The following is a 113,481-nucleotide window of genomic DNA, read 5'->3' as shown; positions in this document are numbered from 1 at the left end:
GAGTTCATCATCTACATCGTCAAGGGCGCCGATGTGCGGCACACTTCGATGGAGGAAATCGAGTCGGCATTGCAGTGACGACCGTCGCCGCAAAGACTCCCCATAACGCATGAAGAAACCAAGAGTCCTGATCGTCGAAGACGAATCCTCGATCGCCGAGCTGATCGCCGTCAACCTGCGCCACAACGGCTTCGAGCCGATCTGGTCCGAAGACGGTGCCGCCGCCCAGCGTGAAATCGACGCCTTCCTGCCGGACCTGATCCTGCTCGACTGGATGCTGCCGGGCCAGAGCGGCCTGCAGCTTGCGCGCCAGTGGCGCAAAGACCCGCGCACCAAGGCCATCCCGATCCTGATGCTCACGGCGCGCGGCGACGAGCCCGACAAGGTGGCCGGCCTCGATGCCGGTGCCGACGACTACATCACCAAGCCGTTCTCCACCCAGGAAATGCTGGCGCGCATCCGCGCCGTGCTGCGCCGCCGCGCGCCCGAGGTGGTGACCGAGCGCGTCGAGATCGGCGAACTGGCCCTCGACACCTCCACCCACCGCGTGACGTGGCAGGGCGGGGCGCTGAAGGTCGGCCCGACCGAGTTCAAGCTGCTGGCTTACCTGATGCAGCATGCCGAGCGCGTGCACAGCCGCGCGCAGCTGCTGGACAAGGTGTGGGGCGACCACGTCTACATCGAGGAACGCACGGTCGACGTGCACGTCAAGCGCCTGCGCGAGTCGCTGGGCGTGGCCGCGCCGATGGTGGAAACCGTTCGCGGAGCGGGTTACCGGCTGACGGCCCAAGTCACGGTGTGAGCAGCGCCGTGAGCCTCGGCGGCGGGCGCGGATAATCGCCCGCCATGCCTTTCCGTATTGCTACTTTTTTAATAGCGTCCCTCGTAATTGCGGCGGGCGCTGTCGGCCTTTTTGGCTGGAAGTACGGCTGGCTGGGTGCCTGGCTGGGCGCGGTGCTCTGGCTGGGCTTCGATGCCTGGCGCGCCGAACGCCTGCTGCGCGTGCTGCGCAACGACGCGGCCGGGCTGCCGTCGCGCGGGCCGGGCGTGTGGGGTGAGCTCTCGGAGCGCATCCGCAAGCTGCTGCGCGAGCGCGAACAACAGACCCGGCAGGCCGAAGACCGGCTGCAGGAGTTCCTGGCCGCCATCCAGGCGTCGCCCAACGGCGTGGTGCTGCTCGACGAGCAGGGCCGCATCGAGTGGTGCAACCAGACGGCGGCGGGCCAGTTCGGCATCGATGCCGAGCGCGACCTGCTGCAGCACCTGGCGAACCTCGTGCGCGACCCGGCGTTCGTGGCCTACCTGGCCTCGTGGAACTACAGCCGCGACGTCGTCATCGATGCACCCGGCCTCGTGCATGCACAGCATCGCGGCCATCCGGTGCGGCTGTCGGTGCAGGTGCATCCCTACGCCGGCAATCGGCGCATGCTGCTCACGCGCGACATCACGGCGCTCGAGCAGGCCGAGGCGATGCGGCGCGACTTCGTGGCCAACGTGTCGCACGAGATCCGCACGCCGCTCACGGTGCTGGCGGGCTTTGTCGAGACGCTGCAGAACCTGCCGCTGGATGCCGACGAGCGCACGCGCTACCTGTCGCTGATGGGGCAGCAGTCGCATCGCATGGAAACGCTGGTGAACGACCTGCTGACGCTGTCGCGGCTGGAAGGCAGCGCGGCGCCGTCGGGCAACCAGTGGGTGCGCATGCGCGCGCTGCTGGCGCAGTGCGAAGACGAGGGGCGCGGCCTGTCGGGCCGGCTCACGCCGCAGGGACACCGGCTCACGTTCACGTCCGAGGCCGAGTCCGAGCTGTCGGGCGCGCCGACCGAGCTGCAGAGCGCGATGTCGAACCTCGTGAGCAACGCCATCCGTTACACACCCGGCGGCGGCGAGGTGGTCGTGACCTGGCGGGTACTGCCCGACGGGCGCGGCGAATACGCCGTGCGCGACACGGGCCCGGGCATTGCCGCCGAGCACATTCCGCGGCTCACCGAGCGCTTCTATCGCATCGACCGCAGCCGCTCGCGCGAGACCGGCGGCACGGGACTGGGGTTGGCGATCGTGAAGCACATCGCGCAGCGCCACGGCACCGAGTTGCGCATCGAGAGCACGGTGGGCAAGGGCAGCCGCTTCGCGCTGCTGTTCCCGGCGACACGCGTGCGCGAAGCGCGCGTGATGAGCAAGTAAGCGGGCCGCGTGGCCTTCAGCGGGCCCGCGCCTTCATCGTCCAGCGCAGCAGCGCCACGAACAACAACGCGGTGAGCGCCAGCGCTGCGGCGCTCATGAGCCAGAACGCCAGCGGCGACTGCATGGCCGGCCATGGCCCCAGGCCGCGGTAGGCCAGCAGGTAGCTGCCGCCCAGGCCCATGCCCCAGAGCATCGCGCAGTAGATGACCAGCGGCGCCAGCGTCACGCGGTAGCAGCGCAGCACGAAGACGCACAGCGTCTGGAACGCATCGGCGATGTGATACAGCGCCACCGTGGTCAGCAGCGCCGCTGCCATCGCGATCACGGCCGGGTTGTCGGAGTACACGTTGGCGAGCTGCGTGCGGAACACGGCCATCGCGCTGGCATAGAGCAGGGCGAACAGCGCGGTGAGCTCGAAGCCCAGCCGGCAGGCATGGCGTGCCCGGGCGGTGTCGCCGGCGCCAAGCCAGAAGCTCACGCGTGCGCTCGTCGCGATGGCGAGCGACAGCGGCGTCATGTAGGCCACGGCCAGCAGGTTCGAGGCGATCTGGTGCGCGGCCGCTGCAGCGGTGCCCAGGCGCGCGATGAAGAGCGCCATCAGCGTGAACGACGTCACTTCCACCAGCACCGCGAGGCCACCGGGCACGCCCAGCCGCGCGAACAGGCGGATCTGGCGCCAGTCGGGCGCCTCGATGCGCTCCCACAGCTGGTAGCCGCGGTAGAACGCGCCGTGGCGCAGCAGCCAGACCGCGCAGCCCAGCATGGCCCAGTTCACGCACAGCGTGGCCCAGGCGCAGCCCACCAGCCCCATCGCCGGCAGGCCGGCGCCGCCGAAGGTGAACCAGACCGACAGCGGCAGCTTCACGAGCAGCGAGGCCAGTTGCAGCCAGGTCACGAGCTTGGGCTTGCCCAAGCTCTGGTTCAGTGTGCTGAAGAGACGAAAGAGCAGGGCGGGCGCCAGCGCAAAGGCCAGCACCGCGAGGTAGGCCTCGACCTCGCCGCGCATGTCGGCGGGCACCTGCGTCCAGCGCAGCGCGGCGCCGGGCAGCAGCAGCACGGTCATGCCGACCACGACGGCGATGGCTGCGAGGTAGAGCGACTGGCGCACCGAGCGGCCGATCTCGCTGCCCCGGTTGGCGCCGTGCAGTTCGGCCCACACCGGCAGCAGCGCCTGCAGCACGCCCATCAGCGAGACATACACGCTGACGAAGATGGCGGCGCCCACCGACAGCGCGGCCAGCGCGCCTTCGGAATAACGGCCCGCGATGATGGTGTCGGCCACGCCGAAGGCCATCACGGCCAGCTGGCCGATCAGCACCGTGCCGGCGTGCCGTGCGATGAGTCCGCGTTCGTTCCCGTGCGTGCTGCTGCTCACGGGTCAGCGCACGATCTTTTCGTAGAGCAGCAGGTCGTCCGCAGGGCTGCTGGGGCGGCGCAGCGTGCCGCTGAAGCGCCACTGTTCCAGCGGGATGATGGTGTGCAGCCGCTCGATGGTGTCGGGGCTCACGAGCAGCCACGGGCAGTCGTTGCCCAGCAGCAGCGGCTGCAGGTTGAGGTTGCCGTGGTGGCGCAGCGCCGCGACGTGCGGCCGGCTCAGCGCCAGCTCGGCGACGCAGCGCGGATGGCCGATGCGCTCGGTCACGGCGCGCACCTGCGGGACGTAGCTGCGCGCGTAGTCGATGGATGGCAGCCACAGCGTCATCAGCAGCATCCAGCACAGCGCGGTGCCGCCGGCCGGCAGCACCAGCGTCTTCCAGAGTGCGGCGCGATGGCGCCCGGTGCGCCAGCGCACCAGCCAGCACCAGGCCAGCGTGGCGGCCAGGGCGAGCACGAAGGCCACCGGCGAGAACTCGGCCACGAAGCCCGGCACCAGCCGCGCCACGCTGGCGGCCGGCTTGCGCGGCGCGCCGGTCAGCATGGCGATCCAATACATCCAGCCGAGCACGGCCAGGCCGCTGAAGAACAGCACGTTGAACCAGTCGATCAGCGCTGCCGCGCTGCGCCGGAAGGTCGGCAGCGCAAAGGCCGCCAGCGTGGCGAAGGCGGGCAGGGCCAGCAGCAGGGAGCGGTCGGAGAAGTCGGTGGTCCAGGTGGCGGCCAGCGGTACCAGCGCGAACCACAGCGGCAGCGCGACGTGGCGCTCGAGCCACTGGCGGCGCCAGCGCCAGAGCGTCCAGATGGCGAGCGGCCAGACCGGCCAGGTGAACCACAGCAGCAGCTTGGCCTGGCTGCGCACGTCGGACAGCAGCGAGTGGCCCAGCGTGATCTTCCATTGCGCCAGGCCCAGGCCGAAGACCAGCGCGGCGGCCAGCACGGTGATGCCGACCATCGTCAGCAGCGCGCCCAGCGTGAAGCCGGGGCTCTCGTCGTCGCTGTAGCCTTCTGCTGCACGGGTGGCGCGCTGGCGGCGTTCGTAGACCATGTACACGGCGCTGCCGATCGCCAGCGCGAGGCCGACCGTCGGCCCGCCGCTCAGTGTCATGCCGAGGGTGCCGACCGCGAGCGCGATCACCGGGCCGACGCGGCGGTAGGGCAGTGCGGCCACGCCGTAGAACAGGTGCGAGGCGAAGTACAGCTGCGCCAGCGCGGGTGTGGTTTCATGCCCCAGCTGGGCCAGGCCCAGCGAAGCGATCAGTGCCAGCAGGCCGCCATCGGCGATGGCGCGGGCGTAGTCGGTGGGACGCGCTTCGCCACCGAAGGCAAAGGCCACGGGCTGGGCGCGTGGCGTGCGGGCGAGGTAATAGACGGCGTACCAGGTCGCGGTGAAGGTGCCCCACAGCATCAGCGCGAACACGAAGCGCACGGCCAGGTCGGGGTTGACCCACGAGGGGGCAAGCTGGATCGCCCAGGCGCCGATCCAGTAGGGGATCAGCGCGGGGGTCTCGGGTCGCATGCCCAGCAGCAGCGGATCGAACCAGCGGGCGATGCCTTCGGTGCTGCGGGCCAGCTCGGCCATGTAGCCGAAGGCCGTGATGTCGGCGCTCTTCCAGGGGCCCCGGCCGAGCAGGCCCGGCAGCAGGTAGGCCGCGCACAGCAGCAGCAACGCGACGCGCGGCAGCCGGCGTACGGCATTCTGGGCAACGATCGCGGGGGTCGGCTGGTTCAAGGGCGAGGCGGAAGAGGCGAAGGGGTGATTGGAAAGAAAAAGGGCAGCGCGGTAAACCGGGCTGCCCTCGACGCCAGAGCGCGTGCCTGATTACTTGGCAGCGGTCTTGCCGAAGCGGTTGCGGAACTTCTCGACGCGACCACCCATGTTGTCCACCGACTTTTGCGTGCCGGTGTAGAAGGGGTGCGATTCGCTCGTGGTGTCGAGCTTGAACAGGGGCAGCTCGCGGCCGTCGTCGGTCTTGCCCATTTCCTTGGTGTTCGCGCACGAACGGGTCACGAACTTGAAGCCGTTCGACATGTCGACGAACAGAACTTCGCGGTAATTCGGGTGGATGCCTTCTTTTGCCATGGTGTTTCCTTTTGCGCTGTTGGAATCAATGCGCGGTCGATGCGAGAGCCACCAGCGTGCCAGCAATCTGGCGCGCCGCCCTGAGGTCTTGACGTGAAGTGAAGGCCAAGGAAGCCGGGCGACGTGCCCAGCCGCACTTTTCGCGGAGCCGATGATTATCGCATACTGCCCCTATTGCGAGCAAACCGGGCCCTCCCATGACTTCTACACCCCTTCGCGCCGGCCTCGTCGGCTACGGTTTTGCCGGCCAGACCTTCCATGCGCCGGTGCTCTCGGCCGTTCCGGGACTCGAACTGGCGGCCGTGGCGAGCTCGCAGCCGCACAAGGTGCATGCCGACTGGCCCGGCGTGGCCGTGGTGCCAGACGTGGCGGCGCTGGTCGCCCGGACTGACATCGACCTCGTGGTGGTGGCGACGCCCAATGCCCAGCACCATCCGGTCGCCAAGGCGGCGCTGGAGGCGGGCAAGCACGTGGTGGTCGACAAGCCCTTCACGCTCGACGTGGCCGAAGCGCGAGAGCTCGAGTTGTTGTCAAATCGCAACAATCGCGTGCTCTCGGTCTACCAGAACCGGCGTTTCGACGCCGATTTCCTAACGCTCCAGCAGGTCCTGACGTCTGGCGACCTGGGGCGCCCGGTGTATCTGGAATCGCATTTCGACCGGTTCCGTCCCGAGGTTCGCGAGCGCTGGCGGGAGCAGCCCGTGCCGGGTTCGGGTCTGTGGGTGGACCTGGGTGCGCATCTGGTCGATCAGGCCGTGCAGCTTTTCGGTCGGCCCGACACGTTGCAGCTCGACACAGCCGCTTTGCGAGACGGCGCACGGGTCGAGGACTATTTCCACGCCGTGCTGCGCTACGAGAGCGGCCCCCATGCGCCGCTGCGCGTGGTGCTGCACGCCACGACGCTCGCGGCCCATGCGGCGCCGCGCTACATCGTGCACGGCACGCGCGGGAGCTACGTCAAGCACGGCGTCGACACGCAGGAAGACGCGCTGCGCGCCGGCCAGCGACCGCCAGCCGAAGGGTGGGGCGCCGATCCGCTCGATGGTGAACTCACGCTGACGGGCAGCGACGGCGCACCGCACTTTCGCGCGGTGCCGACGCAGGCCGGCAACTACGCCGACTACTACGCCGCGGTCCGCGATGCGATCCTCGGCAAGGGGCCCAATCCCGTGCCGCCCGCGCAGGCCGTCGCGCTGATGGAACTGCTCGACATCGGCCGCCAGAGCGCCGCCGAAGGCCGCGCCATCCGCATCGAGCGCCCATGAAAAAAGCGCGTTGACCCGTGAGGGCCAACGCGCTTTTGCGGAGAGCCTGAAGCTCAGCCGCCGCGACGCATCATGTCGAAGAACTCGACATTGGTCTTGGTCGCCTTCATGTTCTTGAGCATCAGCTCCATCGACTCGATCTCGTCCATGTTGTACATGAGCTGACGCAGGATGCGAGTCTTCTGCAGGATCTCGGGGGCCAGCAGCAGTTCTTCGCGGCGCGTGCCGCTGCGGTTGAGCTGGATCGAGGGGAACACGCGCTTTTCGTACAGGCGGCGGTCCAGGTGGATTTCGGAGTTGCCGGTGCCCTTGAACTCTTCGAAGATCACTTCGTCCATGCGGCTGCCGGTATCGATCAGCGCGGTGCCGATGATGGTCAGCGAGCCGCCTTCTTCCACGTTGCGCGCGGCGCCCAGGAAGCGCTTGGGGCGCTGCAGCGCGTTCGAATCGACACCGCCGGTCAGCACCTTGCCCGACGAGGGCACGACGTTGTTGTAGGCGCGGGCCAGACGCGTGATCGAGTCCAGCAGGATCACCACGTCCTTCTTGAGTTCGACCAGGCGCTTGGCGCGCTCGATCACCATTTCGGCGACGTGCACGTGGCGCGCTGCGGGCTCGTCGAAGGTCGAAGCAATGACTTCGCCCTTCACCGTGCGCTGCATTTCGGTCACTTCTTCAGGGCGCTCGTCCACGAGCAGCACCATCATGTGCACGTCGGGGTAGTTGGCGCTGATCGCGTGGGCGATGTGCTGCATCATCACCGTCTTGCCGCTCTTGGGCGGCGCCACGAGCAGGGCGCGCTGGCCTTTGCCGATGGGGGCGATGATGTCGATGATGCGGCCGGTGAGGTTCTCTTCGCCCTTGACGCCTTCGCGTTCCAGCTTCATCTGTTCCTTGGGGAACAGCGGCGTCAGGTTCTCGAACATCACCTTGTGCTTGTTGGCTTCGGGTGCGCCGTCGTTGACCTTGTCCAGCTTGGTCAGTGCGAAGTAGCGCTCGCCGTCCTTGGGCGTGCGCACTTCGCCTTCGATCATGTCGCCGGTGTGCAGGTTGAAGCGCCGCACCTGGCTGGGCGAGATGTAGATGTCGTCGGTGCTGGCCGTGAAGCTGGTGTCCGGGCTGCGCAGGAAGCCGAAGCCGTCGGGCAGGATTTCGAGCACACCGTCGGCGAAGACCTGTTCGCCGGCCTTGGCGCGCTTCTTGATGATCGCGAACATCAGCTCTTGCTTGCGCATGCGGCCGATGTTTTCGATCTCAAGCGCCTCAGCCTGCTTGAAGACTTCAGACACGTGGAGTGCCTTGAGTTCGTTTAAGTGCATGGAACGACCCCTGGAGGGGTAATCGAATCGGGAACGGGGGGAGGTTTGATGTGGGGCAAGAACTGCCTCACGAACCGGGGAACTCGAACCGGTTGCCTGATGAAAGGCCCGGTGAACTGAGGGCGATTATGACAGGAAAATCGCCCCGGCCAACGCATTGCGCGCTGGCCGGAAGAAATGCATCAGGCGAGTTGCTGGTCGATGAAGGCCGTGAGTTGCGCCTTGCTCATGGCGCCGACCTTGGTGGCGGCCAGCTGGCCGTCCTTGAACAGCATCAGCGTGGGGATGCCGCGAATGCCGAACTTGGCAGGGATGTCGCGGTTCTCGTCGACGTTGAGCTTGGCGATCTGCAGCTTGCCTTCGTAGGTGGCCGAGACTTCGTCCAGGATCGGGGCGATCATCTTGCAGGGACCGCACCATTCGGCCCAGTAGTCGACCAGAACCGGCTGGCTGGACTTGAGCACGTCGGCCTCGAAGGAAGAATCGGAGATGTGTTTGATCAGTTCGCTGGCCATGTGATGTGTCCTTGTGCGCAGAGAGAGTTTCGGTGCAGCTAAAGTGCTGGTCATTGTGACAGAAACCAAGGGGTGACGTGCCATGCGGCCCGGCTATGGCGGCGATAGCCAAAGCCCTTTGCGGCCCTGCCGCCGACCCCCTCAACCCCCTCGATAGAACATGAACGAAGGCCACCCCGTCCAGGCCCTGTGGTGCGATCCCGCCGACGGCGTCGTCGCGCGGATCGTGCGCGCGCTCGACGAGCGGCAGCTGCATGCGGCGCGCACCGTGGTGCTGGTGCCGTACGCGCAGCTGATGGCGGTCGCGCGCGGCATGTGGGCGCGCTGCGGCAGCCCGGGCTTCGTGCCGCGCTTCGAGACTACGCACAACTGGGCGCGCAGCGCGGGTGGCTTCCTGCCGTCCGGCTACGACATTGCCTTCGACATGGCGCGCGACCTGGTCACGGCGCAGGGCCTGCTCGCACAGTCGGGCTTCCAGGCCGAACGCTTCGCGCTCGCGGGGCGCGTGGTCGAGCTGGCCTATCAGCTGGCGCCGCTGGCATCCGCCGTGGCGCCTGACGTGCGCGGCGGCGACTGGGCACAGAGCGCAGCCAAGGTGGCAGAGGCGGGTAGCGAGTCGGAGTGGTTCCGCATCGAGAGCGCGCTGATCCGTGTCGCCGTGGCCTGGGCCGCGAACTCGGGCTACGCGACCGACGTGCTGCTGCGCGATGCGGCGCGCAGTCAGGTCGATGCGCTGATCGTGCTCGAGGGCTTCCAGACCGATCCGCTCACGCAGGCCCTGTGCGCGCTGTGGGGCGACCGCGTGATCCGCATTCCGCTCGTGCCCGCCGATGCCCCGCCGTCTGCGGCCCACGCGCACGTGGCGCTCGACCCCGAGGACGAGGCCCAGCTGGCCGCCGCCTGCGTGCTGCAGCACCTGGCCGAGGGCCGCGCGCCGGTCGCGCTCGTTGCCACCGACCGCGCGCTCACCCGCCGCATCAGTGCCCAACTGAGCACGCAGGGCATCGTCACGCACGACGAAACCGGCTGGAAGCTGTCCACGACGCGCGCCGCCGCCACGCTGATGAGTGCCTTGCGCGCCTGCGCGCACGACGCTGCCACCGACCAGGTCCTCGAATGGCTCAAGAGCGGCGCCGAGGTCGATGGGTTCGCCGTGCAGTCGCTCGAAATGCGCCTGCGACGCGAAGGCGTGCGCGACTGGCAGGCCTGGTGCGCGTTGATCGCGCGCAGCGACAAGCCGCAGGACGAAAGCCTGCGCACGTTCACCGCCACCATCGAAGCCCGCCGCGCCCCGATGGCGCGCGCGCGCTCGCTGGCCGAGTGGCACCGCGCACTGCGCGAGCTGCTGACGGCCGGCGAGCAGTGGGACGCGCTCGCCGCCGACTTCGCGGGCGCCAAGGTGATCGCCGCGCTCTGGCTCGATGCCGACGCGCACGGCGAGGAAGACGAGTTCCCCGGCGGGCGCCACAGCCTCGCCGAGTTCACGGCCTGGGCGCGCGACGTGCTCGAAGACGCCAGCTTCGTGCCGCCCGCCGGCGACGAGACCCCCAAGGTGTCCGTGCTGCCGATGAACCAGTTGCTGGGCCGCGTCTTCGGCGCCGTCGTCATTCCCGGCTGTGACGACCGCCGCATGCCCGCGTCGCCCGAGCCGCCGGGCAACTGGAGCGCGGCGCAGCGCCTCGACCTGGGGTTGGCCTCGCGCGAGGTGCTGGAGGCCGCGCAGCGCGCGGCCTGGGCCATGGCCACGCGCAACCCGAACTGCGACCTGGTCTGGCGTCATTCCGACGCCAGCGGCGAACCCGTGCGGCCGAGCCCGCTGGTGCAGGCCCTGCAGCTCGCGCACGCATTGCAGCCGGGCGTCGATCCGCGCACGCCGCGCGACGTCGCCGTCACGCCGACCCTGCGGCCCACGCCCTCGGGCGCGCTGCTGCCGCTCACCAACGTGTCGACCAGTGTCTACGAAGACCTGCGGCGCTGTCCCTATCGCTTCTTCGCGCTGCGCCAGCTGGGCCTGCGCACCGCCGACGAGCTCGATGCCGAGGTCGACAAGCGCGACTTCGGCAACTGGCTGCATGCGGTGCTCGGCCAGTTCCACGAGACCCTGCGCGACGCGCCGATCAACGATGCGCAAGCGCGCGCCGCGCTGCTGGCCGACACCGCGCGCGATGTCACGCAGACGCTCGGCTACTCCGACGCCGAATTCCTGCCCTTCGCCGCCGCGTGGCCGGCGGTGCGCGACGGGTATCTCGACTGGCTCGCGAAACATGAAGCAGACGGGGCGGTCTTCGTCGAGGCCGAACCCTGGAAAGAGCAGCCCTTGGGCGCCCTGCGGCTGGTCGGCCGGCTCGACCGCGTCGACCGCACGGCCGACGGCCAGCCCTTCGTGATCGACTACAAGACCGAGACCGCCTCCGTCACCAAGGAGCGCGTGAAGGACCCGACCGAGGACACGCAGCTCGCCTTCTACGCCGCGCTGGTGGCCGACGACACCTTGCGTGCGGCCTACGTCAACGTGGGCGAGAAGTCGTCCGGCACGCAGACCGTCGAGCAGCCCGCCGTGGTCGAGGCGCGCGATGCGCTGGTCGCCGGCATCATCGACGACTTCGCGCGCATCGCGCAGGGCGCGCCGCTGCCGCCGCTGGGCGAGGGCAGCGTCTGCGATTTCTGTGCCGCACGCGGCCTGTGCCGCAAGGATTTCTGGGAGGTCACGCCATGAACGGCGCTGCCTACGAACACAACGGCCGGCACGTCGCGCGCGAGGCCTTCTACACCGTCGCCTGCGATCCGCGGCGCTCGGTTGCGGTCGAGGCCTGCGCGGGCGCCGGCAAGACCTGGATGCTGGTGTCGCGCATCGTGCGCGCGCTGCTCGAGGAGGGCGATTCCGCCTGCGAGCCGCACGAGATCCTGGCCATCACCTTCACCAAGAAGGCCGCCGGCGAGATGCGCGAGCGGCTCGACCAGTGGCTCGCGCTGTTCGCCGAGCTCGATCCGGCCGCGTCGCAGCGCGAGCTCGTGATGCGCGGCATGACGCCGGAGGCCGCGCAGGCGGCCGTGCCGCGCCTGCAGGGGCTCTACCGGCGCCTGCTCGAAGGTGGGCGTCCGGTGCAGCTCCGCACCTTCCACGCGTGGTTCGCGGGCCTGCTGCGCAATGCGCCGCTCGCCGTGCTGCGCGAGCTGGGGCTGCCCGCGAACTACGAGCTGCTCGAAGACGATGCGGAGGCGCGCAACCACACCTGGCGGCCGTTCTTCGAGGCCGTGACCGGCGACGCGCGCGCGCTGGCCGACTACTACGCCGTCGTCGCCACCCACGGCCGCTCGCAGACGGCGAAGGCGCTGGGCGAGGCGCTGTCGAAGCGCGTCGAGTTCTCGCTGTCCGATCCCCAGGATGCCGTGACGCCGTTCGACGTGCTGTACCCAGCCCTGCAGGGGCTGGAGGTGCCGACCGACGCGCTGCGCGGCGATGCCGTGCGCCGTCGCTGGCTCGACCGCGCCGCCGCCCTCGGCCGCGAGGCCAACAAGACACCGCAGAAGGCGGCCGAAGCCATCATCGACGTGTTCGGCACGGGCGAGCCCGCGCCTGAGGCGCTGGCCGACGCGCTCGCCGTGCTGCGCAAGACCTTCTTCGTCGCCAGCGAAGACCGGCTCACCAAGAACCTGCAGAAATTCCCCGCCGCGCAAGAGGCCGAGACCGAACTGCAGCTGCTGTGCGCCGCGCAGGCGCAGCACGCGGCCTGCCTCTACCAGCAGCGCATGACGCGACTCACGCGCCTGCTGATCACCGCCTTCGGCGAGGTCAAGCGCGCGCACGGCTGGGTCGACATGAACGACGTCGAGCAGGCCGCGCAGCTGCTCCTGGGCCAGTCGGCGCTGTCGGGCTGGGTGCAGGAGCGGCTCGACGCGCGCGTCGCGCACCTGCTGATCGACGAGTTCCAGGACACCAACCCGCTGCAGTGGCAGGCGCTCTACGGCTGGCTCAGCGCCTACACCGGCGCGGGCGGCAGCGCGCCGCGCGTGTTCATCGTGGGCGACCCCAAGCAGAGCATCTACCGTTTCCGCCGCGCCGAGCCGCAGGTGTTCATCGCCGCCAAGAAGTTCGTGCGCGAAGGGCTCGGCGGCGAACTGCTCAACTGCGACCACACGCACCGCAACGCGCGCGCCGTGGTCGGCCTCGTCAACAGCGCGATGCTGGCCGCGCAGGCGGTCGGCGAGTTCGACGGCTACCGCGCCCACACCACCGAGCGCGGCGACGAGGGCGAGCTGCTGAAGTTGCCCGCCATCGACCGCGATGCGCTCGACACCACGGTGGCCGCCGCGCCGGCCGACGACGGCATGCTGCACTGGCGCGACAGCCTCGTCACGCCGCGCGTGCTGCCCGAAGAACAGCTGTTGCAGAAGGAATGCGAGCAGGCTGCGCGCTGGGTCGCGCAGCGCATCGCCGACGGCACGCCGCCGCGCCAGATCATGGTGCTGGCGCGCCGCCGCAGCCGGCTGTCGGCCATGCAGGACGCGCTGCGCCGTCGCCACATCCCCGTGCAGCAGCCCGAGAAGAACGACCTGAACGACGCACCCGAGGTGCAGGACGTGGTCGCGCTGCTCGACGCGCTGGTGTCGCCCGCGCACGACCTGTCGCTGGCGCGCGCGCTCAAGTCTCCGCTGTTCGGCATCGACGACGACACGCTGGTGCAGCTGGCCCGTTGCCAGCGCGAGACGCCGGTGGCCAGCTGGTTCTCGCTGATCCAGAAGGGCGAAGGCCTGCCGCCTGTGCTGACCGAGGCGGGCGTGCAACTGCGCCGTTGGCAGCGTTGGCTGATGGCAATGCCGCCGCACGACGCGCTGGACGCGATCTTTCACGATGGCGATGTGCTTGCGAAGTTCGGCGCCGCCGTGCCGGCGGCGTTGCGCCAGAGCGCGCTGGCCAATTTGCGCGGGCTGGTCGCTGCCTCGCTCGACATCGACGGTGCGCGCTTCGCGACGCCTTATGCCCTGGTGCGCGCCTTGCGCGCGGGCGGCGTGCGCGCGCCCACCGTGGCCGCGCCCGAAGCCGTGCAGCTGCTGACCGTGCACGGCGCCAAGGGCCTCGAGGCCGACACCGTGCTGATGCTCGACTGCGACGCGCCGCCGCCGCGCGCCCAGACCATGGGCGTGCTGGTCGAATGGAAGGGCAGCGACAGCGCGCCGACGCGCTTCGTGTTCCTGGCCAGCGAGAAGACCCCGCCGGCCTGCGCCGCCGCGCTGCTCGAGGAGGAGCAGCGCGCGCGCCACCGCGAAGAACTCAACGGGCTCTACGTGGCGACCACGCGGGCGCGCGAGCGGCTGGTGCTGTCGTCGGTGAAGCCGTCGCGCGCCAACGAGGGCAGCTGGTGGGCGCGGCTGGAGCCGTTGTGCGAGCCGACCGAGGCCGACGAGCCGCTGGTCGAAGCGTCCGCCGCCGGCGAGACCGGGGTGGGCACCTTCGCGATGAAGCGCCTGCCCGCAGCGCTCGTGGCTGCAACCGGTGCGCCGCCAGAAAAGAAAAAGACGCAAGACGCCACGGTCGACGCGCGCGCCGCCGCGTTCGGCCAGGCCATGCACCGGCTGCTCGAATGGGCGGTGCCCGGCGAAGCCTTGCCGCCGGCCCATGTGCGGGCGGCCGCGCGCGAATTCATGCTCGATCCGCAGCAGGCACGTGGCGCCGCGGCGCTGGCCCAGCGCATCCGCGCGGGCGCCGGGGCCTGGGTGTGGGACGATCGCAGCATCGACTGGCATGGCAACGAAGTCACGCTGGTCCACGAGGGCGATACCTTGCGCATCGACCGGCTGGTGCGCGAGCGCGCCACCGGCGCATGGTGGATCCTCGACTACAAATCGGCCGCGCGCCCCGAACGGGACGCGGCCCTGATCGCACAGATGCAGCGCTACCGCGCTGCCGTGCAACATGCCTACCCCGGTGCCACGGTGCGCGCCGCGTTCCTGACCGGGCAGGGCGAACTGGTGAATCTCGAATGACTGTTTCTTCTACCGTCGCCGTCATCGGCGGCGGACCTGCCGGCCTGATGGCGGCCGAAGTGCTGAGCGCGTCCGGCGCCCAGGTGCATGTGTACGACGCGATGCCCTCGGTGGGCCGCAAGTTCCTGCTGGCCGGCCGCGGCGGCCTCAACCTCACGCACTCCGAGCCCTTCGACGTGTTCGTGACCCGCTTCGGCGAGCGCCGCGCGCAACTCGAGCCGCTGCTCGCCAAATTCGGTCCGCAACAGGCGCGCGAGTGGGCGGCCGGACTGGGCATCGAGACCTTCGTCGGCACCTCGGGTCGCGTGTTCCCGACCGACATGAAGGCCGCGCCCTTGCTGCGCGCCTGGCTGCATCGTTTGCGCGCCGCGGGCGTGCAATTCCACATGCGGCATCGCTGGGTGGGTGATGGGGCCTTCGATGCGAACGCGCTGCGCTTCGCGACGCCGGCGGGCGAGGTCAGCGCCAAGGCCGATGCCGTGGTGCTGGCCCTGGGCGGCGCGAGCTGGGCGCGCCTGGGCTCCGACGGGGCGTGGGCTCCGTGGCTGCTAGCGCAGGGCGTGGCGGTGGCGCCGCTGCTGCCCGCCAATTGCGGCTTCGACGGCGCAGGCTGGAGCGAGCATTTTTCGAGCCGTTTCGCGGGGCAGCCTTTCAAATCGGTCGCGATCGCCTTCACCGACAGCCAGGGTCGGCACTTTGCGCGCAAGGGCGAGTTCGTCGTCACGGCCACCGGCATCGAAGGCAGCCTGGTCTACGCGGCGTCGGCGCTGCTGCGTGACGAGATTGCAGCGAACGGCAGTGCGACGCTGCTGCTCGACCTGCTGCCCGACCGCAGCGCCGAACAGGTGCTCGCCGCGGTGAAGCATCCGCGCGGCGCGCGTTCGCTGAGCAGCCATCTCAAGAGCCGTCTCGGCATCGAGGGCATCAAGGCGGGCGTGCTGCACGAAGCGCTGAGCAAGGAAGCGATGCAGGACCCGGCGCAACTGGCGGCCACCATCAAGGCGGTGCCGCTGAAGCTGGTCGCGACGCGGCCGGTCGACGAGGCGATCAGCACGGCGGGCGGCGTGCGCTTCGACGCGCTCGATCCGGCCCTGATGGCGACGGCGCTGCCCGGCGTGTTCGCGGCCGGGGAGATGCTCGACTGGGAAGCGCCGACCGGCGGCTACCTGCTCACGGCGGCGATGGCCAGCGGCGCGGCTGCGGCGCGCGGCGCGATCCAGCGGCTGGGGCTGTAGCGGCAGGCGCTGCTCAGCGCTTGCACGGCCAGAAAAAGACCTGCTCGGGGTCGTCCGCATCGAGGTTGTCGATGTGGCCGCTCTCCCTGAACCCGGCTTCTTTCAGCAGCGCGTGCATCGCCGTGTTGGAGCGATTCGTCGAGGTGAAGAGCTTGGGGCGTTCGCAGATCGACTGGAAGTGATCGACGAGCCTCAGGCCGAGTCGCCTGCGGCGAAATGGCTCGCCGACCATGAGCATCTCGATGAAGCCGCAGTCGAAGAAGTGGTGGTGCAGCACGCCGTAGGCGGCGATCTCGCCATTCGTCTCGATCACATGGCAAAAGCGATCTTCGATCCAGCCTTTGATCTGAACGGCGCGGTGCGCATCGCGCGCGGCCACGGAGTCGAGGCGCACCAACGCTTCGAGATCACTGATGCGGGCGGGCCGGATGTCCAAGTTCATGGAGGGCTGCGCTAAGTTCTGGGAATTTGAGGTGTCCGGGTCGGTAACCCCTGGACACGGCGCGTAAGTTCTCTGCAAAGGAACTCACGGCTTCTAGATGTTAGGTTGACGAGCCTTACCCCTGGCACTGACTACGCAGTTAGGGCTGCTTGGTTCCCCACCTGACCCGGTTGGCCACTTCACCATGCAGGGAGGCCCGTCAGCCTGCATTCTAACCGCGCGGATTTGCCCCCTTGGCCGGGGCGTGAATCATTTCGACGGCGGATGGGAAACAAGCGTGAAGTGACCCCCGCCGCGCCTTTTAGAATGCCCGCAATGTCTTATCTCGTGCTCGCTCGCAAGTTCCGTCCGAAAACCTTCGGTGAGATGGTCGGTCAGGGGCATGTGGTCCAGGCGCTGGAAAACGCGCTGACGACGCAGCGCCTGCACCACGCCTATCTGTTCACCGGGACGCGGGGCGTGGGCAAGACCACGGTGTCGCGCATCCTGGCCAAGTCGCTCAACTGCCAGGGCCCGGACGGGCAGGGCGGCATCACGGCCACGCCCTGCGGCGTGTGCCAGGCCTGCCAGGACATCGACTCGGGCCGCTTCGTCGACTACACCGAGCTCGACGCGGCCTCCAACCGCGGCGTGGACGAAGTGCAGTCGCTGCTCGAACAGGCGGTCTACAAGCCGGTGCAGGGGCGCTTCAAGGTCTTCATGATCGACGAAGTGCACATGCTCACGAACACCGCGTTCAACGCGATGCTCAAGACGCTCGAGGAGCCGCCCGAGTACCTCAAGTTCGTGCTGGCCACGACCGATCCGCAGAAGGTGCCGGTCACGGTGCTGTCGCGCTGCCTGCAGTTCAACCTGCGGCCGATGGCGCCCGAGACGGTGCTCGAACACCTCACGAGCGTGCTGCAGACCGAACAGGTGCCGGCCGAGCCGCAAGCCCTGCGCCTGCTCGCGCGCGCGGCGCGCGGCTCGATGCGCGATGCGCTCTCGCTCACCGACCAGGCCATCGCCTTCGGCAACGGCGAGCTGCTCGAGACCGGCGTGCGCCAGATGCTCGGCAGCGTCGATCGCGGCCATGTGTTCCGCCTGATCGAAGCGCTGGCACAAGGCGACGGCAAGACCGTCGTCGACACCTCCGAGGCGCTGCGTCGCGACGGCATGTCCGCCGCGTCCACGCTCGAAGAAATGACGGCGGTGCTGCAGGCCATGGCCGTGCTGCAGGCCGTGCCCTCGCGCGCCGAATCGGCCGATGCGGCCACCGACCCCGACGCGGCCGACACGGCGCGCCTGGCGTCGCTGATGCCTGCCGACGAAACGCAGCTGCTGTACAGCCTGTGCCTGCATGGGCGCGGCGAGCTGGGCCTAGCGCCCGACGAGTACGCGGCGCTGACCATGGTGCTGTTGCGGCTGCTGGCCTTCAAGCCTTCCCATGCGGCCGCCTCGACGGCCTCCACGGAAAAAAAAACTCTGAATGACGCCGGTGGCGCCGCGCCGCGGGCTCCCGCGCGCGAAGCCACCCCGGTTTCCCGGCCTTCGGTGCCCGATTCGGCACCTGCTGCCGCGCCTTCGCAACCGCCCGCGCAACCCGCGCCGGCCGGCCAGCGGCTCGCGGTGGTCGATGCCCCGCAGCGCCAGCCCATGCCCCGGCCTGCCCCGCAAGAGGCGTCCGACGCCCCCGCAGCCCATGTGGTCGGCGTGCCGATCCGCGTGCAGCCGCCGCCCGGCCAGCGCGACGTGCCGCGCGAAGAAGAACAGCGCAGCACCTACACCCCGATCCCGCCGAGCGAAGAGGGCGACTTCTGGCATGCCACGGTCATGCAGCTCGTCGCCGCCGAAAGCGTCGCAGCACTGGCGCGCGAACTGGCGCTGCAGTCGCAGCTGGTGGCGCGCGACACCGACCAGTGGATGCTGCGCATCGAGCGCGAAACCCTCAACCAGCCGTCCAGCCGCGAGAAGCTCACGGCGGCGCTGCAGGGCCTCGGCCACAATGTGAGGCTGGCCATCGAGATCGGCGGCGTGGTCGACAGCCCGGCGCGCCGCAACAAGCAGGCGGCCGACGAGCGCCAGCGGGTGGCCGAGGAAGCCATCCGCAGCGACCCCGAGGTGCAGATGCTGATGCGCGACTTCGATGCGAAGATCGTGCCCGGATCGCTGAAGCCCCTCTGAAGCCGGCGTCGCAGTCGCCGCATTTTTCGACCGTATTCTTTCCATCACCAACCCATCACAGACAGGACCAACGATGTTCAACAAAGGACAACTGGCCGGCCTCATGAAGCAGGCGCAGGCAATGCAGGACAACCTCAAGAAGGCCCAGGAAGAACTGGCGCACATCGAGGTCGAAGGCGAGTCGGGCGCCGGTCTCGTCAAGGTCGTCATGACCTGCAAGCACGACGTCAAGCGCATCACCATCGACCCCAGCCTGCTGGCCGACGACAAGGACATGCTCGAAGACCTCGTGGCTGCTGCCTTCAACGCCGCCGTGCGCAAGGCCGAGGAAACCAGCGAGCAGAAGATGGGCAAGCTGACGGCCGGCATGCCCGGCCTGCCGCCCGGCATGAAGCTCCCGTTCTAAGCGAGGCATGGCAGACGCCAGTTCGCTCGATGCGCTGGTCGATGCGCTGCGCCGGTTGCCCGGTGTCGGCGTCAAGTCGGCCTCGCGCATGGCCTTCCACCTGCTGCAGCACGACCGCGAGGGCGCGCAGCTGCTCGCGCGCGCGTTGCAGCAGGCGGCAGGCCAGGTGCGGCACTGCGAGCTGTGCAACACCTTCACCGAAGCGCCGATCTGTCATGTCTGCATGGACTCGCGGCGCGACGGCACCAAGCTGTGCGTGGTCGAGACGCCGGCCGACCAGGCCGCGCTCGAACGCACGGGCGCCTTTCGCGGCTACTACTTCGTGCTCATGGGCAAGCTCAGTCCGCTCGACGGCATCGGGCCGAAGGACATCGGCCTGCAGAAGCTGTTCGACCGCGCACGCGACGGCACGGTGAGCGAGGTCATCCTCGCAACCAACTTCACCGCCGAAGGCGAGGCCACGGCGCACGTGATCGGCGAGGCGCTCAAGCAGCACGGGCTCACCGTGACGCGCCTGGCGCGCGGCGTGCCGGCCGGCAGCGAGCTCGAGTACGTCGACCTCGGCACGATCGCGCACGCGCTGGTCGATCGCCGCTGACGCGCGGCCTGTTCAAGGCCGCGTTCGTTCTTCCCTCCTGTTGTCGCCACCATGACCTTCTCCTTGCTCACCATCGCCTACTGGTGCGTGTTCATCGCCTGCGGCCTGCCGTACCTCGCGGCATGGATCGCGAAGGCGGGCAGCTTTGGCGTGCGCGACAACATGCATCCGCGCGACTGGGCTGCCAAGCAAAGCGGCTGGCGCGCACGCGCCAACAGCGCGCAGGCCAACAGCTTCGAAGGCCTGCCGTTCTTCATCGGCGCGGTGCTCATCGCGCACCAGCTCGGCGTGGCGCAGGCGCGGCTCGACATGCTCGCGGTAGCCTACGTGGTGCTGCGGGTGATCTATCTCGCGCTCTACATCCGCGGCGCGCCGAGCGCGCGCAGCGCGGTCTGGGCACTCGCGTTCCTGGTCAATATCGCGATACTTTTTCTGGCGCGATAGCGCCTTGGCGAAGGCTTCTCCAGGAGGCCTTCGTGCTTACGTGAAAACCCGCACGGGATGACCCCGATGCAGGCCCACAGGGCGCACGCCTAAGCTCGATTCAGTTCACCAGAATCACAGAGCCCGCAGGACCGCGCCATGCTTCATCGCAGAACCCTCATCTCCGCCTCCGCAGTCGCTGCCGCAGCGATTGCATTGCCGCGGGTCTTTGCGCAGCAGGCCAAGCTGGAGAAAACCAAGGTCTCCATCGCGGTGGGCGGCAAGGCGGCGTTCTACTACCTGCCGCTCACCATCTCCGAGCAGCTGGGCTACTTCAAGGCCGAAGGGCTCGAAGTGGAAATCTCCGACTTCGCCGGCGGTGCGCGCGCACTGCAAGCGGTGGTGGGTGGCTCGGCCGACGTCTGCTCGGGTGCCTACGAGCACACGATCAACCTGCAGGCCAAGAACCAGTTCTTCCAGGCCTTCGTGCTGCAGGGCCGCGCACCGCAGATCGCGGTGGGCGTGTCGACGAAGAACATGGCGGGCTACACCGGCATCCAGGACCTCAAGGGCAAGAAGATCGGCGTCTCGGCGCCGGGCTCCTCGACCAACATGGTGGCCAACCTCGTGCTCTCGCGCGGCGGCCTCAAGGCCAGTGACGTGAGCTTCATCGGCGTGGGCGTGGCGGCCGGTGCGCTCACCGCGCTGCGCTCGGGCCAGATCGACGCCATCAGCAACACCGACCCGGTGATGACCATGCTGGAGCAGAAGGGCGACGTGAAGATCATCAGCGACACGCGCACGCTCAAGGGCACCGAGCAGGTGTTCGGCGGGCCGATGCCCGCGGCCTGCCTCTACGCGCCGATCGACTTCATCCAGAAGCACCCCAACACCTGCCAGGCGCTGGCCAACGCGATCGTGCGTGGCCTCAAGTGGCTGCAGACGGCGGGGCCGGGCGACATCATCAAGACCGTGCCCGAGACCTACCTGCTCGGCGACCGCGCGCTGTACCTCGCGTCGTTCGACAAGGTGCGCGAGTCCATCGCCACCGACGGCCTCGTGCCGGCCGAAGGACCGAAGACGGCGCTCAACGCCATCGCGAGCTTCGACACCTCGGTCAAGGCCGACAAGATCGACCTCGCCAGGACCTACACCAACGATTTTGCAAAGCGTGCGAAAGACAGGTTCAAAGCCTGATTGCGAACGTTCAGCAACCCGGCTTCGGCCGGGTTTTTTCTTCCGGAGCGCCATGTCCGACTACGCACTCGAACTCCTTTCCATCCGCTGCACCTTTCTTTCGAAGGACGACCCGGGCCAGCGCTACACGGCGGTGGACGACACCACGCTGCGCATCGGCGCGGGCGAGTTCGTCTCGGTGGTCGGGCCCACGGGCTGCGGCAAGTCGACGCTGCTGAACGTGGGCGCGGGCTTGCTCGAGCCGTCGTCGGGCGGGGTGAAGGTGTTCGGCCAGCCGCTCACGGGCGTCAATAAGCGCGCCGGCTACATGTTCCAGACCGAGGCGCTGATGCCGTGGCGCAGCGCCATCGACAACGTGAAGGTGGGGCTGCAGTACCGCGGCGTGCCCGATGCCGAGGCGCACGCGCAGGCCGAGGCCTGGCTGTCGCGCGTGGGCCTCACGGGCTTCGGCGACCGCTACCCGCACCAGCTCTCGGGCGGCATGCGCAAGCGCGTGGCGCTGGCGCAGACGCTGGTGCTCGACCCCGACATCATCCTCATGGACGAGCCCTTCAGCGCACTCGACGTGCAGACGCGGCAGCTGATGGAAAACGAAGTGCTCGAACTCTGGAGCGCGAAGAAGAAGGCGGTGCTCTTCATCACGCACGACCTCGACGAAGCGATTGCGATGAGCGACCGCGTGGTGGTGCTGTCGGCCGGCCCGGCGACGCGGCCGATCGGCGAGTTCGTGATCGACCTGCCGCGTCCGCGCGACGTGGCCGAGGTGCGCACGCAGCCGCGCTTCGTGGAGCTGCATCGCCAGATCTGGGAGGTGCTGCGCGACGAGGTGCTCAAGGGCTACGCGCAGCAACTGAGGAAGGCCGCATGATGCCGCGCCTCGATGCACGCCATGCACGCTTCTGGCAGCTCGCGCTGCTCGCTGTGATCCTTGTGCTGTGGCACGTGGCTTCGCGCAACGACCAGATCGCGTTCTTCCTCGGCCAGCCGATCGTGGTGGCGGGGCGCATCTGGAGCTGGTTCCTGCCCTTCGAGGTGCCGCCGAACCTGCTGTTTCCCGAAGGCCTGAAGGGCAACGCCGACATCTACCGCCACCTGGGCACGACGCTGCTCGAAACGGTGCTGGCCTTCGGCATCGGCACGGCGCTCGGACTGGGTTGCGGCCTGTGGCTGGCGCTGGCGCCCACGGCGAGCCTGATCCTCGATCCGTACATCAAGGCTGCCAACTCGATGCCGCGCGTGATCCTCGCGCCGATCTTCGCGCTGTGGTTCGGCCTGGGCATCTGGAGCAAGGTGGCGCTGGCCGTCACGCTGGTGTTCTTCATCGTGTTCTTCAACGTCTACCAGGGCGTGCGCGAAGTGAGCCCGGTGGTGCTGGCCAACGCAAAGATGCTGGGCGCCAACCAGCGGCAGCTGCTGCGCACGGTGTACCTGCCCAGCGCCACGAGCTGGGTGTTCTCCAGCCTGCACACCTCCGTGGGCCTGGCCTTCGTCGGCGCGGTGGTGGGGGAGTACCTGGGCTCGGCGCGCGGCGTGGGCTACCTGATCCTGCAGGCCGAGGGCACCTTCGACGTGAACACGGTCTTCGCCGGCATCGTGGTGCTCACGGCTTTCGCGCTGGCGCTCGACGGGCTCGTGGGCCTGATCGAGAAGCGGCTCATGAAGTGGCAGCCGCGCAGCGGAGAGACTGAAAAGCTCTGAGCCGCGCGTTCAGCGCGTTCAGTGGGTCTGGCGCGTTTCGGTGTTGACCTGCACCAGCGCGCGTCCCGCGAAGAGGCCGCCGGACATCTCGAGCACCAGCCGTTCCTTGTCGCGGCGGCGCAGGTCGTCGATCACTTCGTCGGCTTCCTCGGGCGTGGCGCCCAGTGCGACCACGCCCTGGCGGCCGAAGGCCATGGCCGATTCGAAGGTCTCGCGGATCTGGTAGTCGACGTCGAGCTTCACGAGCTCCACCGCATGCTCGCGATCGAAGGCGCGCACCATCAGGTGCGCATGCGGGAACTCGGCCTTCACGTGTTCGGCGATGCGCGTGGCCACGGCGCGGTTGTCGATGCACACCATGATCGCGCGGGCGTTGTGCGCGCCCGCCGCGTGCAGCACGTCGGCGCGTGCGCCGTCGCCGTAGTACACCTTGAAGCCGAAGTCGGCGGCGTCGCGGATCACCTGCGTGTCGTTGTCGATGATGGAGATGGACGCACCGCGCGCCAGCGCGCCCTGGATCGCGATCTGCCCGAAGCGGCCGAAGCCGATGACGAGCACGTTGCCGGCCAGTTCTTCGGCTTTCTCCACGCCCTCCATCGAGGCCTGCGCGGTGGGCGCGAAGCGGCGATGCGCCAGCACCACCAGCGGCGTGAGCGCCATCGACAGCACCACCACCGCCGTCATGTTGGCGTTGACCGTCGGGCTGATGACCTTGGCGGCGAGCGCCGACGAGAACAGCACGAAGGCGAACTCGCCGCCCTGTGCCATCAGCACGGCGCGGTCGAGCGCATCGGCGGGCGAACTCTTGGCGAGCCGCGCCACGCCGTAGATGCACAGCGCCTTGACCACCATCATCGAGATCACGCCCGCGACGATGAGCTGCCAGTTCTGCGCCACCACCGCGAGGTCGAGCGACATGCCCACGCCGATGAAGAACAGCCCGAGCAGCAGCCCGCGGAAGGGTTCGATATCGGCTTCGAGCTGGTGGCGGAAGGTCGATTCGGAGAGCAGCACGCCGGCCAGGAAGGCGCCCATGGCCATCGACAGGCCGCCGACCTGCATCAGCAGCGCCGCGCCCAGCACCACGAGCAGCGCCGCGGCCGTCATCACCTCGCGCGCCTTGGAGTTGGCGAGCACGCGGAACAGCGGATTGAGCAGCCAGATGCCGGCCGCCACCAGCGCCGCGAGCGCACCCACGGCAATGCCGATGCCGATCCAGCGCGAAGGCGCAATGGCCTGTTGCGCCGCATCCACCGGTGCGATGAAGGCGACGATGGCCAGCAGCGGCACGATCAGCAGATCTTCGAAGAGCAGCACGGCGACGATCTTCTGGCCGCGCGGCGCGGCGATGTCGCCGCGTTCACCGAGCAGCTGCATCACGATGGCCGTGGAGGTGAGCACGAAGCCCATCGCACACACGAACGAGACGGCGAGCGGGAAGCCGAAGGCCATGCCCACGCCGGTCAGCAGGATGCCGCACACCACCACCTGCAGGCTGCCCAGGCCGAAGATGTCGCGCCGCATGCTCCACAGGTGCGACGGGCGCATCTCGAGCCCGATCACGAAGAGGAACATCACGACACCGAGTTCGGCCGTGTGAAGGATGGTCTGCGGGTCGGTGAAGAGGCCGAAGCCGAAGGGCCCGATGGCCAGGCCCGCCGCCAGGTAGCCGAGCACGGAGCCCAGCCCGAGCCGCTTGAACAGCGGCACGGCCACGACGGCGGCCCCCAACAACGTGACGACCTTGATGAGATCGCCCGCGCTTCCTTCGACTGCCATGGCCTGTCCTCCTGATGTCGCTTTTCTTGTCCGGGCCCGGCACCGCCCGCCGGCAGGGCAGGGGTCAGCGCTTGCGCTTGGACGGCGTGCCGCCGCGCGGCTGGCGCACCACAGCCTGCTTGGCGCTGCTGCTGCCGCGTGCGGCGGCCTTCACCGGCGCGCCGCCGCGCTTGGATGTGACCACCGCCGCGCCCCGGCCACGCGCGGGCGCGGCACCCGAGCCGACGCGCGCCGCGGGCGTGGCGCGCACCGGCAGGTACACGACCACGCTGTAGCCGCGCTTGAAGGCGTGGTTGGGGTTGACGTCGTTCCAGTCGGCCACGGCCGCGGGCTTGAGGTTGTAGCGGCGCGCGATGCTCGCCACGTTGTCCGAGCGGCCGGCCTTGACGGTGGTGCGGCGCGTGATGATCTCGGGCTGGAAGCTCAGGTGGCCGCCGTCGGCCACGACCGCCGCCACGTCTTCCTTCACGCGTGCGCCGCGGGGCACGATCAGCGTGGAGCCGGCCTTGATGAGCATGCGCGGCGGCACGTTGTTGAGCGCGCGCAGGTCCGATTCGCTCATGCCCGAGCGCTGGGCGGCGTCGGCCACCGTCATGGTGGTGGGCACGACCCAGGCGGTCCAGCTGGCGTACTGGCCCTGCGTGTAGGCGTCGAAGTTGCGCTTGAAGACCGCCGCGTTGTCCCAGGGCAGCAGGATCTCGGAGGTGCCGGCCGCGATCAGCACGGGCTTGTGGGCGGCGGGGTTGAGCGCGCGGAAGTCCTCGATGCGCACGTCGGCCAGCTTGGCCGCCAGTTCCACGTCGAGGTCGCGCGTGAGCGGCACGGTCTGGAAGTAGGGGTGGTTGGCGATCAGCGGCAGCTCGGCGTTGAAGGCCTGCGGGTTGGCCACGATGTTCTTCACGGCCTGCAGCTTGGGCACGTACAGTCGGGTCTCGGCCGGCATCGACAGGTCGCTGTAGGTGGTGGGCAGGCCCAGGCGCTGGTTCTTGGCGATGGCGCGTCCCACGCTGCCTTCGCCCCAGTTGTAGGCGGCCAGTGCAAGCTGCCAGTCGCCGAACATGCCGTAGAGCTTTTGCAGGTAGTCGAGCGCGGCGCGGGTGGAGGCCACCACGTCGCGGCGGTCGTCGCGGAAGATGTTCTGCTTCAGGTCGAAGTCGGTGCCGGTGGCGGGCATGAACTGCCACATGCCGGCGGCGCGCGCGCTGGACACGGCCTGCGGGTTGAAGGCGCTCTCGATGTACGGCAGCAGCGCCAGCTCGGTCGGCATGTTGCGGCGCTCGAGCTCCTCGACGATGTGGAAGATGTACTTGTTCGAGCGCTCGGTCATGCGCTGGATGTAGTCGGGCCGGCTGGCGTACCACTGCTCGCGGTCGCGCACCAGGTCGCTTTCCAGGTTGGGCATCTTGAAACCGCGACGGATGCGATCCCACATGTCGGCGGGCGGTGCCAGCGTGACCACGCTCTGCGAACGCGCCTGGCCGCTGGTGAGCGGGCTGAGGTTGCTGTCGCGCGGATAGACCGGGGTGGCGCTGCCCGACGGGCGGGCGCCCGTGCCGCCGGCGGAGGCGCCGGCCTTGGCGTAGGTGGAGGAAGAAGCGCTGTTGTCCGTGCCCGCGCAGCCCGCGAGTACCAGGGAGCCTGCAAGGCAGGTGGCAACGATAAATTTCATCGGAAGTCGTTTTTCCATTGGCGCAGGGCGGCGAACACCTCGGCTTCGGCGGCATCCGCGGAAAGCTCGGCATGGGCCCGCACTGCTCGAAAGACGGTGGCTTCGCGGCTGCGAAGAAAGGGGTTGATCCGGCGTTCGATCGCCAGTTGCGACGGCAGCGTGGGCTGCCCCTGTGCGCGCAGGCTTTCGCAATGCGCGTTGTAGTGAGTGAGTTCGTCGTTGCCGGGTTCCACGGCGCGGGCGAACTTCAGGTTAGCAAGTGTGTATTCGTGCGCACAGCACACGCGCGTGTCGCCGGGCAGCGCCGCCAGGGCGTCGAGCGAGGCGAGCATCTGCGCGGGCGTGCCTTCGAACAGGCGACCGCAGCCGCCGGAGAAAAGGGTGTCGCCGCAGAACAGCACGGGGGCCTGCGCGGCCGAGGCCGGCAGGAAGTAGGCGATGTGCCCGGCCGTGTGGCCTGGCACGTCGATGACCTCGAAGCGCAGGCCCAGGGCCTGGGCGATGTCGCCTTGCACCAGCGGCGTGAAGGGCTCGGGGATGCGCTCGCGCGCGGGGCCCCACACCTTCGCACCCGTAGCCGCATGCAGCGCGGCCACGCCGCCCGTGTGATCGGGGTGGTGGTGCGTGACTAGAATCGCGGCCAGCTGCAGCTTGTGGTGCGCCAACGCATCGAACACCGGTTGGGCATCGCCCGGGTCCACCACGATGGCGTGGTGCCCGTCGTGCAGCATCCAGATGTAGTTGTCAGCAAAAGCGGGCAGCGGAACAAGGGTCATGAGCGGTCAAATTATAGGTTTGCAGGATTGGTTCGCGACCCCCCCCGGCCGCTACCTCCTGGCCTGGGAGCAGGCCCAGTTCGACGAGGCGGTGGCCGATGTTTTCGGTTACCACGCCTTGCAGCTCGGGGCCGCCGAGGTCGATGGGCTGCGCGCCAACCGCATGCCGCACCGCTGGCTGGCCCTGACCGACCCGGTGCGGGCCGGCAAGGCGACGCTGGTGACCGATTTCGCCGCCTTGCCGTTCGCGGCCAACAGCCTCGATCTCGTGGTGCTGCCGCACGCCTTGGAACTCAGTCCCGATCCGCACGCCACGCTGCGCGAGGTCGAGCGGGTGCTGGTGCCCGAGGGCCGGGTGGTGATCTGCGGCCTGAACCCGACCAGCCTGTGGGGCCTGCGGCAGCGCCGCGGGCACCTGTACCGCCGGCTGGGCCTGGGCGAGACCTTCCTGCCCGAGGCCGGCGAGTTCATCGGCTACTGGCGCATGCGCGACTGGCTGCGCCTGCTGAGCTTCGAGGTGGAGTCGGGCCGTTTCGGCATCTACCGGCCGGCGGTGCGCAGCGACGCCTGGCTGGAGCGCTCGCGCTGGATGGACACTGCCGGCGAGCGCTGGTGGCCGATCTTCGGCGCCGCCTACTTCCTGGTGGCGGTGAAGCGCGTGCGCGGCATGCGCCTGCTGAGCGCCGACTGGCGCCGCAGCGGCGCGCGGGCGACGGCGCCGGTGCCCATCGCGGGCAAGGTGCACCGCAGCAAGCAGTGAACGAACGAATCCATGGACGCGGGCGGCATCGCCCGCATGACGCTAGAGAAAAAAGGAACAGTCAGTTTGAACGAAGTCGTGATCTACACCGATGGCGCGTGCAAGGGCAACCCGGGACCGGGCGGCTGGGGCGCGTGGCTCAAGTCGGGCCCCACCGAGAAGGAACTGTTCGGCGGTGAACTCAACACCACCAACAACCGCATGGAACTCACGGCCGTGATCGAAGGGCTCGCCGCGCTCAAGCGGCCCTGCAAGGTGCTGCTGTACCTGGACAGCCAGTACGTGCGCATGGGCATCACCGAGTGGATTCGCGGCTGGAAGGCCAAGGGCTGGCTCACCTCGACCAAGCAGCCCGTGAAGAACGTCGAGCTCTGGCAGAAGCTCGACAAGCTGGTGTCCGAGGGCGGCCACCAGATCGAGTGGCGCTGGGTCAAGGGGCACTCGGGCGACCCGGGCAACGAGCGGGCCGACATGCTGGCCAACAAGGGCGTGGACAAGGCCCTGGGCCGGATCTGACCGGCAGGGTCTAGATCAGCCCTTCGAAGACCATCACGTCGACTTCCTGGCCGGCGTCGACATGGCCCTGCTCGTGGGGCAGCACCACGAGCCCGTTGGCCTCGAGCATCGAGCTCAGCACGCCCGACCCCTGGTGCGCCGCCACCCGCACCTCGGGCAACGACCCCGGCACTTGGCGGACGACGCCGCGCTGGTACTCGGTGCGCCCCGGTTTCTTGCGGATGGGCCCGGCGCTGCGCGCGCGCAGCAGCGGCGGCGGGGCGCAGGCCGCGTCGTGGCAGCCCATCAGCCGCAGCAGCGCCGGCCGCACGAAGGCCAGGAAGGCGACCATCGCCGCCACTGGGTTGCCCGGCAGGCCGAACAGCACGGCCGACGTGGCCGCGGCCTCGCGCGGACGCGGAATCAGCCCCACCGCCAGCGGCCGGCCGGGCCGCATCGCGACCCGCCAGAAGGCCATGTCGCCCAGTTGCTGCATCACGTCGCGCGTGTGGTCGGCCGCGCCCGCGCTCACGCCGCCGCTGGTGACGATGGCGTCGGCTTCGCGCGCCGCGCGCTGCAGCGTGGCGGCGAGCGTGGCGGGGTCGTCGTGCACCAGACCGAGGTCGACCACCTCGCAGCCCAGCCGCGTGAGCAGGCCGAACAGGGTGTAGCGGTTGCTGTCGTACACGGCGCCTTCGCGCGGCGTGTCGCCCAGGCAGAGGATTTCGTCGCCGGTCGAGAAGTACGCCACGCGCAGCCGGCGCCGCACGGTCACGCGCGCCAGGCCGAGGCTGGCGACCATGCCGAGCGCGGCCGGCGACAGGCGCTCGCCGCGCCGCAGCGCCGGCTGGCCCTGCATCAGGTCTTCGCCGGCCAGGCGCCGGTTGTCGCCGCGGCCCAGCACGCGGGCCGGAAAGCAGACCTGGTCGCCGTCGACCTTGCAGAACTCCTGCGGGATCACGGTGTCCAGGCCGGCCGGCATCATCGCGCCGGTCATGATGCGCACCGCGTCGTTCGGCCCGAGCGCGCCGCGCCAGGCCGAGCCGGCCAGCGCCGTGCCCGCCACGCGCAGCGTGAGCGAATGGTCGATGGGCGCATCGGCCGGCAGCAGTGCGCCGTCGAAGGCGTAGCCGTCCATGGCGGAGTTGTCGTGCGGCGGCACGCTCACCGGTGAGACGAGGTCGTCGGCCAGCACACGGCCGAGCGCGTCGCGCAGCGCGACCTCTTCGGTGTCGGCCACGGCCAGCGGTGCGACGAGGCGCGCGAGAAAGGCGGCGACGGTGTCGACGTCGAGGTCGCCCGCGTCGTAGTCCGCGAGGTCGGCGGCGATGGCGGCGATGCGGCTCATGGCTGTTCGAGCGTCTGCAGATCGGCCGGCGTGTTCGCGTTGAAGAAGGCGTCGGGCGCGTCGCCGGGGCGGTCGAAGGGAACGGTCAGGGCGTTGTGCTGCGCGGTCCAGGCGCCGACCTTGCGGCCGCCTTCCTCGACAAAGCGGCGCAGGCTGTCGCGCAGTTCGATGTGCAGCAGGCAGAACACCGGCTGGCGACGCAGCACCGTGCGGCCGTCGGCCTCGGTTTCAGGCGCGGCGGCCATGGCGATGCGCGCGTGGGGGCCTTCGGCGGCCAGGGCTTCGGCCAGCCGCGTCGCCAGGTTGGGCGGAAAGCGCGGCGTGTCGCAGGGCACGGTGAGCAGCCAGGGCGTGGGGCAGTGTTCGAGCCCGCTCAGCATGCCGGCCAGCGGGCCGGGGTGGTCGGGCACGCTGTCGGCGAACACCGGCACGCCCAGCGCTTCGTAGGCCGCGAAATTCCGGTTGGCGTTGATCAGCACGCGGCCGACCTGCGGGCGCAGCCGCCGCACGGCATGTGCGGCGAGCACTTCGCCCTGGAGCAGTTGCAGGCCCTTGTCGACCCCGCCCATGCGGGTGCCGCGCCCGCCGGCGAGCACGAGGCCCGTGATGTCGGCCGCTGCGATGGCCGGTGTGGTACCCATGGCTGGCGGCCTCATCCGCCGATGTAGCTCATCTCGACGCGGCGGGGCGCTGCCGTGTCGGGGGCGCTGTCGTCGGGGCCGCGCAGCGCGCGCAGCTCGGAATAGCGGTCGGCGCGGCCCTGCCAGATGTGGCCGATGGCGGAGGCGATGTCGCCGTCGCTCGTGCCGTCGCGCAGCATCGGTCGCAGGTCGTGGCCCTGGCTGGCGAACAGGCACAGGTACAGCTTGCCCTCGGTCGACAGGCGCGCGCGGCTGCAGTCGTGGCAGAAGGCCTGGGTCACGCTGCTGATCACGCCGATCTCGCCGCCGCCGTCGGCATAGGCCCAGCGCTGGGCGGTCTCGCCGGGCGTGGTGGCTTCGAGCGGCACGAGCGGAAATTCGGCCGCGATGCGGGCGATGACGTCGGCCGAGGGCAGCACCTCGTCCATGCGCCATCCGTTGGTGGCGCCCACGTCCATGTACTCGATGAAGCGCAGCACGACCTTGCCGCCGTGGTGCTCGCGGAAGTAGCGCGCCATCGGCAAGATCTCCTGCTCGTTGGTGCCGCGCTTGACCACCATGTTGACCTTGATCGGGCCCAGGCCCGCGGCCAAGGCGGCGTCGATGCCGGCCAGCACGTCGGCCACCGGAAAGTCGACGTCGTTCATGTGGCGGAACACGGCGTCGTCCAGGCTGTCCAGGCTCACGGTCACGCGCTGCAGGCCGGCGGCCTTCAGCGCGGCGGCCTTGCGTTTCAGCAGCGAGCCGTTGGTGGTGAGCGTGAGCTCGAGCGGGTCGCCGTCGGGCGTGCGCAGCTCGGCCAGTTGGGCGATGAGCCCCTCGATGTGCTTGCGCAGCAGCGGCTCGCCGCCAGTCAGGCGGATCTTGCGCACGCCGTGCGAGGCGAACAGGCGCGCCAGGCGCGTGATTTCCTCGAAGCTCAGCAGGGCGCTGTGCGGCAGGTACTGGTAGTCCTTGTCGAACACGTCCTTGGGCATGCAGTAGCTGCAGCGGAAGTTGCAGCGGTCGGTCACGCTGATGCGCAGGTCGGTCAGCGGGCGGCCCAGCCGGTCGGCCAGCAGGCCGGTGGCGGGCACGGCGATGTCCGGCGCGGCCACGACGGCGTGGCCCGCGGGGGCGATCGGAATGACGGTGCTGCTGCTTTTCTTCATGGGGCGATGCCGATTTTGCGCCATGGCCCGCGACCGCGCGCCATGCGGGCTACTTCAGCACCGCCGCATAGACCATGTTGCGCGCGAGGCTTCGGTAGTGGGTGCGGTACTTGGGCGATTGCAGCATCAGCACGACGAACAGCTCGTTCTTCGGATCGACCCACATGTAGGTGCCGCCCGCGCCGCCCCAGTTGTACTCGCCGCCGCCGGACGGGTAGGGCGCCTCGCCGTCGTTGCGGCGCACCGCGAAGCCCAGGCCGAAGCCGTAGCCCGGGCCCGGCAGGTACAGCGGGCCGGGCACGATGCCGGCGCCGGCGTTCGAATGGTCGGTCGTCATCAGCGCCAGCGTGCGCGGGCCGAGGTAGCGCGTGCCGTCGAGCGTGCCGCCGTTGAGCAGCATCTGCAGGAAGCGCGCGTAGTCGGACGCGGTCGACACCAGCCCGCCGCCGCCCGATTCGAACTTGCGCACGATGCGCGGGTCATTCAGGTCGGCACCCACGCCGAAGCTGCGGTCGCTCGGCAGCGGCTCGGCGATGCGCGGCTGGCGCGCCGGTTCGGGCACGTAGTAGGTGGTGTCCTTCATGCCCAGAGGGTCGAACAGGCGCGTCTTTTCGAACTGATACAGCGACTGGCCCGACACCACCTCGACCACGCGGCCCAGGATGTCGGTCGAGTAGCTGTAGTCCCAGGTCGTGCCGGGCTGGTAGGCCAGCGGCAGCTTGGCCAGGCGCTGCGAGAACTCGGCGCTGGTCGGATCGCCGTCCGCCAGGTTGGCGGCGTTGTAGGCCTGCTTCACCAGCCCCGGCCCGAAGAAGCCGTAGGTCAGGCCCGAGGTGTGGCGCATGAGGTCCTGCACGGTGATCGGGCGGCGCGCGGGCACGGTCTCGAGCACCGGCTTGCCGTCGGTGCCGGGCTTCTCGATGCCGACCGTCATGCGGGCGTACTCGGGCAGGTACATCGCGACCGGGTCGTCCAGCTTCATGCGGCCGTCTTCCACCAGCATCATCGCGGCGACCGTGGTGATGGGCTTGCTCATCGAGTAGATGCGGAAGATGCCGTCGCGCGGCATCGGCGTGCCGGCGGTGGCATCGAGCTTGCCGACGGGTTCGAGCCATGCGACCTTGCCCTGGCGCGCGACCAGCAGCACCGCGCCGGGGATCTTGCCGGCCGCCACGTCGGCCTTGAGCACGTCGGTGAGCTTCTGCAGACGCTCGGTGGACAGGCCCACCGACTCGGGCCGGGCGGTGGGCAGCGACTGGGCGGTGGCGAGCAGCGGCAGGGCGAGGCTCAGGCCGAGCAGGGCCGTGCGCACCAGGGCGCGGCGCTTCAGGAAGGTCATGCGTGTTGTCTCCGTCGGTGGTGGATGGATGGAACCGGCAGGACGGTCTTGACGCCGTCCGTTCGAACCGGTCGCGGGGCAGTGTATCGGCGCTTCAGCTGTGGCGGGCTGGCCGATTGGCGGCATCTATGGCGCCGATATCTTGACGCAGACAATGAGAATTACTATCATTTGATTGCCTGAGTACGCAGCACAAGCACCACGCAAAGGGCTCTCTTCCAACAAGGAGCTTCCCAACCGTGCCGTACACCCTGCCAGTCTTGCCCTATGCCTTCGACGCGCTCGAACCCCACATCGACGCGCAGACGATGGAGATTCACCACGGCAAGCACCACCAGACCTACGTGAACAACCTGAATGCGGCGTTGAAAGACACGCCGCGTGTGGACACGCCGGTCGAAGCCCTCATCGCCGGTGTCGAGGAACTGCCCGAGGCGCTGCGCGCCCCCGTACGCAACAACGGCGGCGGCCACGCCAACCACAGCCTGTTCTGGACCGTGATGGCGCCCCTGGGCCAGGGCGGCGGCGGGGCGCCGTCGGGCGCACTCGCGAAGGCCATCGAGGCTGACCTGGGCGGCTTCGACGCCTTCAAGGACGCCTTCACCAAGGCCGCGCTCACGCGCTTCGGCAGCGGCTGGGCCTGGCTGGTCGTCGGTGCCGACGGCAAGCTGGCCGTGGAAAGCAGCGGCAACCAGGACAGCCCGCTGATGCGCGGCATCGGCTCGGGCAAGACCCCGATCCTGGGCCTGGACGTGTGGGAGCACGCCTACTACCTGAAGTACCAGAACCGCCGCCCCGAGTACATCGCGGCCTTCTACAACGTGGTGAACTGGGCCGAGGTGGCCCGACGCCATGCCGCCGCGACCGGCGGCCGATGAGCCGAAGAGGAGCCCGCCCATGAACGACACGCCGCAGGGCACGGTGGCGACAGCGCCGCCGCCCAGGTCGCCGCGCCCGTTGCGCGAATGGATCGGCTTTGCCATCGTCGCGGCCGGCGCGCTGGCGCTGGCGTCGCAGTTCTGGTCCTTCGTGCGCGCCGACCCGCTGGTGTGGAACGCGCTGCGCGGCGGCTCGGTGGCGGCGCTGGCGACCGCGCTGGGCACGCTGCCGGTGCTGTTCTCGCAGAAGCTGCCCGACAAGCTGCAGGACACGCTGTTCGGCTTCGGCGCCGGCGTGATGCTCGCGGCCTGCGCCTTCTCGCTGATCATTCCGGGGCTGGATGCCGCCAAGTCGATCGGCGTCTTCGGCGGCGGCGACTGGGCGGCCGGCGGCGTGATCGGCACGGCCATCCTGCTGGGTGGCCTGGTGCTCATGACCATGGACCGCGTGCTGCCGCACGAGCATTTCATCAAGGGTCGCGAAGGACAGAGCGGGCGGCAGTTGCGCCGCACCTGGCTCTTCGTGTTCGCGATCGCGCTGCACAACGTGCCCGAGGGCCTGGCCATCGGCGTCGGCTACGCGGCCAACAACGGCGTGCGCGCCGATGCGCTCGCCACCGGCATCGCGATCCAGGACGTGCCCGAGGGGCTGGTGGTGGCCGTGGCGCTGCTGGCGGCTGGCTACAGCCGCCTGTTCGCAGTGCTGATCGGCATGGCGTCAGGGCTGGTCGAGCCGCTGGGCGCCGTGCTCGGTGCGGCGGTGGTGGGGCATTCGGCGATGCTGCTGCCCTGGGGGCTGGGCTTCGCGGCGGGCGCGATGCTGTTCGTCATCAGCCACGAGATCATTCCCGAGTCGCACCGCAAGGGGCACGAGGCCTATGCGACCAGCGGGCTGATGATCGGCTTCGTGCTGATGATGCTGCTGGACACCGCGCTGGGCTGACGCCCGGGCGCGGCGTCGTCAGCCTCAGCCGTGCTTGACGGCGACGGTCTTGAGCGTCGTGAAGCCGTACAGCGCTTCGAAACCCTTCTCGCGCCCGTAGCCCGACGACTTCACGCCGCCGAACGGCAGCTCGACGCCGCCGCCCGCGCCGTAGTTGTTGATGAACACCTGGCCGCTTTTCACGCGCCGGGCCATGCGGAACTGGCGTGCGCCGTCGGCCGTCCAGACGCCGGCCACGAGGCCGAACTGGGTGGCGTTGGCCAGGGCCACGGCTTCGTCCTCGTCGGCGAACTGCATCGCGGCAAGCACGGGGCCGAACACTTCTTCCTGCGCCAAGCGATGGCCCACGGGCACGTCGCGCAGCAGGGTCGGGGCCTGGTAGAAGCCGGTCTCGGGCGCTTCCTCGACCACCACGCCCTGCGCCACCATCGGGATGCCGGCGTGCTGCGCGTCGCTCAAAAAGTCCCACACGCGCTGCTGCTGCGTCTGGCGGATCAGCGGGCCGACGTCGAGGTCCATCGCCGCGGGGCCCACGCGCAGGGCTTCGAAGGCGTGGCCCAGGCGCTCGAGCAGGGGCTCGTAGATGTCGCGCTGGATCAGCACGCGCGAGCCCGCCGAGCAGGTCTGGCCGGCGTTCTGCACGATGGCGTTGATCACCACGGGAATCACCGCGTCCAGGTCGGCGTCGGCGAACACGATCTGCGGGCTCTTGCCGCCGAGTTCGAGCGTGACCGGGCAGTGCCGCTCGGCCGCCACCTGCTGGATCAGTGTGCCGATCTTCGGGCTGCCCGTGAAACTGATGTGGTCGATGCCTTCGTGGCGCGCGAGCGCGTCGCCCACCTCATGGCCGTAGCCCGTCACGATGTTGAGCGCGCCGGCCGGAAAGCCGACCTCGGCCGCCAGCTGCGCCACGCGGATCAGCGACAGGCAGGCGTCTTCGGCCGGCTTCACCACGCACACGTTGCCGGCCGCCAGGGCGCCGCCCACGCTGCGCCCGAAGATCTGCATCGGGTAGTTCCACGGAATGATGTGGCCCGTGACGCCGTGCGGCTCGCGCCAGGTGAAGACGCTGTAGCCGTCCTGGTAGGGAATGGTCTCGCCGTGCAGCTTGTCGCAGGCGCCGGCGTAGAACTCGAAGTAGCGCACCAGCGCCACCGCGTCGGCGCGGGCCTGCTTCACGGGCTTGCCGCAGTCGCGCTGCTCGATGAGCGCGAGCTCGTCGACGTGCTCGGCGATTTTCTGCGAGAGCTTGAAGAGCAGGCGGCCGCGGTCGGCGGCGCTGACCTTGTGCCACACGCCCTCGAAGCAGTCGCGCGCGGCGCGCACGGCGGCATCGATGTCGGCGGCGTTGCTGCGCTGGATCTCGTCGAAGGGCTGGCCGTCCGAGGGGTCGATGACGGGGAGGGTGCGGCCGGAGGCGGAGGGAACGTCCGCGTTGGCGATGTAGTTGAGCTGCATGGGGCGAGATTTTGCGCGAAGCCCGCGCCGCGCGTGGCGCCCCGGCCGGCCCGCCTTACTTCGCCGCGGTGGCTTTGGGCAGCGCGCGCACGGCGTTCAGCATGCGCTCGACGTGCTTGTCGGGGTTGAGGTTCTGGTAGTAGTAGGCGACCTTGCCGTCGGTCGCGATCACGTACGACAGGCGGTTGGCGAAGTCGGGCCGGGTCTGCATCAGCGCGTCGAAGCCCTGGATCACGGTCTTGCCCTGGTCGGAGGCCACCGGAAAGCGGCTCTGGCAGGACTTGACCGAGAACTTGGAGAGCGTGTCGATGTCGTCGGCCGACACGCCGATCACCGAGGCGCCCAGAGCGGCGAACTGGTCGACCGCCTCGGCGAAGGCGTGGGCCTCGATGGAGCAGTCGTTGGAGTCGGCCGCCGGAAAGAAGTACAGCACCACCGGCCCCTTGGCCAGCGCCTCGGCCAGCGAGTAGCGGAAGGTCTTGCCGCCGAGCGCGGCCGTGGCCGTGAACTTGGGCACCGGGTCGCCGATGTCGAGTGCGGCGTGGGCATGGGGTACCCCGGCGGCGAGGGCCGCGGCCCACAAAGCGGTGCGCAAAAGGAGCGATCGGGCCATGATGTAACTCCGAAGCGAAGTGAATCGAATTCTAGGACGACGCTTCGCCAAATGGGCCCCGTTGAAACCGCCGCGGGAGGACCGGCGTACATCAGGGCAGTGGCATCCACAACGACAAGAGGAACCCGACCATGAACGCCTGGGCCCGATCTCTTCTGCGCACGGCGCTGGCCGGCGTGCTGCTGGCATTGCTCGGCGCGTGCGGCTCGCTGCCGCCGGCGCGCGAACGCCCGGCCGAACACGCGGCCGCTGCCGACCCGGGTACCGCGCTCGCGAAGATCGTCGCGGCCTCCACGCCGCCCGGCGAACATTCGGGCTTCCGGCTGATGCCGTTGGGCGTGTACTCGCTCGACGCGCGCCTGCAGCTCGCGCAGCGCGCCGAGCGCTCGCTGGTGGTGCAGTACTACCAGCTCGAGAACGACGCCACCGGCCGGCTGCTGCTGCGCACGCTGCGCGAGGCGGCGGCGCGCGGCGTGAAGGTGCGGGTGCTGGTGGACGACCTGTACACGGTGAAGAGCCAGCAGCTGTTGCTGGCGCTGTCCGAGACGCCCAATGTGTCGGTGCGCCTGTTCAACCCGTTCTGCTGTGCGCGCGATGGGTTCCTGTCGCGCTTCGTGGTGTCGATCTTCGACATCCACCGCCTCAACCACCGCATGCACAACAAGCTCTTCATTGCCGACGGCGCGATGGCGGTGGTGGGCGGGCGCAACATCGCCGACGAGTACTTCGTGCTGAGCGAGGCGCAGAACTTCATCGACATGGACGCGCTGGTGGTCGGCAAGGTGGTGCCGCAGCTCGAGTCCATCTTCGACGCCTACTGGAACAGCGACCAGATCTGGCCCATTGCCGAGATCGTGCGCAAAGAGGCCGGCGCCGCCACCTTCGATGCCGAGATCGGCATGTCGGGCCCGCCGCCGAAGGTCGTGCTGCCGCCCTCGGACATCCTCGGCTACGGCCCCATCGCCGAGGAGCTCGACGGCGGCCGCATGGGCCTGCTGTGGGGCGAGGCCCGTGCCATCGCCGACCCGCCCTCCAAGCCCACGACGCTGACGGCCGAAGACGCCATCGCCACCAGCGTGACCATGAAGGTCTGGGCGCTGCTGCTCGACGCGAAGACCGAAGTCGACCTGACCTCGCCCTACCTCGTGCCCGGCGAGCGCGGCATGGCCGCCTTCGAGGACCTGGCCAAGCGCAAGGTCAAGCTCACGCTGCTGACCAATTCGCTGGCCGCCAACGACGAACCGCTGGTGCACACCGGCTATGCGCGCTACCGCGAGCGCCTGCTGAAAGGCGGCGCCGACCTGTACGAGCTGAGCCCGCAGCGCACCACCGCGAGCATGCGTTTCGGCAGCTTCGGCAACTCGCTGGGCCGGCTGCACGCCAAGACCGCCGCCATCGACAAGACGCGCATCTTCATCGGCTCGATGAACCTCGACCCGCGCTCGGCCAGCCAGAACACCGAGATGGGCGTGGTGGTCGACAACCCGCAGCTGGCGCGCGAGATGCTGCGCATCATCCACGTGAGCAAGCTGCAGAACTCGTACCGGCTGCGGCTGTCGAAGGAGGGCGGCACGCTCGAGTGGCTCACGAACGACGGCGAGAAAGAGGTGATCCTCACCTCGGAACCCGAGTCGGGTTTCTTCCAGCGCCTGTACAACACCCTGATCTCCCCGCTGGTGCCCGAGATGCTGTTGTAGCCTCGGGGGATGGCGCAGACCTTCACTTCTCTTTCGGCCCCGCAGGTCATGCTGTGGGGCCTGCTGTTCTTCGGGGGCATCTACCTGGGTTTCGGCGCGCTCACCTGGCTGCTCACGAAGCGGGTGCTGCCGGCGCTGGGCATCGGGCGCGCGCTCGATCCGCGGCCCTTGCAGCCCGGCCAGCTGCGGCGCGAACTCACGCAGTCGGGCATCTCGGTGCTGATCTTCGGGCTGGGCATGGTGTTCCCGTGGGGGCTGCTGCAGTTGGGCTGGGCGCGGCTCGAACCCGGCGCGGGCTGGCGCCGCATCGGCATCGAGATCCTCGTGCTCGCGGTGTGGAACGACGTGCATTTCTGGCTCAACCACCGGCTGCTGCACACGCGCTGGCTGCGCCGCTTCCACGGGCCGCACCACCGCTCGTTCGTGACCACGCCGTGGGCCACCTACAGCTTTCACCCGATCGAGGCGCTGATGCTCGGCAACGTGATCCTGCTGCCGATGGTGCTGCACGACTTCAGCTTCTGGTCGCTGGCGTCGGTGCCGGTGTTCAGCCTGTTCTTCAACTGCGTGGGGCATTCGAACTACGACTTCGTGCCCGGCGTGTCGTACAGCCACTGGTTCGCCGCGAGCCGCCGGCACCACCTGCACCATGCCGTGCACAACGGCAACTACGGCTTCCAGTTCACCTTCATGGATCGGTTGTTCCGCACGCGCATCGCGGCCGACGCGGCCGAGCCGCTGTTCCAGGCGTTTCGAAAGAAGCATGGCGCCACGACGGCCTGACGCGCGCCATCGGCTGCCGCGGCTGCGCCACTGGCGCGACTGGCAAAGCCTCGCGTACCTCGTCGCCTTGCCCGCGCTGGCGGCGTGGCAGTGGGTGCACGGCTTCCAGGTGGTGCTGTATGCGCTGATGCTGTTCCTCACGCTCGGCATCGGCGTGATCCACCACAACCACGTGCACCTGCGCATGTGGCGCGGTCGGCGCATGAACCGGCTCACCGACTTCTGGATCACGCTGCTGCAGGGCCACCCGACCTTCGTCTTCTGGCCCGCGCACGTGGCCAACCACCATCGCCACCGCCACGGGCCGAAGGACGTGGCGCGCACCTACCGCTTCGGCGGCGACACCAACCATCTGTGGGGCTACCTGCTGCACCCGTTCCAGGCCGTGTGGGTGCTGATGCCGCTGTTCTTCGGCTGGCTCGCGCGGCTGCACCGTCATCACCGCGGCGCGTGGCGCTATTGCATGGCGCAGTACGCGCTGTGGCTGACCAGCTGGACCGTGCTGCTGGCGATCGACTGGCGCAAGGCATTGATCTTCGTGATCGTGCCGCAGCTGCACGGCCTGCACTGGCTGCTGGCCACCAACTACCTGCAGCACGCGCACGCCGACGGCCGCAAGACGCCGCGCAAGGAGGCACCCGGCGATACCCGCGGTAGCCAGCTGAACTACGCGCGCAATTTCGAGGGGCTGGTGAACCCCTTGCTGTTCAACATCGGCCTGCACACCGCACACCACGAGAACCCGCATGCCCATTGGTCCGAGCTCACGCGCCTGCATCACACGCGCTACCGCGCGCAGGTCGCGCCCGCGCTCAACGAGGGCGGGCTGGTGCCGTACATGGTGCGCGTCTTCGTGCTGGGGACCGTGTGGCCGCGTTTTCGCAGCCGCTCGCTGATGCCTCCCGATTCACCTATTGCCTGAACCCATGCCCGTTTCATTCCAACGCGTGTACCTCGAAAGCGCCGGCTATTTCATGCCCGGCGAGCCTGTTCCCAACGACCGCATGGACGCGTACATCGCGCCGCTCAACCGCATGTCGGAGCGCATCAAGCGCCGCATCCTGGCCGAGAACGGCATCCTCACGCGACACTACGCGATCGACGAAGAAGGCGTGACGCGCCACACCAACGCGCAGCTGGCGGCCGGCGCGATCCGCGACTGCCTGCAGCGTGGCGGGGCCGAGCTGTCGCGCGTGTCGCTGCTGGCCAGCGGCTCCTCGGGCGGCGACACGCTGATGCCCGGCTTCGCCAACATGATCCAGGGCGAGCTGGCGGCGCAGCCGATGGAAACGCATTCGGTGCACGGCATCTGCGCGGCCGGCGTGTCGGCGATCCAGACGGCGGCTCAAGGCATCGAGCTGGGTGCGCACCGTTCGGCGCTGGCGGTGGCGAGTGAAATGCCGTCGCGCCTGTTCAAGCGCTCGCGCTTCGCTGCGCGCGGCTACGAGACCGACTTCGACTCGCACTTCCTGCGCTGGATGCTGTCCGATGGCGCGGGGGCGTTGCTGCTGTCCGACGGCACGCCCGCGCTGGCCGGCAAGCCGGGGCTGCGGCTGAAGCTGAAGTGGGTGCACCAGCGCGCCTTCTCGGGCGACTACCCGGTCTGCATGCAGCTGGGCCTCACCGAAGACCGTGCGCGTGGCCACCTCGATTTCGGCTCGTGGGCCGAGGCCGAGGCGGCCGGCGCGCTGTCGCTGCGCCAGGACATCCGCCTCTTGCCGCACCTGTTCGACATCGGCATCCACGAGTACGCGGGGCTGGTGCGTGACGGCTGGGTCGATCCGAAGCGGGTCGACCATTTCCTGTGCCACTACTCGTCGGAAAAATTCATCCCGGTGGTCGAAGACCTGATGGCCAAGGCTGACCTTGCGATTCCGCGCGAACGCTGGTGGAGCAACCTCGCGTGGCGCGGCAACACGGGCGCGGCGTCGATCCTCGTGATGCTGGCGGAGTTTCTGCACACCAAGGCACTGAAGCCGGGCGAGCAGATCTTCTGCTACGTGCCGGAGTCGGGGCGCTTCATGGCGGCGTACATGCTGCTCGAGGTCGAGGCCGTCGATGCGGCGCCTGTCGTGATCGCGCCCCGCGCGGCAGCGGTGGTGCCCGACGACGACCTCGTGATCGCGCCCCCGCACGACCCGGCCGCCGCGCCCGAGGGCCTGGGCGCCTTGCTGACCGAGCTGGCCGCCATCTGGCACGACTACCGCTCGCGCGTGTGGCGCACGCCGCTGATCCGCCAGATCCGCGAGCGCCGTTTCGCCGTGCCCGACTACCTGAACTGGATGGAGCAGTGGGTGCCGCAGGTGCGCGAAGGCAGCCTGTGGATGCGCGAAGGCGCCGCCTCGCTGAGCGAGCCGTACCGCATGCTGTCGTCGCTGATCGACGTGCACGCGGGCGAGGAGCAGAACGACTTCAACATCCTCTTCAGCGACTACCGCAAGGCCGGTGGCACGGTCGAATCGATCGACGAACTGCGCCGCAACCCCGGCGGCGAGGCACTCAACGCCTATCTGCACGGCCTGGCCGCCACGCGCGACCCGATCGGCCTGCTGGGCGCGATCTACATCATCGAAGGCACGGGCCAGCGCATCGTGCCGGCGCTGTTGCCGCTGCTCAAGGCCAGCCTGAAGCTGCCGCCCGACGCCTTCCGATTCCTCGAGTACCACGGCCACAACGACGAGCACCACCTGAACCGCTGGCTGGCCGCGGTCGAGATGGTGATGGCCGTGGAAGGGCAGGCCCGCGCCGCCCGCCAGATTGCGGACACCGCGCGTCACACGGCGGCGCTGTACCTGATGCAGTTCCAGCACATCACCGAACGAATGCCCCATGGATCGAACACCTGATTTCTTGACGCAGGCGCACGACGAGCGCGACCCCAGCCCCTGGCTGGCGCTGTACCTCGACCAGAGCACGCCGCTGCCCGACGACGTGAAGGCGGCGTGGCTGGCCGATTCGAGCTCGGCCTCGCGCCAGTACCTGCTGCCGTTCCTGCGGCCGATCGCGCGGCTGACGATCATCCTGATCCAGATCGTGAAGGTGTTCGTGCCGCGCAACTGGTCGCACTCGCTGCTGCTGCACCGCTTCCTGGCGTGGGGGCTCAAGCGCTTCGTGTCGCCCGAGGCCAACTGGCTGATCCTGCGGCACTTTCACCTGGGTTCGCAGGTGCTGGCCTTCATCGGTCGCAACTCGCCCGCGCCCGTGGGTACCTCGCCGCTGGAGCCGGCCGACATCGACGCGCTGAAGGACGAGATGTTCCTGAAGCACGACCTGAATTTGTTCAACTTCGTGATCCGGCTGAACACGGCGCTGCGCGACAAGGGGCTGGCGCTGTGCAAGGCCGAGCAGGTCGATTTCTCGATGATCCAGCCGCCGGCGTTGCGGCTGGAAGACATGCCCCAGGGCAAGCTCAATTTTCTCGACCTGCAAAGCGCCATCGAGCTGTTCACGCCGCTGTACCAGCTGATGCTGACCGACAACGATTTCTGGCGCGCCGCCAACTCCTTGCAACTGGACGAAACCATCGGCATCTACGCGGCGACGATCCTGAACGCGCCGGAGCACTTGATCCTGGTCAACAACAAGCATCCGCTGGTGCCGCTGTCGACCCTGCGGGCCGGGCACCGGCTGGTGATCCACGGCCTGTCGACCGAAATGCTTCACAGCCTGCTCCAACGCATGCGCGCGGCGCAGGAAGCCATGTCGGCAGAGACACTTCCGCGGGACCCGCCCCTTGCATAGGGGTATGCTGTCCCCACATGCAAACCATGAACACGACCCGAAATCCGTCCCCCAAGACCGATCTGGCGGTGACCCACGTGCTGGCTCAACTGCTGGAGAGGCTTGAGCACAGCGCCGTGCCGGTCGGTGCCGAGCAGTACCGCTCGGTGGTCGAGCACCTGGTGCATGAATTCGAAGACGTCGAGCCCGGTGCCGAATTGGGGCAGTTGCTCGATGCCTATCCGGCCGCCTCCGAGGTCTACGAAAATATGAATTACCAGCACGCCGGCCTTTGCCGCTCGGCGCTGGACGTTTCCCTGGCCGCCGAAGGCGCAGCCAGGGAAGCCATTGCCCGCGCCATGCGCGGTGACGAATCGAACAAGGACAAGATGCATGGCCAAGGGTGAAGTGAAAACGGCAGTGGTGGCGGACGGGCTGCGCTACAAATCGAAGGCGCCGGGCTCTCCGTTCCGCGCCTCGGCGTCGTTCAGCGGGGCCACGATGTCCTGCTTCATGTGCGGCAAGCACCGCGTGCGTTCGCAGCTGCGCACGCGCCAGGTGCTGGGCAAGTCGCAGACCGTCTGCGCGCCTTCGTGCAAGGCGCTCGACGAGGCCCTCGAGGCCGAAGCATCGTCGAACTGAGCGCCTAGCACGGCGCCGCGTCGCGTTGGCGACATGGCCTCATCGGCATGTCGTCGATTGCCTTCCATCCCGGTCGCAATCGATATACAGTTGGACACAAATGATGCAAGTAATTGCATTTAATCTAAAGTTCTAATTTGTAGCCGATGACCACTCAAATCCAGCAAGAAGGCGATCGGTGCCCCGCAGCGGGCGTGGATTTTTCTCTGCGTGGAGGGCCTGAGCTGTGAACAAGCCACGTCACGTCGTCATGCAGGTCGTCAAGCGCTCGTCCGGCAGCGCCACGCACCATGTCGAATTCCTCATGGACGACAACTTCGCCGAGCGCCTGCGCCAATTGCGCTCGCTGGTGCCGCCACTGGGTGCCCTCAACAAGCAACGCGACCTTGTTATCGACAAGGTCCGCGTGCGCCTGCCCAACGCCATCTGGCGCTCGGGCAACGAGATCGCCATCGACGGCGGGGTGGACGGCTCCTGCATCGTGATCGCGGCCGAGGGCTCGTTCAACTGCGGCGGCAAAGACCGCCGCACGCGCGAAAAGCTCGTGACCTACAACTTCTCGATCGCACGCCTGATCGAGCTGCACGGCGAACGCCCCGAAGGCGAAACGCTCTACATCCGCGACGGCGTGTTCGCCAACGACGAACCGGCCGAATCGCCGGCCGGCCGCTGGGTCGCTTCCATGCACGAACTCGAAGTGGTGATGCGCGTGCCCGACGCGCCATCGGACTTCGACACGCTGCACGACCTCACGATGCGCGCCGACGGGCAGCCGACGCAGGCGGGGGCGCTGAGCCCGCACCGCGCCAGCATCTACTGATCGACTGACGAATTCAGGCCGACGTTGCCGCAGGCGCGCCCACGGGCGTGAACTGCGCGCCGTTGTCGGCCAGCCAGCGCGCCGAGAGGCTGCTGTCCTGCTGGTCGGGGTGGAAGTCGCTGCGCAGGTACTGGCGCCAGCCCGCGAGATTGCCCCGCAGCAGGCCGCCGCGGCCCAGCAGGATGCGCGCGGCGCTCTTCCAGGTGGCCCACTTCCACAATTGCTTTTCATGCCGCAGGTTGTCGACCGTCTGGCGCATCAGGTCGCCGAGGAACATCACCGTCACGCGGCGGAACCAGCGCGTGCGCCATTCGTCGGAGCCGCCCGCGGCCTTGTAGATGTCGAAGGCGACGCTCTTGTGCTCCAGCTCTTCCGCGCTGTGCCACAGCCACATCGTGCGCAGCCGGGGCTCGGCGCCGTCGAGGATCTCGGGGCGGGCCAGCAACCACTCGGCGAACATCGCCGTGAAGTGCTCGGTGGCGGCCGTCACAGCCAGCGCATGGCGCGGATCGGCGCCGTCCATCAGTTCCATGCGCTGGCTGGCGCGCGCGGTCCAGCGGTCGACCAGGCCCTGCTGCTCGAGGTGCGCGTTGAACAGCGAATGGATGCGCCGGTGCGTCGCCTCCTGGCCGATGAAGCCGCGCACGTCGGCGCGGTAGCGCTCCTGCACCTCGGGCGGCAGCGTGGCCATGGCGTCGCGCACGGCGTCGATGAAGAACTGCTCGCCGAAGGGGAAGCTCATCGACAGGGCGTTGAAGAACGCCGTCGAGAAGGCGTCGCCGCCGCACCAGTCGCGCGAGAAGGGCGGTTGCAGATCGATCAGCAGGCGGCGGACAACGAGTTCGGTCATGGGAAGGCAATTCCTGAGGTCGTGGGCACAAAGGTTGGTACAGATCCGTACCGCGTGCCGCCATGGTGCAATTGTGAGCTGGTACTGTCAAGTACCAAGGCGTAGGAAAATGAATCGCACATGACTGCCACCATCGACAAAACCGCCACGCCCGATGCCGCCGAAGGCGCGCCCAGCGAGCACTACGCGCGGCTGCTGCAGGGCATGGCGCATGCCGTGGCGGCCAAGGGCTACGCCGACACCACCATCGCCGACATCGTGCGCGAGGCCGCCGTGTCGCGGCGCACGTTCTACGAGCACTTCAGCACCAAGACCGAGTGCCTGATCGCGCTGTACGAAACGGCCAGCCGGCTCGGCCTGCAGGCCGTGAGCGAGGCCTTCGATCCGGCCCAGCCCTGGCACACGCAGGTGGAGCAGGCGATGACCGCGTACATGGACTACCTCGCCCAAGACCCGGTGCTGCTGCGCACGCTGTTCGTCGAAATCCTCGGGCTGGGCCTGCCAGGCCTGGCGGCGCGGCGGCGCGTGAACGGCGAGATCGCCAACTTCATCCAGGTGGCGATCAACAGCAGCGATTCAGGTGAGGTGCCCGCGGCGCACATGAGCAGCCAGATGGCGATGACGGTGGTGGGGGGCATCAATGAACTGGTGCTGCAGGCCATCGAGCAGGACCGCGTGGGCGACCTGCGCGAGCTGGTGGCGCCCGCCACGCGACTGGTGCGCGCAGTCGCGGCCGACAGTCGACGTTAGGCCCGCTCGGCCTTGCGCGGCGTGGCCGCGACCCACAGCACGAGCAGCCCCGCGACCACCATCGCCGCGAGTGCCCCGAGGTACGGCAGCACGTCATGCAGCGGCGCCCCCATCTGGTTGAGCCGCAGCGAGGCCTGGATGCCCGCCGTGCTCGGGAACAGCCAGCGCAGCGCCTGCAGCGGGGCGGGCAGCGCCTCGACGGGCCACGAGAAGCCCGAGAGAAAGGCCATCGGCAGCGCAGTGAAGAGCAGCACCTGCAACGCACGCTCGCGGTCGCGGAACCAGCAGCCCAGCAGCAGGCCGAGCACGCAGATCGCCGGCACGTAGAGCAGCAGCAGCACCAGCGCGGCGAACGGATTGCCGCCGCGCGGGTAGTCCTGCAGGAAGAACACCCAGCCGAAATAGAACAGGCCGCTCAGCACGCCGAAGCCCGACAGCGCGCCCAGCCGCCCCAGCCACGCACCCATGCCCGCGCGCAGCCGGCCGGCCTCGGCCCAGGTGCCGGCCAGCATCGCGGCGCCCATCAGCAGCGTCTGCTGCAGGATCAGCAGCGCCACCGCCGGCACCACGTAGCTGCCGTAGCCCTCGGTCGGGTTGAACAGCGCCACCAGCTGCGTGTTGAGCGGGCTGCGGCTGCGCGCGGCCTGGACCGCGCTTTGGCCGCCGGCCTGCAGCTTGCGGATCTCGACACCGGCCGACACCGTGCCCACCGCCTCGGAGAAGCCGTACAGCACCGCCTTGTTCAGCAGCGCATAGGCGCCGTTGCCCTCGATGCTCACCACCGCCGGCGTGCCGCGCAGCACGTTGCGCTTGAGGTCCTTTGGCAGCAGCGCGTAGCCCTCGATCTCGCCGCGCCACAACGCCTGCTGCGCCTCGTGCACGTCGGAGGTGACCATGCGCACGTCCAGCCGCGGGCTGGCCATCGCGAAGCGCGCGATCTGCCGCGACAGCCCGCTGTGGTCCTGGTCGACCACCGCCACCGGCACCCGCGTGACGGCCTGCGTGCCGTAGGGCCACGGGTAGAAGAAGCCGTAGATGATGGGCGCGAGCAGCATGATCAGCAGCACGCCCTTGTCGCGCAGCACGCCGAGGGCGGTGTCGCGCCAGGCGTCGGCGAAGCCCTGGATGCGCGCGCTCATCAGCGGCCTCCCCACGTCTCGGGCGCCGCGGCGGCGCGCACCAGCAGTGTGGCCGACACGGCCAGCAGCACCGCGGTGCCCACCACCATCCACAGCGGCGTGGCGGCCGAGTAGGCCAGGGGCGCGCCCATCTGCAGCTGCTCCATCTGCACGCGGATGTAGTGCGTGTAGGGCAGCAGGCCGGCCCACAGCTGTGCGAGCACCGGCATGGCGACCAGCGGAAAGCCCACGCCGCCGAACGCGAAGGCCGGCGCGGTGATGAAGCCGGTGGCCGACAGCGCGGTGCGCAGCGAGCGCGTGAGACTGGCCACGAAGGCGCCGAGCGCGATCGACAGCGCCAGGAACACCATCAGCGCGAACAGCGTCCATCCCACCGAGCCGACCGGGTGCCAGCCGCGGCCCGCCGTGATCCACAGCATGGCGGCCAGGCCCACCGCCGACAGGCTCGCGAACGGCAGCGCCAGCTTGCCCGCCAGCGCGGCCAGCGCCTCGGGCCAGCGCGGCGCGGCGCCGAGCCAGCCGCCCAGGCTGCGGTCGCGCAGCTCGCGGCCCACGGCCCAGGCGCCGGCCGTCATCGCAAGGATGTGCAGCAGCGCCGGAATGAGCGCAGCACCGAGAAACTGCTCGTAGTCGGTCGAGGTGTTGAACAGTGCCACCATGCTGGACTTGACCGGGTCCATGCTCACGCGCGCGGCCTTCATCGACTCGCCGCGCTTGTTGCGCACCGCGAGCTCGACGCCGGCCGACACCGTGGCGACGGCGGTGCGCACGTCGCGCTGGATCAGGCTCGAATGCGTGCCCAGCTGCGCGTTGTGCAGCAGCATGACCTGCCCGACGCGGCCCTGCTTGACGTCGCGGCTCAGCTCGCGCGGCAGCTGCACCGCCGCGTCGACGGCGCCGCTCGTGAGCGCGCGCTGCATCTCGCCTTCGTCGGCGTACTGCTGCGCCACGCGCAGGCCCGGCGTGGCGTCCAGGAAGCGCACCAGCTGGCGCGAGAGGGCGGAGTGGTCCTGGTCGAGCACGCCGATCGGCAGGCGCTCGGGCAGGCCGGCCGAGAAGATCCACCAGATCAGGAACACCGCGAGCAGCGGCACCCACGAGATCATGGCCAGATCCCACGGACGCGTGCGCAGCAGCGCGAATTCGCGCCGGGCGCTGGCGGTGGAAAAGCCGCGCAGGCTCATGGCGGGTGCGGCCTCAGTCGACCAGAACGCTCATGCCGGGGCGCGCGCCTTCGATCGGCTTGAGCGGCCGGGCACGGACCTCGAAGGTGCGCACGTCGAAGCCCGCGCCGCCGCGCGTGGCGCGCCAGGTGGCGAAGTCGGGCAGCACACCGCTGTAATAAACCTTGAAGCGGGCGGTGCGCCGGTCCTCGGGCAGGGCGGGCAGGCGGGCGTCGAATTCCTTGTCGAGCGCAAAGCGGGCTAGCTGGTCTTCGCGCACGTTGAGCACCACCCACTGGTCGTTCAGGTCGACCACCGTGACCACGGCCACGCCCTGCGGCGAGAGTTCGCCGACCTTGGCGAGCACCTTGGCCACTTCGCCGCCGACCGGGCTGCGCAGCTCGGTCTCGGCCTTGGCGGCTTCCACCTCGGCGACCACGCCGGCCACCTGCCGCGCCTGTGCGTTGGCAGCGGCCTTGTCCTCGGGGCGGGCGCCGGTGCGCGCCATGTCGTACTGCGCCTTGGCCGCCACGGCGGCGTCGCGCGAGGCCTTCCAGTTGGCTTCGGCTTCGTCGCGCTTCTGGTCGGCCACGAGGCCGTCGCGCGCCAGGCCGTCGACACGGCGAAACGACGTCTGCGCGAGCTGGGCGGCGGTCTCGGCGCGCTGCCATTGCATGCGCGCCATTTCGATCTCCTGCGGACGGGCGCCGTTCTGCGCCTTGTCGGCCACGGCCTGCGCGGCCTGCTCGGCGGCGGTGGCCTGCGCCAGCTTGGCGCGCACCTCGGGGCTGTCCATGCGCACCAGCAGGGCGCCGGCCTGGATGCGGTCGCCTTCCTTCACGGCCACTTCGGCGATGCGGGCCGTGACCTTGCCGGCCACGTCGGTCTCGCGCGCTTCCATCTGGCCCTGGAACACCTCGGGCGCCGGCTGCGCGGCGCGCCAGAAGCCCCAGACGAGCAGCACCAGCACGAGCAGTGCGGCGGCGATGGCGATCAGTCGGCGGGTCTTGGCACTCATCATGGTCAGTTCACCTTCACGTCGGCGCGCGCGATGTAGTCGGAAAAAGTCTCGGACATGCCCGCGCTCTCGAGCAGCTGCGCGAGCGCCTGCACGTAGTCGTTGGCGGCCTGCGCGCGTTCGGTCAGCACCTTGGCCTGGTTGGTCTCGGCGTCGATCAGGTCGAGCGTGGTGCTGGTGCCTTCGCGCAGCCCGGCGGTGCGCAGCTTGACCACCTCTTGCGCGAGTTCGACCGAGACTTTCATCTCGAGGTACTGGCGGCGCGCGTTGTCCAGCGCGCGCCAGTTGCGTTCGACCAGCAGCGAGATGTCGCTGCGCGCCTGCAGGTCGGTGCGCTCGGCCTGTTCGACCTGCTTGTGCGAGGCGGCCGACAGCGCGTTGCGGTCGACCGAGTCGTACAGCGTCCAGCGCACGCCGAGGCCGGCCACCCAGTCGGCGTTGCCGCTCTTGATCTCGCGCGTGCCGAAGGCGATCACCTGCGGCCGGCGCAAGGCTTCTTCGCCTTCGTGCAGCTGCTCGGCCTGTGCCTTCTTGGCTGCGACCTTGCCCAGGCCCGGATGCCGCGTGAGCGCCGCATCGATGAAGTGGCCGAGCGGTTCGATCGGCGCGCTGATGAGGAACAGCGGCGTCTGCGGTGTGACGCTGCCCTCGGCGCGCACCGTGCGCGCCAGGGCCACGCCCGCCAGCGCGGCGTCGTTCTCGGCTTTGCGGGCGTTGCGGCGCGCTTCTTCGTACGCGGCACTGGCCTGCAGCCGCTCGACGCGCGAAATGACGCCGGCCGCGAGCATCTTCTGCGCCGCCGCGTCGTGCTGGGCGATGGTGCGCTCGGCCTGCAGGCGCAGCGTGGCCGCGCGCTGTGCGAGCTGGGCGCCGAAGTAGCGCTGCACCAGCAGCGTGTCGACCTCGTGGCCGGCCTGTTCGGCATCGGCCTGGGCCTCGCGCGCCTGCGCCGAGACAAAGCCGCGCACCGCGTCGGTCGCGCCACCCAGGTAGAGCGGCCACACGGCCGACACCGAGGCGTTGGCGCCGGTGTCGTGGCGGTTCAGCGTGTAGCTGTTGGGCAGCTGCGGAATCGGCACGCGCGAGACGAAGCTCTGGATCGACGGCGGCAGCGACGAGCCGATCTGGCCGAGCTTCTGGTTGAGCGGGTCGAGGTCGAGGTTCAGGTTCGCGTTGTACGCATAGGCCAGCCCCGAGATGCTGACCACCGGCCCGCCCAGGCGCTTGACGCCTTCGCTCTGCAGCTCCTTGGCTTCGACGGCGATGCGCGCGGCGGCCAGCTTGTCGGAGCGCTCGACCATGCGCTGGCGCGCGGCGTCGAAGCTCAGCGCCAGCGTGGAGGTGGTGTCGCCGCGGGCCTGCTGCTGAGCGAAAGCCGCGCCGCCGAGGAAGGCCGGCAACAGCAGCAGGGACGGAAGAAGGGCGAGGCGAGGTCGTGTCATCGGCATCAGGCGGTCTTGTGCAGCAGGGCGTCGAGCTCCTGCTGCAGGATCACGGGAAAGGCGGCCTGCACCGCCCCGGTGGCCAACGGCCGTGCTTTCTCGAGCAGCTGTGCGGCGCGGCCGGCATCGAGGGTGTTGCCGGAGAGCAGGCTGTCGGCCAGCGTGCGCAGCCAGCGCCGCGCCACGGTGCGCAGCGTGCGGACCATGGTTTCCTGCATGCCGATGACCGCTTCGAGCGGCAGGCCCAGCGCGGCCAGTTGTTCGGCGACCTGGCCGAGCGCCGGGCTCAGCACCTGCACCTGGCCGTCGGGCAATTCGCGCATGAGGCCGGCGCGGGTGGCGCGGCCGAGCAGGGCGGGCGTCATCTGGCCCTGCCACTTGGTGGCCAGCGCCTGGGCCGACACCACCACGGGCGTTTCTTCGGCGAACAGGCTGCCCGACACCGAGCGGGCCACGGCCAGCAGGTCGGGCCAGGTGGAGGCCGGCGCACGCGTGAAGATGCGGCGGATCGCCTCGATGCCGAAGCCCTGTTCGCGCAGTTCGCGGATCAGCGCCAGGCGCTGGACGTGGTCGGGGCCGTACAGGCCGAGCCGGCCCTGCAGCCGCGGTGGCGGCAGCAGGCCGCCCGTGGTGTAGGCGCGGATGTTGCGCACCGTGACGCCCGTGCGCGCCGCCAGGGCCTCGATGGAGAGGTCCTGCGGGGCGGTGGAATCGGGGGCGGCGGTGGATGCGTTCATGTGACAGTTTCAATGTTACATCGAAAATGTTGCATAAAACCAGCCCGGATCGCGCGGTCCGGGCTGGGCATCCTCAGCCCGGCTTGCGCTGCGCCGGGTCGTAGAAGAACTGTTCTTCGGCGATGCGCTCGCCGTCCCAGCGCTGCCAGGCGATCTCTTCCATGCGCATGCGCCCGCCGCCTTTGAACGTGAACTCGAAGATCCAGTGAATGCCGACGTGGTCGCCGTTCACCAGCACCGGCCGCACGCAGGTCGATGCCACCGACTCGGTGCGCGCGAGCACGGCGCTTTCCTGCGCGACCAGCGTGCTGCGCCCGCGCCGCGGCTCGGCCTGGTTCTCGCGCATCGTGGCGTCTTCGGTGTAGAAATCTTCGATGACCTGGGCATGCGCGCCGCCTTCGACGGCGGCAATGAAGGCTTCGAGCCGGGCGGGCGTGGGCATGTCAGGACTTCACTTTCACTTCGACGCGGCGCGCTTCCGAGGCCGGCCCGTCGGCCTGCGACTGCTCGGGCTTGGCGAGTTCGATCTTGTCCTCGGGCGCGCCCGCCGCCTTGATGGCTTCGCGCACGGCCATGGCGCGCTGCTTGGCCAGCTCGGCGTTCTTGGCCGCGTCGCCGCTGGCGTCGTGGTAGCCGCTCACCAGCACGGTGCTGCCGCTCTGCACGGCCTTGATGACATCGGACAGCGCTTCCTTCGCGTTGGGCGCGACCTCGGCGCTGGCGCTTGTGAAGTAGAACTTCACGATGCCGTTCTCGACCTTCACGGCGGCGGCTTCGGTGGCCCCGACGGCCGCCGAGGCGAGGGTGGCGGCCGGCGTGGCCGCCGGCGCCATCGCGGCGGGTGCCGTGGCTGCAGGCGGCGTCTCGACCTTGGTCGGCACGGCGGCTGCCGCGTCGCCGGCGTGGAACTTGACCACCAGCGGCACGATCAGCAGCGCCACGATGTTGATGATCTTGATCAGCGGGTTCACTGCCGGGCCGGCCGTGTCCTTGTAGGGGTCGCCCACGGTGTCGCCGGTGACCGCCGCCTTGTGCGCCTCGGAGCCCTTGCCGCCGTGGTGGCCGTCCTCGATGTACTTCTTGGCGTTGTCCCACGCACCGCCGCCCGTGCACATGCTGATGGCGACGAACAGGCCGGTGACGATGGTGCCCATCAGCAGGCCGCCCAGCGCCTTCGGTCCCAGTACCAGGCCGACCAGGATCGGCACCACCACCGGCAGCAGCGAGGGGATCATCATTTCCTTGATGGCCGCGCCGGTCAGCATGCCCACGGCCTTGCCGTACTCGGGCTTGCCGGTGCCTTCCATGATGCCGGGGATCTCGCGGAACTGGCGGCGCACTTCTTCCACCACCGCACCGGCCGCGCGGCCCACGGCTTCCATGGCCATCGCGCCGAAGAGGTAGGGGATCAGGCCGCCGATGAACAGGCCCACGATCACCATCGGGTCGCTCAGGTTGAAGCTGATGTTCAGCCCGAAGCTCTCCAGCTTGTGGGTGTAGTCCGCGAACAGCACCAGCGAGGCGAGGCCGGCCGAGCCGATGGCGTAGCCCTTGGTCACGGCCTTGGTGGTGTTGCCCACCGCGTCCAGCGGATCGGTGATGTCGCGCACGCTGGCGGGCAGCTCACTCATCTCGGCAATGCCGCCGGCGTTGTCGGTGATGGGACCGTAGGCGTCCAGCGCCACCACGATGCCGGCCATGCTCAGCATCGACGTCGCGGCCACCGCGATGCCGTACAGGCCCGCGAGGGCGTAGGAGGCCAGGATCGCGATGCACACGAAGATCACCGGCCATGCCGTCGAACGCATCGACACGCCCAGGCCCGCGATGATGTTGGTGCCGTGGCCGGTGGTCGAGGCCTGTGCGATGTGCTGCACGGGCTTGTACTGCGTGCCGGTGTAGTACTCGGTGACCCACACCAGCGCGGCCGTGAGCGCCAGGCCCACGAAGCAGGCGCCGAACAGCTTCAGCTGGCTGCCGCTGGCGGCAATGGCGTTGTCCGGAATGATCCAGCTCGTGACGAACCAGAACGCGATCAGCGACAGGATGCCCGCCACCGCCAGGCCCTTGTAGAGCGCCGGCATCACGTTGACCATGCCCGGCGAAGCCTTCACGAAGAAGCAGCCGATGATCGACGCGATGATCGACACGCCGCCCAGCGCGAGCGGGTACAGCACCGCGTCCAGCGGCGCTGCCGTGACCATCAGCGCACCCAGCACCATGGTGGCGATCAGCGTCACCGCGTAGGTCTCGAACAGGTCGGCCGCCATGCCGGCGCAGTCGCCGACGTTGTCGCCCACGTTGTCGGCGATCACCGCCGGGTTGCGCGGGTCGTCTTCCGGAATCCCGGCTTCGACCTTGCCCACCAGGTCGGCGCCGACGTCGGCGCCCTTGGTGAAGATGCCGCCGCCCAGGCGCGCGAAGATCGAGATCAGCGAGGAGCCGAAGGCAAAGCCGATCAGCGGATTGAGGATGGCCGCCAGGCTGTGGTCCGCCTTCGGCGCACTGCCGGCCAGGAACCAGTAGAAGCCCGTCACGCCCAAGAGGCCCAGGCCCACCACCAGCATGCCGGTGATGGCACCGCCGCGAAACGCCACGTCGAGCGCCGGGCCGATGCCCTTGGTCGCGGCTTGCGCGGTGCGCACATTGGCGCGCACCGACACGTTCATGCCGATGAAACCGCAGGCGCCCGAGAGCACTGCGCCGACCACGAAGCCGACGGCCGTGGTCAGGTCGAGGAAGAGGGCGATGAGCACCGCGAGCACCGCGCCGACCACCGCGATGGTGGTGTATTGCTTGGCGAGGTAGGCCGAGGCGCCGGCCTGGATGGCCGCGGCGATTTCCTGCATCCGGGCGTTGCCCGGGTCCTTGGCGAGAATCCAACTTCGGGCCCAGAAACCGTAGCCCACGGCCACCAGGCCGCAGACGATGGCAAGAATCAGGGGGGTGTTGCCGCTCATGCTTTGCTTCTCCATTCGTTCGTTGTGACTTGTGGAGACGGACAGCCTGGGCCCTGCGCGCAACGCGTACGGGACCATGCTCTCCGCCGCGTTGCTTCCTCGAAGCTCGCTGCACCGAAGGTGCGGAGCCGATTGGCCAACGCTTGCAATTTACAGGCAAAAACACACACGCGTGCGACCGGCCCGTGACACGGAAAGTAAACTCCGGGTTTGTCCCCATCCGTCTCATACTTTTCAACTACTCGAAAAACGTCATGTCCTTCGACAAAGTCTCCCCCGGCAAGAACGTCCCCGACGCCTTCAATGTCGTGATCGAAATCCCGATGAACGCCGACCCGATCAAGTACGAAGTCGACAAGGAATCGGGCGCGATCTTCGTGGACCGCTTCATGACGACGGCCATGTACTACCCCGCCAACTACGGCTACGTGCCGCAGACCCTGTCGGGCGACGGCGACCCGGTCGACGTGCTGGTGATCGCCCCGTACCCGCTGCTGCCGGGCGTGGTCGTGCCTTGCCGCCCCCTGGGCATCCTGATGATGGAAGACGAAGCCGGCGTCGACGGCAAGGTGCTGGCCGTGCCCACCGACAAGGTGCTGCCCATTTACAGCCACTGGAAGTCGGTCGACGACGTGAACCCGATGCGCCTGAAGGCCATCAGCCACTTCTTCGAGCACTACAAGGACCTGGAAGCCGGCAAGTGGGTCAAGGTGCTGGGCTGGGAAGGCATCGACGCCGCCAAGAAGGAAGTTCTCGACGGCATCGCCGCGTACAAGAAGTAATTTCTTTCGCTTGAAAGAAACGGCCTGGAGGCTCCGGGCCGTCAGCCCCGGACCGCATCCCCGGCCAGCCGCATCCATTCGCGGTTGACGCCTCGCGCATGCGCGTTCCAGTGGCGCGCCGCCTGCTGCAGTTCGTTCCAATGGCGCTGCGCACCGGCGGTGTCGCCTTGCTGCGCCAGCCACGCGATGTAGCGGGCGCGCGTTTCCACCGTGTTGTACGTGCTCAGCGCCGCCTCGAAGGCTTCGCGCGCTTCCGGCGTGCGGCCCTCGGCGGCGAGCGCGCGGGCGTTCAGCACGGCGACCTCGTCCTTGCGGTAGTCGTCGCGCGTGGCGCGCAGGCTCTGCAGCGCCTGCGAGGCTTCGCGGGCCGAGGCCGAGCTGCCTTCGGCGACCAGCGCGCTGGCCAGGCCGAACTGCAGCTCGGGGTCGGAGGCGAAGGGGCCTTTCAGCGCGTCGCGGTAGTGCCCGACGGCGTCGGCCGCCTGGCCACGGTCGAGCGCGGCCTTGGCCAGGCGCAGCTTGTTCTGCGCCGTGGGCGCCAGGTCGTAGGCCTCGGCGGCGGCGCGGTATTCGCGCTCGGGGTCGATGAAGCCGATGGCCGCGTTCGCCACCTTGCCGGCGGTGCGCTGCATGCGCGAGGCCGGCAGGTACTCGACCACGAAGTACACGATGCTGCCGAACAGCGGAAAGCTGAAGAGGATGATGAGCCAGTACATCTGCTTGCCGTGGCGCATGGCATGCACGGCGAAGTACAGCGCGATGAGGATGTGCAGTCCCAGTCCGACGAATGGCATCGGTGCTCCCTGTGTGTTGTGTGTGGTTGTTTGAGTGCCGGGCGGCTTTATAGCAGCCCCCGGCGCTCCCGCGTCGCTCAGGTTGCCTTGAACGGGCTGCGCTCGCCGAGGTGGTCCATGTAGTTCTCGATGCCGGCGCCTTCGCGCTCGAGGAAGCGCTCGACCGCGTCCGCGAACGACGGGTGGGCGAGCCAGTGGGCGCTGGTGGTGCGCACCGGCATCAGCGCGCGGGCCATCTTGTGCTCGCCCTGCGCGCCGCCTTCGAAGCGCACCGCGTTGTGTGCGATGCACCAGGCGATGGGCTGGTAGTAGCAGGCCTCGAAGTGCAGGCAGTCGACGCGCTCCAGCGCGCCCCAGTAGCGGCCGTAGGCCACCAGCGGCTGGGCTTCGTCGGTGGAGAGCGCGATCAGGCTGGTCGCGATGGGGCGCCCGTCGCGCTCCGCCACGAACAGCAGCCACGCCTCGGGCAGCGTGTCGGCCATGCGCTGGAAGAAATCGCGCGTGAGGTAGGGCGGGTTGCCGTGCTCGCGGTAGGTGCGCTCGTAGCAGCGGTAGAAGAAATCCCAGTCGGCCTTGGAGATGTCGGTGCCGCGCGACCAGCGGAAGCTGACGCCGGCCTCGGCGACCTTGCGACGTTCCTGGCGGATCTTCTTGCGCTTGTCGTGCGCGAGGCTGGCGAGGAAGGCGTCGAAGTTGGTGTAGCCGGGTTCGGTTTCGCCGCCGGGCCGCCCCAAGGCGAAACGCGCCCCCTCGGGGGGCAGCGAGGACACGTCAGTGCCGAGCGTGGGGGCCACGTTCGTCCAGTGAAACTGCACCGTATGGCGCTGCATGAGCCCGGCTTCGGTGCACGCGGCGATGTCGGCGTCGGCGCCGAACAGCAGATGCAAAGACGAAAGTTCCTGTTCCTTGCAGACCGCCACCAGCGCCTGCACCAGCAGCGTGCGGCTTTGCGCGTCGCGTGCCAGCAGCCGGGCGCCGGGCACGGGCGTGAAGGGCGCTGCCACCACGGCCTTCGGGTAGTAGGCCAGCCCGTGCTGTTCGTAGGCGTTGGCCCAGGCCCAGTCGAACACGTACTCGCCATAGGAATGGTCCTTGAGGTAGAGCGCGCAGGCGGCTTCGAGCACCTCGCCGCGCCACAGCGTGACGAACTGCGGTGTCCATCCGCGCTCGGGCGAGGCGCTGCCGCTGTCGTGCATCGCGGCGAGGTACTCGTGGCGCATGAAGGGCGAGGGCTCGGGCTGCGCGGCGAGCAGGGCGTTCCAGGCTTGCGGGTCGATGTCCGACGGCGACGCCAGAACCCGAATGACATAATCGTTCAAGCCTTTTTCTTCCTTCTGTATGACGCTCAAGCTCGCCATCGCGCAACTCAATTTTGTGGTGGGCGACCTCGTCGGCAATGCGCAGAAGATCGTCGGCGCCGCACGCGAGGCCTACGCGCAAGGCGCGCGCCTTCTGCTGACACCCGAACTCTCGATTGCCGGCTATGCGGCGGAGGACCTGTTCCTCCGTCCCGCCTTCACCGAAGCCTGTGATGATGCCGTGAAAGGCATCGCCGCCGCGCTGGCCGACCTCAAAGACATGGTCGTGGTGGTGGGGCATCCCAGCGGCGGCAGCCTGCGCGGCCGCTCGGTGACGGTGCCGCTGCGCCACAACGCGGCCAGCGTGCTCAAGGAAGGCCGCATCCTCGAGACCTACGCCAAGCGCGAACTGCCGAACTACCAGGTGTTCGACGAGCGCCGCTACTTCACGCCGGGGCAGGGCACCTGCGTGTTCGAGGCAGGCGGCGTGTCGGTGGGCCTGCTGATCTGCGAGGACGCCTGGTTCGACGCGCCGGCCGAGCTGGCGCGCGCCGGCGGTGCCGAGGTGCTGGCGGTGATCAACGCCTCGCCGTACCACGTGGGCAAGGAAGGCGAGCGCGTCGCGCGCATGGCCGACCGCGCACGCGCCGTGGCCCTGCCGCTGGTCTACGCGCACCTGGTGGGTGGGCAGGACGAGGTGGTGTTCGACGGCGCCTCCTTCGCACTGCAGGCCGATGGCGCGCTGGCCGCGCAGGCCGAGAGCTTTCGCGAGCGGCTGGTCTTCATGCAGCTCGCGCGCGGGGCGCAGGGCGGCATCGCCGTCGTGGCCGACCCGTCGGCCATTGCCGCGCCGCGCGACGCCGAGGCGCAGTTGTGGGACGCGCTGGTGCTCGGCGTGCGCGACTACGTCGGCAAGAACGGCTTTCCGGGCGCGATCCTGGGGCTGTCGGGCGGCATCGACTCGGCGCTGGTGCTCGCGATCGCAGTCGACGCGCTGGGCAAGGACAAGGTCCGCGCGGTGATGATGCCGTCGCCCTACACGGCCGACATCAGCTGGATCGACGCGCGCGACATGGCTGGGCGGCTGGGCGTGCGCTACGACGAGATTTCGATCAAGCACACCTTCGAGTCCTTCAAGGCCGCGCTGGCCGGGGAGTTCACGGGCCGGCCGGAAGACACGGCCGAGGAGAACATCCAGGCCCGCATCCGCGGCACGCTGCTCATGGGGCTGTCGAACAAGTTCGGCGCCATCGTCCTGACCACCGGCAACAAGAGCGAGATGGCCACCGGCTACTGCACGCTCTACGGCGACATGGCGGGCGGCTTTGCGGTCATCAAGGACTTGCTCAAGACCACTGTGTTCGCGCTGGCGCGCTGGCGCAATGCCCACGACCCGTACGGCACCGGCGCGGCGCCGATTCCCGAGCGCATCATCACGCGCCCCCCGAGCGCCGAGCTGCGCCCCGACCAGACCGACCAGGACAGCCTGCCGCCCTACGACGTGCTGGACGGCATCCTGGCACGCTACATGCAGGACGATGAAGGCATCGACGAGATCATTGCCGCGGGCTACGACCGCGCGGTGGTCGAGCGGGTTGCGCGGCTCATCAGGATCAACGAATACAAGCGGCGCCAGGCGCCCGTAGGCATCCGGGTCACCCACCGAAGCTTCGGCAAGGATTGGCGTTACCCTATCACCAGCAAGTTCAACGAAACCGCCGGAGCACAAAAACCATGAAGCAGATCACCGCCATCGTCAAACCCTTCAAGCTCGAGGACGTGCGCGAAGCCCTCGCCGAGGTGGGTGTCACCGGCCTCACGGTGACCGAGGTCAAGGGCTTCGGCCGCCAGAAGGGCCACACCGAGCTGTACCGCGGCGCCGAGTACGTGGTCGACTTCCTGCCCAAGATGAAGGTCGAAGTGGTCGTCAACGAGAGCGACGTGGAGCGCTGCATCGAGGCCATCGTGAGCTCGGCGCGCACCGGCAAGATCGGCGACGGCAAGATCTTCGTGACCGAGGTGGAGCGCATCGTGCGCATCCGCACCGGCGAAGAAAACGAAAACGCAGTCTAGCCAGGCTCGCCCCCAGGCTGCGCGCACTTCGTGTCGCTTCGCCAACCCCCTACCGGGGGCAACACCAGCGGCCCGGCAAAGCCGGTTCCGCGGTGTTCGCTGGAATGAGGCGGGGGCCCGTTCCGGTCAGAGGTTCTCTGACAGCTTGTCGTCGCGGGGGTGCAGGGGGACTTCGGCGCGCAGCGCGGTCAGCAGTTCGGGCACGTCGGTGCCGGTGCGGACCAGGTCCATCTGCCATTCGCCCATGAAGCCCTCGCGCACGCTGTGCGCCAGGAAGCTCAGCAGGCCGTCGTAGTAGCCGGCGGTGTTGAGAATGCCGGTCGGCTTGTCGTGGTAGCCGAGCTGGCGCCAGGTCCAGATCTCGAACAGTTCTTCGAAGGTGCCGATGCCGCCCGCCATCGCGAGGAAGGCGTCGGCGCGCTCGCCCATCATGGCCTTGCGCTCGTGCATGGTGTCCACCACGTGCAGTTCGTCGCACAGGGGGTTGGCCAGTTCCTTGTCGACCAGGGCCTTGGGGATGATGCCGACGACGCGGCCGCCGGCCTGGCGGGTGGCCTCGGCCACCGTGCCCATCAGGCCGGTGCGGCCGCCGCCGTAGACGAGCTGGCCGCGGTGGCTGCCGATCCACTGGCCCACGGCCTGGGCGGCCTGGGAAAACTCGGGGCGCTCGCCGGGGCGCGAGCCGCAATACACGCAAATCGAAAATTCAGGGGTCATCCTGCAATCATGCCGCAGGCGGCGGACCCGCTCATGACACGAAGCGCTGCCACAGGGCCGCGGCCCAGATGCCGCCGCACAGCGTGAGCGACAGCAGGACAGCGGCGCTGCCCATGTCCTTCGCGCGCTTGGAGAGGTCGTGCCATTCGGGGCCGATGCGGTCGATGGCGGCTTCCACCGCCGTGTTGAGCAGCTCCACGATCATCACTAGGACCGCGCTGCCGGCGAGCAGCGCCACCTCGACCCAGCTGCGCCCGAGCCAGAAGGCGGCCGGGATCATCAGCATCGACAGGATGGCTTCCTGGCGGAACGCCGGCTCGCTCCAGCCGGCGCGCAGGCCGTGCAGCGAGATCAGGGTGGCGTGCCAGACGCGCTCGAAGCCCTTGCGGGCCTTCTGCGGGTTCACAGCGGGGTCGGGCAGGGCACTCATTGGCGGCTCATCGGCTTGGAGGTGATGAGCCGCGTACCGGCCCAGGCGTCGTGCCAGAACTGGCGCTCGGGGTGAAAACGGGCCAGCAGCGCCCAGATGGCGACCCAGCCGAAGATCAGCACGGTCGATTCGCCGCCCGACAGCTTGAACGGGGCGATGGCGGCGAGCGGCGGCAGGAACCAGATCCAGCTCAGCAGGTAGCGCGCCAGTGCGCGGCCCTGGGTGACGGGGCGGCCGTCGCGGTCGACGATGCGGATGTTCCAGGTCTTCATGGCCAGCGTCTGGCCCTTTGCCCAGAACCAGACGAAGTAGACGCCGAACACCACGAAGAGGAAGGCCTGCAGCAGGTGCCGCCGCTCGTCCATGGCGTCGCGCATCTGGCCCAGCGTGCTGAACAGCCAGCCGGACACGAACACGACCGCGAACAGCAGCATGCCCTCATAGAGCCAGCAGGCCATGCGCCGCCACAGGCCGGGCACCGCGGGGGCGTTGGGGGTGGATGAAGAGGGCGAGGCCGATTGGCCGGGTCCCGAGGCCTCGGGCGAACTGGAAACCATCGAAACCTTCGGTCAGGGGGCGGAGGACGAGGCCGCGGGTGCCGTGGCCGCGGACGGCGCCGGCACCTGGGCCTCGGCGGGCACTGGCGGCGGCGTGAGGCTGCTCGGCGCCGACGCCGCCGGGGCGACGACGGTGCTGGCCGGCATGGCAGGGCGTTCCACGGCGGCAGGTGGCGTCGCCGGCGAACTCACCACGATGGCCGACGGCGGCAGCACGGGCGTGGGGGGCGTGGCCGGCACGATGCGGGGCGTGTGCTGTCCGGGCGGCGTGACGGCCGGCACAGGCACGAGTTTTTGCGACGAGACCGGGCGCACTGGCAGGGCGGCGCCGCGGGGCTTGGGCGGGGCACTCTCGGCGAGCTTGCGTTTTTCTTCTTCGCTCAGCGCCTGGTATTGCTCCCACTTGAGCTTGCGCTCGTCGGCAGGCACGCGCTTGACCTCAGCGAAATTCAGGCGGGCCTGGGCGCGCTGCTGGTTGCTCAGCGCCGCCCATTCGATCATGCGGCTGTGCAGCGTGACCTGGTCGTCGGCGGGCATGTTCGCGTAGTTGCGCGACAAGGCCAGCCACTTGCGCTTCTGGCCGGCGTTCAGTGTGTTCCAGTGCGAAGCCAGCGGCTTCAGGGCGTGCTGCTGCTCGTTGCCCAGTTCGTTCCACAGGGGCTTGGTCGTGGCAACGGCCTTGGGGCTTGCCGCGCCATTGGTGGCCGCAGCGTGCGTGGCGGGCTTGGCGGCCTCGGGCAGCGTCTGTGCATCGGCCAGCGTCAGGCCGAAGGCAGCGGCTGCCAGCGCACCCGCCCAAACGACGGCGCCCGCCGGGAGCGGGCGCAACGGAAGCAGGGCTTTCGCACGGGAAACGGAGCGGCGTCGCATTCGGTCGGGCAAGGTGTTCAGTCGGAGGCGCTATCGGACTTCAGGAATTGGGCGAAGCCGGGATCGGTGTAGGCGGCGGGCGGCAGGTCGCCCGTCAACAGGGCCGAGTCGACCTCGGCAAGTTCGCTGGCGCGGTCGTCGTCCTGCAGCACGCTGATGGTGATCAGGCCGGCCACCAGGGCGATCAGGGGCACCACGGAACCGATGCGCGTCCACCAGCTGCCGCCCAGCGTGACCGTGTGGCCCGACTGGACCGCGACGGGCGCCGTGCGCAGCTGCGGCGCCTGCTTGCGCGCGGCCACGGCCTGCGAACGGGCAACGCGCAGACGCTCGCTGATGTCGTGCGGCAAGGCTTGATTGCCGTCCGAAAGCCGCGCCGCCAGCCGTTGGCCGAAGCGGTCTTCTGCTGCGCTGGATTGAGAGGTTGGAACCTTAGTGTTCATAGCGATATTCCCTTGGCCTTGAGCGCCTTGCTCAGAGCGTGGACAGCTCGCGAACAATGGGTTTTGACGCTGCCCTCGGAGCAGCCCATTGCGGCGGCCGTCTCTGCGACGTCCATTTCCTCCCAGTAACGCATCAGGAAAGCCTCGCGTTGACGGCCGGGCAAAGCCGCGATCTGTTCTTCGATTTCGTGAAAGACCTGGCTGCGGCGGGTGGTGTCTTCGGCGCTCTCCGATTCTCTGGAGTCGGTTGGCGAGACGAAGTTCTCCAGCAGGTCGAAATCTTCGCCGTTGTCGGCCGGTTCGAAGTCGCTCAAGTTGGAAAAAAGGGCGCGGCGGGTCTTCTGGCGGCGGAACCAGTCGAGCGTGCAGTTCGACAGGATGCGCTGGAACAGCATCGGCAGTTCCTCGGCAGGCTTGTCGCCGTAGTGCTGGGCCAGCTTCATCATGCTGTCCTGCACGATGTCCAAGGCCGCTTCTTCGTCCCGCACGTGATAGACCGAGCGCTTGAAGGCCCGTCGTTCGACGTTTTTCAGGAAGTCGGAGAGTTCGTGTTCAGTAGCCAAATGAGAGGGGGCGGCGGGACGCGCCGCGTGGGGAGGATGTTTGGCGAACGCTCATGTTTTTATGCCGCGGATTATGCCTTTGTGCCAAGACAGGGCACCTGAAGCGAGTCTGAACGCGCCGGTAGTGTCATAATCCGCCTTGCAAGTCAAAAGGCAAACGGGTCACGGTCCGGCGGAACATCAGTCCGCTCATGGCTTTGGCCTCAAGTCCTGGCGCGGCCCCACAAGGGCTGGCAAGGGGCACCCAAGGTTTTTCGTTCCCGAAAAAACACAAAGGTTGATCATGGAAATCTCGAAGGCGGAACTCGCTTCCGCAGCAGCCGCGTCCTCTGGCGCCGGCAACACCACGCAAGAACTCATGGGCGCTGAAGTGCTGGTCAAGGCACTGCAGGCCGAAGGCGTCCAGTACATCTGGGGCTACCCGGGCGGCGCGGTTCTCTACATCTACGACGCGTTCTACAAGCAGGACACCATCCAGCACGTGCTGGTGCGCCACGAACAGGCCGCCGTCCACGCTGCCGACGGCTATGCGCGCGCCACCGGCGAAGTCGGCGTGGCACTGGTGACCTCGGGCCCCGGGCTGACCAATGCGGTCACCGGCATCGCGACGGCGTACATGGACTCGATCCCGATGGTGATCATTTCCGGTCAGGTGCCGACGGCCGCCATCGGCCTCGATGCCTTCCAGGAATGCGACACGGTCGGCATCACGCGCCCCATCGTCAAGCACAACTTCCTCGTCAAGGATCCGAAGGACCTGGCCATGACGATGAAGAAGGCCTTCCACATCGCACGCAGCGGCCGTCCCGGCCCCGTGGTGGTGGACGTGCCGAAGGACGTTTCCTTCAAGAAGATCGCGTACAGCGGCTATCCCGACAAGGTCGAGATGCGCTCGTACAACCCGGTGCGCAAGGGTCACGGTGGGCAGATCCGCAAGGCGCTGCAACTGCTGCTGGCGGCCAAGCGCCCCTACATCTACACCGGCGGCGGCGTGCTCCTGGGCAATGCCACGAACGAGCTGCGCACGCTGGTCGACATGCTGGGGTACCCCGTCACGAACACGCTGATGGGCCTGGGCGCCTATCCGGCGAGCGACCGCAAGTTCCTGGGCATGCTGGGCATGCACGGCACCATCGAAGCCAACAACGCGATGCAGAACTGCGACGTGCTGCTGGCCGTGGGCGCGCGCTTCGACGACCGCGTGATCGGCAACCCGAAGCACTTCGCGCAGAACGAACGCAAGATCATCCACGTCGACATCGACCCGTCGAGCATCTCCAAGCGCGTGAAGGTCGACATCCCGATCGTCGGCGACGTGAAGGACGTGCTCACCGAGCTCATCTCGATGATCCGCGAGAGCACCACCAAGCCCGACGCCGGCGCACTGGCCGACTGGTGGAAGACCATCGAAAGCTGGCGCTCGCGCGACTGCCTCAAGTACGACCGCGACAACAAGGACGTGATCAAGCCGCAGTTCGTGGTCGAGACCCTCTGGAACATGACCAAGGACGCCGACACGTACATCACGTCGGACGTCGGCCAGCACCAGATGTGGGCCGCCCAGTACTACCGTTTCGACGAGCCGCGCCGCTGGATCAATTCGGGCGGCCTGGGCACCATGGGCGTGGGCATTCCCTACGCCATGGGCATCAAGCTCGCCAAGCCCGACTCGGAAGTGTTCACCATCACCGGCGAAGGCTCGGTGCAGATGTGCATCCAGGAGCTGTCGACCTGCCTGCAGTACAACACGCCGATCAAGATCTGCTCGCTCAACAACCGCTACCTGGGCATGGTGCGCCAGTGGCAGGAGATCGAATACTCCGGCCGCTACAGCCACAGCTACATGGACGCGCTGCCCAACTTCGTGAAGCTCGCCGAGGCCTATGGCCACGTCGGCATGCTGATCGAGCGTCCACAAGACGTGGAGCCGGCGCTGCGCGAGGCGCGCAAGCTCAAGGACCGCACGGTATTCATGGATTTCCGTACCGACCCCACCGAGAACGTGTTCCCGATGGTCAAGGCCGGCATGGGCATCACCGAGATGCTGCTGGGTTCCGAAGATCTCTGATCCGGAACATTCGTTCGTTCAACCTTTACTGACGAATCTATTGCCCGCCAAGCCCGCGCATTACCGTGCACGGGGGAGGGCGGCGAAAGCGAAAGCTTCCGCGTAGGCGAAAAGAGGAGTCACGCCAACATGAAACACATCATTGCAGTGCTGCTGGAAAACGAGCCGGGTGCTCTTTCCCGCGTGGTGGGCCTGTTCTCGGCCCGTGGCTACAACATCGAATCGCTGACCGTGGCGCCGACCGAGGACGCAAGCCTCTCGCGCATGACCATCGTCACCAACGGCTCGGACGACGTGATCGAGCAGATCACCAAGCACCTGAACCGCCTCATCGAGGTCGTGAAGGTGGTCGACCTGACCGAAGGCGCCTACACCGAGCGCGAGCTCATGATGGTGAAGGTGCGCGCGGTGGGCAAGGAACGCGAGGAAATGATGCGCATGGCGGAAATCTTCCGTGGCCGCATCATCGACGTGACCGACAAGAGCTACACCATCGAGCTGACTGGCGATCACGGCAAGAACGACGCTTTCCTGGAGGCGATCGACCGCGGCGCCATCCTCGAGACGGTGCGCACCGGCGCCAGTGGCATCGGACGCGGCGAACGCATCCTGCGGGTCTGACACCATGATTCGGAGCTCAGTCGCTGCCCGTTCGGGCTGAGCTTGTCGAAGCCTCCGCGCGAGCGGGGACTGCATTGAGCCCTTCGACAGGCTCAGGACGAACGGCACAACAACACACTGCAACTCGCTTATCTATCTGGAGAACATCATGAAGGTTTATTACGACAAGGACGCGGACCTGAGCCTCATCAAGGGCAAGACGGTTGCCATCATCGGCTACGGCTCGCAAGGTCACGCACACGCGCAGAACCTGAACGACAGCGGCGTCAAGGTCGTGGTCGGCCTGCGCAAGGGCGGCGCTTCGTGGGACAAGGTCGGCAAGGCCGGCCTGCAGGTCGCTGAAGTCGCTGATGCCGTGAAGTCGGCCGACGTCGTCATGATCCTGCTGCCCGACGAGCAGATCGCCGCGGTCTACAAGAACGACGTGGCCCCGAACATCAAGGAAGGCGCTTCGCTTGTCTTCGCGCACGGCTTCAACGTGCACTACGGTTTCGTGCAGCCGCGCGCCGACCTCGACGTGTGGATGGTCGCTCCCAAGGCTCCGGGTCACACCGTGCGCGGCACGTACACGCAAGGTGGCGGCGTGCCGCACCTGATCGCGGTGCACCAGGACAAGAGCGGCAAGGCGCGTGACCTCGCGCTGAGCTACGCCACCGCCAACGGCGGCGGCAAGGCCGGCATCATCGAGACCAACTTCCGCGAAGAAACCGAAACCGACCTGTTCGGCGAACAAGCGGTTCTGTGCGGCGGCACGGTCGAGCTGATCAAGGCTGGTTTCGAAACGCTGGTGGAAGCCGGCTACGCGCCCGAAATGGCGTACTTCGAATGCCTGCACGAGCTGAAGCTGATCGTTGACCTGATCTATGAAGGCGGCATCGCCAACATGAACTACTCGATCTCGAACAACGCCGAATACGGCGAGTACGTCACGGGCCCGCGCATCGTGACCGACGAGACCAAGAAGGCCATGAAGAAGGTCCTGCAGGACATCCAGACCGGCGAATACGCCAAGAGCTTCGTGCTCGAAGCCGCTGCCGGCCAGCCGGTGCTGATCAGCCGCCGTCGCCTGAACGCCGAGCATCAGATCGAAGTCGTCGGCGAAAAGCTGCGCGCGATGATGCCCTGGATCAAGAAGAACAAGCTGGTCGACCAGACCCGCAACTGATCTTCAGAGGCAAGAGCCAGCAGGGTGCTACGGCACCCTGTTTCGGAGGGCCACCCGTCGCGGTGGCCCTTTTGTTTGAAGGGGAGTGCACGGGTCCCCTGAACTACACTGCGAAGCATGCGATTCACAGACCAAGATGCTATCGAATGGATAGCTGATCGGGCAGTTCCCACGAGGGACGGAGGCCATTTCAATGCATGACGACACCGTCCCCGACGACGCGCAACCGCGCAAGCGTCGCAAGGGCATCTACATCCTGCCGAACCTGTTCACGCTGGCGGCGTTGTTCGGCGGCTTCTACTCGGTCGTGATGGCCATGAACGCGCGCTTCGACCTCGCGGCGCTCGGCGTGTTCGCCGCGATGGTGCTCGACAGCCTCGACGGGCGCGTGGCCCGCATGACCAACACGCAAAGCGCGTTCGGCGAGCAGATGGACTCGCTGTCCGACATGGTCTCGTTCGGCGCCGCGCCCGCGCTCATCGCCTACGAGTGGTCGCTCAAGGGCCTCGGACGCTGGGGCTGGATTGCCGCCTTCGTCTACTGCGCCTGCGCGGCATTGCGGCTTGCGCGCTTCAACGTCAACACGGGCGTGGTCGACAAGCGCTGGTTCCAGGGCCTGCCGTCGCCAGCGGCGGCGGCGCTCGTGGCCGGCTTCATCTGGCTCATGACCGAGTGGGGCAAGCGTGGCGGCGAGGTGCTGTATCTCTCGTGGACGCAGATCACGTGGATCACTTTCGCGTTCACGCTCTATGCCGGACTTTCGATGGTCACCAATGCGCCGTTCTACAGCTTCAAGGACGTCCAGATGAAGAAGAGCGTGCCCTTCGTCGTGATCGTGCTGATCGCGCTGGGCATCGCGGTCATCAACATCCATCCGCCGACGGTGCTGTTCAGCCTTTTCGTGGCCTATGGTTTGAGCGGCTACGTGGTGTACGCGTGGCGCAAGGCCAAGGGCCAGCCGGTGAGCGTGATCAGCACCTCGACCGAAGAGCCCGACGAGCGGGGGCTGCACAACTGAAGAAGCCCCGGGCCTTCACAGGCCCGCGAAGGCTGTGCTACATTCGCAACCCTCATGACCAAGATTTCGCTGCTGGCCCTACTAGCCCTCCCTCACGGGCGGAGACGGTAGCGCACGCGCTAATCCCTCATCACGGCCCGTTCGCACCAGCAACGGGCCGTTTGTCTTTTGGGGTTGCTGGTTGAGTTCCAACCATCACAGAGAAATCGACATGCTCAAGCAACCTCAAGCCAAATACCGCGCATTCGCCCCGATCGGTCTCAAGGACCGCACCTGGCCCGATGCCGTGCTGACCAAGGCCCCGATCTGGCTGTCGACGGACCTGCGCGATGGCAACCAGGCATTGGTCGAACCCATGGACATCGCGCGCAAGATGCGCATGTTCGAAACCCTCGTGGCCATCGGCTTCAAGGAAATCGAAGTCGGCTTTCCCTCGGCGTCGCAGGTCGAATTCGACTTCGTGCGCAAGCTCATCGAAGAAGACCGCATTCCCGACGACGTGACGATCCAGGTGCTCACGCAGGCGCGCGACCACCTCATCGAACGCACTTTCGAAGCCTTGCAGGGCGCGCCGCGCGCCATCGTGCACCTCTACAACGCCGTTGCGCCCGTGATGCGCCGCGTGGTGCTCGGCATGGACGAAGACCAGATCGTCGAACTCGCGAGCAGCCATGCCCGCATGTTCAACGACTTCGCCGCAAAGCAGCCGAACACGAAGTGGACCTTCCAGTACTCGCCCGAGATGTTCTCGGGCACCGACGTGGTCTTCTCCAAGCGCGTGGTCGATGCGGTCACCGAAGTCTGGGCCCCGACGCCCGAGCGCAAGTGCATCGTCAACCTGCCCACCACGGTCGAGCATTCCACGCCGAACATCTTCGCGGACATGATCGAGTGGATGCACCGCAACCTCGCGCGCCGTGACTCGATCGTGCTGTGCGTGCACCCGCACAACGACCGCGGCACCGGCACCGCAGCCGGCGAACTGGCCTTGATGGCCGGCGCCGAGCGCATCGAAGGCTGCCTCTTCGGCAATGGCGAGCGCACCGGCAACCTCGACCTCGTGAACGTCGCGCTCAACCTCTACACGCAGGGTGTTTCGCCCGAGCTCGACTTCTCGAACATCGACGAGATCCGCGCCACGGTCGAGCACTGCAACCAGATCCCGGTACACCCGCGCCATCCGTATGTAGGCGACCTCGTCTACACCTCGTTCTCGGGCTCGCACCAGGACGCGATCAAGAAGGCCTTCGCCGCGCGCAAGGACGGCGACATCTGGGACATCCCGTACCTCCCCATCGATCCGAAGGACGTGGGCCGCAGCTACGAGGCCGTGATCCGCGTGAACAGCCAGTCGGGCAAGGGCGGCATGGCCTACCTGCTCGAGAGCGAGTACGGCCTCGAGATGCCGCGCCGCCTGCAGATGGAATTCATGCAGGTCGTGCAGCGCGTGATGGATGTCGGTGGCAAGGAGCTCACCGCCGCCGACCTCTGGCAGATCTTCGTGAACGAGTACGGCATCGAGACCGCCAAGGCCTTGCAGCATCGCGTGATCCAGGAAGAAGGCGAGGGCGCCGAGGCCACGGTGGTGCTGCGCGGCGACCTGCCGTGGGACGGTGAAACGCGCGCCATCGAAGGACGTGGCAACGGACCGATCGACGCCTTCACGCAGGCGCTGAGCCAGGCCACCGGCCACACGGTGCGCGTCATGGACTATCACCAGCACGCCATCGGCGCAGGCGCCGACGCCAAGTCGGTGGCCTACCTCGAACTGCGCGTGGACGAGTCGCAGACCCTGTTCGGCGTCGGCATCGATGCGAACGTGATCTCGGCCTCGCTGAAGGCGATCGTGTCGGGCGTGCAGCGGGCCAGGGGCCGGGGCGCGCGCAGCGCACAATCGGTGGCTGAAGTCGCCTGACGCACCGGCACCAGCCGCACGCGCAAGGTGGGAACGAACCAAGGAGATCCACGATGACCGACCAACTCATTATTTTCGACACCACCTTGCGCGACGGCGAACAGTCGCCCGGCGCCTCGATGACGCGCGACGAAAAGTTGCGCATCGCCAAGCTGCTGGAGCGGCTCAGGGTCGACGTCATTGAAGCCGGCTTTCCGGCCAGTTCGAACGGCGACTTCGAGGCCGTGAAGGCCATCGCCAATGCGATCAAGGACTCGACGGTGTGCGGCCTCTCGCGTGCCAACGACCGCGACATCGCGCGCGCAGCCGAGGCCCTGAAGGGCGCGGCGCGCGGGCGCATCCACACCTTCATCGCGACCTCGCCGCTGCACATGGAAAAGAAGCTGCGCATGTCGCCCGACGAGGTGCATGAGCAGGCCAAGCTGGCCGTGCGCTTCGCGCGCAACCAGATCGCCGACGTCGAGTTCAGCCCCGAAGACGGCTACCGCAGCGACCCCGACTTCCTGTGCCGCGTGCTCGAGACCGTGATCGACGAGGGCGCCACCACCATCAACGTGCCCGACACCGTCGGCTACGCCATTCCCGAGCTGTACGGCAACTTCATCAAGATGCTGCGCGAGCGCATTCCCAACAGCGACAAGGCGATCTGGTCGGTGCATTGCCACAACGACCTGGGCATGGCCGTGGCGAACTCGCTGGCCGGCGTGAAGATCGGCGGCGCGCGCCAGGTCGAGTGCACGATCAACGGCCTGGGCGAGCGCGCGGGCAACTGCTCGCTCGAAGAAGTGGTCATGGCCGTGAAGACGCGCAGAGACTACTTCGGGCTCGACCTGAACATCGACACCCAGCACATCGTGGCCGCCAGCCGCATGGTCAGTCAGACCACCGGCTTCGTGGTGCAGCCCAACAAGGCCGTGGTGGGCGCCAACGCGTTCGCGCACGCTTCGGGCATCCACCAGGACGGCGTGCTCAAGGCGCGCGACACCTACGAGATCATGCGCGCCGAAGACGTGGGCTGGACCGCCAACAAGATCGTGCTGGGCAAGCTCAGCGGTCGCAACGCCTTCAAGCAGCGCCTGCAGGACCTGGGCGTGACGATGGAAAGCGAAACCGAGGTCAACGCCGCGTTCGCGCGTTTCAAGGAGCTGGCCGACCGCAAGTCCGAAATTTTCGACGAGGACATCCTGGCGCTGGTCAGCGCGGAAGAGCTGTCGCACGTTGGTGAACAGTTTGCTTTCGTTTCTCTCTCCCAGCACAGCGAAACCGGCGAACGGCCCCAAGCCAAGATCGTGTTCACGGTCCAGGGCAAGGAAGTCACCAGCGAATCCGACGGCAACGGGCCGGTCGATGCGTCGCTCAAGGCCATCGAGGCCCACGTCAAGAGCGGCGCCGAGATGGTTCTTTACTCTGTAAACGCCATCAGCGGCTCGACGGAAAGCCAGGGAGAAGTTACAGTCCGGTTACAAAACGCAGGGCGGGTGGTCAACGGTGTGGGTGCAGACCCAGACATCGTGGTCGCTTCGGCAAAGGCTTATTTGAGTGCGCTCAACAAGTTACAGAGCCAAGCTGAGAGAGTGGCGGCACAAGGTTAGGTTTTCAGGCGTTCCTTGGTATTCGAATGAAGAAGAGGATGCAAGTAACTGATATTGCGTGTCTTTTTTGATTTCGATACACTGCGGTCCTCGTTTGTTGCCGCTGGAGATTTATTGATGCCTGAAACCCGTCTACGTCGAGTTTCCATCCAGCGGTTCCTACCCGCCTTCAAGTTCCTCGCCGTGGCGCTGTGCGCCTCGGCGTTTTTGCTGCCTGGCGCCCAGGCCGCAAAGAAGGAAAAACCCGCTGCCGCCAAGTCCGCCGTCGCCAAGAAGGCGAAGGCACCTGCCGAGGCCAAGCAACGCAATGCGTCCGCTTCCAAGGTGGCGCGCGGCGGTCGCGCCGAGCAGGCCGACAAGGTCGTGCGCGGTGGCCGCAATGTCGTTGCCACCATCCACAAGAAGAACGGCAAGACCGTCGTTGCCGTGCAGCGCCGTTCGGTGGTGCGCGTCGAGACGCCAGCCCGCCAGTCCTTCGGCCAGATGGCCGGCCTGCACAGCACCGACGACGCACTCGACCTGAAGTCGAGCGTCGCCCTGGTGATCGACCAGGACACCCACGAGGTGCTGTTCAGCAAGAACGACCACGCCGTGCTGCCGATCGCTTCGCTCACCAAGCTCATGACCGGCCTGCTGATCAGCGAAGCCCACCTGCCGAACGACGAGCTCATCACCATCACGCAAGATGACGTCGACACCGAAAAGGGCAGCCGTTCGCGCCTGACCGTCGGCACCACGCTGTCGCGCGGCGAGCTGCTGCACCTGGCGCTGATGTCGAGTGAAAACCGCGCGGCGCACGCGCTGGGCCGCACCTACCCGGGCGGTCTCACGACCTTCGTGAGCATCATGAATGCCAAGGCCCGCATGCTCGGCATGAAGGACACGCGCTACGTGGAGCCCACGGGCCTGTCGAGCCGCAACCAGTCGAGCGCGCAAGACCTGGCGCTGCTGGTCAATGCGGCCTATTCGGACGCCACGGTGCGTTCGCTGTCCACGTCGCCGGAGTACCAGGTCGAAGTCGGCAACCGCGTGCTGCAGTTCAACACCACCAACCGCCTCGTGAAGAGCCCGGAATGGGACATCGGCCTGCAGAAGACCGGCTACATCTCCGAAGCCGGCCAGTGCCTCGTGATGCAGGCCAAGGTGGCCGGGCGCAAGCTGATCATGGTGTTCCTGGATTCGGCCGGCAAGTTCAGCCGCATCGCCGACGCCGAGCGGGTTCGCCGCTGGGTCGAGGCCACGCACGCCGTGTCGGGTCCGCGCGGCTTCCAGGTTGCCGGCTGAGATCGGTTGAGCGGGGAGGCCGTTAGCGGCCTGCCTGCTGCCCTCGTGGAGGGCTTACCGGCCGGCTCGCTGGAAAGAAAAAGAGTCGAAAGCAAACGGGCGCTCAGGCGCCCGTTGTCACGTTCGCGCCCGACGCAGGCGTTGCGGCCACGCCGTCCTTGAAGCCCAGCGCGCCCGAGATTTCGTTGGCGGTCGCTTGCAGCTTGGGCAGCCAGCCTTCGTCGAGGCGATCCGCCGGGGCCGAGATCGACAGGCCCGCCACCAGCTTGCCCTGGTCGTCGTAGATGCCGGCGGCCATGCAGCGCACCCCCAGCTCCAGCTCTTCGTTGTCGCGGGCGATGCCGTACTGGCGCGCCTTCGACAGCTCGCGCTCGAGCGCGGGCAGCTGGGTGATGCTGTTGCGGGTGTGGCCGGCCAGGCCGGTGCGCGTGGCGTAGCTGCGCACGCGCTGGGGATCGTCGGCGGCCAGGAACAGCTTGCCGGTCGAGGTCAGGTGCAGGGCGGCGCGGCCACCGATGGCGCGCACCACTTGCATGCCCGAGCGCTCGCTGTAGGCGCGCTCGATGTACACGATCTCGTCGCCCTGGCGCATGCTGAGGTTGACCGGCTGCTGTGTGAGCTTGTGCAACTCGCGCATCGGGCCCAGGGCCGCGTCGCGCACGTTCAGGCGGCCCTTGACCAGGTTGCCCAGTTCCAGCAGGCGCATGCCGAGGCGGTAGCTGCCGGCTTCAGGCCGGTCGACGAAACGGCCGACCGCGAGGTCATTGAGGATGCGGTGCGTGGTCGACGGGTGCAGCCCCGTCTTTTCGCTGATTTCCTTCAGCGAGATCGCTTCTTCGCGCGAGGCCAAGACGTCGATCAGCGAGAACATGCGCTCGATGACCTGGATGACGGGAGTGGCGGGAACGTCGGATAGGTTTTTTCTCATGGCGCAATGCGGTGATGACCGTGCGCCATTTTACCTTGTGAAATCACTCGGTGCCTGCCAGTGGCCGTCCACCAACACTTCGTGCGGGGAAAAGCGGGCCTTGTAGTGCATCTTGGGGCTGCGCTCGATCCAGTAGCCCAGGTAGACGTGCGGCAGCCCCAGCTTGCGGGCCTGCTCGATCTGCCACAGCACGCTGTAGGTGCCGTAGCCGGCACCGTCCTCAGGCTCGTAGAAGGTGTAGACGGCGGAGATGCCGTCGCTGAGCACATCGAGGATCGACACCATCTTCAGCGCGCCCGGGCTGCCGTCGGGCAGGGTTTCGCGAAACTCGACCAGCCGCGAGTTGACCCGGCTTTGCAGCAGGAACTGTGTGTACTGGTCGATGCTGTCGTGGTCCATGCCGCCGCCCGAGTGGCGGCCGGTCTGGTAGCGCAGGTAGAGCTGGTAGTGCTCGGGCACGAAGCACAGCTTGAGCACGCGCGCCTGCAGGTCGGCGTGCTGTTTGGCGGTGCGGCGCTGGCTGCGGTTCGGCTTGAAGCTGTGCGCCAGCACGCGCAGCGGGATGCAGGCGCGGCAGCCGTCGCAATAGGGCCGGTAGGTGAACATGCCACTGCGCCGGAAGCCGCTGAGCACCAGGTCGGAGTAGGCGTCGTTGTGGATCAGGTGACTGGGCGTGGCCACCTGCGAGCGGGCCTGGCGATCCGGCAGGTAGCTGCAGGGATAGGGCGCCGTCGCGTAGAACTGCAGCGTGTGAAGCGGAAGATCCTTGAGGTGCGTCACGTCACGTCACGTCGAAAGAGGAGGTCGCTCGGAAAGGAGTTCGGACCAGTATACGGGGTCGAATTGCCACTGCGGGCCCTCCTGTTTTCGGGCCTGGGCCACGTGCGCGACGAAGCGCGCGCGCGGCATTTCGCGAGCGCCGAGGCTGGCCAGGTGTGCGGTGTTCTGCTGGCAGTCGATCATCGCGATGCCGGCGCGGCGGCACAGCGCGACCAGGCCGGCCAGCGCGATCTTCGAGGCGTCCGGGCGGCGCGTGAACATCGACTCGCCGAACACGGCCCGGCCCAGCGCCACGCAGTAGAGCCCGCCCGCCAACTCGCCGTCGATCCAGGTTTCGACGCTGTGGGCGTGCCCCGCGCGGTGCAATTGCGTATAGGCCTTGACCATGTCCGGCACGATCCAGGTGCCCGACTGGCCGGCCCGCGCCGACTGCGAACAGGCCTGGATCACCGTTCCAAAATCGTGATCGATGCGCAGCTCGCAGCCCGGCGTCGCGGCAAAGCGGCTCAGGGTCTTGCGCAGCGAGCGATGCAGCCGGAAGTCGTTCACCCGCAGCACCATGCGCGGGTCGGGGCTCCACCACAGGATGGGCTGGTCGTCGCTGAACCAGGGGAAGACGCAGCGGCTGTAGGCCTGCATCAGAGTATCGACATCGAGCGAGCCACCGGCCGCCAGCAGGCCGGGCACCGGGTCCCGTTCGTCCCACGCCGAAGCGGGGTCGGGCAGTGCATCTCCGGGTTCGAGCCAAGGCAGTTGTCGCATGGATGCAGGTATACACGGCTTCTCGAAAACGCAAGCCAGTTGAGGGAAAATCCCGCTCACACGGGAACAGTCCACAAGGCTGCGGCCCTGGTGCCACCGCCGATGGCACGCGAGACAACCCCACAAGACCCGTCGAAAAACCTATAGTGCACAGCTTGCTTTCGCAGTACCACAGCGGATCCGGCAGGCATGTGCAGGGCGCCGGGGATCAGCACAAGAGGACCACGTTGACCACTGAACCCAATCCCACGCGCTTCGGCAGCGGCCAGGCGGTGCGCCGCCTCGAGGACGAAAGCCTGCTCGCAGGCGCCGGCCGTTACACCGACGACGTCACGCTCTCCGAGCAGGCGCACCTCGTCTTCCTTCGCTCTCCGTACCCACATGCGCGCATCGTGTCCATCGACACGTCCGCGGCCATCGGCATGCCCGGCGTGCTGCGTGTGATCACCGGGGCCGACCTGGCCGAGGCCGGCGTCAAGCCGATGCCCGGCGCCGCCGGCTTCAAGCGCGCGGACGGCAGCGACAGCGCCGGCCCGCCGCGCCGCGCCCTGGCGCACGAGCGCGCGCGCTTCGTCGGCGAACCGGTGGCGGCCGTCATTGCCGACACCGTGCAGCAGGCGCGCGATGCGGCCGAGGCCGTGATGGTCGACTACGAAGAACTGCCGATGGTGGTCGACCTCCCAGGCGCCACCGCCGACGGCGCGCCGCTCCTGTGCGACGAGGCCACCGGCAACATCGCCGCCGAGATGCGCCATGGCAGCAGCGAAGCCGCCACCGCCGCATTCGAGCGCGCCGCCCATGTGATCGCGCTCGACGTGAACAACCAGCGCGTGGTCGCGCTCACCATCGAGCCGCGCGCCGTGCTCGCCACGCACGACAGCAAGACCGACCGCCTCACGATCCGCATGAGCACCCAGATGCCCTCCGGCGTGCGCGACTCCGTCTGCGCGGCCATCGGCCTGGCGAAGGAAAAAGTGCGCGTGGTCGTGGGCGACGTCGGCGGCGGCTTCGGCATGAAGACCGGCGCCTACCCCGAGGACATCGCGGTCGCCTACGCCGCGCTGCAGGTGGGTCGGCCCGTGAAATGGGTGGCCGACCGCAGCGAAGAGTTCCTGTCCAGCGCGCACGGCCGTGACATCGAGGCGCGCGCCGAAATGGCGCTCGACGCCGACGGCAAGATCCTGGCCCTGCGCATCAAGACGCTCGCCAACGTGGGCGCCTACGCCACCGGCACCGGTGTCGCGATCCAGCTGCTGATCGGCCCCTGGGTGCAGACCAGCGTCTACGACATCCAGACCATCGACTTCCATTTCAAGGCGGTGCTCACCAACACCGCGCCCACCGGCGCCTACCGCGGCGCGGGCCGGCCCGAGGCCATCTTCACCATCGAACGCCTGATGGACGAGGCCGCGCGCCAGACCGGTATCGATCGCATCGCGCTGCGCCGGCGCAACTTCATCCGCCCCGAGCAGATGCCCTACAAGAACCCGATGGCGCAGACCTACGACACCGGCCAGTTCGAGTCGGTGATGGACCAGGCGCTGCAGCTGGCCGACTGGCAGGGCTTCGAGGCCCGCGCGGCCGAATCGGCGGCGCGCGGCAAGCAACGCGGCCTGGGCATCGCCACCTTTCTCGAATGGACCGGCGGCAACGTGTTCGAAGAGCGCGTGACCGTCTCGGTGCAGGCCGATGGCGTGATCGAGGTGTTCTCGGCCGTCAACGCCATGGGGCAGGGCATCGCGACCTCGCTCGCGCAGCTGGCCGTCGATGCCTTCGGCGTGCCCATCGAGAAGGTGCGCGTCGTGCTCGGCGACACCGACCGCGGCGACGGCTTCGGCAGCGCCGGCTCGCGTTCGCTGTTCACGGGCGGCTCGGCCGTGCGCATCGGTGCCGAGCGCACCATCGACAAGGCGCGCGAACTCGCGGCGCAGGAGTTCGAGGCCTCCATCGACGATATCGTCTACAGCCGCGGCACCTTCATCGTGGCCGGCACCGACCTCGAGCTCGACCTCTTCACCCTGGCCGCCAAGCAGCCGGGGCGCGAGATCTTCGTCGACTCCACCAGCACCGTGGCCGGCCCGAGCTGGCCCAACGGTTGCCACATCTGCGAGATCGAACTCGACCCGCCCACGGGCGAGATCAGCGTCGTGGCCTACAGCTCGGTCAACGACGTGGGCCGCGTGGTCAACCCGATGATCGTGCGCGGCCAGCTCGAAGGCGGCGCGGTGCAGGGCATCGGCCAGGCGCTGTACGAGCAGGTGGTGTACGACAGCGAAACCGGCCAGCCCGTCACCGGCAGCCTCATGGACTACGCCGCGCCGCGCGCCGACATCGTCGACACCATGTTCCAGATGGAAATGGACGAATCCACGCCCTGCAAGAACAACCCGCTGGGCGTGAAGGGCGTGGGCGAGCTGGGCACCATCGGCGCCACGCCGGCCATCGTCAATGCGGTGGCCGACGCCTTCGCACGCAACGGCCTCGGCGCCCGTGCGCCCCGCCTGCACATGCCGCTGAGCCCATCGCGCGTGTGGCAGGCCATGCAGACCATCGATTGAGCGCCGCCGGCCGGTGATCGAAGGGCGACGAAAGTCATCATGCGTGTCACCACCGAGCTGCAGACCGACGCGATCCGCGTCTCGACCTACCGCTGCGACGCGGGCGTCGGCGCGGCGCCGTTCACCGAGATGCACGAGACGCACTCGGTCTCGTACGTGCGCAAGGGCAGCTTCGGCTGCCGCGCGCTCGGCCGCGATTACGAGCTGGTGGCCGGCGCGGTGCTGGTCGGTGCACCGGGCGACGACTACGTCTGCACCCACGAGCACTTCGCCTGTGGCGACGAGTGCCTGTCGTTCCACTTCTCGCCGGGCTTCGTCGACCTGATCGGCGCCGACCGGCGCAGCTGGCATGCCTCGGCGTTGCCGCCGCTGCCCGAACTCATGGTGCTGGGCGAACTCGCGCAGGTCGCGGTCGAAGGCGGCAGCGACGTGGGTCTCGACGAGCTGGGCATGGGCTTCGCCAGCCGTTTCCTCGACGTGGTGAAAGGGCGCGGCAAACCCGCGGCGCCGCCGCCATCGGCCACGCCGCGCGACCGCCGGCGCGCGGTCGAGGCCGCGACCTGGATCGAGGCCCACGCCGCCGGCGAGATCGGCCTCGAAGACGCAGCCGCCCAGGCGGGCCTGAGCGCCTTCCATTTCCTGCGGCTGTTCTCCCAGGTGCTGGGCGTCACGCCGCACCAGTACCTCGTGCGCTCCCGGCTGCGCCGCGCGGCCCGCCTGCTGGCGGACAGCGACCTTGCCGTGACCGAGGTGGCCCTCGAGGCCGGCTTTGCCGACCTGAGCAACTTCGTGCGCACCTTCCACCGCGCGGCCGGCGTGTCGCCGCGCGGTTTCCGGCTTGCTGCCAAGGGCGACCGCAAGATTTTCCAAGACCGCCTGGCCGCGCTGCTTCACGATGACCGCTTGATCCACCCTTCAAGCAGGAAGTCATCGCCATGTACGACCACATCGGACTGAAAGTCAAAGACCTCGCCGCCAGCCGGCGCTTCTACGAAGCCGCGCTCGCGCCGCTCGGCCACGTGCTGGGCTCGCACGACGACAGCTACGCCGGCCTCGGCCCGGCCGGCGAGCCGGCGCTGTGGCTCTACGCCGCGAAAGGCGCCAAGGGCCCTGGCACGCACATCGCGTTCCGCGCGCCCGACCACGCGGCCGTCGCCGCCTTCCACAAGGCCGGCTTGAAGGCCGGCGGCACCGACAACGGCGGCGCGGGGCCGCGCGCCGACTACAGCCCGACCTACTACGCGGCCTTCCTCATCGACCCCGACGGCAACAACGTCGAGGCCGTCTGTCCCTGACACGAAAGGCACCGACCCGATGGCCACCGTCTACAAGGAATTCATCGTCGAGGCCGATGCCGCGCAGGTGTGGGACGCGCTGCGCGACTTCGGCGCCGTGCACACGCGCCTCGCGCCGGGCTTTCTCACCGGCTGCGAACTCGACGGGCAGGGCGCCCGCATCGTCCACTTCGCCAACGGCCTCGTGGCGCGCGAGCTGCTCGTGGCCCTCGACGACGAGAACCGCCGGCTGGCCTACACCGTGACCGACGGCAAGGCCACGCACCACCACGCGTCGGCCCAGGTGTTCGCGCACGGCGAAGGCCGGTCGCGCTTCGTCTGGATCACCGATGTGCTGCCCGACGGGCTCGCGGCGTACGTCGAGCCCATGATGGCGCAGGGCGGCGCCGCCATGAAGAAGACGCTGGAGAAGGCCAACGCACGATGAGCACGCCGACAACACCGGCCGCGAACGAGATCCTGGCGGTCGTGCAGCGCTACGCGCAGGCCTGGGCCGCGAACGACCTCAAGGCCATCGTCGACTGCTACCACGACGAGGTCGTCTTTCACTACTTCGGCTGCAGCCCGCTCGCGGGCACGCATCGGGGCAAGGCGGCCTGCCTCGCGGTGCTCAAGCAGGTGAAGGAACGCACGAACCGCCGGCTGGTCGCGATCCGCGACGTGCTGGCCGGCGAGCATTTCGGGCTGATCGTCGCCGTCGAGCAGTTCGAGCACCAGGGGCGCCCGGTCGAACTCGAGCGCCAGCTGCGCTACGCCGTGAAGGACGGCAGGCTCAGCGAATGCTGGATCTACGACGAAGACCAGCGATGGGTCGACGAGGTGCTGACGTCGCCCGCCGCTCAGAAGTCTTCGAGCGGCAGCCCCACGTAGTTTTCCGCTAGCGCGGTGGACGCCGCGCGGGAATGCACGAGGTAGTCGAGCTCGGCTTCCTGGATCTTCTGGCCGAAGGCGCCCGTCTCGGGAAAGCGGTGCATCAGCGAGGTGAACCACCACGAGAAGCGCTCGGCCTTCCAGACGCGGCGCAGGCACAGGTCGGAATAGCGGTCCAGCGCCGAGGCCGATTTCTCGTTGTAGAAAATTTCCAGGGCGCGCGACAGGTACCCCACGTCGGCCGTCGCAAGGTTGAGCCCCTTGGCGCCGGTCGGCGGCACGATGTGCGCCGCGTCGCCGGCCAGGAACAGCGAGCCGAAACGCATCGGCTCGGCCACGAAGCTGCGCAGCGGCGCAATGCTCTTTTCGAGCGACGGGCCGGTCACCAGACGTTCGCGTGCCTCGGGGTCCAGGCGCGCACGCAGCTCGTTCCAGAAGGCCTCGTCGCTCCAGTTCTCCACCTTCTCTTCGGTCGGCACCTGCACGTAGTAGCGCGAGCGCGTGGCGCTGCGCATGCTGCACAACGCAAAGCCGCGCTCGGTGTTGGCGTAGATGAGTTCGTGCGACACCGGCGGCACGTCGGCCAGCACGCCGAGCCAGCCGAAGGGGTAGACCTTCTCGTAGGTCTGGATCGCGTCGGCCGGCACGCTGGCGCGGCTCACGCCGTGGTAGCCGTCGCAGCCGGCGATGAAGTCGCACTCGATCTCGTGCGTCTGGCCGTCTTTTTCGTAGCGCACGCGCGGCTTGGCCGAATCGAAGTCGTGCAGGCTGACGTTGGCTGCGCTGTAGATCGTCGTGAGGCCTTCGGCCGTGCGCGCTTCCATCAGGTCGCGGGTCACCTCGGTCTGGCCGTACACCGTGACCTGCTTGCCGCCCGTGAGGCCGTGCATGTCGATGCGGTGGCGCGCGCCCTTGAACAGCAGCTCGATGCCGTCGTGCGGCAGGCCCTCGGCCTTGGCGCGGGTGTCGACGCCCGCGCGCGCCAGCAGGTCCATCGTGACCTGTTCGAGCACGCCGGCGCGGATGCGGCCCAGCACGTAGTCGCCGCTCTGGCGCTCCACGATGATGTTGTCGATGCCTGCCTTGTGCAGCAGCTGGCCGAGCAGAAGGCCGGCGGGGCCTGCGCCGATGATGGCGACCTGGGTGCGCATGTTCGTGTCTCCGAAAGGGTTTTGCCAAGCGTAGGGCGCGGCCGGCCGGTTGGGGCGGCGGCTGGCGAGGCACTGTGCGATCATGCGAACGCGTGCGCGATCATCGCGCAACACTTCTTCAGCCGACCGATCCACGACGAACTCCCGACGACGAATGACCATCGCCCGCGCCGACTTCATCGAGGGCATCGCCAAGGGCATGGCGGTGCTCGAAAGCTTCGACACCGAGCGCCAGCGCCTGAACGCCACGCTGGCGGCCGAGCGCGCCGGTCTCACGCGCGCCGCCGCCCGGCGCCACCTGCTCACGCTGGCCCACCTGGGCTACCTGGAAACCGACGGCAGCTACTTCTGGATGGCGCCGAAGGTGCTGCGCTTCTCGGGCAGCTACCTGGCCTCGTCGCGCCTGCCGCGCGCGCTGCAGCCCACACTGAACCGGCTCGCAGCGCAGACGGGCGAGTCGTTCTCGGCCGTGGTGCTCGACGGTGAAGAGGTGGTCATCGTCGCGCGCAGCGGCAGCTACGGTACGCCGACGCGCGTGCTGGCCTACGGCCTGCACCTGGGGGCGCGCCTGCCGGCCCACGCCACCTCGACCGGGCGCGTGCTGCTGGCCGCCATGGCCGCCACGCAGTTCACGCAGTGGCTCAAGGGCCGGCACCTGGCACGGCTCACGCCGCACACCCTCACCCAGGCGCGCGCGCTGCGCCAGCGCATCGCGCAGGTGCGCAAGGACGACTACTGCTTCGCCAGCGAAGAGCACGAACTCGGCGTGCAGGCGCTGGCGGTGCCGCTGCGGGACATGCAGGGCCACACGGTGGCCGCGCTCAACGTGGTGCTGTCGGGCACGCGCTACCAGGAAGAGACCTTGCAGCGCGAGATGCTGCCGCTGCTGTTCGAAGCGGCGCGCGAGGTGCGCTCCCTCCTGTGAACGCGGGCGCGCTGAACTTTCGGCGCCGGCGCGGCCTCGAACCCCCGAAACGGACACCACCATGCGACTCCTGCTTCTCGAAGACGACGTGATGATCGGCGAGGCCGTGCTCGACCTGCTGCGGGCCGAGCAGTACGCGGTCGATTGGGTCAAAGACGGCGATGCTGCCGAATCCGCATTGCGCACCCAGCAGTACGACCTGGTGCTGCTCGACCTGGGCGTGCCGCGCCGCGACGGCCTGGAGGTGCTGCGCGCCCTGCGTGCGCGCAAGCAGCGCATGCCGGTGCTGATCGCCACCGCGCGCGACTCGGTGCAGCAGCGCATCGAAGGCCTCGACGCCGGCGCCGACGACTACGTGCTCAAGCCCTACGACCTCGACGAGCTGCTGGCGCGTATCCGCGCCTTGCTGCGGCGCGCCTCCGGGCGTGCCGAGCCGGTCTACGAGCACATGGGCGTGAGCATCAACCCCGCCACGCGCGAGGTCGCGGTGAACGGCGAGCCGGTGGTGCTGTCGGCGCGCGAGTGGGCCGTGCTCGAGCCGCTGCTGGCCCGCCCGGGCATGGTGCTTTCGCGCGCCCAGCTCGAAGAAAAGCTCTACGGCTGGAAGGACGAGATCAGCAGCAATGCGGTCGAGGTCTATGTGCACGGCCTGCGCAAGAAGCTCGGCGCCGAACTCATCCGCAACGTGCGCGGCGTCGGCTACATGGTGCCCAAGGCATGATGCGCCGCGTGATGCGATGGACCGGGTCGCTGCGCGCGCGGCTGCTGGTGTTTCTGCTCGCCGCCATCGTGCTCGCGGCCGGCGCGCAGGCGCTGGTGGCCTACCGCACGGTGCTGAAAGAGGCCGACGACATCTTCGATTACCACATGCAGCAGATGGCGCTGTCGCTGCGCGCGGGCCTGCCGCCGAGCGCGGCCGTGGGCGGGCTCGGCGGTGCGGAACAGAACTTCGATTTCGTGGTGCAGGTGTGGACGGTCGACGGTGTGCGCATCTTCGAATCGGCCGAAGAAGCCGCGCTGCCGCAGCTCGCGGTGCTGGGCTTTGCCGACGTGCGCGCGCGCGGCACGACCTACCGCGTGTTCTCGATGCAGACGCGCGGGCTGGTGATCCAGGTGGCGCAGGACATGGCGGCGCGGCGCCACATGGCCGGTTCGCTCGCGCTGCGCACCATCGTGCCCGTGGCGCTGATGGCGCCGCTGTTGATGCTGGTCGTGTGGTGGGTGGTGAGCCTGTCGCTGGCGCCCGTGGCGCGCGTGCGCCGGCAGGTGGCGTCGCGGCAGGCCGACGACCTCTCGCCCGTGAGCGAGGAGAACCTGCCCGAAGAAGTGCGCCCGCTGGTGCAGGAACTCAACCTGCTGTTCGGCCGCGTGCGCCATGCCTTCGACGCGCAGAAGCACTTCGTCGCCGATGCCGCGCACGAGCTGCGTTCGCCGTTGGCCGCGCTCAAGCTGCAGGTGCAGGGCCTGCAGCGCGCCCCCGACGATGCGGCGCGCACGCTGGCCGTGAGCCGGCTGTCGGCCGGCATCGACCGCGCCACGCGGCTCGTCGAGCAGATGCTGGCGCTAGCTCGGCATGAAGCCAGCGTGGCCGCGGGCGCCAAGCCCGAGACGGTCGACCTGGCCGAGGTGGCGCGCCTGGCGATCTCCGATGCGGTGGCGGCTGCGCAGGCGCGCCGCATCGACATCGGCGTGGCGCAGTCCGACGCGGGCGCGACCGTGAGCGGCCAGCCCGAGGCGCTGCGCATGCTGCTGCGCAACCTGATCGACAACGCCGTGAAGTACACGCCCGAAGGCGGACGGGTCGACGTCGGCCTCGTGAAGCGCGCCGATGCGGTGGAGCTGCGCGTGGACGACAGCGGCCCCGGCCTGCCCGAGGCCGAGCGCGCGCGCGTGCTCGATCGCTTCTATCGCTCGGGCGAGCCGCAGGCGCCGGGCAGCGGGCTGGGGCTGGCCATCGTGAAGTCGATCGCCGACCTGCACGGCGCCACGGTGGCGCTTGAAGAGTCCCAAAGCCTCGGCGGGCTGTGCGTGCGGGTGACGTTCGCTCCCGCCAAAGAGTGAACTCCGCTTAAGCGACGCCTAAGTCAAGGCCGCGACATTCCTTTCATCGTGTTTGCGCCCCGGCGCAGGATTGAAAGGAATCGAAGAATGAACCCCGCCCTGATTTCCCCCCGTGCCCTCGTGATCGCGCTGGCCAGCGCCGGCGTGATCGGTGCCGTCGGCGCCGGGGCCTACACCAGCGCCCGCGCTGTGGGTGCGCCGGCCACCACCGCCGCCGTGGCCGCACCGGCCGCCATGGTCACCTTGCCCGACTTCTCGACCATCACCTCGCGTGACGGCCCGGCCGTGGTCAACATCAGCGTGACCGGCACCGAGAAGGCCCCGGACGACGACACCATGGCGCAGCTGCAGGGCATCGACCCGGACGATCCGATGTTCCAGTTCTTCCGCCACTTCCAGGGGCAAATGGGACCGCGCGGCCAACAACCGCAGCGCGCCGTGCCGGTGCGCTCGCAGGGCTCGGGCTTCATCGTGGACCCGAGCGGCATCATCATGACCAACGCCCACGTCGTGAAGGACGCGAAGGAAGTCACCGTCAAGCTGACCGACCGCCGCGAGTACCGCGCCAAGGTGCTCGGCGCCGATGCCAAGACCGACATCGCGGTGCTCAAGATCGACGCGAAGAACCTGCCGGTGCTCGCGCTGGGAAACACCAAGGACCTGAAGGTCGGCGAATGGGTGCTGGCCATCGGCTCGCCCTTCGGCTTCGAGAACACCGTGACGGCCGGCGTGGTGAGTGCCAAGGGCCGTTCGCTGCCCGACGACAGCTACGTGCCCTTCATCCAGACCGACGTGGCCGTGAACCCCGGCAACTCGGGCGGGCCGCTGCTCAATGCGCGCGGCGAGGTGGTCGGCATCAACTCGCAGATCTACAGCCGCAGCGGCGGCTACCAGGGCGTGTCGTTCGCCATTCCGATCGACGTGGCCGTGCAGGTGAAGGACCAGATCGTCGCCACCGGCAAGGCCACGCATGCGCGCCTGGGCGTGGCGGTGCAGGAGGTGAACCAGGCCTTCGCCGATTCGTTCAAGCTCGACAAGCCCGAGGGCGCGCTGGTCTCGAACATCGAGAAGGGCGGCCCCGGCGACCATGCCGGCCTGAAGGCGGGCGACGTGATCCGCAAGGTCGACGGCCAGGCCATCGTGTCCTCGGGCGACCTGCCGGCGGTCATCGGGCAGCAGGCGCCGGGCAAGAAGGTCACGCTCGAGGTGTGGCGCCAGGGCGAGCGCCAGGAGCTGCAGGCCAAGCTGGGCGACGCGAGCGACAAGCCGGCGCAGGTCGCCAAGGCCGACAACACGGCGGGGCAGGGCAAGCTCGGCCTGGCGCTGCGCCCGCTGCAGCCGCAGGAACAGCGCGCGGCCTCGGTCGACGGCGGCCTGCTGATCGAGGACGTGGCGGGCCCGTCGGCGATGGCCGGGGTGCAGGCCGGCGACGTGCTGCTGGCGATCAACGGCACGCCGGCCAAGAGCCTGGAGCAGGTGCGCCAGGCGGTGGCCAAGGCCGACAAGTCGGTGGCGCTGTTGATCCAGCGCGGCGAGGACAAGATCTTCGTGCCGGTGCGCCTGGGTTGACCGAGCAGAGCGCGCTCAGGGCAGCGCGCAGGGCCAGTCGAGCGAGACGCGCGTGCCGCCGGCCTGCGCGTCGGCCCGCTCGATCTGCAGCCGCGCCCCGATGGCCTGCGCCCGCGAACGCATGTTCGCGAGGCCGTGGCCACCGGGGCGTTCGTTCGCCGGCAGCCCGCGGCCGTTGTCGGTGAGCACGATGCGCACCAGCGGCGGCGTCTGCTCGCCGTGCCAGCCGACGTGCATCACGATGCGCGTGGCGCCGGCGTGCTTCAGCACGTTGGTGAAGGCCTCGAGCAGGATGCGCTGCAGCTGCAGCGCGGCCTGTGCGGCAAAGGGCGCGAGCGTGGGGATGAGCGCCACGTCCCACACCAGCTCGATGCCGGCCGCGTCCAGCCGGGGCTGCAGGCGGTAGCGCAGCGTGGCCAGCACGGTGGTCAGGTCGTCGTGCATGGGCTGCAGCGAATCGACGGCCATGCGCATCTCGTCGAGCGCCAGCTTCACGTGCTCCTCGACCACGTCGCGATCGGGCGCGGGCTGGTTCACCACGTTGAGCAGGCCCACGAGCTGCGAGCCGACGCCGTCGTGGATCTCCCGCATGATGCGCTGGCGCTCCAGCAGCACGGCCTGTTCTTCCTGCTGCTTGCGCACGGTTTCGAAGGCGCCGCGCAGCTGCTCCTCGCGCTCGGCCACGCGCGCGGCGAGGTTGGCGTTGAGCGAGCGGTAGTCGGCCACGGTGCGGCTGTAGCGCTCCACCACGAGGCCGGCCAGGATCATCACGAAGAAGAAGATCGCGTGCGAGGTGAGCGTGTAGTAGGCGCCGCCGAACAGGCCCATGCGCACCAGCAGCAGGTCGTGCGCGCCGGCCAGGATGGCCAGCGTGCCCGCCGCCATCAGCACGCCCGCGATGCGCCGCCGCGCCACCAGCGCGCCGTGCACCACGTAGGGCAGGCAGATGGTGCTCGTGACCTGCAGGATCGCCAGCCCGGTGGTCCACAGCGCCGGCAGCGCGAAGGCGAAGGAGGCGCAGGCCAGCACCACCGACAGCGCCAGTGCCCCGTAGATGGAGCGCACCAGCCACGGCGGGTTGCGGTCGAGCACCAGCAGCACGAAGCGCGCGATCAGCCCGATGTGGCAGGCATAGCAGACCGCCACCACGGCGCCCCACAGCGGCCAGGGCACGGGCCCTTCGGTCAGCACGCGGTCGAGGTTGCGCGCCACGCCCGAGAGCGCGGCCAGCGCGAAGCAGCCGTAGAGCGCATCGCGCTGGCGCAGCCACAGCCCGGCGGCCAGGCCGCCCATCAGCAGCAGGCTCACGGCGTAGACGATGGCCGAGGTGTTGCGCCAGTTCTGCTGCGAGCGGTGCAACGGGGCCAGGGAGGCCTCGGGGCCGTAGAGCACGCTGGCCAGCCCGCCGCCGCGCTGGCGCTGCATCGTGGCCTGGATGAGCAGCTCCTGCGGCTGGCCGTCGCCGCGCCGCAGGGCGGCGGCCAGCGGGATCAGCAGGTTGCCCTTGCCGGCGTCGTAGGCCGGGTCGCCGAGCACGCCGTAGTTGGCGACCAGCGCGCCGTTGAACCATACGGCGGCCTGGTTGCCCAGGCCCGACATCAGCAGGGCCTGGGCGTCGTCCGCGCGGGCGGCGTCCGGGGGCAGCACGATGCGGTAGCTGGCCTTGCCGCCGCGCCCCGGAAACTCGTGGTCCCAGCGAAAGGGCAGTGCCACCTGCCGCACCTGCATCGGCAGGCCGTCGGGTTCGAGACTGGCTTCGGCCCAGTCCACGTCGGTGGTGCCCGGCGGGGTGGCGGCATGGGCGAAAGGGGCTGCGAGCACCAGCCACAGCAGCAGTTGCAGCACGGCTTGCATGCGGGAAAAGAAGGGGCGGCTCACGCGGCTAGGAAAGCCGGCCTGGAGGACGGGTCGCCAACACGGCTTCCGAGGGTGGGGGCGCATCCAGCTTGCCGTAGATGTTTCTGATATGGGTTTGAACCGTCGATGCGGAGACTCCCATCTGCGCGCCGATTTCGGCATAGGTGAAACCACGAGACACCCGGTCGAGCACTTCGGCCTCGCGCGACGAGAGGTGCCCGGGCGCGCCGTCGGAGGCCTGCCAGCGCCGCAGCAGCTGCCGCGCGATGCCCGGCGGCAGCGGGGAGCCACCGGTGCCCAGGTGGCGCAGGTGCGCCGCCAGGTCGGCCTCGGTGCCGTCCTTGAGCAGGTAGCCGCGCGCGCCGGCCTCGAAGGCCTGCACCATGTGGGTCTCGTCGCCGAAGATCGTCAGCACCATCACTGCACAGGCCGGCTGCATGCGGCGGCACTGGCGGATCACCTGCAGGCCGGGGTGGTCGGGCAGGCCGAGGTCGACCAGCAGCACATCGACCGGGTTGTCCGTGAGCCAGTTCAGGATGTCGACCGCGTTCGAGGCGCTGAAGGCCAGCGCCAGCGCGGGGTCGGCGCCGATCACGCGGGCGATCCGCTCGCGCATGCCGCTGTCGTCCTCGACCACGGCGACCTGGGTGGCGGTCAGGGGCATGGCGGGCTTCCGCAGGCGAGACCGGGGCCGAGGCGCATGGGCAGATCCGTTTCCGTTCGGAGGTTGCAGGTGCCGCAAGCCTATCGGCCGGTATCGGGCGAGCCCATCCTATAGACGGGGGATGGAGGTACCCTGCCGGCGCGCGATGGTGTCCAGCCGTGTCGCGACGCGCGCCACGTGCTGCACCAGTTCGGGAGGCGACTCGATTTCGATGTCGTGGCCCAGGCAGCCCAGCCACACGGCCAGCGCATCGAGCGAGCTGGCGCCGGTGACGACGCGCGTGCGGCCCGCGTCGAGGGCCTCGGGCACGCCGCCCACCCAGCCCAGGTGCGGTTCCAGCGCCGCGAGCGGGGCATGCACGATCACGCGCGCGTGGTGCAGGTAGGGCGAGACCTTGAGCGCATGTTCCATGTAGGCCTCGACGTCGCCCAGCGGCAGGCGGCGCGCGGTGAAGCGCGCGCCCGTCGGTTCGGCGTCGACGATGCGGTCGAGGCGGAAGGTGCGCCAGTCCTGGCGCGCCGTGTCCCAGGCCAGCAGGTACCAGCGCTGGCCGGTCTGCACCACGCGATGCGGCTCCACCGTGCGCGCCGTGGCCGTCTGGTGGTGGTCCTGGTAGCCGAAGCGCAGTTCGCGTCGCTCGGTGCAGGCCTCGGCGAACATCGACACCGCCTTCACGCGCACGCCCGACTTGCTGCGCATCACCGGCACCACCGAGGCGCGCACGCTGCCCAGCCGGCGCTGCAGGCGCGGCGGCATCAGCTGGTCGAGCTTGGCGAGGGCGCGCATCGAGGCGTTGCCGATGTCGCCTTCGCCCGTGCCGGCGTGGCCGAGGGCCAGCGCCACCGCAATGGCTTCTTCGTCTTCCAGCAGCAGCGGGGGCAGGGCGCTGCCCGCACCCAGCCGGTAGCCGCCGGCCACGCCCGAGGTGGAGTCGACCGTGTAGCCGAGGCTGCGCAGCCGGTCGACGTCGCGGCGCAGCGTGCGTTCGGTGATCTCCAGGCGCTCGGCCAGGGCGGCACCGGTCCAGGCGCGCTGGGCCTGGAACAGCGCGAGCAGGCGAAGGAGGCGGGCGGAAGCGGACAGCATGGGCCGCATCATGCCTGCGATCGAGGACAGAATCTGTCCGCAATGGGTCGTAGCCTTCGGTTTCCTCCACTCGTTTCCACGGACACCGACCATGAAGAAGACCTATCACGGCAGCTGCCACTGCGGCAAGGTGCGCTTCCAGGCGCTCATCGACCTCGCCGCGGGCACCGGCAAGTGCAACTGCTCGATCTGCATGAAGTCGCGCGGCTGGGGCGCCATCGTCAAGCCGGCCGACTTCACGCTGCTGTCGGGCGAAGAAGACCTGTCGAGCTACCAGTTCGGCTCGTTCAGCGCCGAGCACCTGTTCTGCCGCCATTGCGGCGTCAAGTCCTTCGGGCGCGGCAACGTGCCGGAGATCGGCGGTGCGTACGTCAGCGTGAACGTCTCCTGCCTGGACGACGCGACGCTCGAAGAGCTGTCCACCGCGCCGGTGCGCTACATGGACGGTCGCCACAACAACTGGTTCGAGGCGCCGGCGGAGGTGCGCTATCTCTGAGATGACCGATGGCCCCACGCTTTCGGCTGAGAATGCCCCTTGCTTCACCTGCTGCGAACGAAACCAATGAACGACGAACTCGAAGCCCGCATCCGTTCGGGCCAGGCGCTGTCCGAATCGATGGGCAACTTCCACGTGACCGGCTGGGACGCCGAGCACAAGACGCTGAAGGCCGCCTTCACCGTGCGGCGCGAGTACTGCCACACGAACGGCACGATCGCCCAGGGCGGCTTCATCACGGCCTGGCTCGACGCCGCCATGGCCCATGCCGTCATGCATGACACCGAGCAGGCGCAGACGGTCTTCAGCCTGGAGATCAAGGTGAGCTTCTACGAGAAGGTCGGCCCCGGCGAAGGCCGGGTCGAGGGGCGCGTGATCCGGCGCGGCAAGCGCGTGGCATTCCTCGAAGCGGCGCTCTACAACCCGGACGGGAAGCTGGCGGCCGAGGCCACGTCGACCGGAATACTGGCGAGCCTCTAGGCTAGGCCCGCCCGACCTGGGCCTGTATCTCGCGGATCACCGCTTCCTTTTCCCGGTTGTAGACCTGCGGGTTGGCCGGGTCGATGGCATGGGCGCGGTCCTTGGCTTCTTCGTACTTCCTGCGCAGGTCCGGGCGCCGGTCGAGCACTTCCATGAACGCCAGCGAGTCCACGTGCACCGGGTCGCCGCGATGGCAGATGTGCAGGTTGAGGTTGAACCTGCGCCCGCCGTGCAGCACGGACGCGCAGACGTAGGGCTTCTCGTCCGTGTCGACCCACACGGGGCGGCGGTGAAACCCGAGGGCCTCGAATTCCGACTGGGCCGTGCGCAGGTTGTCATGAAGCGTGATCGCCGCGATGTCGACCATCGGCTTTCCTCGCAGCCCGACGATGGCCGTGCTCCCGATGTGCACGAGTTCCACGCCCTCGAGCTGCGCTTGCACGTCACGCTGCACCTGCGCGAACACCTCGGCGTACGCCGGGTCGTAGGGCAGGATGTGGCGCTGGTCCAGGCTCTCGTCGAAGGCGATGAGTTTCATCGCACGATGCGCGCGAGCCAGGCCAGCAGCACGGCCACGACTTCGTCGCGGTTGGTTTCGTTGAGCGTCTCGTGGCGGGCGCCGCCGAACACATGGCACGACACGTCGCGCAGGCCGGCGTCGCGGTAGCGCTGCACCAGCGGGTAGAACCACTCGGCCTTGTTGCTGACGGGGTCCTGGTCGCCGGTGAACAGGTACAGCGGCAGCTCGGGCCGGATGCGCGTCTGCATCGCGGCGGGCGTGAGTTCGTCGAGGCTGGCGAACATGGAGCCCATGCCTTCGGCCGACACGGTGAAGCCGCACAGCGGGTCGGCGATGTAGGCATCGACCTGGGCCGGGTCGCGGCTGAGCCAGTCGAAGGGCGTGCGCACGTCGGGCAGCGCGGCGTTCATGTCTTCGAGACGGAAGCCGCTTTGCAGCGCGCCGCCCAGCAGGTCGAGCGCCGTGGTGCCCGACAGCACCGCGCCCGACAGCAGCTCGCTGTGCCGCACCAGGTAGTACTGCGTGGCGAACGAGCCCATGCTGTGGCCGACGAGGATCAGCGGCAGCCCGGGGTGCTCGGCGCGTGCGTGGCGGCTGAGCAGCGCCATGTCCTCCACGAGGCCGGCGAATCCGCGCGGGCCGAACTCGCCGAGCTCGTCGCGCGCGGCGGCGCCGGGGCCGTGGCCGCGGTGCTCGTTCGCGTAGACGACGTAGCCGGCCTGCGTGAGCGCATCGGCCAGCGGCCGGTAGCGCAGCGAATGCTCGCCCATGCCATGCGCCAGTTGCACGATGGCGCGTGGCGCGGTGCCCTGCCAGCGGTGGGCCTCCACCGGATGGCCGTCGTTGGCGGTCAGTTCGAAGTGGGTCTCGGTGCTCGGCATGCGGGGTCCTCCAGGGAAGTGGATCTGCATCCTAATCGTTGGCAGCCCGCAGCATGGCCTTGCGCAGCCACGCCTGCGCCGGGTCCTTGTCGGTCACCGCGCGCCAGGCCATCCGCAACTGGTAGCTCGGGCTGTCGAAGGGCAGGGGCTCGCAGCGCAGGCCGCTTTGCGCCGACAGGGCCAGCGCCACGTGCTCGGGCACCGTGGCCAGCAGGTCGGTGCCGGCGAGCACGGCGGGAAGGCTGCCGAACTGCGGCACAGAGAAGAGCACGTCGCGCTGGCGCCCGAGTTCGCCCAGCGTTTCGTCGACGGTGCCGCACAGGTCGCCGGCATAGGTCACGAGCAGGTGGCGCCGGCGGCAGTAGTCGTCGAGCGACAGCTTGCCGGGCGCGGTGTCGGCGCGGAGCACGGCAAAGCGCGCGGTGCGGACCTTGCGCACCTTCGCATCGGCGGGCAGGTCTTTCAGGAAGGACATCACCGCGCTGACCCGGCCCTGGTCGAGGTAGCGCATGGCGTTGCGGTAACAGACGGTGAGCGTCACCAGCTTGGCGCCGGGCACTTCGGTGCTCAGGGCGTGCAGCAGGCGGGGCAGCATCGCGATCTGCAGGTCATCGGTCAGGCCGATGCGGAACACCGGCGCGGCGCGCGCCGGTTCGAAGTCGGCCTGCGCACGGAACGTGGCCTCGATCTGCGCGAGCGCGGGGCCCAGGCCCTGCATCAGGGCGAGCGCCCGTGCGGTGGGTTCCATCACGCGGCCCTGGCGCACCAGCAGCGGATCGCCCGTGAGATCGCGCAGTCGCGCGAGCGCATGGCTCACCGCGGGCTGGCCGAGGTTCAGCCGCTCGGCAGCGCGACTGACATGGCGCTCGCGCATGAGCGCGGCCAGCACGGTGAGCAGGTTCAGGTCGATGCGGTTGAGTTCGATGGGTTTCATCGGGATCCTGGCGTTATCGATGGTGCGCATAGCGACTATCCCGCGAATCGATTTCCTTGATGACGCTGCGGCCTCTAGATTGAAGCCTTCGGTCATTCAAGAAAGACGGAGAGTTGTCATGAGCAGGATGGTTCGCTTCCACGCATTCGGCGGTGCCGAGGTTCTGAGGCTCGAAGAGGTCGCGGTGCCCGCGCCGGGCATTGGCGAGGTGCGCATCGCGGTGCAGGCCATCGGCCTGAACCGGGCCGACGCGCTGTGGCGCGAGAACCTGTACATCGAAGACGCGACGTTGCCGGCGGGGCTGGGCAACGAAGCCGCCGGCGTCATCGAGGCCGTGGGCGAGGGCGTCGAAGGGCTGCGCGTGGGCGACCGGGTCGCGGTGCTGCCGGGGGCGAGCCAGGGGCTGTATCCGACCTACGGCGACCGCATCCTCTTTCCGGCCGCGCACGTGGTGGGGTATCCCGCCAACCTGTCGGCCGCGCAGGCTGCGGGCGCCTACATGGCCTACCTCACGGGCTACTTCCCGATGTTCGAGATCGCACGGCTGCAGCGAGGCCAGGTGATGCTCGTCACCGGGGCGTCATCGGGCACCGGCATCGCGGCGCTGCAGATGGCGCGCGTGGCGGGCATCGTCGCCATCGCGGTCACGCGCACGGCTGCCAAGCGCGACGCGCTGAGGGAAGCGGGCGCGACGCATGTGGTCGTGACGGACGAAGAAGACGTGGTCGAGCGCGTGCTGACGCTCACCGAGGGCCGCGGCGTTGACCTGGTGCACGACGGCGTGGGCGGCCCGCAGGTCGAGCGGCTCGGCGACGTGGTCGCGCATGGCGGCTGGTATGTGCTGTATGGCTTGTCGGGCGGCGCCGAATTCAGGTTTCCGGTGATTGCGCAGTTCCGCAAGAGCTGGCGCTTCCACGTCTACAAGGTGTTGGAGCACACGGGTGCGGCGACGATGGGGTTGCCGCGTGACGAGGGCGCATTGGGCCGTGCGCTGGCGTTCATCGATGCGGGCCTTGCCGATGGCACGCTGCACGTGCGCATTGACAGGAGCTTCGCGCTCGACGACGTGGTGCAGGCCCATCGCTACCTCGAGCGCGCCGGGCACATCGGCAAGGTCGTGCTCGAGGTCTGACCGGCGCTCAGGCGGCGGACGTCAGTCGGTACCAGGCCACCCCGTCGTCGGCGATGTCGCACGCGATCTCGCCGCGGTGGCGCAGGTAGTTGAGGCAGGCCAGGCTTTCACCGGTGGCCATGCCCAGCAGCGGCACGTCGGATTCGGCGATGCTGCGCGCGAACAGGCTCGTGAACACATCGACTGCGCGCTTCGGCGTCTTCAGTGCGTTGCGCAAGCGGTCGAGCGAGCGCTCCTGTCCGTGCTGTAGCCGGTCGATGCGCGCATGCAGGCCGCGGAAGCACTCGTTGTGCGACGGCAGCACCAGCACGTCGTCGGGCACTTCGCGCTTGAGCTTTGCGAGCGACGCGAGCCAGTCGGCCATCGGGTCGGCATCGGGTTCGACGGGCGAGACCGACACGTTCGACGAGATGCGCGGCAGGATCTGGTCGCCCGAGATCAGCACCTTGAGGTCGGGGCAGTACAGGCACGCATGCTCGGGCGAGTGGCCGTTGCCGGTGACGACGCGCCAGTCGTGCGCGCCGATGCGCAACACCTCGCCATCGCGCAGGCGCCGGAAGCTGTCGGGCAGCGGGTGGATGTGCTTGCCGAAGTTGCCGAAGCGCGTGCGGTAGGTCTCGATGGCCGCCTCGCCCCAGCCGGCGCGGCGGTAGAAGGCGATGGCGTCGTCTGGCGCTTCGCGGCCGGTGTCGGACACCATCACGCGGCACATGAGGTATTCGGAGCGGGTCATCCACAGCCGCACACCGAACTTGCGCGTGAGCCAGCCGGCCATGCCGACGTGGTCGGGGTGCATGTGCGTCACGAAGACGCGGGTGAGGCCGCGCGTGTCCGGCGAATTGGCAAACAGCTCGCGCCAGACCGCCACGGTTTCCTCGGTGCGCACGCCGGTGTCCACCACGGCCCAGCCGTCGCCGTCGTCCAGCGCCCACAGGTTGATGTGGTCGAGCGAATAGGGCAGCGGCATGCGGATCCAATAGACCCCGTCGGCGACCTCGATCGACTTGCCGCGTGGCGGAAGCTGTGCAAAGGGATAAACGAGCTTGCCCTTGGCTGCTTCCGCCGACTCTTCCAAACCATCCATCGTGTTTCACCTCCAGAGGGTGAATTGTGAACCCGGTCGATATCCGGACCGGGTCACTTCGAAGACGATGAACGGTCGCGCTTACTTGCGGCGCGGGCGGGCGGCGCCCGGCGCCGAGGTCTGCGACGGGGCGGCGCCGCCGTCCACGCCGAGCCGGCCACCGCCGCCCAGGCCCTGGCCGCGCACCGTCTGCGCCTTGTAGTTGCGCAGCGAACGGACCATCTGGTTGAACGCGTCCATGAAGGCCGCCGCGATCACCTTGCCCTGTGCGGTGTTGGTGTAGCCACCGATGCCGCCGGCGCCGCTGCGGCCACCGAGTCCGCCGAAGCCCGCGAAGTCGGTCTTGGAGGCGCTGCCTTCGGCCGCAGCCACCTGCACGCCCGAGCGGTTGTCGATGAGCGTCAGCAGCGCGCTGGCTTCCTTGGTCTGCAGGCTGGCGCCGACAGCCGCGATGGCGCGGCCACGGCCGCCGCCCACGAGGCCGCCGAGCGCGCCGCCGATGCCGCCAGCGTCGTTGTTGCTGAACACGATCTCGGGCGACAGGCCGTAGTCGGAGGCCACCATCTGGCCGCGGCCGAAGTTGCTGCCGCCGCGCATCTCGCCCGATTGCATCAGCGCGCGCTCGCGCGTCATGGCGTTCATGCCGGCCGCGCCGCGCTCCACCACCACGAAGCAGTTCGACTGCTGCACCAGCAGGCGCAGCAGGTTGGCCGTGGGCGGCAGACGGTATTCACCGGTGAGGATCGTGTACCAGCCGGCATTGACGTTCTCGATCAGCGAGACGGTCCCGAGCGGCGATTCGCAGCGCTCGAGCTGGCTGCTCTCGCCCGAGGTGGCACCGCCGGCGGCGCTGCCCGTGGCCGTGGTCTTGGCCGCCGGAGCGCCCATCTGCATGTCCATGGTCTGGCAACCGGAAAGCGCGAGCAGGCCTGCGAGTGCGCTGGCGAGAGAGAGTTTGGAAAAAGGCATGTCCCTGTCCATCAAATGAAAACAATGTGGCGTCCGCCCCACCGGCGGGCGCCGCGCCCGCGCGACGATACGGGCCGCCCGATGCGCGGGCCAGTGTCGAAAGTCACACGATCAGGAACATTTGTGGCGCTTGTCGGGGCTTGGTTACAGTCCGAACTCCATTCGCAGGAGTTTTCAGATGGCCACAAAGAAGAGGAATATCGTGGGAGAAGCCGCCGTCGAACTGACGACGCAGCAGGTGGCGCAGGCCCTGGCCATTGCCGGGGCGTCGGGCTACAGCGGCAGCGCCGATCCGTCGTTCGTGGGGGCGGTGCTGGTGGCGCTGGCGGTCAACACGAGTTCCGTCAGCGCGACCATCGACAGTGCGAAGAGCAGGGGTCCCGGCGTCGCCGGCGTGCTGCAGCACTGACCGGCCGGCGGGGCGCCGGCCTCCGGCCTGAACCGGCGCACTTTCAGGTCGTGTAGTCGCCGCTGGCTTCCGGCTGGAACAGCACGGCGATCACGCGCGCGCTGTGTTCGCCGCCGCCGGGCGTCTTCCAGCGCGCGACCGCGCCGGTCTTCTGGCCCAGCAGGCCGATGCCGACGGGCGAGAACACCGAGATGAAGCCCGTGGTCGGGTTCGCATCGGCGGGATAGCAGATCACGATCTTCTGCCGCTGTCCGGCGGGCAGGTCTTCGATTTCCACCTGGGTGTACATCGTCACGATGTCCGAGGGCATTTCCCGTGACGGAAGGATGTCGGCCGTGTCGAGCAGATCGACCAGGGCCGGGGGAAGCGGCGTGTCCGCGAATTTGCTGAGACGGACGTAATCGAGTTCGGTGAGCGTGCGCTCCCCGTGAACGGTTGAAAGCATGAAGCACTCCAGATGAACGCAACCCGCCTTTCCAACAGACAGGGTCGCTACCGCGCGGTGTGGTGCCCGGCGGTCAAGGTGTGCGCATCAAGAAGAAGGTAGCGGACCGCCGGGCTCAGGAATGTGCGGACGTGCGTCGGAGGACCGACGTGGCCGCCGCGACGAGGGCGCCCACACGACGACCGGCCGCTGCCATGGGCAGGGCTGCGCGCGCAGGGTATCGACGGGGCGAGAGGAGAGCCATGGGGCGCGAGTGTAGGGGATTCTGGCCAGATTGGCCAATTATGGCCCTACGGGTGCAGCGAGGAATTGCCGTGGAATCTCTGGGTTCAATCAGTAAAACGCCTGAATTGAAATCAAGAATCTGTGATTCGAGATGACGTGAATGAGTGATGGAAAATGGGTTGGCAAGCACTCATTTTTACGAGATTTTTTGCGAGTTAGATATTTTCTTGGTCGCCGGGATTTCTCCGAAATTCATCGATGAATAATTTCTTGTGCCGCATCGAATGAGTGGTTTCAAATTAATTCTATGAGTTTGAATTCATTGAAGATATTATTCCATGAATAGGGGTTGCGCCTGGGGGTGCTATTGTTGTCATTCGATCTCAATTGTTTTGACTCTCCCAGAAGCTTGAAAGCTTCAATTGAGGGGGCTTCAGGTCGAAAGAAATGGTGGATGCATTTTGTTTGTTCAATATGTCTCATTTGCGCATCCTCTGTTCTTTTGTTTGATTGCCATAAAAGCCCCGAGACATAAGAATTCAGTACGCAAAAATCTAAGTGGCCGATTGCCTTCAATTGCAAGCAATGTTGGTCATTTGCTTGCAATAAGAAGTTGATTGCAAATTTTGCGCGTGAATTTCAAATATTGTTAATTGGGGTTTGAATGACAGCATCCACATGGGACTTGTTCTTGTCGTCGTCGCGAGGCCGCGCAGGGGCGGTCCACCCGCTGATCCGCGCAGGCCTGGTCCTGCTTGCCGCAGGCGCCGCGACCGTCGCGTTCGCGCAACCCACTGCTTCGCTGGAGGCGTCGCGCGCACCTGCCGCGGCCCAGGCCGTGACCGTCGTCCTCGCCCAGTCGAAGGTGGTCAAGGGGCCCGACGGCAATGAACAGTTCCAGGACGCGGCCACCATCAAGCCGGGCGACGTCATCGAATACAAGGCCACCTACACCAACAACACGGGCAAGCCCGTCAAGGGCCTCGTGGCCGATCTGCCGATTCCTGAGGGGCTGGAATACCTGCCGCGCAGCGCCAAGCCAGGCGCCAGCCTCGTGAAAGCCGCCACCAAGACCGCCGTCTTCGAGCCCGAGCCGCTCGTTCGCAAGCTGGCCAGCGGCAAGACCGAACCCGTTCCCTACAGCGAGTACCGCATGCTGCGCTGGAGCCTGGGTCAGTTGCCCGCCAACGGCAGCCTCGCCGTGAGCGCGCGCGCCAAGGTCGAAACCGTCGCGCCGCCAACGGCAGCGCCTCCCACGCCCGCCACGCCGCCCCCGCGCGGCAAGTAAAGGCCGCGCCGCCCCTCGCGCGCTGCGCGAGGCGAGGGCGCCCGCCTTTTCCATCGATCTCTTGTTTCCGAGTGCCAGTCGGCAGGTACGCGTTCGTTCGTCGAAACGTACCGGCCAGGTTCTTTCGTGTTCCCGTTCATCGACAACAGAGGAGAAAACTACGTGATTCCCACCCAGCCAACCCAACGCGTCAGCGGCTGCAAGCCGTGCGCGCCCTGGGCAGGCGCCGCAGCTTTGACGCTGGGCTTCCTTTTCGGAAGCCCGGCTGCATTTGCCGCGTCGCCGCCCGCCAACACCGTCATCGGCAACCAGGCGTCCGCCAGCTATTCGGACGCCGCCGGGACGACCCAGGTCGCCACCTCCAACCTGGTGCAGACCACTGTTCTCCAGGTGGGCTCGTTCACGCTCGACAGCGTCAACCAGGTGACGACGACCATCGTCAACACCAAGTCCGGCGCGGCCGGCGCGACGGTCTATGCGCCTCACGTGCTGACCAACACCGGCAATGGCGTCGACACCTTCGGCCTCACGGTCAAGGCCGATGCGGGCAAGTTCTCGCGTGTCGAGGTCTTCGCCGACGCCGACGGCAACGGGCTGCCCGACAGCACGACGGCGCTCTGCTCGGCGGTCGGCACGGACGTCTGCACGGTGACCCCGGCGCAGAGCGTGCCCGGCAACAACGGCGCATTCCGCTTCGTCGTGGCCTACACGATCCCGGGCTCGGCCACCGGCACCGGCAACTTCGATGCGGCAACGATCACCGCCACCCCGGGCACCCCGGCGCTGTACACCGCGCCGAACACCTCGGCGGCCGACAAGGACGAGGTCAAGCTGGCCACCGATGCGGTGTTCAACCTCACCAAGGTCATCGGCGCTCCTTCGGTCGCGGCACCGGGCAACGGCGTCTGGCCGACCGCACCGACCAGCGGGCCGCGCTCTTCCGCCGCCTGCACGGCCACGAGCTGGACAGCCGGTCTCGCGTCGAACGCGAACTGCCAGTACTCGGTCTACACCCTCACGTTCAACAACACGGGTGGCGCACCGGGCAAGTTCGCGCTGTCCGATGTGTTGCCGGCAGGGTTGACCTACGTCACGGGCTCGGCAGTGTGGAGCGGTGCGTCGGGTACGGCGCTGGGTGACGGTGCAGGCGGCGATCCGTCGGGCATCGACTTCCAGGCGACTGGCAACACGCTGAATGCGGTGGTGGCTTCGCTGAATCCGAACGTGACGCAGACGCTGAGCTTCGTGGTGCTCGTGAACAGCACCGCGGCGGTCGGTACGTCCACCACCACCAACGTGGCCCGCTACAACCCCGCGAACGCGCCGGCTGGCGTGACCGCAGCGTTGATCGGCACGGTCGGTTCCACCTCCAACCCGTCGGCGTACACCGTCCTGGCGCGTTTCGGCATCGTGGTGGGTTCCAACCCGTCCACGGCTGCAACGGCCCTCGACGCGACACCCGGCACACCGAACCCCGCCGGGCAAGATCTGACCACGAGGCAGTTGGCCGTCGCAGGCGGCAGCGTCCGGTTCCCGCAAACCGTGTTCAACACGGGCGGCGCGACCGACGCAGTGAACCTGTCGATCTCCGCCAACACCTTCCCGGGCGGCACTAGCTTCCAGTTCTTCGCGGCAGACACCGGCGCACCGCTGCTGGACACGAACGGTGACGGCGTGCCCGACACCGGCCCGATCCCGGCTGGCGCGAGCTTCAACATCGTGACGCAGGTGCAACTGCCGCCGGCCACCGTGGGCGGCGCCTACGTGGCCACCGTGCTCGGTCGTTCCGTGGGCGACAACACGAAGATCGATGCGACCGAAGACCGCCTCGAGCGCGTGATCGAGACCCTGGTTGACTTGACCAACACGAAGATCGGTACAGGCAGCGGCAGCGTCGCCAACGGTGACCTCGGCGCGGGCCCCAGCCCGTTGCCGACGCAGGTCCACGACACGGGTGCCGGCACCGGCACGGTCTTCACGCTGTGGGTGAAGAACCATGACGTGGTCGACGCGACCTACAACCTTGCCGCCAGCCAGACGACCGGTTTTCCGGGCGCGCTGCCGGCAGGCTGGACGGTCAAGTTCGTGGCGTTTGGCGGCACCTGTGCATCGCCGGCCATCTCGAACCTCGCGGTCATCGCCGGGGGACAGCAGGCGGTCGAAGCGTGCGTCACGCCGCCTTCCTCGCAAGCCGCAGTCACTGCAGTGAAGATCTACTTCAAGGTGCAATCCACCGCGGTGGCCTCGACCGGCGGCATCGCTTCCGACGTCAAGACCGACGCCGTGACGGTGACCTCGACGGCCCTGCAGCTGGGCGCCTCGCTCACGCCGAACAACAACGGCCAGGTCGCACCCGGCGGCACCGTGGTGTATGCCCACACGCTGACCAACATCGGTGCCCAGAGCTGCGGCGCGTACACGCTGACCGCCACGGTGCCCGCGGCGGATGCGGCGCAAGGCTGGACCACCACGGTCTACCTCGACGTCAACGGCGACGGCCAGATCGACGCTGGCGACACGCCGGTGAACGGTCCGCTGGCAAGCCTGCCGGCCGGTGCGGCGCAGAAGCTGCTGGTGCGCGTGTTCGCGCCGGGCGGCGTGAGCGCGGGTGTCAGCAACACCACGACGGTGACGGCCACCTTCACCGACCCGGCCCCCAACTGCGGTACCCCTTCGGCCACTGACATCACGGCCGTGATCACCGGCCAGATCCGCGTCCTCAAGACGCAGGCGGCCGACGCGACCTGTGACGGCGTGGCGGACACCGCGTTCGCGGCAACGTCGCTGCAGCTGAAGCCCGGCCAGTGCATCGTCTACCAGGTTGTTGCCACCAACGAAGGCATCGTGCCGGTGACCAACATCGCCATCAACGACGCACTGCCGGCGTACACCGTCCTGAGCGCGAAGCAGCCTGCATTGCAGTGCGAAGCCCCGGGCATTGGCGGTACGGCGCCGGCCTTCGCATCGACCGCCACCGCGGTGAGCTGCGGCAGCGCGGCCAACACCGTGGCCCCAGGTGGAAAGGTCACGCTGACCTTCGCCGTGCAGATCAACCCCTGATCTGACATCGGCGCCGCCGACGGTCCCGCCAGGGCCGTCGGCTGTTTCCCGCGAGGCCCGGGTTCATCTCCGGCGCCTCGCCTGTTTCCCCTGCCGCTTTCGCGCACATCGCTGCATGCAAGCCGTGCCTTGCCGGCCTTCGAGGCGGCAGAGGAAAGAGTTCTTCGACTGTTTGACGTGTCTCCCGCAGCGGGAGGTGCCAGGGAAGGTTCACCGCGTGCCACTTCTTCTTTCTTCTTCGCGTGCCGGCGTGCCTCGGTGGTGGGGCTGCGGGGCGCTCGCGCGCAGCGCGATGGCGGCCTTCGGTCTCGCACTCGCCACCGCAGTGGCACTCGCCATGTTCTTCGCACCGATCGCGCAGGCGGCGCCCGCGCCCGGCGGCGTCGTGATCCGCAGCATCGCGACGGGCACCTACGTCCCTGCCGGCCTCGGGCACAGCGAGACCGCTGTCTCCAATGCCGTGACCGCCAGCGTGCTGCCCGTGGAGGCGCTGTCGCTCACGCAGGACCAGCGCGTGAACCGTCCGCCCGGCACCGTCGTCACGCTGAGCCACCTGCTCACCAACACCGGCAACGTGGCTTCGCGCTACACCCTGGGCCTCGTCAACGACGGCGTGGGGTGCCCGGCCGACGGGCTCGACCTGTCGGCGTTGCGCGTGGCGCGCGACGGCAACCACAACGGCGTCGTCGACGCCTCCGATCTGGTGCTGCTGCCCGGTGCGGCCGGCACGCTCGTGCTGGAGCCGGGCCAGACGGCCGAACTGCTGGTGCAGGGCACCATTCCCGCCGCGGCCAGCGGCAGCGCCTGCGTGGTGCTGAGCGCGACCACCGCCCTGCAGGGCGCGAGCGCGAGCAATCGCGACACGGTCGATGTGGGCAGCGTCGCCGTGCTCGCGCTCGTCAAGTCGGCCAGCCATGCGGGGGCCGTCGTGCCCGGCAGCACGCGCATCGACTTCAGCATCTCGGGCACCAACACCGGCGCGCGCGACGCGCAGCCCGGCGGCGCGGCCGCGCCCACCGGCACGCAGGTGCTGGTCAACGGCAGTCCGCGCAGCCTGCTACTGCTGCGCGACCTCGTGCCCACGGGCACCCGCTACCTCGCTGGCAGCCTGCAGAGCACGGCGGCCGGCGCGGTGCGCCTGTTCCGCATGCCCGGCGACGCCGACTTCAGCTACCGCACCGCCGAAGACGGCGTGGCGATCGAAGTGGCCATCGGCGTGCCCACTGCGCTCGCGCGCAACGCTTCCATCGCCATGCAGTTCGCGGTGCAGGTCAAGGCCGATCACACCGGCGATATCCGCAACACCGCGCACAGCCAATACAACGACGGCGTCGCACCTGCCGCGTCGCCGTCGAACACGGTGGTGATCGCGATGGCGCCGCCGCAAGGCCAGGGCCGCATCGGCGTCGCCAAGGCGGCCTCCACGCCGCGCATGCACCGCGGCGCGGACGGCCAACCCGACGGCACGGCCACCGTCACCTTCGACGTCCACGTGCGCAACTACGGCACGACCGCGCTGCACGGCGTGCAGCTCGCCGACGTGCTCGAAGGGCAGGGCGCCACGCAGTTCGGCACCCGCACGACCGCTGCGGTGCCGGGCGCGCGCCAGTACGCCGTGGTGCCCGGAACCCTGGCCATCGTTGGCGGTCCGGGCAACGGCGTGGCGGGCACGGTCGCGGCTGTCAACGCCGCGTTCAACGGCACGGCCTCCGCGCAGGACCTGCTCGCACCCGGTGCGGTGCTGCCCGTGGGCGGCCAGTTCACGGTGCGTTTCGACGTGCGCTTTCACGTGTCGGGTCGCGCGGGCACGCTGCTCAACACCGTGCGCGCACAGGCCGCGCTCGCCGCCGGTGGCCCGCCCACCGTCTTCGACGACTCCGTCAACGGCAGCAACCCCGATGCCGACGGCGACGGCAACCCCGGCAACGACACCTCGCCCACGCCGGTGCAGCTGCAGCAGCCCGTGCTCTCGCTCGTGAAGAGCGTCTCGCAGCCGCGCCGCGTGGCAGAGGGCGTCTACGAACTCGACTACCGCTTCAAGGTCGGCAACACCGGTGCAGCCCCGGCCCCGAACGTGCGCGTGATCGACAACCTCGATTGCACCTTCGACATGGACAAGCCCGACGGCCTCGTCGCTGCCTGGGAACTCGTCGGCGCGCCCAAGGTGCGCCACGGCGTGCTGCAGATCGCATCCGGCTTCACCGGCCGCGCCGCCTGCGACCGCGAGGCTGCCGCCAGCGCCGATCCCTTCAAGCTGCCGATGCAGGCCGCACTTGGCCTCACCGACGGCAGCCGCGCCCTGGCACCCGGCCAGAGCGAAGACATCGAATTCACCGTGCGCGTCACCCGCAAGCCTTCCAGCAACGGCACCCGCGTGCCGTTCACCAACAAGGCCTGGGCCGCCGCGTTCGAGCAGAACACCGCCCCTGCGTCGTCGGCTGCGCTCGTCACCGCGAGCGCCAGCAGCGCGTCCTCCATGCTGGCCGACCCGCAGGGCGTGGTCTACAACGCCGTCACCCGCCAACCGGTGGCCGGTGCCGTCGTCACCTTCACCCGCCAGTCGTGCAGCGACGGCGCCGCCCGGCCGATGGCCCTGGCCGAGGTGTTCGGCGGCGACAGCGGCGTCTACCGCGCCAACGCCGACGGCAGCCTGTCGATGACCACCGGCGCCGACGGCGGCTACCAGTTCTATTTCCTGTCTCCGCCGGTCACCGGCAGCTGCACCTATGCGCTGGGCGTGGCGCCGCCCGCGGGCAGTGCTTACGCGGCGCCTTCGCAGCTCATCCCCGCCACGCCCGGGACCTTCGAGCGCTGCGGCGCCATCGTCCCGAACGCCGCGTCGCCGCAGGGCGCGGAGCCCACCACGCACCACTTCTCGCTCAAGGCCGGCTTCGAGCCCTCGGGCGCGGCCTGCGACGTGCTGCACAACCACATCCCGCTCGATCCGGGCAACGTGCTCGGCCTCGTGCTGCGCAAGGAAGGCAGCAAGCGCCAGGTCGAGTTCGGCGACTTTCTCGACTACGCGCTGGTCGTCACCAACAAGACCGGCTTTCCCGTCACCGGCCTCAGCCTCTCCGACCAGTTGCCGCCGGGCTTCGCCTACGTGGCCGGCAGTGCGCGGCTCAACGGTGCGGCCACGGCCGATCCCGTGGGCGGGGCCGGTCCACGGCTGGTCTTCAACCAGCCCGGCCTCGCGCTTGGCATCGACCAGTCCGCCGCGGTGCGCTACCGCGTGCGCGTGGGTGTCGGCGCACCGACGAACGGCGATGCCGTCAACCGGGCCCGCGCCAGCTCCGGCCCCATGCAGTCGAACCTCGCCCAATGGACCGTGCGCGTCACCGGCGGCGTGTTCTCCGACGATGCCTTCCTCTTCGGCAAGGTCTACATGGACTGCCGGCGCGACGGCCGCCAGCAGGGCGTCGATGAAATCGGCGTGCCCGGCGTGCGCCTGTACATGGAAGACGGCACGCACGTCATCACCGACGTCGAAGGCAAGTGGAGCCTGTACGGCCTCAAGCCCGTCACCCACGTGCTGCGGCTCGATGCCACCACGCTGCCCGCCGGCGCGCGGCTCGAAACGCTCGACAACCGCAATGCCGGGCGCGCCGACAGCCGCTTCGTCGATCTCAAGAAGGGCGAATTCCACAAGGCCAACTTCGTCGTCACCAACTGCGACGCACCGGCGGTGATGAGCGAGGTCATCGCGCGGCGTGAGGCCATCGCGGCCGTGCCCGACACCGAGGCCGAAGCCCAGGTGCGCATGCGCCTGGACCCCGAAGGCCGGATCGTCCCCGTCGGCGACCGGCGCGCGCTGCCTGCCAGCGGCGAGGTGCGCGCGGGCGGCAGCACCGGCACCAGCACCACGCAGGCCAGCTCGGCGCCGCTGATCGCAATGCCCACTGCACCGGCGTCGCCCAGCAGTTTCATCGGCGGCGCGTCGGGCAGCCAGGGCAGCACGCTCGGCGCGGCGACCGGTGGCGCCGCGGCGGATGGCGCATCCCCCGTGGGCAGCCTCTTCTCCGGCATGCGCGTGTCCCGCGGCATGGCGCAGCCGACGGCCGCGATGGCGCCGCCGCAAGCCGTCCCCAGCCCCATCGACCTCGAGGCCTTGCTGCCCCGCATCGAAAGCAACGCCCTCGGCTTCATCGATCTGCGCGACGGCGACACCTTGCCCTCGACCTCGCTCAACGTGCGTGTCAAGGGCGACGCTGGCCTGGCGCTGCGCCTGAGCGTCAACGGCCAGGGCGTCGAGGAGCGCCGTGTTGGCAAGAAGACCGAGCAGGCCAGCCGCCGGATCGGCGCCTGGGAATACATCGGCATCGTGCTGCGGCCCGGTGTCAACCGCCTCGTGCTCGAAGCCGTCGATCCGTTCGGCAACGTGCGTGGCGCCGCGCAGCAGATCAGCGTCACCGCGCCCGACAAGCTCGGCGCCATCCACATCGACGTGCCCGCCTCGGCGCAGGCCGACCTGCGCACGCCCGTCGTCGTGAAGGTGCGCCTGACCGACGCGGCCGGCGTGCCCGTGACCGCGCGCACGCAGCTCACGCTCGAGACCGACCGCGGCCGCTGGCTTGACGAAGACCTGAACCCCGCCGAGCCCGGCACCCAGGTCTTCATGGACGGTGGCGTGGCCGACTTCCGCCTGCTGCCGCCCGGCGAACCCGGTGACGCCCGCCTGCGCGTGACGGCCGCGAGCTTCACGGCCGAGGCGCGGCTGGCGCTGCTGCCCGAGCTGCGCCCCATGATCGGCGTCGGCATCGTCGAAGGCGTGCTCGACTTCACCAAGCGCGGCCCAGTGCCGCTGGGCGCGATGCCCGCGGGCGCGGCCTTCGAGGCCGAGCTGTCCGGCCTGGCCGACGAGGGCAACGACAAGCGCCGTGCCGCCGCGCGCACGGCCTTCTTCTTCAAGGGCGCCGTCAAGGGCGACTACCTGCTCACCGCCGCCTACGATTCCGACAAGACGCGCAAGGACCGCCTGTTCCGCGACATCCGCCCCGACGAGTTCTACCCCGTGTACGGCGACTCGTCCGCCAAGGGCTTCGACGCCCAGAGCACGCAGAAGCTCTACGTGCGCATCGACAAGAACCGCTCCTACCTGCTGTACGGCGACTTCAGCACCGCCAGCAGCACCGAGGTGCGCAGCCTGAGCCAGGTCAGCCGCTCGCTCACCGGCCTCAAGCACGTCTACGACGACGGCGAGGTGCGCACCACCACCTACGCCTCGCGCACCGCGCAGACCCAGCAGGTGGAAGAGTTTCGCGCCGTCGGCACCTCGGGCCCGTACTACCTGGGCGCCAGGGGCGGCGAGTTCGTCGAGAACAGCGAGCAGGTCGAGATCGTCGTGCGCGACCGCAACCAGCCCGACCTCGTGCTGCAGCGTTCGACCGTGACGCGCTTCGTCGACTACACCGTCGAGCCGCTCACGCGCCGCCTGCTGTTCACGCGCGCCATCGCGTCGGTCGATGCGAACCTCAACCCGCAGTCGATCCGCGTGACCTACGAGGTCGATGCGGGTGGCCCCAAGTTCACCGTGGCCGGCGCCGACGTGCAGCTCAAGGTGGCCAAGAACCTGCAGGTCGGCGTGGTCGCGGCCATCGACGAGAACCCCGAGAACCGCCGCAAGCTCGGCGCCGTCACCGCCATGGCGCGCCTGGGTGAGCACACCACCGTCGCCGGCGAATGGGTGCAGACCGACTCCGACCGCAACGGCAAGGGCAGCGGCGCCCGCGTCGAGTTGCGCCACCAGGGCGAAGACCTGGCCGTGGCCGCGCTCGCCAGCAAGACCAGCACCGGCTTCGACAACCCCGGCGCGAGCTTCTCGGCCGGGCGCACCGAAGCCTCGGCGCGCGCCGAGTACCGGCTCGACGCCGCCACTGCGCTGCGCGGCGAACTGCTCTACGGCCAGGACGCCCTGCGCGAAGGCGCCCGCCGCGGCATCACCGCCAGCGCGCAGCGAAAGTTCGGCGAGCAACTGGTGGGCGAGTTCGGCCTGCGCCACGGCCACAACGGCACCGGCCTGGGCAGCGGCTCGGGCTTCGACTACGGCCAGGTCTCCACCTACAGCGGCAACCTCGGCAGCGGCGTGGCCGCCAACAACGTCACCGCGCTCGGCGCGGCGGCCAACGCCGGCACCCAGGCCAACGCCAACGACGACGACCTGACCACCGTGCGCGCCCGCCTGTCGGCGCAGGTGCCGGGCCTGCCGCAGGCCCACGTGTTCGTCGAAGGCGAGCAGGACCTCCGCAAGTCCGACCGCCATGTGCTCGCCGTGGGCGGCAACTACGCCGTCACCGACAAGACGCGCCTGTACGGCCGCTACGAACTCGTCTCCAGCCTCTACGGGCCGTACGAGCTGAACGCGGGGCAGTCGAACAACGTGGGCATCCTGGGCATCGAGAGCGCTTACATGGACGGCGGGCGCGTGTACAGCGAGTACCGCCTGGCCGACAGCCTCGACGGGCGCGCCGCGCAGGCCGCCACGGGCGTGCGCAACACCTTCCGGGTCGACGACCACTGGCGCCTGACCGGCGGCGTCGAGCACACGCGCCAGATCGGCGGGCTGCGCAACAGCGGCAACAACGGCACCGGCCACGCCAGCGGCCTGACGGGCGACTCCACCGCCATCACCGGCGGCGTGGAATACACCGACGCGCGCATCAAGGCCAGCGGCATCCTCGAAGGCCGCCACGGCGACGACGCCGACACGCGCCTGTTCAGCGCGGGCTTCGGCTTCAAGATCGATGCGTCATGGAGCCTGCTGGCGCGCAGCGTGATGAGCGCCAGCGAAGGGCAGGGCGCCAACGCCGGCAACGCGCACCACCTGGCGCGCCACCAGATCGGCCTGGCCTACCGCCCGGTGGACACCGACAGCTGGAACGCGCTCATGCGCTACGAGCGCCGTTCCGAGCGCGTCACCGGCACCGGCAGTTCGACCGGCGCACTCGACGGCGCGAGCGTCTTCGGCGCGGGCAACGGCAGCGCAGCGCTGCCCGGGCGCACCAGCGCCGACATCGTCTCGGCCCACCTCAACTACAACCCGCGCCCAGGCACCGTCATCAACGGGCGCTACGCCGCCAAGTGGTCGCGCGCCGACGACGGCCTGCTGCGCAGCACTTACTGGGCGCACCTGCTGCAGGCGCGCTACACGCAAGACCTCAACGACAGCTGGGACCTCGGCGTGCAGGCCGGCCTGCTGCGCGGCAAGGGCGGCGGCCTGCAGAAGACCTTGGGCATCGAAGTCGGCTACCAGGTCATGAAGGACCTGTGGGTGTCGGCGGGCTACAACTTCGTGGGCCTGAAAGACCGCGACCTGGCGGCCAACGACTACACGAGCAAGGGCGCGTACATCCGGCTGCGTTTCAAGTTCGACGAGACGGCGCTGGGTGCCGCGTCGGCGAGCGCAGTTGCCCCCGTGAAAGACGACCGGACCGATCGATGAAGTCGCGGATGAATGGCCAATGAAAATGCAAAAAACTGATTCGATGCACTGCGCGACGGCGCTTCGCTGCCTACCCGTGCGGACGCGTGCGATGTCACTTGCGAGAAGCGTGGCGCACTTCTTTCATGCCTTGCGCGGCGTCGTCTTTCTGGCACTGACCTCGCTCCTGATCGGCACGCAGGCCACGGCTGCAGATCTATGTCTATGGAAGAGCGGGACCTACGGGGGCGTCGCTGTCACCACGGAGGGCGAATGCGGGGTGGAGGACAAGTTCGCATGGGGTACTTATCTCTGGCTGGGAAGGCCCAACGTGCGGCAGGCATGCACGTTCAATTTTTCTGTGCCGGTGAAGAACCTGAGCGTTCGAACTTACGTGCTCAACTGCAACCCAGCAGATGGGTGCGAGAAGATGGTGGTGTCCGTCAACGGAAATCACTATCCGTTCACTGCGGCGGAGGTCAAGACGCCTGCCGCCGAGCAAGTGGCCGCACAGATAGGTGGCCTTACGCCGGTAAAAATCGATGCAGACGGCAATCTTGAGGGGGCAACACCCAGTTCTGGGGGCTCTGCATGGGCCGTTGTTTCGAGAACATCCGCGTCTTCCGTCACGCTCTCGCTCGAGCCAAGCTACGGTCAGCCGAATGGGTCGTACAACGTGCTGTGCTTCTTCGTGCCAGACCCCCCAGCCCCCCAGTTGGCGCTCAAGAAGGAAGCCAGCGCGGCCCCATGGATCGTGGCCCAGCCTGCCAGCTACACACTCACGCTGACGAACACGACTGGCGCCGCGACCACTGCCGATACGGTGGTGACCGACAGAGTGCCGCCTTCGCTGACCATCGGCGACCTTCCCCCGGGGTGCAGCCGAGTGGGCCAGAACGTCAGTTGCCTGGTGCCCCCAGGGTTCACATCGTCCGCGTCCTTCGTCATTCCGGTGACGCCCCTGCCTTCGGCCGTGCCCGGCGTGACCAACACGGCCACGGCATCGGGGGGGGGAGACGCCACTTGCAACGGCACGGGGGCGTGCACGAGCACGGTGACCACGCCGGTGGCCCTTCCGCCTCTGCCCGTCATCACCTCGACCAAGACGGTCAGCGCCAGCCCGCTGGTGGTGGGGGCACCCGACCAGTTCTACTCCCTGTTCATCACCGTGGCCAACGGGACGACCACGGCGCCCATTGGGCTGACGGACTTCTTGCCCGCGGGCATGAACCTGCGTGGCGGGCCGACGCTGATTCCGGGAACGACCACCGGCACGCTGGTCGGGTGCCCGACGATCGGCGGCGGCGTCTTCTGCAACGTGGCGGCCGGTGTTGCACCGGGCACCTTCGAAATCAGGATTCCCGTCAGCGTCAGCACACCGGCCGCGGGCCTGAACAAGGGCACCAACATGGCGAACCTGAGCGGCGGGGGAGACCTGGCATGCACGACGGCGGTCAACGAGGCCTGCGACTCGACCACGCCGCCCACATCGGTCGACATGATGCAACTGAAGCTCCAGAAGACGGTCAGCGTCGCCAAATTCTTCGTGGGCGTGCCGGCCAGCTACACCCTGAAGCTCAGCAGCAACGGCAGCCCGACCACGGCGCCGGCCGAGATCACCGACGCCATTTCATCGTCCCTGCGCATCGGCACGCTGCCCGCGGGCTGCACGGCCGTCCAGCAGAACGTGACCTGCACGGTGCCCCCCGGCCTGATGACCTCCCATTCGTTCGTCATTCCCGTGACGCCGCTGCCGTCTGCCGTGACCGTGGGGGCCCCGGTGTCGTACATCGTCAATGTCGCGAAGGCCTCCAAGGGCGGGGACCCGTATTGCGCCGAAATGGGCGTGTGCCTGAGCACGACGAATACGCCCGTGGCCTTTCCGCTGGCCATCACCTCGACGAAGACCGTGAGTGCGAATCCGTTGATCGTCGGCGCGGCGGGCCAGTTCTACACGGTCGCCGTGAAGGTGGAGCATGAACCGACCACGGTGCCGCTGTTCGTGGAAGACATGCTGCCCACCGGCATCACGCTGGCCGGGCCGCCCGTGCTGATCGCCAGGACCACCACCGGCGTCCTGAGCGGCTGCCCTGCGGCAGGCTCGCTGATTTCCAATTGCAGCGTGGCTGCCGGTGTGGCGCCGGGCACCTTCGACATCCGCATTCCCGTCGAGGTCGACAAGACGGCCGTGGGCGCGCAGTCCGGCACGAACACGGTGAACCTGAGCGGTGGCGGCGATGCGCTGTGCACCCCGTTGGTGAAAGAACCCTGCGATGCCACCACGCCGTCCGTCGGGGTCCGGCTGGGTGACCCGAAGGTCCGCATCCTCAAGGCTGCGTACGTCGGTTCGGGCACCCACCGCTTTCGCTTTGCGCTGTCGGGCCTCAGCGTGAGCAGCGACACCATCACGCTCACCGTGCCGGGGGAGGAGTTTGGCGCGCAGACCATCACCGGCAGGGTCGGCGTCCCGGTCACCATCACCGAGACGTCGCCCGCCGGCTGGCCCGTGAACCCGGTGAGCGCCAGCTGCTACGACGTGAAGGACGCCATTGCGCCGTCGCCCATCCCCGGGGTGTCCGCTTCGAGGCGGGCGGCAGCGGCTGCAGCGGCGTCGCTACCGCCGGTGGTGCTGGCCGGCAACGTGCTGACGATTCCCGCCGAATGGATGGTGGGCGGCGCGGACATCGTATGCACCTTCGTCAACAGCGACGCCTACGCCATCACCGGCCGCGTCTTCAGCGACAACGGCAGCGGCGCGGGCGTGCCGAACGACGGCGTGGCCAATGGCGGCGAAGCGGGGCTCGTGGGCGTGCAGATGCGGCTCACCAACTGTGCGGCGGGGGTGTGGTCCACGGCCGTGACCGACGGCTCGGGCCACTACCGCCTGGAGGTGCCGTCGCAGCCTTCGTCGCCGTCCGATGGCGATCCGCTGTGCGTCGAAGAGGTGACACCGGCGGGCCATCTGTCCACCGGGGCGTCGGTCGGCGCCACGCCGCTGCCTTCCGGTACGGGCGTGGCCGTGGGCGGGCGGACCTACACCTACACGCGCACCGCCGCAGGGGCGCCGGACCACATCGCCTTTGCATGGAACGAGGCCCGGGCCGGCGAGCTGAACTTTGGCGACGTGGCCCTCAACCGCTTCGGCGCCGACAGCGCCCGCACCGGCTCGCCCGGCAGCAGCGTGAGCCACGCGCACACTTTCGTGGCGCAGACCGGCGGAACGGTGAGCTTCGGCGTGGCCGGTGCGGAGGCCACGCCGCCGATCGACGGCTGGAGCGCCAGGATCTTCGACGACCCGGGCTGCACCGGCGCCTTGCAGGCCGGCGCCACTGTGCTCTATCCGCCGGCGGTGCCCCGGCCTGTGACGACGGGGCAGAACCTGTGCGTGGTGGTGCAGGAGTTCATTCCGGCCGGCGCGCTTGCTGGCTACAACGACAAGCGCTCGGTGCAGGCGAGCTTCGTGTTCACGAACGCATCACCCGCGTTGAGCGCGAGCTACCTCGTGCTCGACACCACGACCGTGTCGAGCACGGCGCTGGAGCTCAAGAAGGAAGTGCGCAACCTGACGAAGAACGGCGACTTCGGGCTCAACAACGAAGCCAAGTCGGGCGAGACGCTCGAGTACCGCATCACCTACACCAACAACGGCGCGACGCCGATCAGTGGCCTGACGGTGAGCGACGTCACGCCGGTCTACACCAGCTTCGTCGCCTCGCAGGAAGGCGCGACGCCGGCGACGCTGACCGCATGCACGAAGCGCACGCCGGCCAATGCCTTGCCTGCGCCGGCCGTGGCATGCGCGGCCGCACAAGCGCCGGGCGGAACGGGGCCATTGGACTGGAAGTTCACCGGGCAACTCGCGCCCGGCGGCACGGGCAGCGTGCGGTTCAGGGTGACGGTGAACTGACGACTTGCGCGTCAGCAGGCGCGCAAGCTGCTGCAGCTATCAGCAGCGTCCCTTCTTCGCCTGGCCGGGCGGGCAGTGGCCACCGCCGCGGTGGTCGTCGTCATGGTCGTAGCGGTCGTGGTCATGGCGGCGGTGGTGGCGGTCTTCGCGGCGTTCCTCACGGCGCTCGGCACGGCGCCAGTCGCCTTCGCGCCAGCGCCAGCCGCCGTCGGCGCGCACCCAGCCGCCCGGGGCGTAGGCGTAGTCGGGGCGGGCCGCCACGTAGTAGCCGGGGCGCCATGCGTAGGCGCGGTCGTTCCACTGCCAATGGCCGGGCACCCAGACCTGGCCGCTGCGCGGGCGGGGCGCGGGCTCGTAGCGCGGCGCGGGCGGCGCGACCTGGATCAGGCCGGGCACGTTGATGTTGACGGACACCTGCGCCACGGCGGGCAAGGTGGCGGCGGCCACGGCGGCGGCCAGAAGAATTCTTGTGAGTTTCATCGTGATGCCCTTGATGGTTGTTATTTGTGAATGACTGAACTCAAACAACGCCTGAGCGGCGCGTCGCGTGCACGGGTTTGCCCGGGGCAGGGCAGTAGAAGCCGTTAACAAAGAGGGAGTTTTGCACGCAGGGCGGGGCCCGCGTGTCGGACAGGCCCGCGAGCGGACAGGCGGCGGCCGATGTGTGGCGCCAAAGCAAAAAGGGCCGCAAAGCGAAAAGGCCCGTTACCTTGTGAGTAACGGGCCTTCAGCAAATGGTGGCTCCTCGACCTGGGCTCGAACCAGGGACCTACGGATTAACAGTCCGGCGCTCTACCAACTGAGCTATCGAGGAACAAGCCTTCAATTATATTCAATGGAATCGCCGTTCTGAACGGCGACCCTCAATTTTTGCCAATCGAAGTGCGTGAGGCGATTTTTTTCCATCGCTTGGCACACGTCTTCGTTCGACGGTCGTCTCACAAATGAAAAGGCCCGCTACCTTGTGAGTAGCGGGCCTTCCAGAGGCCTTGCGGCTTTATTGTGGCTCCTCGACCTGGGCTCGAACCAGGGACCTACGGATTAACAGTCCGGCGCTCTACCAACTGAGCTATCGAGGAA

At 68.6% G+C, this 113,481-nt stretch carries 99 protein-coding genes, 2 tRNA genes and 1 other RNA gene (1 of these 102 only partly in view); 54 read left to right on the top strand and 48 right to left on the bottom strand.

Annotated features, from left to right (window positions below):
• The 3 genes in view from phoU to phoR are tightly spaced (at most 44 nt apart) and all read left to right on the top strand, a layout consistent with a single transcriptional unit that may run on beyond the window.
• Positions 1–78 carry the 3' portion of a phosphate signaling complex protein PhoU gene (phoU, locus tag AC07OX_RS02640; RefSeq protein ID WP_062473142.1) on the top strand. It extends 624 nt beyond the left edge of the window, so only the last 78 of its 702 coding nucleotides appear in the window; its start codon lies beyond the left edge, outside the window; it ends in the stop codon at positions 76–78.
• 31 nt (positions 79–109) lie between these two features.
• Complete coding sequence (gene phoB / locus AC07OX_RS02635) at positions 110–802, top strand: phosphate regulon transcriptional regulator PhoB (protein ID WP_062473140.1); 693 nt, start codon at positions 110–112, stop codon at positions 800–802.
• A 44-nt stretch (positions 803–846) separates the two neighbouring features.
• Positions 847–2,184 carry a phosphate regulon sensor histidine kinase PhoR gene (gene phoR, locus AC07OX_RS02630; RefSeq protein WP_174254361.1) on the top strand — a complete coding sequence of 446 codons (1,338 nt, stop codon included), beginning with the start codon at positions 847–849 and terminating at the stop codon, positions 2,182–2,184.
• A gap of 16 nt (positions 2,185–2,200) precedes the next feature.
• Here phoR and AC07OX_RS02625 read toward each other — a convergent pair whose 3' ends face one another.
• The 3 genes from AC07OX_RS02625 to AC07OX_RS02615 form a co-directional block, all read right to left on the bottom strand.
• Positions 2,201–3,559 carry an MATE family efflux transporter gene (locus AC07OX_RS02625; RefSeq protein WP_495259768.1) on the bottom strand — a complete coding sequence of 453 codons (1,359 nt, stop codon included), beginning with the start codon at positions 3,557–3,559 and terminating at the stop codon, positions 2,201–2,203.
• 3 nt (positions 3,560–3,562) lie between these two features.
• Positions 3,563–5,290 carry a hypothetical protein gene (locus tag AC07OX_RS02620; protein ID WP_495259767.1) on the bottom strand — a complete coding sequence of 576 codons (1,728 nt, stop codon included), beginning with the start codon at positions 5,288–5,290 and terminating at the stop codon, positions 3,563–3,565.
• 90 nt (positions 5,291–5,380) lie between these two features.
• Positions 5,381–5,641, bottom strand: coding sequence for a type B 50S ribosomal protein L31 (locus AC07OX_RS02615; protein ID WP_056580149.1), 261 nt, complete (start codon positions 5,639–5,641; stop codon positions 5,381–5,383).
• A 197-nt stretch (positions 5,642–5,838) separates the two neighbouring features.
• Here AC07OX_RS02615 and AC07OX_RS02610 point away from each other — a divergent pair, with 197 nt between their 5' ends.
• Positions 5,839–6,906: an oxidoreductase gene (locus AC07OX_RS02610; RefSeq protein WP_495259766.1), complete on the top strand. Its 1,068-nt coding sequence runs from the start codon at positions 5,839–5,841 to the stop codon at positions 6,904–6,906.
• Positions 6,907–6,959: 53 nt separating this feature from the next.
• Here AC07OX_RS02610 and rho read toward each other — a convergent pair whose 3' ends face one another.
• Positions 6,960–8,225 carry a transcription termination factor Rho gene (rho, locus tag AC07OX_RS02605; protein ID WP_062473130.1) on the bottom strand — a complete coding sequence of 422 codons (1,266 nt, stop codon included), beginning with the start codon at positions 8,223–8,225 and terminating at the stop codon, positions 6,960–6,962.
• Positions 8,226–8,407: 182 nt separating this feature from the next.
• Positions 8,408–8,740 (bottom strand): thioredoxin TrxA, encoded by a 333-nt coding sequence (gene trxA / locus AC07OX_RS02600; RefSeq protein ID WP_042578306.1) that lies wholly within the window; start codon positions 8,738–8,740, stop codon positions 8,408–8,410.
• A 160-nt stretch (positions 8,741–8,900) separates the two neighbouring features.
• Between trxA and AC07OX_RS02595 the strand changes: the two genes are divergently transcribed.
• From AC07OX_RS02595 to AC07OX_RS02585, 3 genes are read left to right on the top strand one after another with little or no spacing between them, the layout of a single operon-like run.
• Positions 8,901–11,456, top strand: a complete 2,556-nt coding sequence (locus tag AC07OX_RS02595) for a PD-(D/E)XK nuclease family protein (RefSeq protein ID WP_495259765.1) — start codon at positions 8,901–8,903, stop codon at positions 11,454–11,456.
• On the top strand, positions 11,453–14,725 hold the full coding sequence (locus AC07OX_RS02590) for a UvrD-helicase domain-containing protein (protein ID WP_495259764.1): 3,273 nt from the start codon (positions 11,453–11,455) through the stop codon (positions 14,723–14,725). Before AC07OX_RS02595 ends, AC07OX_RS02590 begins: the two co-directional genes overlap by 4 nt.
• Complete coding sequence (locus AC07OX_RS02585) at positions 14,722–15,960, top strand: TIGR03862 family flavoprotein (RefSeq protein WP_495259763.1); 1,239 nt, start codon at positions 14,722–14,724, stop codon at positions 15,958–15,960. Before AC07OX_RS02590 ends, AC07OX_RS02585 begins: the two co-directional genes overlap by 4 nt.
• Before the next feature lie 13 nt (positions 15,961–15,973).
• Here the strand turns inward: AC07OX_RS02585 and AC07OX_RS02580 are convergent, their stop codons facing one another.
• Positions 15,974–16,402: a GNAT family N-acetyltransferase gene (locus AC07OX_RS02580; RefSeq protein ID WP_495259762.1), complete on the bottom strand. Its 429-nt coding sequence runs from the start codon at positions 16,400–16,402 to the stop codon at positions 15,974–15,976.
• 104 nt (positions 16,403–16,506) lie between these two features.
• Positions 16,507–16,603: signal recognition particle sRNA small type (gene ffs / locus AC07OX_RS02575), an RNA gene on the bottom strand.
• A 114-nt stretch (positions 16,604–16,717) separates the two neighbouring features.
• Here ffs and dnaX point away from each other — a divergent pair.
• From dnaX to AC07OX_RS02540, 7 genes are all read left to right on the top strand, one after another.
• The gene (gene dnaX, locus AC07OX_RS02570; RefSeq protein WP_495259761.1) at positions 16,718–18,565 is read left to right on the top strand and encodes a DNA polymerase III subunit gamma/tau; all 1,848 of its coding nucleotides are present in this window, start codon (positions 16,718–16,720) and stop codon (positions 18,563–18,565) included.
• 73 nt (positions 18,566–18,638) lie between these two features.
• Positions 18,639–18,971, top strand: a complete 333-nt coding sequence (locus AC07OX_RS02565) for a YbaB/EbfC family nucleoid-associated protein (RefSeq protein WP_007836669.1) — start codon at positions 18,639–18,641, stop codon at positions 18,969–18,971.
• A 7-nt stretch (positions 18,972–18,978) separates the two neighbouring features.
• Positions 18,979–19,569: a recombination mediator RecR gene (gene recR / locus AC07OX_RS02560; protein WP_062473120.1), complete on the top strand. Its 591-nt coding sequence runs from the start codon at positions 18,979–18,981 to the stop codon at positions 19,567–19,569.
• Between the two features lie 51 nt (positions 19,570–19,620).
• The gene (locus AC07OX_RS02555; RefSeq protein ID WP_495259760.1) at positions 19,621–20,013 is read left to right on the top strand and encodes an MAPEG family protein; all 393 of its coding nucleotides are present in this window, start codon (positions 19,621–19,623) and stop codon (positions 20,011–20,013) included.
• Positions 20,014–20,151: 138 nt separating this feature from the next.
• On the top strand, positions 20,152–21,189 hold the full coding sequence (locus tag AC07OX_RS02550) for an ABC transporter substrate-binding protein (RefSeq protein WP_062473116.1): 1,038 nt from the start codon (positions 20,152–20,154) through the stop codon (positions 21,187–21,189).
• Positions 21,190–21,241: 52 nt separating this feature from the next.
• Complete coding sequence (locus AC07OX_RS02545; protein ID WP_307586782.1) at positions 21,242–22,057, top strand: ABC transporter ATP-binding protein; 816 nt, start codon at positions 21,242–21,244, stop codon at positions 22,055–22,057.
• Positions 22,054–22,887 (top strand): ABC transporter permease, encoded by an 834-nt coding sequence (locus AC07OX_RS02540; protein WP_062473112.1) that lies wholly within the window; start codon positions 22,054–22,056, stop codon positions 22,885–22,887. The genes AC07OX_RS02545 and AC07OX_RS02540 overlap by 4 nt, the downstream gene beginning before the upstream one ends.
• A gap of 18 nt (positions 22,888–22,905) precedes the next feature.
• Here AC07OX_RS02540 and AC07OX_RS02535 read toward each other — a convergent pair whose 3' ends face one another.
• The 3 genes from AC07OX_RS02535 to gloB all read right to left on the bottom strand — a co-directional run bounded on the left by AC07OX_RS02535 (position 22,906) and on the right by gloB (position 27,111).
• Positions 22,906–24,666 carry a monovalent cation:proton antiporter-2 (CPA2) family protein gene (locus AC07OX_RS02535; protein WP_095950227.1) on the bottom strand — a complete coding sequence of 587 codons (1,761 nt, stop codon included), beginning with the start codon at positions 24,664–24,666 and terminating at the stop codon, positions 22,906–22,908.
• Positions 24,667–24,730: 64 nt separating this feature from the next.
• Positions 24,731–26,335, bottom strand: coding sequence for a transglycosylase SLT domain-containing protein (locus AC07OX_RS02530; protein WP_495259758.1), 1,605 nt, complete (start codon positions 26,333–26,335; stop codon positions 24,731–24,733).
• Positions 26,332–27,111 carry a hydroxyacylglutathione hydrolase gene (gene gloB, locus AC07OX_RS02525; RefSeq protein WP_492676791.1) on the bottom strand — a complete coding sequence of 260 codons (780 nt, stop codon included), beginning with the start codon at positions 27,109–27,111 and terminating at the stop codon, positions 26,332–26,334. Before gloB ends, AC07OX_RS02530 begins: the two co-directional genes overlap by 4 nt.
• Between gloB and AC07OX_RS02520 the strand changes: the two genes are divergently transcribed.
• The gene (locus AC07OX_RS02520; protein ID WP_495259757.1) at positions 27,110–27,871 is read left to right on the top strand and encodes a class I SAM-dependent methyltransferase; all 762 of its coding nucleotides are present in this window, start codon (positions 27,110–27,112) and stop codon (positions 27,869–27,871) included. The two genes, gloB and AC07OX_RS02520, sit on opposite strands and share 2 nt — an antisense overlap.
• A gap of 66 nt (positions 27,872–27,937) precedes the next feature.
• A complete protein-coding gene (gene rnhA, locus AC07OX_RS02515) occupies positions 27,938–28,387 on the top strand; it encodes a ribonuclease HI (RefSeq protein WP_095745544.1) in 450 nt (149 codons plus the stop codon).
• A 10-nt stretch (positions 28,388–28,397) separates the two neighbouring features.
• On the opposite strand, the gene moeA is transcribed toward rnhA, so the two are convergent.
• From moeA to AC07OX_RS02495, 4 genes are read right to left on the bottom strand one after another with little or no spacing between them, the layout of a single operon-like run.
• Positions 28,398–29,714, bottom strand: coding sequence for a molybdopterin molybdotransferase MoeA (gene moeA / locus AC07OX_RS02510; RefSeq protein ID WP_495259756.1), 1,317 nt, complete (start codon positions 29,712–29,714; stop codon positions 28,398–28,400).
• A complete protein-coding gene (mobA, locus tag AC07OX_RS02505) occupies positions 29,711–30,355 on the bottom strand; it encodes a molybdenum cofactor guanylyltransferase MobA (RefSeq protein WP_495259755.1) in 645 nt (214 codons plus the stop codon). Before mobA ends, moeA begins: the two co-directional genes overlap by 4 nt.
• An 11-nt stretch (positions 30,356–30,366) precedes the next feature.
• The gene (gene moaA, locus AC07OX_RS02500; protein ID WP_495259754.1) at positions 30,367–31,506 is read right to left on the bottom strand and encodes a GTP 3',8-cyclase MoaA; all 1,140 of its coding nucleotides are present in this window, start codon (positions 31,504–31,506) and stop codon (positions 30,367–30,369) included.
• Between the two features lie 49 nt (positions 31,507–31,555).
• Positions 31,556–32,845: a serine hydrolase domain-containing protein gene (locus AC07OX_RS02495; protein ID WP_495259753.1), complete on the bottom strand. Its 1,290-nt coding sequence runs from the start codon at positions 32,843–32,845 to the stop codon at positions 31,556–31,558.
• Positions 32,846–33,084: 239 nt separating this feature from the next.
• Here AC07OX_RS02495 and AC07OX_RS02490 point away from each other — a divergent pair, with 239 nt between their 5' ends.
• Both AC07OX_RS02490 and AC07OX_RS02485 read left to right on the top strand, forming a co-directional pair.
• A complete protein-coding gene (locus AC07OX_RS02490) occupies positions 33,085–33,723 on the top strand; it encodes a superoxide dismutase (protein WP_495259752.1) in 639 nt (212 codons plus the stop codon).
• Between the two features lie 19 nt (positions 33,724–33,742).
• Positions 33,743–34,666 carry a ZIP family metal transporter gene (locus AC07OX_RS02485; RefSeq protein ID WP_307588533.1) on the top strand — a complete coding sequence of 308 codons (924 nt, stop codon included), beginning with the start codon at positions 33,743–33,745 and terminating at the stop codon, positions 34,664–34,666.
• Between the two features lie 24 nt (positions 34,667–34,690).
• Here AC07OX_RS02485 and AC07OX_RS02480 read toward each other — a convergent pair whose 3' ends face one another.
• Positions 34,691–36,124 carry an aldehyde dehydrogenase family protein gene (locus AC07OX_RS02480; RefSeq protein ID WP_095950218.1) on the bottom strand — a complete coding sequence of 478 codons (1,434 nt, stop codon included), beginning with the start codon at positions 36,122–36,124 and terminating at the stop codon, positions 34,691–34,693.
• Positions 36,125–36,179: 55 nt separating this feature from the next.
• Entirely contained in the window at positions 36,180–36,737 is a 558-nt protein-coding gene (locus tag AC07OX_RS02475) for a peroxiredoxin (RefSeq protein ID WP_307588537.1), read from the bottom strand.
• 131 nt (positions 36,738–36,868) lie between these two features.
• On the opposite strand from AC07OX_RS02475, the gene AC07OX_RS02470 reads away from it, so the two are divergent.
• The 8 genes from AC07OX_RS02470 (at position 36,869) to AC07OX_RS02435 (ending at position 44,399) form a co-directional block, all read left to right on the top strand.
• Positions 36,869–38,434 carry a phospholipase D family protein gene (locus tag AC07OX_RS02470; protein ID WP_062473093.1) on the top strand — a complete coding sequence of 522 codons (1,566 nt, stop codon included), beginning with the start codon at positions 36,869–36,871 and terminating at the stop codon, positions 38,432–38,434.
• A 9-nt stretch (positions 38,435–38,443) separates the two neighbouring features.
• On the top strand, positions 38,444–39,217 hold the full coding sequence (locus tag AC07OX_RS02465) for a sterol desaturase family protein (RefSeq protein ID WP_495259751.1): 774 nt from the start codon (positions 38,444–38,446) through the stop codon (positions 39,215–39,217).
• A complete protein-coding gene (locus AC07OX_RS02460; RefSeq protein WP_495259750.1) occupies positions 39,198–40,139 on the top strand; it encodes a fatty acid desaturase family protein in 942 nt (313 codons plus the stop codon). Before AC07OX_RS02465 ends, AC07OX_RS02460 begins: the two co-directional genes overlap by 20 nt.
• A 4-nt stretch (positions 40,140–40,143) precedes the next feature.
• Positions 40,144–42,063: an iron-containing redox enzyme family protein gene (locus tag AC07OX_RS02455; RefSeq protein ID WP_495259749.1), complete on the top strand. Its 1,920-nt coding sequence runs from the start codon at positions 40,144–40,146 to the stop codon at positions 42,061–42,063.
• Positions 42,047–42,958 carry a DUF6999 family protein gene (locus tag AC07OX_RS02450; RefSeq protein ID WP_495259748.1) on the top strand — a complete coding sequence of 304 codons (912 nt, stop codon included), beginning with the start codon at positions 42,047–42,049 and terminating at the stop codon, positions 42,956–42,958. The genes AC07OX_RS02455 and AC07OX_RS02450 overlap by 17 nt, the downstream gene beginning before the upstream one ends.
• 26 nt (positions 42,959–42,984) lie before the next feature.
• The gene (locus AC07OX_RS02445) at positions 42,985–43,344 is read left to right on the top strand and encodes a hypothetical protein (protein WP_370680636.1); all 360 of its coding nucleotides are present in this window, start codon (positions 42,985–42,987) and stop codon (positions 43,342–43,344) included.
• Complete coding sequence (locus tag AC07OX_RS02440; protein ID WP_495259747.1) at positions 43,331–43,579, top strand: hypothetical protein; 249 nt, start codon at positions 43,331–43,333, stop codon at positions 43,577–43,579. The genes AC07OX_RS02445 and AC07OX_RS02440 overlap by 14 nt, the downstream gene beginning before the upstream one ends.
• A 226-nt stretch (positions 43,580–43,805) precedes the next feature.
• On the top strand, positions 43,806–44,399 hold the full coding sequence (locus AC07OX_RS02435; protein ID WP_099789886.1) for a hypothetical protein: 594 nt from the start codon (positions 43,806–43,808) through the stop codon (positions 44,397–44,399).
• Positions 44,400–44,412: 13 nt separating this feature from the next.
• Here the strand turns inward: AC07OX_RS02435 and AC07OX_RS02430 are convergent, their stop codons facing one another.
• Entirely contained in the window at positions 44,413–45,249 is an 837-nt protein-coding gene (locus tag AC07OX_RS02430; RefSeq protein ID WP_307635644.1) for a metal-dependent hydrolase, read from the bottom strand.
• Positions 45,250–45,369: 120 nt separating this feature from the next.
• On the opposite strand from AC07OX_RS02430, the gene AC07OX_RS02425 reads away from it, so the two are divergent.
• On the top strand, positions 45,370–45,999 hold the full coding sequence (locus tag AC07OX_RS02425; RefSeq protein ID WP_062473073.1) for a TetR/AcrR family transcriptional regulator: 630 nt from the start codon (positions 45,370–45,372) through the stop codon (positions 45,997–45,999).
• Here AC07OX_RS02425 and AC07OX_RS02420 read toward each other — a convergent pair.
• The 7 genes from AC07OX_RS02420 to AC07OX_RS02390 form a co-directional block, all read right to left on the bottom strand.
• Complete coding sequence (locus AC07OX_RS02420) at positions 45,996–47,138, bottom strand: ABC transporter permease (protein WP_495259746.1); 1,143 nt, start codon at positions 47,136–47,138, stop codon at positions 45,996–45,998. The genes AC07OX_RS02425 and AC07OX_RS02420 overlap by 4 nt on opposite strands.
• Complete coding sequence (locus tag AC07OX_RS02415) at positions 47,138–48,322, bottom strand: ABC transporter permease (RefSeq protein ID WP_495259745.1); 1,185 nt, start codon at positions 48,320–48,322, stop codon at positions 47,138–47,140. The genes AC07OX_RS02420 and AC07OX_RS02415 overlap by 1 nt, the downstream gene beginning before the upstream one ends.
• Positions 48,323–48,335: 13 nt before the next feature.
• Positions 48,336–49,322 carry an HlyD family secretion protein gene (locus AC07OX_RS02410; RefSeq protein ID WP_495259744.1) on the bottom strand — a complete coding sequence of 329 codons (987 nt, stop codon included), beginning with the start codon at positions 49,320–49,322 and terminating at the stop codon, positions 48,336–48,338.
• A 2-nt stretch (positions 49,323–49,324) separates the two neighbouring features.
• Positions 49,325–50,761 carry a TolC family protein gene (locus AC07OX_RS02405; RefSeq protein ID WP_495259743.1) on the bottom strand — a complete coding sequence of 479 codons (1,437 nt, stop codon included), beginning with the start codon at positions 50,759–50,761 and terminating at the stop codon, positions 49,325–49,327.
• Between the two features lie 5 nt (positions 50,762–50,766).
• The gene (locus AC07OX_RS02400; protein ID WP_495259741.1) at positions 50,767–51,498 is read right to left on the bottom strand and encodes a MerR family transcriptional regulator; all 732 of its coding nucleotides are present in this window, start codon (positions 51,496–51,498) and stop codon (positions 50,767–50,769) included.
• Positions 51,499–51,571: 73 nt separating this feature from the next.
• Entirely contained in the window at positions 51,572–51,940 is a 369-nt protein-coding gene (locus tag AC07OX_RS02395) for a nuclear transport factor 2 family protein (RefSeq protein WP_062481424.1), read from the bottom strand.
• A 1-nt stretch (position 51,941) separates the two neighbouring features.
• Entirely contained in the window at positions 51,942–54,458 is a 2,517-nt protein-coding gene (locus AC07OX_RS02390; protein ID WP_495259739.1) for a sodium-translocating pyrophosphatase, read from the bottom strand.
• A 254-nt stretch (positions 54,459–54,712) separates the two neighbouring features.
• Between AC07OX_RS02390 and ppa the strand changes: the two genes are divergently transcribed.
• A complete protein-coding gene (gene ppa / locus AC07OX_RS02385) occupies positions 54,713–55,240 on the top strand; it encodes an inorganic diphosphatase (protein WP_007834256.1) in 528 nt (175 codons plus the stop codon).
• A 41-nt stretch (positions 55,241–55,281) separates the two neighbouring features.
• On the opposite strand, the gene AC07OX_RS02380 is transcribed toward ppa, so the two are convergent.
• On the bottom strand, positions 55,282–56,034 hold the full coding sequence (locus tag AC07OX_RS02380; RefSeq protein WP_495259738.1) for a hypothetical protein: 753 nt from the start codon (positions 56,032–56,034) through the stop codon (positions 55,282–55,284).
• Positions 56,035–56,111: 77 nt separating this feature from the next.
• Positions 56,112–57,353, bottom strand: a complete 1,242-nt coding sequence (locus AC07OX_RS02375) for a GNAT family N-acetyltransferase (RefSeq protein WP_495259737.1) — start codon at positions 57,351–57,353, stop codon at positions 56,112–56,114.
• 19 nt (positions 57,354–57,372) lie between these two features.
• Here AC07OX_RS02375 and AC07OX_RS02370 point away from each other — a divergent pair, with 19 nt between their 5' ends.
• Both AC07OX_RS02370 and AC07OX_RS02365 read left to right on the top strand, forming a co-directional pair.
• Positions 57,373–59,070, top strand: coding sequence for an NAD+ synthase (locus AC07OX_RS02370; RefSeq protein WP_495259736.1), 1,698 nt, complete (start codon positions 57,373–57,375; stop codon positions 59,068–59,070).
• Positions 59,067–59,405: a P-II family nitrogen regulator gene (locus AC07OX_RS02365; RefSeq protein WP_056580191.1), complete on the top strand. Its 339-nt coding sequence runs from the start codon at positions 59,067–59,069 to the stop codon at positions 59,403–59,405. Before AC07OX_RS02370 ends, AC07OX_RS02365 begins: the two co-directional genes overlap by 4 nt.
• Before the next feature lie 126 nt (positions 59,406–59,531).
• On the opposite strand, the gene AC07OX_RS02360 is transcribed toward AC07OX_RS02365, so the two are convergent.
• From AC07OX_RS02360 to AC07OX_RS02335, 6 genes are read right to left on the bottom strand one after another with little or no spacing between them, the layout of a single operon-like run.
• Complete coding sequence (locus AC07OX_RS02360) at positions 59,532–60,122, bottom strand: LOG family protein (RefSeq protein ID WP_492741514.1); 591 nt, start codon at positions 60,120–60,122, stop codon at positions 59,532–59,534.
• Positions 60,123–60,153: 31 nt separating this feature from the next.
• Positions 60,154–60,552, bottom strand: a complete 399-nt coding sequence (locus AC07OX_RS02355) for a diacylglycerol kinase (RefSeq protein WP_119552011.1) — start codon at positions 60,550–60,552, stop codon at positions 60,154–60,156.
• A complete protein-coding gene (locus tag AC07OX_RS02350) occupies positions 60,549–61,109 on the bottom strand; it encodes an RDD family protein (RefSeq protein ID WP_495259735.1) in 561 nt (186 codons plus the stop codon). Before AC07OX_RS02350 ends, AC07OX_RS02355 begins: the two co-directional genes overlap by 4 nt.
• A gap of 12 nt (positions 61,110–61,121) precedes the next feature.
• Positions 61,122–61,937 carry a DUF3106 domain-containing protein gene (locus AC07OX_RS02345; RefSeq protein WP_495259734.1) on the bottom strand — a complete coding sequence of 272 codons (816 nt, stop codon included), beginning with the start codon at positions 61,935–61,937 and terminating at the stop codon, positions 61,122–61,124.
• Between the two features lie 59 nt (positions 61,938–61,996).
• On the bottom strand, positions 61,997–62,422 hold the full coding sequence (locus tag AC07OX_RS02340) for a DUF3619 family protein (protein ID WP_062478060.1): 426 nt from the start codon (positions 62,420–62,422) through the stop codon (positions 61,997–61,999).
• Positions 62,419–62,985 carry an RNA polymerase sigma factor gene (locus AC07OX_RS02335; RefSeq protein ID WP_062478063.1) on the bottom strand — a complete coding sequence of 189 codons (567 nt, stop codon included), beginning with the start codon at positions 62,983–62,985 and terminating at the stop codon, positions 62,419–62,421. The genes AC07OX_RS02340 and AC07OX_RS02335 overlap by 4 nt, the downstream gene beginning before the upstream one ends.
• Before the next feature lie 283 nt (positions 62,986–63,268).
• Between AC07OX_RS02335 and AC07OX_RS02330 the strand changes: the two genes are divergently transcribed.
• The 7 genes from AC07OX_RS02330 (at position 63,269) to AC07OX_RS02300 (ending at position 72,648) form a co-directional block, all read left to right on the top strand.
• Complete coding sequence (locus AC07OX_RS02330) at positions 63,269–65,053, top strand: acetolactate synthase 3 catalytic subunit (protein WP_095950199.1); 1,785 nt, start codon at positions 63,269–63,271, stop codon at positions 65,051–65,053.
• 129 nt (positions 65,054–65,182) lie between these two features.
• The gene (gene ilvN / locus AC07OX_RS02325) at positions 65,183–65,674 is read left to right on the top strand and encodes an acetolactate synthase small subunit (protein WP_062478068.1); all 492 of its coding nucleotides are present in this window, start codon (positions 65,183–65,185) and stop codon (positions 65,672–65,674) included.
• A 148-nt stretch (positions 65,675–65,822) separates the two neighbouring features.
• Positions 65,823–66,839 carry a ketol-acid reductoisomerase gene (gene ilvC / locus AC07OX_RS02320; protein ID WP_062478069.1) on the top strand — a complete coding sequence of 339 codons (1,017 nt, stop codon included), beginning with the start codon at positions 65,823–65,825 and terminating at the stop codon, positions 66,837–66,839.
• A gap of 193 nt (positions 66,840–67,032) precedes the next feature.
• The gene (gene pssA, locus AC07OX_RS02315) at positions 67,033–67,857 is read left to right on the top strand and encodes a CDP-diacylglycerol--serine O-phosphatidyltransferase (RefSeq protein ID WP_495259733.1); all 825 of its coding nucleotides are present in this window, start codon (positions 67,033–67,035) and stop codon (positions 67,855–67,857) included.
• A 211-nt stretch (positions 67,858–68,068) separates the two neighbouring features.
• Complete coding sequence (gene leuA / locus AC07OX_RS02310) at positions 68,069–69,772, top strand: 2-isopropylmalate synthase (protein WP_139704127.1); 1,704 nt, start codon at positions 68,069–68,071, stop codon at positions 69,770–69,772.
• A 53-nt stretch (positions 69,773–69,825) separates the two neighbouring features.
• Positions 69,826–71,364: a 2-isopropylmalate synthase gene (locus AC07OX_RS02305; protein ID WP_495259732.1), complete on the top strand. Its 1,539-nt coding sequence runs from the start codon at positions 69,826–69,828 to the stop codon at positions 71,362–71,364.
• A 117-nt stretch (positions 71,365–71,481) separates the two neighbouring features.
• On the top strand, positions 71,482–72,648 hold the full coding sequence (locus AC07OX_RS02300; RefSeq protein WP_095950197.1) for a serine hydrolase: 1,167 nt from the start codon (positions 71,482–71,484) through the stop codon (positions 72,646–72,648).
• A gap of 103 nt (positions 72,649–72,751) precedes the next feature.
• On the opposite strand, the gene AC07OX_RS02295 is transcribed toward AC07OX_RS02300, so the two are convergent.
• The 3 genes from AC07OX_RS02295 to aat are packed head-to-tail and all read right to left on the bottom strand — an operon-like array spanning position 72,752 to position 75,118.
• A complete protein-coding gene (locus tag AC07OX_RS02295; protein ID WP_062478081.1) occupies positions 72,752–73,576 on the bottom strand; it encodes an IclR family transcriptional regulator in 825 nt (274 codons plus the stop codon).
• Positions 73,577–73,606: 30 nt separating this feature from the next.
• Positions 73,607–74,356, bottom strand: coding sequence for an arginyltransferase (locus tag AC07OX_RS02290; protein ID WP_062478083.1), 750 nt, complete (start codon positions 74,354–74,356; stop codon positions 73,607–73,609).
• Positions 74,357–74,362: 6 nt separating this feature from the next.
• Complete coding sequence (aat, locus tag AC07OX_RS02285) at positions 74,363–75,118, bottom strand: leucyl/phenylalanyl-tRNA--protein transferase (protein ID WP_095745522.1); 756 nt, start codon at positions 75,116–75,118, stop codon at positions 74,363–74,365.
• A 227-nt stretch (positions 75,119–75,345) separates the two neighbouring features.
• Between aat and AC07OX_RS02280 the strand changes: the two genes are divergently transcribed.
• The 5 genes from AC07OX_RS02280 to AC07OX_RS02260 are packed head-to-tail and all read left to right on the top strand — an operon-like array spanning position 75,346 to position 79,841.
• On the top strand, positions 75,346–77,676 hold the full coding sequence (locus AC07OX_RS02280; RefSeq protein WP_495259731.1) for a xanthine dehydrogenase family protein molybdopterin-binding subunit: 2,331 nt from the start codon (positions 75,346–75,348) through the stop codon (positions 77,674–77,676).
• 39 nt (positions 77,677–77,715) lie between these two features.
• Positions 77,716–78,633 carry a helix-turn-helix transcriptional regulator gene (locus AC07OX_RS02275; RefSeq protein ID WP_070060910.1) on the top strand — a complete coding sequence of 306 codons (918 nt, stop codon included), beginning with the start codon at positions 77,716–77,718 and terminating at the stop codon, positions 78,631–78,633.
• A complete protein-coding gene (locus AC07OX_RS02270; protein WP_159276673.1) occupies positions 78,612–78,971 on the top strand; it encodes a VOC family protein in 360 nt (119 codons plus the stop codon). Before AC07OX_RS02275 ends, AC07OX_RS02270 begins: the two co-directional genes overlap by 22 nt.
• Positions 78,972–78,990: 19 nt before the next feature.
• Positions 78,991–79,398: an SRPBCC family protein gene (locus AC07OX_RS02265; protein ID WP_492727172.1), complete on the top strand. Its 408-nt coding sequence runs from the start codon at positions 78,991–78,993 to the stop codon at positions 79,396–79,398.
• On the top strand, positions 79,395–79,841 hold the full coding sequence (locus AC07OX_RS02260; protein ID WP_495259730.1) for a nuclear transport factor 2 family protein: 447 nt from the start codon (positions 79,395–79,397) through the stop codon (positions 79,839–79,841). Before AC07OX_RS02265 ends, AC07OX_RS02260 begins: the two co-directional genes overlap by 4 nt.
• Here AC07OX_RS02260 and pobA read toward each other — a convergent pair.
• Positions 79,811–80,992, bottom strand: a complete 1,182-nt coding sequence (gene pobA, locus AC07OX_RS02255; RefSeq protein ID WP_095950239.1) for a 4-hydroxybenzoate 3-monooxygenase — start codon at positions 80,990–80,992, stop codon at positions 79,811–79,813. The two genes, AC07OX_RS02260 and pobA, sit on opposite strands and share 31 nt — an antisense overlap.
• A 154-nt stretch (positions 80,993–81,146) precedes the next feature.
• Here pobA and AC07OX_RS02250 point away from each other — a divergent pair, with 154 nt between their 5' ends.
• From AC07OX_RS02250 to AC07OX_RS02235, 4 genes are all read left to right on the top strand, one after another.
• Positions 81,147–81,917, top strand: coding sequence for an IclR family transcriptional regulator domain-containing protein (locus AC07OX_RS02250; protein WP_495259729.1), 771 nt, complete (start codon positions 81,147–81,149; stop codon positions 81,915–81,917).
• Positions 81,918–81,978: 61 nt separating this feature from the next.
• Positions 81,979–82,638: a response regulator gene (locus AC07OX_RS02245; RefSeq protein WP_062478105.1), complete on the top strand. Its 660-nt coding sequence runs from the start codon at positions 81,979–81,981 to the stop codon at positions 82,636–82,638.
• 11 nt (positions 82,639–82,649) lie between these two features.
• Positions 82,650–83,978, top strand: coding sequence for an ATP-binding protein (locus AC07OX_RS02240; RefSeq protein ID WP_495259728.1), 1,329 nt, complete (start codon positions 82,650–82,652; stop codon positions 83,976–83,978).
• 87 nt (positions 83,979–84,065) lie between these two features.
• Complete coding sequence (locus AC07OX_RS02235; protein WP_495259726.1) at positions 84,066–85,547, top strand: DegQ family serine endoprotease; 1,482 nt, start codon at positions 84,066–84,068, stop codon at positions 85,545–85,547.
• 15 nt (positions 85,548–85,562) lie between these two features.
• Here AC07OX_RS02235 and AC07OX_RS02230 read toward each other — a convergent pair whose 3' ends face one another.
• From AC07OX_RS02230 to AC07OX_RS02220, 3 genes are all read right to left on the bottom strand, one after another.
• Positions 85,563–87,401, bottom strand: coding sequence for a sensor histidine kinase (locus AC07OX_RS02230; RefSeq protein WP_495259725.1), 1,839 nt, complete (start codon positions 87,399–87,401; stop codon positions 85,563–85,565).
• Between the two features lie 28 nt (positions 87,402–87,429).
• Positions 87,430–88,068 (bottom strand): response regulator, encoded by a 639-nt coding sequence (locus tag AC07OX_RS02225; protein WP_082818203.1) that lies wholly within the window; start codon positions 88,066–88,068, stop codon positions 87,430–87,432.
• 108 nt (positions 88,069–88,176) lie between these two features.
• On the bottom strand, positions 88,177–89,154 hold the full coding sequence (locus AC07OX_RS02220; protein WP_495259724.1) for a helix-turn-helix transcriptional regulator: 978 nt from the start codon (positions 89,152–89,154) through the stop codon (positions 88,177–88,179).
• Between the two features lie 91 nt (positions 89,155–89,245).
• Here AC07OX_RS02220 and AC07OX_RS02215 point away from each other — a divergent pair, with 91 nt between their 5' ends.
• Positions 89,246–89,650 (top strand): GFA family protein, encoded by a 405-nt coding sequence (locus tag AC07OX_RS02215; protein ID WP_495259723.1) that lies wholly within the window; start codon positions 89,246–89,248, stop codon positions 89,648–89,650.
• A 66-nt stretch (positions 89,651–89,716) separates the two neighbouring features.
• Positions 89,717–90,130 (top strand): PaaI family thioesterase, encoded by a 414-nt coding sequence (locus tag AC07OX_RS02210; protein WP_062478117.1) that lies wholly within the window; start codon positions 89,717–89,719, stop codon positions 90,128–90,130.
• 1 nt (position 90,131) lies between these two features.
• Here the strand turns inward: AC07OX_RS02210 and AC07OX_RS02205 are convergent, their stop codons facing one another.
• Genes AC07OX_RS02205 through AC07OX_RS02195 form a run of 3 tightly spaced genes read right to left on the bottom strand, consistent with a single transcriptional unit; the run spans position 90,132 to position 92,465 of the window.
• On the bottom strand, positions 90,132–90,668 hold the full coding sequence (locus tag AC07OX_RS02205; protein ID WP_495259722.1) for a GrpB family protein: 537 nt from the start codon (positions 90,666–90,668) through the stop codon (positions 90,132–90,134).
• Positions 90,665–91,531, bottom strand: a complete 867-nt coding sequence (locus AC07OX_RS02200) for an alpha/beta fold hydrolase (protein WP_495259721.1) — start codon at positions 91,529–91,531, stop codon at positions 90,665–90,667. The genes AC07OX_RS02205 and AC07OX_RS02200 overlap by 4 nt, the downstream gene beginning before the upstream one ends.
• Before the next feature lie 31 nt (positions 91,532–91,562).
• The gene (locus AC07OX_RS02195) at positions 91,563–92,465 is read right to left on the bottom strand and encodes a LysR family transcriptional regulator (protein WP_495259720.1); all 903 of its coding nucleotides are present in this window, start codon (positions 92,463–92,465) and stop codon (positions 91,563–91,565) included.
• A 118-nt stretch (positions 92,466–92,583) separates the two neighbouring features.
• On the opposite strand from AC07OX_RS02195, the gene AC07OX_RS02190 reads away from it, so the two are divergent.
• Positions 92,584–93,597 (top strand): zinc-dependent alcohol dehydrogenase family protein, encoded by a 1,014-nt coding sequence (locus AC07OX_RS02190; RefSeq protein ID WP_495259719.1) that lies wholly within the window; start codon positions 92,584–92,586, stop codon positions 93,595–93,597.
• Positions 93,598–93,604: 7 nt separating this feature from the next.
• Here the strand turns inward: AC07OX_RS02190 and AC07OX_RS02185 are convergent, their stop codons facing one another.
• Positions 93,605–94,681 carry an MBL fold metallo-hydrolase gene (locus AC07OX_RS02185; protein WP_495259718.1) on the bottom strand — a complete coding sequence of 359 codons (1,077 nt, stop codon included), beginning with the start codon at positions 94,679–94,681 and terminating at the stop codon, positions 93,605–93,607.
• Positions 94,682–94,762: 81 nt separating this feature from the next.
• Positions 94,763–95,650, bottom strand: coding sequence for a CsgG/HfaB family protein (locus AC07OX_RS02180; protein ID WP_139704166.1), 888 nt, complete (start codon positions 95,648–95,650; stop codon positions 94,763–94,765).
• Positions 95,651–95,828: 178 nt separating this feature from the next.
• Between AC07OX_RS02180 and AC07OX_RS02175 the strand changes: the two genes are divergently transcribed.
• Positions 95,829–96,059 (top strand): hypothetical protein, encoded by a 231-nt coding sequence (locus AC07OX_RS02175; protein ID WP_062472430.1) that lies wholly within the window; start codon positions 95,829–95,831, stop codon positions 96,057–96,059.
• Positions 96,060–96,102: 43 nt separating this feature from the next.
• Here the strand turns inward: AC07OX_RS02175 and AC07OX_RS02170 are convergent, their stop codons facing one another.
• Positions 96,103–96,504, bottom strand: a complete 402-nt coding sequence (locus AC07OX_RS02170) for a GreA/GreB family elongation factor (protein ID WP_062472433.1) — start codon at positions 96,502–96,504, stop codon at positions 96,103–96,105.
• Between the two features lie 1,063 nt (positions 96,505–97,567).
• Between AC07OX_RS02170 and AC07OX_RS02165 the strand changes: the two genes are divergently transcribed.
• The 4 genes from AC07OX_RS02165 (at position 97,568) to AC07OX_RS02150 (ending at position 112,401) form a co-directional block, all read left to right on the top strand.
• Entirely contained in the window at positions 97,568–98,017 is a 450-nt protein-coding gene (locus AC07OX_RS02165) for a hypothetical protein (protein ID WP_495259717.1), read from the top strand.
• A 234-nt stretch (positions 98,018–98,251) separates the two neighbouring features.
• Complete coding sequence (locus AC07OX_RS02160; protein ID WP_495263266.1) at positions 98,252–101,077, top strand: beta strand repeat-containing protein; 2,826 nt, start codon at positions 98,252–98,254, stop codon at positions 101,075–101,077.
• 292 nt (positions 101,078–101,369) lie between these two features.
• On the top strand, positions 101,370–108,515 hold the full coding sequence (locus AC07OX_RS02155) for a hypothetical protein (protein ID WP_495260400.1): 7,146 nt from the start codon (positions 101,370–101,372) through the stop codon (positions 108,513–108,515).
• Between the two features lie 1,045 nt (positions 108,516–109,560).
• A complete protein-coding gene (locus AC07OX_RS02150; RefSeq protein WP_495259715.1) occupies positions 109,561–112,401 on the top strand; it encodes a prealbumin-like fold domain-containing protein in 2,841 nt (946 codons plus the stop codon).
• A 39-nt stretch (positions 112,402–112,440) separates the two neighbouring features.
• On the opposite strand, the gene AC07OX_RS02145 is transcribed toward AC07OX_RS02150, so the two are convergent.
• The 3 genes from AC07OX_RS02145 to AC07OX_RS02135 form a co-directional block, all read right to left on the bottom strand.
• Positions 112,441–112,881, bottom strand: coding sequence for a YXWGXW repeat-containing protein (locus AC07OX_RS02145; protein ID WP_062472450.1), 441 nt, complete (start codon positions 112,879–112,881; stop codon positions 112,441–112,443).
• A 258-nt stretch (positions 112,882–113,139) separates the two neighbouring features.
• Positions 113,140–113,215: transfer RNA gene (locus AC07OX_RS02140), tRNA-Asn, on the bottom strand.
• 189 nt (positions 113,216–113,404) lie between these two features.
• A tRNA-Asn gene (locus tag AC07OX_RS02135) sits at positions 113,405–113,480 on the bottom strand.
• Position 113,481 lies beyond the last annotated feature (1 nt).

Source organism: Variovorax sp. GW821-FHT09D07 (assembly GCF_059416345.1).
The sequence above is the reverse complement of the archived record's forward strand: the minus strand, read 5'-3'. Positions and strand labels throughout refer to the sequence as shown.

Bases quoted from the DNA above. Each gene is read 5' to 3' on its own strand.
- phoB (WP_062473140.1), top strand. From the start codon at position 110: ATGAAGAAACCAAGAGTCCTGATCGTCGAAGACGAATCCTCGATCGCC.
- phoR (WP_174254361.1), top strand. From the start codon at position 847: ATGCCTTTCCGTATTGCTACTTTTTTAATAGCGTCCCTCGTAATTGCG.
- AC07OX_RS02615 (WP_056580149.1), bottom strand. From the start codon at position 5,641: ATGGCAAAAGAAGGCATCCACCCGAATTACCGCGAAGTTCTGTTCGTC.
- AC07OX_RS02610 (WP_495259766.1), top strand. From the start codon at position 5,839: ATGACTTCTACACCCCTTCGCGCCGGCCTCGTCGGCTACGGTTTTGCC.
- rho (WP_062473130.1), bottom strand. From the start codon at position 8,225: ATGCACTTAAACGAACTCAAGGCACTCCACGTGTCTGAAGTCTTCAAG.
- trxA (WP_042578306.1), bottom strand. From the start codon at position 8,740: ATGGCCAGCGAACTGATCAAACACATCTCCGATTCTTCCTTCGAGGCC.
- AC07OX_RS02595 (WP_495259765.1), top strand. From the start codon at position 8,901: ATGAACGAAGGCCACCCCGTCCAGGCCCTGTGGTGCGATCCCGCCGAC.
- AC07OX_RS02590 (WP_495259764.1), top strand. From the start codon at position 11,453: ATGAACGGCGCTGCCTACGAACACAACGGCCGGCACGTCGCGCGCGAG.
- AC07OX_RS02585 (WP_495259763.1), top strand. From the start codon at position 14,722: ATGACTGTTTCTTCTACCGTCGCCGTCATCGGCGGCGGACCTGCCGGC.
- AC07OX_RS02580 (WP_495259762.1), bottom strand. From the start codon at position 16,402: ATGAACTTGGACATCCGGCCCGCCCGCATCAGTGATCTCGAAGCGTTG.
- dnaX (WP_495259761.1), top strand. From the start codon at position 16,718: ATGTCTTATCTCGTGCTCGCTCGCAAGTTCCGTCCGAAAACCTTCGGT.
- AC07OX_RS02565 (WP_007836669.1), top strand. From the start codon at position 18,639: ATGTTCAACAAAGGACAACTGGCCGGCCTCATGAAGCAGGCGCAGGCA.
- recR (WP_062473120.1), top strand. From the start codon at position 18,979: ATGGCAGACGCCAGTTCGCTCGATGCGCTGGTCGATGCGCTGCGCCGG.
- AC07OX_RS02555 (WP_495259760.1), top strand. From the start codon at position 19,621: ATGACCTTCTCCTTGCTCACCATCGCCTACTGGTGCGTGTTCATCGCC.
- AC07OX_RS02550 (WP_062473116.1), top strand. From the start codon at position 20,152: ATGCTTCATCGCAGAACCCTCATCTCCGCCTCCGCAGTCGCTGCCGCA.
- AC07OX_RS02545 (WP_307586782.1), top strand. From the start codon at position 21,242: ATGTCCGACTACGCACTCGAACTCCTTTCCATCCGCTGCACCTTTCTT.
- AC07OX_RS02540 (WP_062473112.1), top strand. From the start codon at position 22,054: ATGATGCCGCGCCTCGATGCACGCCATGCACGCTTCTGGCAGCTCGCG.
- AC07OX_RS02535 (WP_095950227.1), bottom strand. From the start codon at position 24,666: ATGGCAGTCGAAGGAAGCGCGGGCGATCTCATCAAGGTCGTCACGTTG.
- AC07OX_RS02530 (WP_495259758.1), bottom strand. From the start codon at position 26,335: ATGAAATTTATCGTTGCCACCTGCCTTGCAGGCTCCCTGGTACTCGCG.
- AC07OX_RS02520 (WP_495259757.1), top strand. From the start codon at position 27,110: ATGAGCGGTCAAATTATAGGTTTGCAGGATTGGTTCGCGACCCCCCCC.
- gloB (WP_492676791.1), bottom strand. From the start codon at position 27,111: ATGACCCTTGTTCCGCTGCCCGCTTTTGCTGACAACTACATCTGGATG.
- moeA (WP_495259756.1), bottom strand. From the start codon at position 29,714: ATGAGCCGCATCGCCGCCATCGCCGCCGACCTCGCGGACTACGACGCG.
- mobA (WP_495259755.1), bottom strand. From the start codon at position 30,355: ATGGGTACCACACCGGCCATCGCAGCGGCCGACATCACGGGCCTCGTG.
- moaA (WP_495259754.1), bottom strand. From the start codon at position 31,506: ATGAAGAAAAGCAGCAGCACCGTCATTCCGATCGCCCCCGCGGGCCAC.
- AC07OX_RS02495 (WP_495259753.1), bottom strand. From the start codon at position 32,845: ATGACCTTCCTGAAGCGCCGCGCCCTGGTGCGCACGGCCCTGCTCGGC.
- AC07OX_RS02485 (WP_307588533.1), top strand. From the start codon at position 33,743: ATGAACGACACGCCGCAGGGCACGGTGGCGACAGCGCCGCCGCCCAGG.
- AC07OX_RS02480 (WP_095950218.1), bottom strand. From the start codon at position 36,124: ATGCAGCTCAACTACATCGCCAACGCGGACGTTCCCTCCGCCTCCGGC.
- AC07OX_RS02475 (WP_307588537.1), bottom strand. From the start codon at position 36,737: ATGGCCCGATCGCTCCTTTTGCGCACCGCTTTGTGGGCCGCGGCCCTC.
- AC07OX_RS02470 (WP_062473093.1), top strand. From the start codon at position 36,869: ATGAACGCCTGGGCCCGATCTCTTCTGCGCACGGCGCTGGCCGGCGTG.
- AC07OX_RS02465 (WP_495259751.1), top strand. From the start codon at position 38,444: ATGGCGCAGACCTTCACTTCTCTTTCGGCCCCGCAGGTCATGCTGTGG.
- AC07OX_RS02460 (WP_495259750.1), top strand. From the start codon at position 39,198: ATGGCGCCACGACGGCCTGACGCGCGCCATCGGCTGCCGCGGCTGCGC.
- AC07OX_RS02455 (WP_495259749.1), top strand. From the start codon at position 40,144: ATGCCCGTTTCATTCCAACGCGTGTACCTCGAAAGCGCCGGCTATTTC.
- AC07OX_RS02450 (WP_495259748.1), top strand. From the start codon at position 42,047: ATGGATCGAACACCTGATTTCTTGACGCAGGCGCACGACGAGCGCGAC.
- AC07OX_RS02445 (WP_370680636.1), top strand. From the start codon at position 42,985: ATGAACACGACCCGAAATCCGTCCCCCAAGACCGATCTGGCGGTGACC.
- AC07OX_RS02440 (WP_495259747.1), top strand. From the start codon at position 43,331: ATGGCCAAGGGTGAAGTGAAAACGGCAGTGGTGGCGGACGGGCTGCGC.
- AC07OX_RS02430 (WP_307635644.1), bottom strand. From the start codon at position 45,249: ATGACCGAACTCGTTGTCCGCCGCCTGCTGATCGATCTGCAACCGCCC.
- AC07OX_RS02425 (WP_062473073.1), top strand. From the start codon at position 45,370: ATGACTGCCACCATCGACAAAACCGCCACGCCCGATGCCGCCGAAGGC.
- AC07OX_RS02420 (WP_495259746.1), bottom strand. From the start codon at position 47,138: ATGAGCGCGCGCATCCAGGGCTTCGCCGACGCCTGGCGCGACACCGCC.
- AC07OX_RS02415 (WP_495259745.1), bottom strand. From the start codon at position 48,322: ATGAGCCTGCGCGGCTTTTCCACCGCCAGCGCCCGGCGCGAATTCGCG.
- AC07OX_RS02410 (WP_495259744.1), bottom strand. From the start codon at position 49,322: ATGATGAGTGCCAAGACCCGCCGACTGATCGCCATCGCCGCCGCACTG.
- AC07OX_RS02405 (WP_495259743.1), bottom strand. From the start codon at position 50,761: ATGACACGACCTCGCCTCGCCCTTCTTCCGTCCCTGCTGCTGTTGCCG.
- AC07OX_RS02400 (WP_495259741.1), bottom strand. From the start codon at position 51,498: ATGAACGCATCCACCGCCGCCCCCGATTCCACCGCCCCGCAGGACCTC.
- AC07OX_RS02395 (WP_062481424.1), bottom strand. From the start codon at position 51,940: ATGCCCACGCCCGCCCGGCTCGAAGCCTTCATTGCCGCCGTCGAAGGC.
- AC07OX_RS02390 (WP_495259739.1), bottom strand. From the start codon at position 54,458: ATGAGCGGCAACACCCCCCTGATTCTTGCCATCGTCTGCGGCCTGGTG.
- ppa (WP_007834256.1), top strand. From the start codon at position 54,713: ATGTCCTTCGACAAAGTCTCCCCCGGCAAGAACGTCCCCGACGCCTTC.
- AC07OX_RS02380 (WP_495259738.1), bottom strand. From the start codon at position 56,034: ATGCCATTCGTCGGACTGGGACTGCACATCCTCATCGCGCTGTACTTC.
- AC07OX_RS02370 (WP_495259736.1), top strand. From the start codon at position 57,373: ATGACGCTCAAGCTCGCCATCGCGCAACTCAATTTTGTGGTGGGCGAC.
- AC07OX_RS02365 (WP_056580191.1), top strand. From the start codon at position 59,067: ATGAAGCAGATCACCGCCATCGTCAAACCCTTCAAGCTCGAGGACGTG.
- AC07OX_RS02360 (WP_492741514.1), bottom strand. From the start codon at position 60,122: ATGACCCCTGAATTTTCGATTTGCGTGTATTGCGGCTCGCGCCCCGGC.
- AC07OX_RS02355 (WP_119552011.1), bottom strand. From the start codon at position 60,552: ATGAGTGCCCTGCCCGACCCCGCTGTGAACCCGCAGAAGGCCCGCAAG.
- AC07OX_RS02350 (WP_495259735.1), bottom strand. From the start codon at position 61,109: ATGGTTTCCAGTTCGCCCGAGGCCTCGGGACCCGGCCAATCGGCCTCG.
- AC07OX_RS02340 (WP_062478060.1), bottom strand. From the start codon at position 62,422: ATGAACACTAAGGTTCCAACCTCTCAATCCAGCGCAGCAGAAGACCGC.
- AC07OX_RS02330 (WP_095950199.1), top strand. From the start codon at position 63,269: ATGGAAATCTCGAAGGCGGAACTCGCTTCCGCAGCAGCCGCGTCCTCT.
- ilvN (WP_062478068.1), top strand. From the start codon at position 65,183: ATGAAACACATCATTGCAGTGCTGCTGGAAAACGAGCCGGGTGCTCTT.
- ilvC (WP_062478069.1), top strand. From the start codon at position 65,823: ATGAAGGTTTATTACGACAAGGACGCGGACCTGAGCCTCATCAAGGGC.
- pssA (WP_495259733.1), top strand. From the start codon at position 67,033: ATGCATGACGACACCGTCCCCGACGACGCGCAACCGCGCAAGCGTCGC.
- leuA (WP_139704127.1), top strand. From the start codon at position 68,069: ATGCTCAAGCAACCTCAAGCCAAATACCGCGCATTCGCCCCGATCGGT.
- AC07OX_RS02305 (WP_495259732.1), top strand. From the start codon at position 69,826: ATGACCGACCAACTCATTATTTTCGACACCACCTTGCGCGACGGCGAA.
- AC07OX_RS02300 (WP_095950197.1), top strand. From the start codon at position 71,482: ATGCCTGAAACCCGTCTACGTCGAGTTTCCATCCAGCGGTTCCTACCC.
- AC07OX_RS02295 (WP_062478081.1), bottom strand. From the start codon at position 73,576: ATGAGAAAAAACCTATCCGACGTTCCCGCCACTCCCGTCATCCAGGTC.
- aat (WP_095745522.1), bottom strand. From the start codon at position 75,118: ATGCGACAACTGCCTTGGCTCGAACCCGGAGATGCACTGCCCGACCCC.
- AC07OX_RS02275 (WP_070060910.1), top strand. From the start codon at position 77,716: ATGCGTGTCACCACCGAGCTGCAGACCGACGCGATCCGCGTCTCGACC.
- AC07OX_RS02270 (WP_159276673.1), top strand. From the start codon at position 78,612: ATGTACGACCACATCGGACTGAAAGTCAAAGACCTCGCCGCCAGCCGG.
- AC07OX_RS02265 (WP_492727172.1), top strand. From the start codon at position 78,991: ATGGCCACCGTCTACAAGGAATTCATCGTCGAGGCCGATGCCGCGCAG.
- AC07OX_RS02260 (WP_495259730.1), top strand. From the start codon at position 79,395: ATGAGCACGCCGACAACACCGGCCGCGAACGAGATCCTGGCGGTCGTG.
- pobA (WP_095950239.1), bottom strand. From the start codon at position 80,992: ATGCGCACCCAGGTCGCCATCATCGGCGCAGGCCCCGCCGGCCTTCTG.
- AC07OX_RS02250 (WP_495259729.1), top strand. From the start codon at position 81,147: ATGACCATCGCCCGCGCCGACTTCATCGAGGGCATCGCCAAGGGCATG.
- AC07OX_RS02245 (WP_062478105.1), top strand. From the start codon at position 81,979: ATGCGACTCCTGCTTCTCGAAGACGACGTGATGATCGGCGAGGCCGTG.
- AC07OX_RS02240 (WP_495259728.1), top strand. From the start codon at position 82,650: ATGCGATGGACCGGGTCGCTGCGCGCGCGGCTGCTGGTGTTTCTGCTC.
- AC07OX_RS02235 (WP_495259726.1), top strand. From the start codon at position 84,066: ATGAACCCCGCCCTGATTTCCCCCCGTGCCCTCGTGATCGCGCTGGCC.
- AC07OX_RS02230 (WP_495259725.1), bottom strand. From the start codon at position 87,401: ATGCAAGCCGTGCTGCAACTGCTGCTGTGGCTGGTGCTCGCAGCCCCT.
- AC07OX_RS02225 (WP_082818203.1), bottom strand. From the start codon at position 88,068: ATGCCCCTGACCGCCACCCAGGTCGCCGTGGTCGAGGACGACAGCGGC.
- AC07OX_RS02220 (WP_495259724.1), bottom strand. From the start codon at position 89,154: ATGCTGTCCGCTTCCGCCCGCCTCCTTCGCCTGCTCGCGCTGTTCCAG.
- AC07OX_RS02215 (WP_495259723.1), top strand. From the start codon at position 89,246: ATGAAGAAGACCTATCACGGCAGCTGCCACTGCGGCAAGGTGCGCTTC.
- AC07OX_RS02210 (WP_062478117.1), top strand. From the start codon at position 89,717: ATGAACGACGAACTCGAAGCCCGCATCCGTTCGGGCCAGGCGCTGTCC.
- AC07OX_RS02205 (WP_495259722.1), bottom strand. From the start codon at position 90,668: ATGAAACTCATCGCCTTCGACGAGAGCCTGGACCAGCGCCACATCCTG.
- AC07OX_RS02200 (WP_495259721.1), bottom strand. From the start codon at position 91,531: ATGCCGAGCACCGAGACCCACTTCGAACTGACCGCCAACGACGGCCAT.
- AC07OX_RS02195 (WP_495259720.1), bottom strand. From the start codon at position 92,465: ATGAAACCCATCGAACTCAACCGCATCGACCTGAACCTGCTCACCGTG.
- AC07OX_RS02190 (WP_495259719.1), top strand. From the start codon at position 92,584: ATGAGCAGGATGGTTCGCTTCCACGCATTCGGCGGTGCCGAGGTTCTG.
- AC07OX_RS02185 (WP_495259718.1), bottom strand. From the start codon at position 94,681: ATGGATGGTTTGGAAGAGTCGGCGGAAGCAGCCAAGGGCAAGCTCGTT.
- AC07OX_RS02180 (WP_139704166.1), bottom strand. From the start codon at position 95,650: ATGCCTTTTTCCAAACTCTCTCTCGCCAGCGCACTCGCAGGCCTGCTC.
- AC07OX_RS02175 (WP_062472430.1), top strand. From the start codon at position 95,829: ATGGCCACAAAGAAGAGGAATATCGTGGGAGAAGCCGCCGTCGAACTG.
- AC07OX_RS02170 (WP_062472433.1), bottom strand. From the start codon at position 96,504: ATGCTTTCAACCGTTCACGGGGAGCGCACGCTCACCGAACTCGATTAC.
- AC07OX_RS02155 (WP_495260400.1), top strand. From the start codon at position 101,370: ATGGCGGCCTTCGGTCTCGCACTCGCCACCGCAGTGGCACTCGCCATG.
- AC07OX_RS02145 (WP_062472450.1), bottom strand. From the start codon at position 112,881: ATGAAACTCACAAGAATTCTTCTGGCCGCCGCCGTGGCCGCCGCCACC.